The 112510-nt window shown below is 61.8% G+C and carries 111 protein-coding genes and 1 pseudogene (1 of these 112 cut by a window edge); 57 read left to right on the plus strand and 55 right to left on the minus strand.

Annotated elements, in window-relative coordinates; translation table 11 throughout:
* Window positions 1-317 precede the first annotated feature (317 nt).
* Window positions 318-3470: an Rne/Rng family ribonuclease gene (locus Q8L50_RS02220; protein WP_305347016.1), complete on the minus strand. Its 3153-nt coding sequence runs from the start codon at window positions 3468-3470 to the stop codon at window positions 318-320.
* Between the two features lie 562 nt (window positions 3471-4032).
* Here Q8L50_RS02220 and Q8L50_RS02225 point away from each other — a divergent pair.
* Genes Q8L50_RS02225 through Q8L50_RS02240 form a run of 4 tightly spaced genes read left to right on the plus strand, consistent with a single transcriptional unit; the run spans window position 4033 to window position 7246 of the window.
* The gene (locus Q8L50_RS02225; RefSeq protein WP_370869723.1) at window positions 4033-5166 is read left to right on the plus strand and encodes an RluA family pseudouridine synthase; all 1134 of its coding nucleotides are present in this window, start codon (window positions 4033-4035) and stop codon (window positions 5164-5166) included.
* Complete coding sequence (locus Q8L50_RS02230) at window positions 5150-5830, plus strand: HAD family hydrolase (RefSeq protein WP_305347018.1); 681 nt, start codon at window positions 5150-5152, stop codon at window positions 5828-5830. The genes Q8L50_RS02225 and Q8L50_RS02230 overlap by 17 nt, the downstream gene beginning before the upstream one ends.
* A gap of 1 nt (window position 5831) precedes the next feature.
* A complete protein-coding gene (locus Q8L50_RS02235; protein ID WP_305347019.1) occupies window positions 5832-6200 on the plus strand; it encodes a Rieske 2Fe-2S domain-containing protein in 369 nt (122 codons plus the stop codon).
* A gap of 8 nt (window positions 6201-6208) precedes the next feature.
* Window positions 6209-7246, plus strand: a complete 1038-nt coding sequence (locus Q8L50_RS02240; protein WP_305347020.1) for a S49 family peptidase — start codon at window positions 6209-6211, stop codon at window positions 7244-7246.
* A gap of 60 nt (window positions 7247-7306) precedes the next feature.
* Here the strand turns inward: Q8L50_RS02240 and Q8L50_RS02245 are convergent, their stop codons facing one another.
* Both Q8L50_RS02245 and Q8L50_RS02250 read right to left on the minus strand, forming a co-directional pair.
* Window positions 7307-8074 (minus strand): SAM-dependent methyltransferase, encoded by a 768-nt coding sequence (locus Q8L50_RS02245; protein ID WP_305347021.1) that lies wholly within the window; start codon window positions 8072-8074, stop codon window positions 7307-7309.
* Entirely contained in the window at window positions 8071-8721 is a 651-nt protein-coding gene (locus Q8L50_RS02250; RefSeq protein ID WP_305347022.1) for a Maf family nucleotide pyrophosphatase, read from the minus strand. The genes Q8L50_RS02245 and Q8L50_RS02250 overlap by 4 nt, the downstream gene beginning before the upstream one ends.
* Before the next feature lie 25 nt (window positions 8722-8746).
* Between Q8L50_RS02250 and Q8L50_RS02255 the strand changes: the two genes are divergently transcribed.
* The 22 genes from Q8L50_RS02255 (at window position 8747) to nagZ (ending at window position 28460) form a co-directional block, all read left to right on the plus strand.
* Complete coding sequence (locus tag Q8L50_RS02255; RefSeq protein WP_305347023.1) at window positions 8747-9289, plus strand: DUF177 domain-containing protein; 543 nt, start codon at window positions 8747-8749, stop codon at window positions 9287-9289.
* Between the two features lie 161 nt (window positions 9290-9450).
* Window positions 9451-9633: a 50S ribosomal protein L32 gene (gene rpmF / locus Q8L50_RS02260; protein ID WP_096669354.1), complete on the plus strand. Its 183-nt coding sequence runs from the start codon at window positions 9451-9453 to the stop codon at window positions 9631-9633.
* 85 nt (window positions 9634-9718) lie between these two features.
* On the plus strand, window positions 9719-10822 hold the full coding sequence (plsX, locus tag Q8L50_RS02265) for a phosphate acyltransferase PlsX (protein ID WP_305347024.1): 1104 nt from the start codon (window positions 9719-9721) through the stop codon (window positions 10820-10822).
* 6 nt (window positions 10823-10828) lie between these two features.
* A complete protein-coding gene (locus tag Q8L50_RS02270; protein ID WP_305347025.1) occupies window positions 10829-11806 on the plus strand; it encodes a beta-ketoacyl-ACP synthase III in 978 nt (325 codons plus the stop codon).
* A gap of 49 nt (window positions 11807-11855) precedes the next feature.
* Complete coding sequence (gene fabD / locus Q8L50_RS02275; protein WP_305347026.1) at window positions 11856-12806, plus strand: ACP S-malonyltransferase; 951 nt, start codon at window positions 11856-11858, stop codon at window positions 12804-12806.
* Window positions 12803-13549, plus strand: a complete 747-nt coding sequence (fabG, locus tag Q8L50_RS02280; protein WP_305347027.1) for a 3-oxoacyl-ACP reductase FabG — start codon at window positions 12803-12805, stop codon at window positions 13547-13549. The genes fabD and fabG overlap by 4 nt, the downstream gene beginning before the upstream one ends.
* Window positions 13550-13728: 179 nt before the next feature.
* The gene (gene acpP / locus Q8L50_RS02285; protein WP_007873885.1) at window positions 13729-13968 is read left to right on the plus strand and encodes an acyl carrier protein; all 240 of its coding nucleotides are present in this window, start codon (window positions 13729-13731) and stop codon (window positions 13966-13968) included.
* A gap of 72 nt (window positions 13969-14040) precedes the next feature.
* Complete coding sequence (fabF, locus tag Q8L50_RS02290) at window positions 14041-15285, plus strand: beta-ketoacyl-ACP synthase II (RefSeq protein WP_305347028.1); 1245 nt, start codon at window positions 14041-14043, stop codon at window positions 15283-15285.
* 57 nt (window positions 15286-15342) lie between these two features.
* On the plus strand, window positions 15343-15816 hold the full coding sequence (locus tag Q8L50_RS02295) for a hypothetical protein (protein ID WP_370869732.1): 474 nt from the start codon (window positions 15343-15345) through the stop codon (window positions 15814-15816).
* On the plus strand, window positions 15813-16448 hold the full coding sequence (gene rpoE / locus Q8L50_RS02300) for an RNA polymerase sigma factor RpoE (protein WP_305347030.1): 636 nt from the start codon (window positions 15813-15815) through the stop codon (window positions 16446-16448). The genes Q8L50_RS02295 and rpoE overlap by 4 nt, the downstream gene beginning before the upstream one ends.
* A complete protein-coding gene (locus tag Q8L50_RS02305; RefSeq protein ID WP_305347031.1) occupies window positions 16449-17132 on the plus strand; it encodes a sigma-E factor negative regulatory protein in 684 nt (227 codons plus the stop codon). It begins immediately after the preceding gene.
* Window positions 17133-17173: 41 nt separating this feature from the next.
* Complete coding sequence (locus Q8L50_RS02310; protein WP_370869724.1) at window positions 17174-18202, plus strand: MucB/RseB C-terminal domain-containing protein; 1029 nt, start codon at window positions 17174-17176, stop codon at window positions 18200-18202.
* A 114-nt stretch (window positions 18203-18316) separates the two neighbouring features.
* A complete protein-coding gene (locus Q8L50_RS02315; protein ID WP_305347131.1) occupies window positions 18317-19774 on the plus strand; it encodes a DegQ family serine endoprotease in 1458 nt (485 codons plus the stop codon).
* 588 nt (window positions 19775-20362) lie between these two features.
* Window positions 20363-22174, plus strand: a complete 1812-nt coding sequence (gene lepA, locus Q8L50_RS02320; RefSeq protein WP_305347033.1) for a translation elongation factor 4 — start codon at window positions 20363-20365, stop codon at window positions 22172-22174.
* Window positions 22175-22185: 11 nt separating this feature from the next.
* Window positions 22186-23151 carry a signal peptidase I gene (gene lepB, locus Q8L50_RS02325; protein WP_370869725.1) on the plus strand — a complete coding sequence of 322 codons (966 nt, stop codon included), beginning with the start codon at window positions 22186-22188 and terminating at the stop codon, window positions 23149-23151.
* Between the two features lie 87 nt (window positions 23152-23238).
* Window positions 23239-23589 (plus strand): DUF4845 domain-containing protein, encoded by a 351-nt coding sequence (locus Q8L50_RS02330; protein WP_305347035.1) that lies wholly within the window; start codon window positions 23239-23241, stop codon window positions 23587-23589.
* Window positions 23590-24288: a ribonuclease III gene (gene rnc / locus Q8L50_RS02335; RefSeq protein ID WP_305347036.1), complete on the plus strand. Its 699-nt coding sequence runs from the start codon at window positions 23590-23592 to the stop codon at window positions 24286-24288.
* A 172-nt stretch (window positions 24289-24460) separates the two neighbouring features.
* Window positions 24461-25390 carry a GTPase Era gene (era, locus tag Q8L50_RS02340; protein ID WP_305347132.1) on the plus strand — a complete coding sequence of 310 codons (930 nt, stop codon included), beginning with the start codon at window positions 24461-24463 and terminating at the stop codon, window positions 25388-25390.
* Window positions 25391-26140: a DNA repair protein RecO gene (recO, locus tag Q8L50_RS02345; RefSeq protein ID WP_305347037.1), complete on the plus strand. Its 750-nt coding sequence runs from the start codon at window positions 25391-25393 to the stop codon at window positions 26138-26140. It begins immediately after the preceding gene.
* A gap of 7 nt (window positions 26141-26147) precedes the next feature.
* Window positions 26148-26948, plus strand: a complete 801-nt coding sequence (locus tag Q8L50_RS02350; protein ID WP_370869726.1) for a pyridoxine 5'-phosphate synthase — start codon at window positions 26148-26150, stop codon at window positions 26946-26948.
* On the plus strand, window positions 26945-27337 hold the full coding sequence (gene acpS / locus Q8L50_RS02355; RefSeq protein WP_305347039.1) for a holo-ACP synthase: 393 nt from the start codon (window positions 26945-26947) through the stop codon (window positions 27335-27337). Before Q8L50_RS02350 ends, acpS begins: the two co-directional genes overlap by 4 nt.
* Window positions 27338-27401: 64 nt before the next feature.
* Window positions 27402-28460 (plus strand): beta-N-acetylhexosaminidase, encoded by a 1059-nt coding sequence (nagZ, locus tag Q8L50_RS02360; RefSeq protein WP_305347040.1) that lies wholly within the window; start codon window positions 27402-27404, stop codon window positions 28458-28460.
* Between the two features lie 71 nt (window positions 28461-28531).
* Here nagZ and Q8L50_RS02365 read toward each other — a convergent pair whose 3' ends face one another.
* Entirely contained in the window at window positions 28532-29044 is a 513-nt protein-coding gene (locus tag Q8L50_RS02365; RefSeq protein WP_305347041.1) for a YgjP-like metallopeptidase domain-containing protein, read from the minus strand.
* Window positions 29045-29111: 67 nt separating this feature from the next.
* Here Q8L50_RS02365 and Q8L50_RS02370 point away from each other — a divergent pair, with 67 nt between their 5' ends.
* Window positions 29112-30317 carry a patatin-like phospholipase family protein gene (locus Q8L50_RS02370; protein ID WP_305347042.1) on the plus strand — a complete coding sequence of 402 codons (1206 nt, stop codon included), beginning with the start codon at window positions 29112-29114 and terminating at the stop codon, window positions 30315-30317.
* Here the strand turns inward: Q8L50_RS02370 and Q8L50_RS02375 are convergent, their stop codons facing one another.
* On the minus strand, window positions 30318-31427 hold the full coding sequence (locus Q8L50_RS02375; RefSeq protein ID WP_305347043.1) for a substrate-binding domain-containing protein: 1110 nt from the start codon (window positions 31425-31427) through the stop codon (window positions 30318-30320). It lies immediately after the preceding gene.
* A gap of 130 nt (window positions 31428-31557) precedes the next feature.
* Here Q8L50_RS02375 and Q8L50_RS02380 point away from each other — a divergent pair, with 130 nt between their 5' ends.
* Genes Q8L50_RS02380 through Q8L50_RS02390 form a run of 3 tightly spaced genes read left to right on the plus strand, consistent with a single transcriptional unit; the run spans window position 31558 to window position 33835 of the window.
* Window positions 31558-32316, plus strand: a complete 759-nt coding sequence (locus tag Q8L50_RS02380) for an ABC transporter permease (protein ID WP_305347044.1) — start codon at window positions 31558-31560, stop codon at window positions 32314-32316.
* Window positions 32313-33002 (plus strand): phosphate ABC transporter ATP-binding protein, encoded by a 690-nt coding sequence (locus tag Q8L50_RS02385; RefSeq protein ID WP_305347045.1) that lies wholly within the window; start codon window positions 32313-32315, stop codon window positions 33000-33002. Before Q8L50_RS02380 ends, Q8L50_RS02385 begins: the two co-directional genes overlap by 4 nt.
* A 53-nt stretch (window positions 33003-33055) precedes the next feature.
* Window positions 33056-33835 carry an extracellular solute-binding protein gene (locus tag Q8L50_RS02390; RefSeq protein ID WP_305347133.1) on the plus strand — a complete coding sequence of 260 codons (780 nt, stop codon included), beginning with the start codon at window positions 33056-33058 and terminating at the stop codon, window positions 33833-33835.
* An 84-nt stretch (window positions 33836-33919) separates the two neighbouring features.
* Here the strand turns inward: Q8L50_RS02390 and Q8L50_RS02395 are convergent, their stop codons facing one another.
* Window positions 33920-34825: an AEC family transporter gene (locus Q8L50_RS02395; RefSeq protein ID WP_305347046.1), complete on the minus strand. Its 906-nt coding sequence runs from the start codon at window positions 34823-34825 to the stop codon at window positions 33920-33922.
* Between the two features lie 136 nt (window positions 34826-34961).
* On the opposite strand from Q8L50_RS02395, the gene Q8L50_RS02400 reads away from it, so the two are divergent.
* From Q8L50_RS02400 to Q8L50_RS02410, 3 genes and pseudogenes are all read left to right on the plus strand, one after another.
* Window positions 34962-35936: a tripartite tricarboxylate transporter substrate binding protein BugE gene (locus Q8L50_RS02400; protein WP_305347047.1), complete on the plus strand. Its 975-nt coding sequence runs from the start codon at window positions 34962-34964 to the stop codon at window positions 35934-35936.
* 88 nt (window positions 35937-36024) lie between these two features.
* The gene (gene xerD, locus Q8L50_RS02405) at window positions 36025-36918 is read left to right on the plus strand and encodes a site-specific tyrosine recombinase XerD (RefSeq protein ID WP_305347048.1); all 894 of its coding nucleotides are present in this window, start codon (window positions 36025-36027) and stop codon (window positions 36916-36918) included.
* Window positions 36919-36950: 32 nt separating this feature from the next.
* A pseudogene (locus tag Q8L50_RS02410) lies at window positions 36951-37145 on the plus strand (tripartite tricarboxylate transporter substrate-binding protein); the annotation flags it as partial.
* 105 nt (window positions 37146-37250) lie between these two features.
* Here Q8L50_RS02410 and Q8L50_RS02415 read toward each other — a convergent pair.
* Complete coding sequence (locus Q8L50_RS02415; protein WP_305347049.1) at window positions 37251-38525, minus strand: class I SAM-dependent methyltransferase; 1275 nt, start codon at window positions 38523-38525, stop codon at window positions 37251-37253.
* Window positions 38526-38739: 214 nt separating this feature from the next.
* Window positions 38740-39555 (minus strand): ferritin-like domain-containing protein, encoded by an 816-nt coding sequence (locus Q8L50_RS02420; protein ID WP_305347050.1) that lies wholly within the window; start codon window positions 39553-39555, stop codon window positions 38740-38742.
* A gap of 79 nt (window positions 39556-39634) precedes the next feature.
* Between Q8L50_RS02420 and Q8L50_RS02425 the strand changes: the two genes are divergently transcribed.
* Window positions 39635-40159, plus strand: a complete 525-nt coding sequence (locus Q8L50_RS02425; RefSeq protein WP_305347051.1) for a gamma carbonic anhydrase family protein — start codon at window positions 39635-39637, stop codon at window positions 40157-40159.
* A complete protein-coding gene (locus Q8L50_RS02430; protein WP_305347052.1) occupies window positions 40159-41124 on the plus strand; it encodes an Hsp33 family molecular chaperone HslO in 966 nt (321 codons plus the stop codon). The genes Q8L50_RS02425 and Q8L50_RS02430 overlap by 1 nt, the downstream gene beginning before the upstream one ends.
* Here the strand turns inward: Q8L50_RS02430 and Q8L50_RS02435 are convergent.
* The 6 genes from Q8L50_RS02435 to Q8L50_RS02460 all read right to left on the minus strand — a co-directional run bounded on the left by Q8L50_RS02435 (window position 41111) and on the right by Q8L50_RS02460 (window position 46399).
* On the minus strand, window positions 41111-41617 hold the full coding sequence (locus tag Q8L50_RS02435) for a hypothetical protein (protein WP_305347053.1): 507 nt from the start codon (window positions 41615-41617) through the stop codon (window positions 41111-41113). The two genes, Q8L50_RS02430 and Q8L50_RS02435, sit on opposite strands and share 14 nt — an antisense overlap.
* Before the next feature lie 78 nt (window positions 41618-41695).
* Window positions 41696-41971, minus strand: coding sequence for a septum formation initiator family protein (locus Q8L50_RS02440; RefSeq protein WP_305347054.1), 276 nt, complete (start codon window positions 41969-41971; stop codon window positions 41696-41698).
* Between the two features lie 2 nt (window positions 41972-41973).
* Complete coding sequence (gene eno, locus Q8L50_RS02445) at window positions 41974-43257, minus strand: phosphopyruvate hydratase (RefSeq protein ID WP_305347055.1); 1284 nt, start codon at window positions 43255-43257, stop codon at window positions 41974-41976.
* Between the two features lie 77 nt (window positions 43258-43334).
* Entirely contained in the window at window positions 43335-43631 is a 297-nt protein-coding gene (locus Q8L50_RS02450) for a DUF1330 domain-containing protein (protein ID WP_305347056.1), read from the minus strand.
* Window positions 43632-43657: 26 nt separating this feature from the next.
* Window positions 43658-44515, minus strand: coding sequence for a 3-deoxy-8-phosphooctulonate synthase (kdsA, locus tag Q8L50_RS02455; protein WP_305347057.1), 858 nt, complete (start codon window positions 44513-44515; stop codon window positions 43658-43660).
* Between the two features lie 216 nt (window positions 44516-44731).
* The gene (locus Q8L50_RS02460) at window positions 44732-46399 is read right to left on the minus strand and encodes a CTP synthase (RefSeq protein WP_305347058.1); all 1668 of its coding nucleotides are present in this window, start codon (window positions 46397-46399) and stop codon (window positions 44732-44734) included.
* Between the two features lie 117 nt (window positions 46400-46516).
* Here Q8L50_RS02460 and coaBC point away from each other — a divergent pair, with 117 nt between their 5' ends.
* From coaBC to Q8L50_RS02480, 4 genes are all read left to right on the plus strand, one after another.
* Window positions 46517-47785, plus strand: a complete 1269-nt coding sequence (gene coaBC / locus Q8L50_RS02465; RefSeq protein WP_305347059.1) for a bifunctional phosphopantothenoylcysteine decarboxylase/phosphopantothenate--cysteine ligase CoaBC — start codon at window positions 46517-46519, stop codon at window positions 47783-47785.
* Between the two features lie 6 nt (window positions 47786-47791).
* Entirely contained in the window at window positions 47792-48235 is a 444-nt protein-coding gene (locus tag Q8L50_RS02470) for a hypothetical protein (RefSeq protein ID WP_305347060.1), read from the plus strand.
* Window position 48236: 1 nt separating this feature from the next.
* Window positions 48237-48683 (plus strand): dUTP diphosphatase, encoded by a 447-nt coding sequence (dut, locus tag Q8L50_RS02475; RefSeq protein ID WP_305347061.1) that lies wholly within the window; start codon window positions 48237-48239, stop codon window positions 48681-48683.
* A 186-nt stretch (window positions 48684-48869) separates the two neighbouring features.
* Complete coding sequence (locus Q8L50_RS02480; RefSeq protein WP_305347062.1) at window positions 48870-49379, plus strand: glycine zipper 2TM domain-containing protein; 510 nt, start codon at window positions 48870-48872, stop codon at window positions 49377-49379.
* Between the two features lie 67 nt (window positions 49380-49446).
* On the opposite strand, the gene Q8L50_RS02485 is transcribed toward Q8L50_RS02480, so the two are convergent.
* Window positions 49447-49971, minus strand: a complete 525-nt coding sequence (locus Q8L50_RS02485) for a peptidylprolyl isomerase (RefSeq protein ID WP_305347063.1) — start codon at window positions 49969-49971, stop codon at window positions 49447-49449.
* Between the two features lie 14 nt (window positions 49972-49985).
* Between Q8L50_RS02485 and Q8L50_RS02490 the strand changes: the two genes are divergently transcribed.
* The 3 genes from Q8L50_RS02490 to Q8L50_RS02500 all read left to right on the plus strand — a co-directional run bounded on the left by Q8L50_RS02490 (window position 49986) and on the right by Q8L50_RS02500 (window position 52147).
* Window positions 49986-51164 (plus strand): JmjC domain-containing protein, encoded by a 1179-nt coding sequence (locus Q8L50_RS02490; protein ID WP_305347064.1) that lies wholly within the window; start codon window positions 49986-49988, stop codon window positions 51162-51164.
* 16 nt (window positions 51165-51180) lie between these two features.
* Window positions 51181-51696, plus strand: a complete 516-nt coding sequence (locus tag Q8L50_RS02495; protein WP_305347065.1) for a hypothetical protein — start codon at window positions 51181-51183, stop codon at window positions 51694-51696.
* Window positions 51697-51892: 196 nt separating this feature from the next.
* Window positions 51893-52147, plus strand: coding sequence for a hypothetical protein (locus Q8L50_RS02500; protein ID WP_305347066.1), 255 nt, complete (start codon window positions 51893-51895; stop codon window positions 52145-52147).
* 101 nt (window positions 52148-52248) lie between these two features.
* Here Q8L50_RS02500 and Q8L50_RS02505 read toward each other — a convergent pair whose 3' ends face one another.
* The 7 genes from Q8L50_RS02505 to Q8L50_RS02535 form a co-directional block, all read right to left on the minus strand.
* On the minus strand, window positions 52249-53019 hold the full coding sequence (locus Q8L50_RS02505) for an MBL fold metallo-hydrolase (RefSeq protein WP_305347067.1): 771 nt from the start codon (window positions 53017-53019) through the stop codon (window positions 52249-52251).
* 52 nt (window positions 53020-53071) lie between these two features.
* Window positions 53072-54220, minus strand: a complete 1149-nt coding sequence (gene bamC / locus Q8L50_RS02510; protein WP_370869733.1) for an outer membrane protein assembly factor BamC — start codon at window positions 54218-54220, stop codon at window positions 53072-53074.
* A gap of 20 nt (window positions 54221-54240) precedes the next feature.
* Window positions 54241-55134, minus strand: coding sequence for a 4-hydroxy-tetrahydrodipicolinate synthase (gene dapA / locus Q8L50_RS02515; RefSeq protein WP_305347069.1), 894 nt, complete (start codon window positions 55132-55134; stop codon window positions 54241-54243).
* Window positions 55135-55197: 63 nt separating this feature from the next.
* Window positions 55198-55797 carry a bifunctional 2-polyprenyl-6-hydroxyphenol methylase/3-demethylubiquinol 3-O-methyltransferase UbiG gene (locus Q8L50_RS02520; protein ID WP_305347070.1) on the minus strand — a complete coding sequence of 200 codons (600 nt, stop codon included), beginning with the start codon at window positions 55795-55797 and terminating at the stop codon, window positions 55198-55200.
* Window positions 55794-56606: an SDR family oxidoreductase gene (locus Q8L50_RS02525; RefSeq protein WP_305347071.1), complete on the minus strand. Its 813-nt coding sequence runs from the start codon at window positions 56604-56606 to the stop codon at window positions 55794-55796. The genes Q8L50_RS02520 and Q8L50_RS02525 overlap by 4 nt, the downstream gene beginning before the upstream one ends.
* A gap of 56 nt (window positions 56607-56662) precedes the next feature.
* On the minus strand, window positions 56663-56782 hold the full coding sequence (locus tag Q8L50_RS02530; protein ID WP_305347072.1) for a twin-arginine translocation signal domain-containing protein: 120 nt from the start codon (window positions 56780-56782) through the stop codon (window positions 56663-56665).
* 1 nt (window position 56783) lies between these two features.
* Entirely contained in the window at window positions 56784-57986 is a 1203-nt protein-coding gene (locus Q8L50_RS02535; RefSeq protein WP_305347073.1) for an MFS transporter, read from the minus strand.
* A 174-nt stretch (window positions 57987-58160) separates the two neighbouring features.
* Between Q8L50_RS02535 and Q8L50_RS02540 the strand changes: the two genes are divergently transcribed.
* From Q8L50_RS02540 to parC, 4 genes are all read left to right on the plus strand, one after another.
* Window positions 58161-60131 carry a DNA topoisomerase IV subunit B gene (locus Q8L50_RS02540; protein ID WP_305347074.1) on the plus strand — a complete coding sequence of 657 codons (1971 nt, stop codon included), beginning with the start codon at window positions 58161-58163 and terminating at the stop codon, window positions 60129-60131.
* Between the two features lie 77 nt (window positions 60132-60208).
* Window positions 60209-61075: a lytic transglycosylase domain-containing protein gene (locus Q8L50_RS02545; RefSeq protein WP_305347075.1), complete on the plus strand. Its 867-nt coding sequence runs from the start codon at window positions 60209-60211 to the stop codon at window positions 61073-61075.
* A 1-nt stretch (window position 61076) separates the two neighbouring features.
* The gene (locus tag Q8L50_RS02550) at window positions 61077-62270 is read left to right on the plus strand and encodes a diguanylate cyclase domain-containing protein (protein WP_305347076.1); all 1194 of its coding nucleotides are present in this window, start codon (window positions 61077-61079) and stop codon (window positions 62268-62270) included.
* 83 nt (window positions 62271-62353) lie between these two features.
* Window positions 62354-64711: a DNA topoisomerase IV subunit A gene (parC, locus tag Q8L50_RS02555; protein ID WP_305347077.1), complete on the plus strand. Its 2358-nt coding sequence runs from the start codon at window positions 62354-62356 to the stop codon at window positions 64709-64711.
* Window positions 64712-64736: 25 nt separating this feature from the next.
* Here parC and lysS read toward each other — a convergent pair whose 3' ends face one another.
* From lysS to Q8L50_RS02670, 23 genes are all read right to left on the minus strand, one after another.
* On the minus strand, window positions 64737-66299 hold the full coding sequence (lysS, locus tag Q8L50_RS02560) for a lysine--tRNA ligase (protein ID WP_305347078.1): 1563 nt from the start codon (window positions 66297-66299) through the stop codon (window positions 64737-64739).
* A gap of 130 nt (window positions 66300-66429) precedes the next feature.
* A complete protein-coding gene (locus Q8L50_RS02565; RefSeq protein WP_305347079.1) occupies window positions 66430-67086 on the minus strand; it encodes an LON peptidase substrate-binding domain-containing protein in 657 nt (218 codons plus the stop codon).
* Window positions 67087-67287: 201 nt separating this feature from the next.
* Complete coding sequence (accD, locus tag Q8L50_RS02570) at window positions 67288-68160, minus strand: acetyl-CoA carboxylase, carboxyltransferase subunit beta (protein WP_305347080.1); 873 nt, start codon at window positions 68158-68160, stop codon at window positions 67288-67290.
* Window positions 68161-68249: 89 nt separating this feature from the next.
* Entirely contained in the window at window positions 68250-69083 is an 834-nt protein-coding gene (gene trpA / locus Q8L50_RS02575; RefSeq protein WP_305347081.1) for a tryptophan synthase subunit alpha, read from the minus strand.
* Window positions 69080-70348, minus strand: coding sequence for a tryptophan synthase subunit beta (trpB, locus tag Q8L50_RS02580; RefSeq protein ID WP_305347082.1), 1269 nt, complete (start codon window positions 70346-70348; stop codon window positions 69080-69082). The genes trpA and trpB overlap by 4 nt, the downstream gene beginning before the upstream one ends.
* Entirely contained in the window at window positions 70326-71069 is a 744-nt protein-coding gene (locus Q8L50_RS02585; RefSeq protein ID WP_305347083.1) for a phosphoribosylanthranilate isomerase, read from the minus strand. Before Q8L50_RS02585 ends, trpB begins: the two co-directional genes overlap by 23 nt.
* Window positions 71066-71848, minus strand: coding sequence for a tRNA pseudouridine(38-40) synthase TruA (truA, locus tag Q8L50_RS02590; protein ID WP_305347084.1), 783 nt, complete (start codon window positions 71846-71848; stop codon window positions 71066-71068). Before truA ends, Q8L50_RS02585 begins: the two co-directional genes overlap by 4 nt.
* Before the next feature lie 31 nt (window positions 71849-71879).
* Complete coding sequence (locus Q8L50_RS02595) at window positions 71880-74564, minus strand: FimV/HubP family polar landmark protein (RefSeq protein WP_305347085.1); 2685 nt, start codon at window positions 74562-74564, stop codon at window positions 71880-71882.
* Window positions 74565-74801: 237 nt separating this feature from the next.
* The gene (asd, locus tag Q8L50_RS02600) at window positions 74802-75941 is read right to left on the minus strand and encodes an aspartate-semialdehyde dehydrogenase (RefSeq protein WP_305347086.1); all 1140 of its coding nucleotides are present in this window, start codon (window positions 75939-75941) and stop codon (window positions 74802-74804) included.
* Window positions 75942-76217: 276 nt separating this feature from the next.
* Window positions 76218-77288 (minus strand): 3-isopropylmalate dehydrogenase, encoded by a 1071-nt coding sequence (gene leuB, locus Q8L50_RS02605; RefSeq protein ID WP_305347087.1) that lies wholly within the window; start codon window positions 77286-77288, stop codon window positions 76218-76220.
* A 114-nt stretch (window positions 77289-77402) separates the two neighbouring features.
* Window positions 77403-78053, minus strand: coding sequence for a 3-isopropylmalate dehydratase small subunit (leuD, locus tag Q8L50_RS02610; protein ID WP_305347088.1), 651 nt, complete (start codon window positions 78051-78053; stop codon window positions 77403-77405).
* Window positions 78054-78064: 11 nt separating this feature from the next.
* On the minus strand, window positions 78065-79486 hold the full coding sequence (leuC, locus tag Q8L50_RS02615; RefSeq protein ID WP_305347089.1) for a 3-isopropylmalate dehydratase large subunit: 1422 nt from the start codon (window positions 79484-79486) through the stop codon (window positions 78065-78067).
* A 33-nt stretch (window positions 79487-79519) separates the two neighbouring features.
* Window positions 79520-80464, minus strand: a complete 945-nt coding sequence (locus tag Q8L50_RS02620) for a LysR family transcriptional regulator (RefSeq protein ID WP_305347090.1) — start codon at window positions 80462-80464, stop codon at window positions 79520-79522.
* 194 nt (window positions 80465-80658) lie between these two features.
* The gene (locus Q8L50_RS02625) at window positions 80659-81039 is read right to left on the minus strand and encodes a hypothetical protein (RefSeq protein ID WP_305347091.1); all 381 of its coding nucleotides are present in this window, start codon (window positions 81037-81039) and stop codon (window positions 80659-80661) included.
* A gap of 90 nt (window positions 81040-81129) precedes the next feature.
* Window positions 81130-82440, minus strand: a complete 1311-nt coding sequence (gene gltA / locus Q8L50_RS02630; protein WP_305347092.1) for a citrate synthase — start codon at window positions 82438-82440, stop codon at window positions 81130-81132.
* A 22-nt stretch (window positions 82441-82462) separates the two neighbouring features.
* Complete coding sequence (locus tag Q8L50_RS02635) at window positions 82463-82777, minus strand: succinate dehydrogenase assembly factor 2 (RefSeq protein ID WP_305347093.1); 315 nt, start codon at window positions 82775-82777, stop codon at window positions 82463-82465.
* A 6-nt stretch (window positions 82778-82783) separates the two neighbouring features.
* Window positions 82784-83488, minus strand: coding sequence for a succinate dehydrogenase iron-sulfur subunit (locus Q8L50_RS02640; protein ID WP_305347094.1), 705 nt, complete (start codon window positions 83486-83488; stop codon window positions 82784-82786).
* A 17-nt stretch (window positions 83489-83505) separates the two neighbouring features.
* The gene (sdhA, locus tag Q8L50_RS02645; protein WP_305347095.1) at window positions 83506-85299 is read right to left on the minus strand and encodes a succinate dehydrogenase flavoprotein subunit; all 1794 of its coding nucleotides are present in this window, start codon (window positions 85297-85299) and stop codon (window positions 83506-83508) included.
* A gap of 62 nt (window positions 85300-85361) precedes the next feature.
* A complete protein-coding gene (gene sdhD / locus Q8L50_RS02650) occupies window positions 85362-85730 on the minus strand; it encodes a succinate dehydrogenase, hydrophobic membrane anchor protein (protein ID WP_305347096.1) in 369 nt (122 codons plus the stop codon).
* Between the two features lie 17 nt (window positions 85731-85747).
* Complete coding sequence (gene sdhC, locus Q8L50_RS02655; RefSeq protein WP_305347097.1) at window positions 85748-86191, minus strand: succinate dehydrogenase, cytochrome b556 subunit; 444 nt, start codon at window positions 86189-86191, stop codon at window positions 85748-85750.
* 172 nt (window positions 86192-86363) lie between these two features.
* The gene (locus Q8L50_RS02660) at window positions 86364-87947 is read right to left on the minus strand and encodes a cryptochrome/photolyase family protein (protein WP_305347098.1); all 1584 of its coding nucleotides are present in this window, start codon (window positions 87945-87947) and stop codon (window positions 86364-86366) included.
* A 69-nt stretch (window positions 87948-88016) separates the two neighbouring features.
* Window positions 88017-88181 (minus strand): DUF2256 domain-containing protein, encoded by a 165-nt coding sequence (locus Q8L50_RS02665; protein ID WP_305347099.1) that lies wholly within the window; start codon window positions 88179-88181, stop codon window positions 88017-88019.
* An 8-nt stretch (window positions 88182-88189) separates the two neighbouring features.
* Window positions 88190-88960, minus strand: a complete 771-nt coding sequence (locus tag Q8L50_RS02670) for a GntR family transcriptional regulator (RefSeq protein ID WP_305347100.1) — start codon at window positions 88958-88960, stop codon at window positions 88190-88192.
* Window positions 88961-89177: 217 nt separating this feature from the next.
* Here Q8L50_RS02670 and Q8L50_RS02675 point away from each other — a divergent pair, with 217 nt between their 5' ends.
* The 4 genes from Q8L50_RS02675 to Q8L50_RS02690 are packed head-to-tail and all read left to right on the plus strand — an operon-like array spanning window position 89178 to window position 94553.
* Window positions 89178-90164: a malate dehydrogenase gene (locus Q8L50_RS02675; RefSeq protein WP_305347101.1), complete on the plus strand. Its 987-nt coding sequence runs from the start codon at window positions 89178-89180 to the stop codon at window positions 90162-90164.
* 38 nt (window positions 90165-90202) lie between these two features.
* Window positions 90203-91192 (plus strand): CoA ester lyase, encoded by a 990-nt coding sequence (locus Q8L50_RS02680; RefSeq protein ID WP_305347102.1) that lies wholly within the window; start codon window positions 90203-90205, stop codon window positions 91190-91192.
* Between the two features lie 37 nt (window positions 91193-91229).
* Window positions 91230-91883: a hypothetical protein gene (locus Q8L50_RS02685; protein WP_305347103.1), complete on the plus strand. Its 654-nt coding sequence runs from the start codon at window positions 91230-91232 to the stop codon at window positions 91881-91883.
* Window positions 91884-91937: 54 nt separating this feature from the next.
* Complete coding sequence (locus Q8L50_RS02690) at window positions 91938-94553, plus strand: bifunctional aconitate hydratase 2/2-methylisocitrate dehydratase (protein ID WP_305347104.1); 2616 nt, start codon at window positions 91938-91940, stop codon at window positions 94551-94553.
* Window positions 94554-94665: 112 nt separating this feature from the next.
* On the opposite strand, the gene Q8L50_RS02695 is transcribed toward Q8L50_RS02690, so the two are convergent.
* Window positions 94666-95169 carry a pyridoxamine 5'-phosphate oxidase family protein gene (locus tag Q8L50_RS02695; protein WP_305347105.1) on the minus strand — a complete coding sequence of 168 codons (504 nt, stop codon included), beginning with the start codon at window positions 95167-95169 and terminating at the stop codon, window positions 94666-94668.
* Window positions 95170-95483: 314 nt separating this feature from the next.
* On the minus strand, window positions 95484-96317 hold the full coding sequence (locus Q8L50_RS02700) for a helix-turn-helix domain-containing protein (RefSeq protein WP_305347134.1): 834 nt from the start codon (window positions 96315-96317) through the stop codon (window positions 95484-95486).
* A 165-nt stretch (window positions 96318-96482) separates the two neighbouring features.
* On the opposite strand from Q8L50_RS02700, the gene Q8L50_RS02705 reads away from it, so the two are divergent.
* The 3 genes from Q8L50_RS02705 to Q8L50_RS02715 all read left to right on the plus strand — a co-directional run bounded on the left by Q8L50_RS02705 (window position 96483) and on the right by Q8L50_RS02715 (window position 99300).
* The gene (locus Q8L50_RS02705; protein ID WP_305347106.1) at window positions 96483-96908 is read left to right on the plus strand and encodes a hypothetical protein; all 426 of its coding nucleotides are present in this window, start codon (window positions 96483-96485) and stop codon (window positions 96906-96908) included.
* A gap of 111 nt (window positions 96909-97019) precedes the next feature.
* The gene (serC, locus tag Q8L50_RS02710) at window positions 97020-98102 is read left to right on the plus strand and encodes a 3-phosphoserine/phosphohydroxythreonine transaminase (protein ID WP_305347107.1); all 1083 of its coding nucleotides are present in this window, start codon (window positions 97020-97022) and stop codon (window positions 98100-98102) included.
* Window positions 98095-99300, plus strand: a complete 1206-nt coding sequence (locus tag Q8L50_RS02715; protein ID WP_305347108.1) for a phosphoglycerate dehydrogenase — start codon at window positions 98095-98097, stop codon at window positions 99298-99300. Before serC ends, Q8L50_RS02715 begins: the two co-directional genes overlap by 8 nt.
* Window positions 99301-99303: 3 nt before the next feature.
* On the opposite strand, the gene Q8L50_RS02720 is transcribed toward Q8L50_RS02715, so the two are convergent.
* A complete protein-coding gene (locus Q8L50_RS02720) occupies window positions 99304-100035 on the minus strand; it encodes a DAPG hydrolase family protein (protein WP_305347109.1) in 732 nt (243 codons plus the stop codon).
* A 131-nt stretch (window positions 100036-100166) separates the two neighbouring features.
* Here Q8L50_RS02720 and Q8L50_RS02725 point away from each other — a divergent pair, with 131 nt between their 5' ends.
* Genes Q8L50_RS02725 through Q8L50_RS02735 form a run of 3 tightly spaced genes read left to right on the plus strand, consistent with a single transcriptional unit; the run spans window position 100167 to window position 104941 of the window.
* Window positions 100167-100829: a TetR/AcrR family transcriptional regulator gene (locus tag Q8L50_RS02725; protein ID WP_305347110.1), complete on the plus strand. Its 663-nt coding sequence runs from the start codon at window positions 100167-100169 to the stop codon at window positions 100827-100829.
* On the plus strand, window positions 100826-103717 hold the full coding sequence (locus Q8L50_RS02730) for an aconitate hydratase (protein ID WP_305347111.1): 2892 nt from the start codon (window positions 100826-100828) through the stop codon (window positions 103715-103717). Before Q8L50_RS02725 ends, Q8L50_RS02730 begins: the two co-directional genes overlap by 4 nt.
* 42 nt (window positions 103718-103759) lie before the next feature.
* Window positions 103760-104941, plus strand: a complete 1182-nt coding sequence (locus Q8L50_RS02735; protein ID WP_305347135.1) for an FAD-dependent monooxygenase — start codon at window positions 103760-103762, stop codon at window positions 104939-104941.
* Window positions 104942-105001: 60 nt separating this feature from the next.
* Here Q8L50_RS02735 and kynA read toward each other — a convergent pair whose 3' ends face one another.
* The 3 genes from kynA to kynB are packed head-to-tail and all read right to left on the minus strand — an operon-like array spanning window position 105002 to window position 107749.
* The gene (gene kynA, locus Q8L50_RS02740) at window positions 105002-105841 is read right to left on the minus strand and encodes a tryptophan 2,3-dioxygenase (RefSeq protein ID WP_305347112.1); all 840 of its coding nucleotides are present in this window, start codon (window positions 105839-105841) and stop codon (window positions 105002-105004) included.
* A gap of 1 nt (window position 105842) precedes the next feature.
* Window positions 105843-107120, minus strand: coding sequence for a kynureninase (gene kynU, locus Q8L50_RS02745; RefSeq protein WP_305347113.1), 1278 nt, complete (start codon window positions 107118-107120; stop codon window positions 105843-105845).
* Complete coding sequence (kynB, locus tag Q8L50_RS02750; protein WP_305347114.1) at window positions 107117-107749, minus strand: arylformamidase; 633 nt, start codon at window positions 107747-107749, stop codon at window positions 107117-107119. The genes kynU and kynB overlap by 4 nt, the downstream gene beginning before the upstream one ends.
* A 163-nt stretch (window positions 107750-107912) precedes the next feature.
* Between kynB and Q8L50_RS02755 the strand changes: the two genes are divergently transcribed.
* Window positions 107913-108674 carry an SDR family oxidoreductase gene (locus tag Q8L50_RS02755; RefSeq protein WP_305347115.1) on the plus strand — a complete coding sequence of 254 codons (762 nt, stop codon included), beginning with the start codon at window positions 107913-107915 and terminating at the stop codon, window positions 108672-108674.
* A 9-nt stretch (window positions 108675-108683) separates the two neighbouring features.
* On the opposite strand, the gene egtD is transcribed toward Q8L50_RS02755, so the two are convergent.
* The 4 genes from egtD to trmB all read right to left on the minus strand — a co-directional run.
* The gene (gene egtD, locus Q8L50_RS02760; RefSeq protein WP_370869728.1) at window positions 108684-109706 is read right to left on the minus strand and encodes an L-histidine N(alpha)-methyltransferase; all 1023 of its coding nucleotides are present in this window, start codon (window positions 109704-109706) and stop codon (window positions 108684-108686) included.
* A 158-nt stretch (window positions 109707-109864) separates the two neighbouring features.
* A complete protein-coding gene (locus tag Q8L50_RS02765; RefSeq protein WP_305347137.1) occupies window positions 109865-111025 on the minus strand; it encodes a hypothetical protein in 1161 nt (386 codons plus the stop codon).
* Between the two features lie 55 nt (window positions 111026-111080).
* Window positions 111081-111971 (minus strand): pseudouridine synthase, encoded by an 891-nt coding sequence (locus Q8L50_RS02770; protein WP_305347116.1) that lies wholly within the window; start codon window positions 111969-111971, stop codon window positions 111081-111083.
* A gap of 136 nt (window positions 111972-112107) precedes the next feature.
* A protein-coding gene (gene trmB, locus Q8L50_RS02775; RefSeq protein WP_370869729.1) for a tRNA (guanosine(46)-N7)-methyltransferase TrmB crosses the window boundary here: on the minus strand, window positions 112108-112510 show its 3' portion. It continues 347 nt past the right edge of the window; 403 of the gene's 750 nt are visible here — the last part of the coding sequence; its start codon lies beyond the right edge, outside the window — the gene reads right to left on this strand; it ends in the stop codon at window positions 112108-112110.

A 112510-nucleotide genomic window follows, 5' to 3' on the forward strand; every position in this document is an offset into this window, starting at 1 on the left:
CAGCTCTACAAACTCTCTTTTGGTGTCCATGAGGTCTTTCGGTTGCCAGGGCATGGGCCTCTCCTTGCGTTGATCGCAAGCAAGAAGTGTTTCCTATGTCCTCGCACACCTGTTTCCCATGTCTCCTGTCCATACAGCGACGCAAAGAAAAGTGCCTCGCCCGCCGGGGCGAGACCCGGCTTGTAGGCAAACCCCAGGCAGTGGATGCCAAGACGACTTCAACCAGCGCACCCAACCCAATCCCGCGCGACAGACAAAAAAAAGGCAGCCCGAAAGCCGCCTTTAATCTCAGTGCCCAGCCGGCACACTCGGCGCAATTATTCCGCGCGTTCACCCGCCGCCGGTGCGGCAGCTTGTTCAAACGGCAAGCTCACGTCACGCAGATCGCGTTTGGTCTCAACCAGAACCAGCGGGCTGGCATCGAGCTGGGCTGCCGGTGGCCGCTCACGTGGAACGTGTATGGGTTTGGCTTCTGCGGCCATCGCGGCTTGCACTTCGGCAATCTTGCTGGCGTCGGAGTTGACCCATTGCAAACCGGAAGAACTGGCGACCTGAGCCAGGTCTTGCAGCGGCAAGTCGTAGGACTGGACTTTCGGCAATGCGCGCGCTGCTGGTGCAGCGGCCGCAGGCACAACAATCGCAGCTACCGTCACGATTGGCGTTGGCGGAACCACTGGGGCACTACGCACCGGCTCGGCAGTCGCTATCATTTCAGTAGCTGTTGGCACAGGTTCCTGATGGGCTACAGGCTGATTTGTCTCTGAATTTCCGGCAAAAGCTGTAGCGTCTTGCGGCTGGCTTTCTGCCACACCATCGTTGCGCTCGCGGCGGTCACGGCCATAACGGTCGCGGCTGCGGCGCTCGCGTGGCTGGCGCTCCTGGCCGTCGTCCTGATTCGGCTGCTGACCGTCGGTTTGCAGCTGGGTGTCGTGCGATGAAGCAGGCACCACCGGGTTGCCGGCTTCGTCTGCGCCTGCTACGACGCCAGGATGTGCTGCATCAAAGCTGTCTGCCTGCACACCAGCTGCTGCTGGTGCCGCATTGCCGTCGGTGCGGTCATCACGGCGCTCGTTGCGGCGGCCATTGCCGCGTTCACCGCGTTCACGCCGACCCTGGCCCTGGCCTTCAACGCGTGGCTGGCGATCAGCGTCACGTCCGGCGTCCTGCACCGGACGCTCCTGGCGCTGCGGTGCTTCGCTTTCGTTCATGGCTGCAGCCATGGCTGCCTGATTCGCCAGTGCGAGGTCCTGCTCAATCGGGTCGCGCGCCGGACGGTCATTGCGCTCGCCACCGCGTTCTGCACCACGTTCACCTCGACCACGGCGGCTGCGTTCGCCGCGCTCTGAGCGGCCTTCGCTTGCGCCCTGGCCTTCAGGGCGCTCGGCACGCTCTGGGCGCGACTCGTTGTTGCGGCCATCGTTGCGGGCCTCACCGGCTGGGCGCTCCTGGCGTGCAGGGTCACGGCCATCGGCATTGCGCTCGCGGCGCTCGCCGTTGCGGCCGTCAGGGCGCTCACCACGCTCACCACCGCGCTGGTCCGGGCGGCCCTCGCTGCGTGCCTCACGTCCCTCACCCGAGCGGCCTTCGCTTCGGCCACCACGACCACCGCGACGGCCATCGCGGCCTCCGCGGTCACCGCCACGCTCATTGCGATCACCGCGCTGCTCGTCGCGGCGGCCATCGCCGCGTTCGTCTTTTTTCACTTCGCGGACAGGTGCTGCCACGGGGGCGGCTTCCTCGCCCACAAAAAACGCCTTGATTTTGGCGAAGAAGCTTTTTTCTGCCGGGGCCGCAGCCACTGCACGGGCCGGCGCTGGCGCCACAGGGGCGACGGCGGGCGTTGGTTTTGGCACGGCCACAGGGGCCGGCGCATCAGGCAGCACACCCTTGATGATGGGTTCCTGCTTGTTGTGTTTTTCCTGGCTGCGGCGTGTGACGGTGGTCGCGTCTTCCATCTCGTCGGCCATCTTGTAGCTGGCCTGGATGTTGTCGAGGCGCGGGTCGTCGTGTTTCAGGCGCTCGAGTTTGTAGTTGGGGGTTTCCAGCGTCTTGTTGGGCACCAGCAGCACATTGATGCGCTGCTTCATTTCGATCTTGGCGATCTCCGAGCGTTTTTCGTTCAGCAGGAAAGACGCCACGTCAACCGGCACCTGGCAAAGCACCGAGGCCGTGCTGTCCTTGAGCGACTCTTCCTGGATGATGCGCAAGATTTGCAGCGCCGAGCTTTCGGTGTCGCGGATGTGGCCGGAACCACCGCAACGCGGGCAGGGAATCGACGCACCTTCTGACAACGCCGGCCGCAAGCGCTGGCGGCTCATTTCCATCAGGCCAAACTTGCTGATGGTGCCAAACTGCACACGCGCACGGTCTTGCCGCAGCGCATCGCGCAGGCGGTTTTCCACATCGCGGCGGTTGCGCGACTCTTCCATGTCGATGAAGTCGATGACGATCAGGCCGCCCAGGTCGCGCAAACGCATCTGGCGCGCGACTTCGTCGGCGGCTTCCAGATTCGTGCGGGTGGCGGTCTCTTCAATGTCGCCGCCCTTGATGGCGCGGGCCGAGTTGACGTCCACCGACACCAAAGCTTCGGTGTGGTCAATCACAATCGCGCCGCCGGATGGCAACTGCACGGTGCGGGCGTAAGCCGATTCGATCTGGTGTTCGATCTGGAAGCGGCTGAACAGCGGGGCGTCGTCGCGGTAACGTTTGACGCGGTGCTCGTGCTCGGGCATCACGTGGGCCATGAACTGGCGGGCCTGTTCGTACACGTCGTCGGTGTCGAACAGGATGTCGCCGATGTCGCTGTTGAAGTAGTCGCGGATAGCGCGGATGACCAGGCTGGATTCCTGGTAAATCAGGAAAGCGCCCTTGCCACCTTTACCGGCGCCGTCAATCGCGGTCCAGAGCTTGATCAGGTAGTTCAGGTCCCACTGCAACTCGGCGGCGCTGCGACCAATGCCGGCGGTGCGGGCGATGATGCTGGAGCCGGCCGGGTATTCCAGCTGGTCCATGTTTTCTTTCAGCTCGGCCCGGTCTTCGCCTTCAATGCGGCGGCTCACGCCACCGCCGCGCGGGTTGTTGGGCATCAGCACGACATAACGGCCGGCCAGCGACACAAACGTGGTCAGGGCCGCGCCCTTGTTGCCGCGTTCTTCTTTTTCGACCTGGACCAGGATTTCCTGGCCTTCGCGGATCACGTCCTGGATGCGTGCCTGGCTGACCGACACGCCTTGCGCGAAGTACTGTTTGGAGATTTCCTTGAACGGCAAAAAGCCGTGGCGGTCTTCACCGTAGTCAACAAAACAGGCTTCTAGCGAAGGCTCGACGCGTGTCACGACGGCCTTGTAGATGTTGCCCTTGCGCTGCTCGCGCCCTTCAATTTCGATTTCGTAGTCGAGGAGTTTTTGTCCGTCGACAATCGCCAGGCGGCGTTCTTCTGCCTGCGTGGCGTTGACCAGCATCCGTTTCATGGTGCTCTTCCTTATCGTTTTCGTCTCTCAAACCCAAATTGGGCCAACGACGCCAAAGAAGACGCAATGCGAACGTGGGGAATTGCCGGAGAGCTTTTGACCCGCTATGGCGACTGAAAAAATCAGGCGCTGAGCAGTCTGGGCGTAGGCGCGTGGATGGGGTGAACCGGGGTCCGACAGGTATTTGCTACCAAAAAGATAGCTGCTTGCGCCCGCAGGACAAGGGCTGGAGGCTGATCAATGCCTGAAAGCGGGGCTAAAAAGCGCCGCAGGCATGTGTTCATCAGTACGACCAGTGTTGTCAAGAGGCTACCCATATCAAGACCAGGTTTCACCTGGATCCGTGTTCAGCCCGTGGGGCTGGACACATCGTATTCCGTAGTTGTATTCGCAAAACGTCAACTCGTCTGCACATCATTTTCCTGCCGCGGGGTGCCTGGCACCGTGCGCTTGCGGGCATTTGCTGCCAGTGGCGTCGACCTTCCAGCAAGGCTGTTGTCAGTGGCTTGAGGGTCTGTGGACTAAACTCCCAGATAAATCAACCACTTACAGCTTGTCGCTAGTGAAACACATTATAGGCGCAGCTTACGTTCCAAAGGGCCGCCCGGGTAAACCCCCGGCGGCGGCCAGCATGGCCCCTCTCCCCGGCCCGCTTCCCAGCCCGGTGGAGCCTGAAAAAGCCCCGCCGCAAGCCACGCTGGTGACGGTCGATGCCGATCTGGCTGGCCAGCGGCTGGACAATTTTTTGATCCGCCAACTCAAGGGTGTGCCCAAAACCCACGTTTACCGCATCATCCGCAGCGGCGAGGTGCGTATCAACAAGGGCAGGGCGCAGGCCGACACCCGGGTGCAAGCGGGCGACATCGTCCGGCTACCGCCGGTGCGCACCTCGGAGCGGGCCGACCAGAAAGCCCAGGCCATGGCGGCCGAGGTGGCACGCCATGGCGCAGCGTCCACCGTGGGTGGCCACGCGCCCTCGCGTGAATTCCCCATCCTGTTTGAAGACGACCATGTGCTGGCGATAGACAAGCCAGCGGGGGTGGCGGTGCATGGCGGCAGCGGCGTGGCCTTTGGTGTGATTGAACAGCTGCGCATGGCGCGGCCGGACTGGAATTTTCTGGAGTTGGTGCACCGGCTGGACCGCGAGACCAGCGGCATTTTGCTGGTCGCCAAGAAGCGGGTTGCGCTGAAGAACCTGCAAGAGCAGTTTCGCGAACGCGAAACCGACAAGATTTACCTGGCGCTGGTCAGCGGCGTCTGGCCCGCGAATAAAAAAGTGCTCGATGCCTCGCTGCAAAAATATTTGTTGCCCGATGGCGAGCGCCGTGTGCGTGTCGTCCCCAAAGACCATCCCGACGCCATGCGCGCGGTGACGCTGGTCAAGGTCAACGGGGTGCTGCCCTTGGCGGGGCGTGACTTCAGCCTGCTCGAAGTCACCATCAAAACCGGCCGCACGCACCAGATCCGCGTGCACCTGGCCAGTGCCGGGCACCCGATAGCCGGCGATGACAAATACGGTGACTTCGACCTGAACAAAGCCTTGCAAAAAGAAGCCGGCGGCACGGCCCTCAAACGCATGTTTCTTCACGCCTGGCGGTTAAAGTTCACGCATCCGTCCAGCGGCAAACGCATAGAACTGCTGGCCGCGCTTCCCCCCGATCTCGAAATTCTGACCCGCCATGCCAAGCCCGCTTAACGCAGCAAACCCTTTGAACTTTGACCTGATCGCCTTCGACTGGGACGGCACGCTGTTCGACTCCACCAATATCATCGTGCGCTGCATCCAGGCCGCGGTGCGCGATGTGGGCGGCACCGTGCCCAGCGACGAAGCGGCGGGTTATGTGATTGGTTTGGGGCTGATGCAGGCGCTGGCCCATGCGGCGCCGGATGTACCGCAGGACAAATACCCCGAACTGGGGGCGCGTTACCGGCACCACTACGTGACACACCAGAACGACCTCAGCCTGTTTGACGGCGTGCTTGCGATGCTGGCTGCGCTCAAGGCGCGTGGCCACCTGCTGACCGTGGCGACCGGCAAAAGCCGGCACGGTCTGGATGAGGCATTACACGCAGTGGAGCTCAAGGGCCGCTTTGACGGCTCCCGCACCGCTGACGAAACCGCTGGCAAGCCGCACCCACGCATGCTGCACGAGTTGATGGAAGAGTTTGGTGTCAGCGCAGACCGCACGCTGATGATTGGCGATACCACCCACGACCTGCAGATGGCGCTCAACGCTGGTTGTGCCAGCGTGGGCGTGAGTTACGGCGCGCATGAAAGCGGGGCATTTGGGGCGCTCAAGCCGCGTTATGTTGCGCATTCGGTGCAGCAACTGCACGACTGGCTTGCCCGGTACGCTTGAAATGACAGACGCGCCTATCGCTTTGTGCCCTGCTGGCGAGCTGATCGACGGTGGCCAGGCCGTGCCCTTTGACGTCAGTTATGCCGGCCAGACCTGCCGCGCGTTTGCGATTCGTTTTGAAGGCCAGCCGTATGCCTACCTGAACCGCTGCACCCACGTGGCGATGGAGCTGGATTGGCAACCTAACCGGGTGTTCGACGAGAGCGGCCAGTGGCTGCTGTGCGCCAGCCACGGCGCAGCTTACCGCCCCGATACCGGCCAGTGCAGCGGCGGTCCCTGCCAGGGCGGCCTCGTGAAAATTGATCTTTCGGAGCGTGATGGCCTTGTTTTCTGGCACACGTCCTACAAACTAAAAGCCATGGAGTTCTAAACTAGCGTATGAATGATTCAAACCGTCCTGACCCGGCTGATGCCCCGGATTTTGATACAAATCGGCCCTCAGCCCTTGAGCAGCGTGCGCAAGCTGCTCCTGAAAACGTAGCAAATCTAAAACCCGGCTGGGAGCGCGCCACGCTGGAAAAGCTGGCGTTTGCGTCCCTCAACGAGCAAAAGGCCACGCGCCGCTGGAAAACCTTTGTGCGCCTGTCCTGGCTGGCATTTTTTGTGTTTCTGGTGTGGTTCGCGCTGCATCGCGGCTCGCCCTCGACCAGCCCCAGCGTCGCGCACACGGCGGTGGTTGAGATCAAGGGAGAAATCGCCGCCGGCGCCGACGCGAGCGCCGAGTTTGTCAACGCCGCGCTGAAAGCTGCTTTTGAAGACGAAGGCGCCAAAGCCATTGTGCTGCTGATCAACTCGCCGGGCGGCAGCCCGGTGCAGGCCGGCATGATGAACGACGAAATTGTTCGTCTCAAGGCCAAACACAAGAAGCCGGTGTATGCGGTGGTCGAGGAAACCTGCGCCTCGGCGGCGTATTACGTTGCTGCGTCGGCCGACAGGATTTTTGTGGACAAGGCCAGCATTGTTGGCAGCATCGGCGTGCTCATGGACGGTTTTGGTTTTACCGGGCTGATGGACAAGCTGGGCGTCGAGCGCCGCCTGGTGACCGCCGGTGAAAACAAGGGCTTTCTGGACCCGTTCAGCCCGCAGACTGAAAAGCAGCGTGCCTATGCCCAGACCATGCTTGACCAGATTCACCAGCAGTTCATCACGGTCGTCAAGGCCGGTCGTGGCAAGCGCCTGAAGGAAACGCCTGAAATGTTCACCGGCCTGTTTTGGACCGGCCAGCAGGCGGTCGAGCTCGGTCTGGCCGATCAACTCGGTTCGCTCGAATATGTGGCCCGCGAAGTGGTCAAGACCGATGAAATCATCGATTACACGCGCCGCGAAAACGTTGCCGAGCGGCTGGCCAAACGTTTCGGCGCCGCCATCGGTGATGGCGCCATCCGGACGCTCAAGACCTTGCCTGTGATTCGCTGACCCGGTTTGGCAGCGCTCAAGAAAAGCCCGCAGCTGCGGGCTTTTTTGTGCCTGTGTGATTCACCGTCCCATACAGAACACGGTGGGCAAAGCCAGCGGCGGCGCGGGTTTGTCGCGCTTCCAGGTACCGACAGTTGCGCTGTGTGTCCATTCCGTGGGCAGGTTCAAGCCGCAACTCAGCGCCAGCCGGGTGTTGCCTTGCAGGGTTTGCAACAAGGCCTGCAACAGCGCGGTATTGCGGTAAGGCGTTTCAATAAAAATCTGGGTCTGGCCGGTTTTCAGGGCCAGTGATTCGAGTTCGCGGATGCGCTGGCTGCGTTCGCCGCCGTCTTGCGGCAGGTAACCGACAAACGCAAAGTTCTGGCCGTTCAACCCGCTGGCCGCGAGCGCCAGCATCAGCGACATCGGGCCGACCAGCGGCACCACCTGCAGGCCGAGGTCGTGCGCTGCACGCACCACGGAAGAGCCGGGGTCGGCAATGGCCGGCATGCCGGCTTCGCTGACCAGGCCGATGTCATGACCTTCGAGCGCTGCCTTCAGCAGCGGTTTGGCATCAAAGCCGCCGCCGTGGTCGCCCTTTTTATGCACCTCGCGCGGCAACTCCTGGATGTGCTGCTGCTGCACCGCTTGCGCCAGGGCTTGTATCTCGCCGACGCGTTTCAAGTAAGCCCGCGTGCTTTTCGCGTTTTCGCAAATCCAGTGTGACAGCCTGGACGCAGTCTGTATCGTGCCCATGGGCATCACGTCCTGCAGTGGTGCCTGGCTGTCACAGCCAAAGTCCAGCGGCGCCGGCACCAGGTAGAGTCGGCCTTTGTTGCTGCCGGTCATGCTTTGGCTCCCGGCGCGCGCAGCAAGGTCATGCCAGCAGCACGCAGCATGCGGCAGGTGCGAATCAAGGGCAGACCAATCAGTGCAGTCGGGTCGTCGCTGTTGATTGCGTCCAGCAGGGCGATGCCCATGCCTTCACTCTTGGCGCTGCCGGCGCAGTCATAGGGCTGCTCGGCCTGCAGGTAGTTTTCAATTTCCTCGTCGTTGAGTGCGCGAAACTGCACTGTCACCGCTGCCAGATCGGTCTGCTCAAACCCGCTTTGCAGGCAGACCACCGCCACTGCGGTGTGAAAAACAAGGCTTTGACCCCGCATCAGACGCAACTGCGCCACCGCCCTGTCATGGCTGCCGGGCTTGCCGAGTGCCTGACCGGCAAGGTCGGCGACCTGGTCGGAACCGATCACCACTGCGTCTGGAAAGTTAGCGGCCACTGCACGGGCTTTGGCCAGGGCCAGGCGCCGGGCCATTTGTTCAGGTGTCTCACCGGGGTGTTGGCTTTCGTCCACCTCGGGCGAAACCACTTCGAAAGGAATCTGCAGGCGCTGCAGCAATTCACGCCGGTAGCGCGAGGTGGAGCCAAGAATCAGGCGACGGGTTGGGGTGGTGGCGATGCCGGTGCGGGCATCCGGTGCAGGTGCTGGGTTCATGCGCTGATTCTCTTACACTGCCTGCATGTCCAGACATCTTCATGCCCAGCGCCTCAACATCCCCGCTTTTGCCCAGGAGGGCCAGCCTCTTATCGAGATTACGCCGCTATCAAATCTAGAGCGCCTTGCGCACGAGCTGCATGGGCTGGAGCCTGATTTGTCCATCAATTGGCGGGCCACCGGGGAACTGCGGGCAGGTGCCGGTGCAGAGGACGAGGTCTGGCTCCGGCTGGAGGCCAAAACCAGCCTGCCTTTGACCTGCCAGCGTTGTATGGGAGCGGTGGCCACCGCGCTGGAGATCGACCAGTGGTACCGGTTTGTAGCCAGCGAAGAAATCGCCATGGCCGAAGATGACCAGTCCGAGGAAGACCTGCTGGTTTTGGCGCCGCAATTTGACCTGCTGGCGCTGCTGGAAGACGAGCTGCTGATGGCGTTGCCGCTGGTGCCCATGCACGAGACCTGCCCGGTAACGCTTGTTTTGAGCGCTGGCGAGCGCGAGCTGGCTGTGCAGGAAGACGCCAAACCGCATCCTTTTGCGGCGCTGGCCCAGCTGAAAAAGTCAAAGTAAGCGGGCAGGGGCTTGTGCCGGGAGCGGGCGCAAAGCGGTCGATGGCGGTGGCATCTGGATAAGCTGGCCGTATCGCGCTATAATCAAAGGCTAGTCGCAGCACACCCTCTTGAGAGTTGGCGGCGAAATTTACCAACCCTATACCCCCTCAGGAGCGGATCATGGCCGTCCAGCAGAACAAAAAATCACCTTCCAAGCGCGGCATGCACCGTGCACACAATGCATTGACCGTTCCGGGCATTGCGGTTGAATCCACCACTGGCGAGACACACCTGCGCCACCACATCAGCCCCACCGGTTTCTACCGTGGCCGCAAGGTGCTGAAAACAAAATCCGAAGCGTAATTTCTCGCTTTGACCACTGGCCCGCACTCATCCTGCGGGCCTTTGTTTTGTTGCATCCCCATTTTTTGACTGCGTCACTCCTGTCATGATCAGGATAGCTGTGGACGCCATGGGCGGAGACTTTGGTCCGCCGGTGACCGTGCCGGCCAGTCTGGCCTTTCTGGACAGTCACCCGGAAGCCGCCATTGTGCTGGTGGGCCAGCCGGCCGTGCTGGCTGGCCAGCCGCAATTCGCCGCCCTTCAGTCCCATCCGCGCTGCCAGGTGCTTTCCGCCTCGGAGGTGGTCACCATGGACGACCCGATCGAGGTCGCCCTGCGCCGCAAAAAAGACTCGTCCATGCGAGTGGCGATTTTCCAGGTCAAGGAAGGGCTTGCCGACGCAGCCGTATCGGCGGGCAACACCGGCGCGCTGATGGCTATTGCGCGATACGTGCTCAAAACACTTGATGGCATAGACCGACCGGCCATTGCTACGCAGTTGCCCAATGCCGCCGGCGGTGCGACCACCGTGCTGGATCTCGGTGCCAACGTCGATTGCACCGAAGACCATTTGTTTCAGTTCGCGGTGATGGGCTCGGCCCTGGTGGCCGCGATTCAGGACAAGGCCAACCCCAGCGTCGGCCTGCTCAATATTGGCGAAGAAGCGATAAAAGGCAGCGAAACTATTAAAAAAGCCGGTGAATTGTTGCGATCTGCTGCTAAAACGGGTGATTTGAATTTTTACGGCAATGTCGAAGGCAACGATATTTTCAAGGGAAGTGTAGATATTGTCGTGTGCGACGGTTTTGTCGGAAACGTCGCCCTGAAAGCCAGTGAGGGACTTGCCAGCATGATTGGTGGGTTTATCAAAGCCGAGTTTTCCCGGAATATTTTGACAAAAATTGCAGCTATCGTCGCTTATCCGGTGTTATCTGCATTTAAAAATCGAGTAGATCACAGGCGTTACAACGGTGCTGCCTTGCTCGGGCTTCGTGGCCTGGTGTTCAAGAGCCATGGTTCGGCCGACGCTTTCGCTTTCGAAAGGGCGCTCAATCGGGCTTATGATGCAGCTCGCAACAAGTTGCTGGACAAGGTGAAAGAACGTATTGCCCATGCGGCTCCGCTGCTGGTCAAGACCGGGCCGTCCTCCGCAGAGAGTCCTGAGCTTGTGCCCCGCGCCGAAATTTCCGACCCCACCGCTGCCCATTAAGTCTTCATGAGCCCCTATTCACGTATCACCGGCACGGGCAGTTACCTGCCACCGCGACGCTTGAGCAACACCGAACTGACAGCCGAACTGGCGCTTCAGGGTGTGGAAACCTCGGACGAATGGATCGTCGAGCGTACCGGCATCCGTGCCCGCCACTTCGCGGCGCCCGATGTGTGCAGCAGCGATCTGGGTCTGGAGGCGGCTAAAAATGCGCTTCAGGCCGCTGGTTTGCAGGCCAGCGACATCGACCTGATCATTGTGGCGACATCAACGCCCGACATGATTTTTCCATCAGCGGCCTGCATTTTGCAGAACAAGCTCGGCATCGCCGGTTGCCCCGCCTTTGATGTGCAGGCGGTTTGCAGCGGTTTTGTATATGCGCTGACGGTGGCCGATGCGATGATCAAGACTGGATCAGCGAGCAAGGCGCTGGTGGTTGGCGCCGAAGTGTTCTCGCGCATCCTCGATTTTTCCGATCGCACCACCTGCGTGTTGTTTGGCGACGGCGCCGGCGCCGTGGTGCTGGAAGCGTCGCAAACCCCCGGCATCCTGGCTACCGATCTGCACGCCGACGGCAAACATGTCGGCATCCTGTGTGTGCCCGGCACGGTGGCCGGGGGCAAGGTGCTCGGCGATCCACTGCTCAAGATGGACGGGCAGGCGGTGTTCAAGCTGGCGGTGGGGGTGCTTGAGGCGTCGGCCCGGGCGACGCTTGCCAAGGCCGGCCTGCAGGACAGCGACATCGACTGGCTGATTCCGCACCAGGCCAACATCCGCATCATGCACAGCACCGCGAAGAAGCTCAAGCTGCCGCTGGAAAAACTCATCGTCACGGTGGACCAGCACGGCAACACCTCGGCGGCATCTATTCCGCTGGCGCTGGACGTGGCGGTGCGCAGCGGCCAGATCAAAAAAGGCGACACCCTGATGCTGGAGGGTGTGGGCGGCGGCTTCACCTGGGGTGCAGTGCTCCTGAATTTGTAGCTGCTTGCGCCCGTTCCATATGGGCTGAAGGCTGTTTTATTATCATTTTATGAAACCATTTGCTTTTGTTTTCCCGGGTCAGGGGTCGCAGGCCGTCGGGATGCTGGACGCCTGGGGCGAACACCCTGCCGTGCGGGAGACGCTGCGCGAAGCTTCTGATGCGCTGGGCGAAGACCTGGTGACTTTGATCCGCGAAGGTCCGAAGGAAGTACTTGGACTGACCACCAACACCCAGCCTGTGATGCTGGTGGCCGGTGTGGCCGCGTACCGCGCCTGGATGGCAGACACCGGCGCCGCCCCGGCTCTCGTCGCTGGCCATTCGCTGGGTGAATACGCCGCGCTCGTGGCTTCGGGTGTGCTCAGCCTGGCGCAGGCTGCGCCGCTGGTGCGTTTTCGTGCGCAGGCCATGCAGGAAGCCGTGCCGGTGGGTGTGGGTGCGATGGCGGCCATTCTTGGCATGCCAGCCGCCCAGGTGATCGAAAGCTGTGCCGAAGCGGTTCGCACCTTTGGTGTGGGAACCCTCGAGGTGGTGGAAGCGGTCAATTTCAACGACCCGATGCAGACCGTGATTGCCGGCAGCAAAGCTGCCGTTGAAAAAGCCTGTGAGCTTGTCAAGGCCAATGGCGCCAAGCGCGCCTTGCCGCTGCCGGTTTCGGCGCCGTTTCACTCCAGCCTGATGAAGCCCGCTGCCGACAAACTGAAGGAAAAGCTTGCCAGCGTCGGTTTCGCCGTCCCGCAAATCCCGGTCATCAACAACATTGAAGTCGCGGTCGAAACCGACCCTGACCGTATCCGCGCTGCGCTGTATGCACAGGCTTTTGGTCCGGTGCGTTGGGTTGAATGTGTGCAGGCCATCAAGGCGCGCGGGATCACAAGCATCGTCGAGTGTGGCCCGGGCAAGGTGCTGGCTGGCATGGTCAAGCGCATCGACGCAGACTTGACCGGTTTTGCAATGTTTGACCCTGCCAGTCTGGCGCAAACCAGGGAGGCGTTGGCATGAGTGAAGTTAAATTTGAAGGGCAAGTCGCACTGGTCACCGGTGCATCGCGTGGCATTGGCGCAGCGATTGCACTGGAGCTGGCCCAGCGCGGCCTGAGAGTCACAGGGACCGCCACGACCGACGATGGCGCTGCAAAGATCAGCCAGGCGCTGTCCGCCTTCCCCGGCTGTAGCGGCAAAAACCTCAATGTCAACGATGCAGCGGCGGCCGAGTTGCTGATCGACGGCATCGTCAAGGAATATGGCGGTTTGCAGGTGCTGGTCAACAACGCAGGCATCACCCGCGACATGCTGGCCATGCGCCTGAAGGACGACGATTGGGATGCGGTGCTGGACACCAACCTCAAGGCGGTGTTCCGGATGAGCCGCGCTGTCATGCGGACCATGATGAAGCAGCGTTATGGCCGCATCATCAGCATCACCTCGGTGGTGGGTGCTTCAGGCAACGCAGGCCAGGCCAACTACGCCGCGGCCAAAGCCGGGGTGGCCGGTATGACACGGGCGCTGGCGCGTGAGCTGGGTAGCCGCAACATCACCGTGAACTGCATCGCGCCGGGTTTTATCGAAACCGACATGACCGCCGGACTCGGCGAAGAGCAGCAAAAGGCCCTGCTCGGACAGATTCCGCTGGGGCATCTGGGTAAACCACAGGATATTGCCCACGCGGTGGCGTTTGTGGCCAGCCCTCAGGCGGCCTACATCACCGGCCAGGAAATTCACGTCAACGGCGGGATGTACATGTGAGCGCTTCACTGCGGCGTGTGCACACCGTCTGGTGTCACCAGGATCATGAATAATGGCAGCGCGGGCACTTTGCCGGCGCGGGTCCAGAAGCCGGGTTCTATCCGTACGGCTGGCGGGTTAGGGAATCAACCCTAACAACGCTAAAATCACGGATTAATTCACAACCCTCAGAGGGACTTATGAGCGATATCGAAGCACGTGTTAAGAAAATCATTGCCGAGCAACTTGGCGTTGAAGAGGGCCAGGTCACCAATGAAAAAGCCTTTGTGGCCGATCTGGGCGCTGACTCGCTTGACACCGTAGAACTGGTCATGGCTCTGGAGGACGAGTTTGGCATCGAGATTCCCGACGAAGACGCTGAGAAGATCACCACCGTCCAGAATGCGATTGACTACGCCAACACCCATCAAAAAGCTTAAGGACTCCGGTCTTTTTCCATCTGGCTTGAAAGGCCGCCGTCGGTCTTTCAGGTCTTTCTTCAGGATTTGCGCATGAGCCGTCGCCGCGTCGTTGTGACAGGTCTGGGTTGTGTCAGCCCGGTGGGTAATACCGTGGCTGACTCCTGGGCCAACCTGCTGGCCGGAACCCCCGGCATTGACCTGATTACCCAGTTTGATGCCAGTAACCTGTCCTGCAAGTTTGCGGGCGAGGTCAAGGGTTTCAACATCACGGACTACATCCCTGAAAAAGAAGCCCGGCACATGGATCGTTTTATCCACCTGGGTCTGGCAGCCGCTTGCCAGGCTGTTGCCGACAGCGGTTTGCCGACTGGTGAGGCGCTGGGCGATGAGATGGCGACACGCATTGGCTGCAACATCGGCTCGGGCATAGGGGGCCTGCCCTTGATCGAGCAGATGCACACCGAACTGACCAATCGCGGCCCGCGCCGTATCTCCCCATTTTTTGTGCCGGCCTCGATCATCAACATGATCTCCGGCCACGTATCGATCAAGTTCGGCTTCAAGGGCCCCAACATCGCTGTTGTGACCGCCTGCACCACCGGCCTGCATGCCATTGGCCTGTCTGCGCGCATGATCGAATACGGCGACTGCGATGTGATGGTTGCTGGCGGTGCCGAGGCTACGGTCTCGCCGCTGGGTGTGGGGGGCTTTGCCGCCGCCCGCGCGTTGTCCACCCGTAATGAAGACCCCAAGACCGCGTCGCGACCCTGGGACAAGGACCGTGACGGTTTTGTCCTGGGCGAGGGCAGTGGCGTGGTGGTGCTCGAAGAATACGAACATGCGAAAGCGCGTGGCGCGAAGATCTATGCCGAGGTGGCGGGCTTTGGCATGAGCGCCGATGCGTACCACATGACTGCGCCGGACATCGATGGTCCGCGGCGTTCCATGGTCATGGCGTTGAAAAATGCAGGGGTTAACACAGAGGAGGTTCAGTACCTCAATGCCCATGGCACCTCTACCCCGCTCGGTGACCTGAACGAGACCAATGCCATCAAGGCGGCTTATGGCGACCACGCCAAAAAGCTGGTCGTCAGTTCCACCAAGTCCATGACCGGGCACCTGCTGGGCGGCGCGGGCGGCATCGAGTCGGTGTTTACCGTGCTGGCGCTGCATCACCAGAAGATTCCGCCCACCATCAACATCTTCAACCAGGACCCCGAGTGCGATCTGGACTACTGCGCCAATACAGCGCGTGACGCGAAAATCGATGTGGCGGTGAAGAATAACTTCGGTTTTGGCGGAACCAACGGGACATTGGTGTTCAAGCGGGCCTGATGCCTTATTGCCCGCCAGGCCCGAGGAATCCTACCGCCTCCACCTTCTTGTGTGACCATGCATAACGCCCCGCCGGTTGTCTATCCGCTGGGGCGTTCGTCTTTTCAGGCTCGTTTGCTGATGGGTGTCTGGCTTGCTGGCCTCGCCGTCTCTGTGCTGTGTGCTTTTCTCGCGCCTGCTCTCGGCTGGCGGCTTTGGCTGATGGCCTTCGTGGTGCTGGCTGTTGGCGGTGCGGCCGCCTGGGACTGGAAACAATCGCCGCTTGGCCAGCTTCACTGGGATGCGCGGGGCTGGCACTGGGAAAGCCTGGCTTATCAATCGGGCACTCCGGTGGGGAGGCTTTCGGTGGTGCTGGATTTTCAGCGCGTGCTGCTGCTGAGACTGGAAAACCAGGACCACGCCCGTCTGTGGCTGTGGGCTGAGCGCAAGGCGCTGCCTGAACGTTGGCTTGATTTGCGTCGCGCGGTGTATGCGCACCAACGCCTTTCCCCGCTTTCGGGCGATTCCCGCGCGCAGCGGCTGTCCGCATGAGTTCCGACGAATCACCTGCGGCGCCAGTGTCAGCCAATGACAGCGATGCAATGCTGGTCGAACGCACGGTAGCGGGCGATCAGAAGGCGTTTGAGCTGCTGGTCATCAAGTATGAACGCCGCATTCAGCGGCTGATCGGGCGTATGGTGCGGGATGTGGATCTGGTCGAAGACATCGCCCAGGAGACATTTATCCGGGCCTACCGCGCGATGGCGCAGTTTCGCGGCGAAGCGCAGTTTTACACCTGGCTCTACCGGATTGCGGTCAACACCGCCAAAAAGGCCTTGATGGACCTCAAGCGCAATCCGACCGTGTCGGAAAATTCCTTCAAATCAGGCGACGCGGATGAAACTTCCCCGCTGGAAAACGAACTAACCAGTTCAGAAACGCCGGAATCATTGCTGGCAGGCAAGGAAATCGCCCAGATGGTCAATACCGCCATGGATGCCTTGCCTGAGGAGTTGCGCCAGGCCATCACCTTGCGCGAAATTGAAGGTCTGAGTTACGAAGAAATTGCAGAAGCCATGAATTGTCCGATAGGCACCGTGCGTTCACGCATCTTCAGGGCGCGGGAGGCAATTTCTGCGCGGATCAAACCCTTGCTGGAAAACCAGTCCGGCAAGCGCTGGTGAATGCCTGGCCAGCGTGAATGTAGAGAGCTATTGTTTAACCGGGGGCAGTTCCACCCTGCCACGACAACCATGAAACCGAAGACGCACAACCTTGAACTGATTTCTGCCCTCGCTGATGGCCAACTGTCGGACGAAGACTTTGCGCTTGCGCTGTCGGAATGTGCGCTTGATACCGAGACACTTGGGCGTTGGGAGGCTTACCACCTCATCGGCGACGTATTGCGCGCGCCGGGATCGATGACACCCGCTCGTGACGCCGGGTTTCTGACCCGCCTGAATGCGCGGCTGCTTCAGGAGCCGGCGTTGGCTGCCTTGCCGTCGGTTGCTTTGGCGCCCGCGTCCTTGATGCCTGCCGGCGATGTCTCTGCGGGTCGGTGGCCTGACGCCGCCAATGATTCGAACCTGCGCTGGAAACTGGTAGCGGGCTTTGCCTCGATGGCTGCCGTTGCTGCAATTGCCTGGAACGCCGGTGGTGGCCAACTTTCGCCCGCGCCCCAACTGGCCCGCCAGGAAGCCGCGCAGCAGGTTCTGGTGGTGTCCGAACAGGGGACCATGGTTCGCGATGCCCGTATGCAGGAATTGCTGGCCGCCCACAAACAGTTTGGCGGCACGTCCGCCTTGCAGGCGCCTTCAGGCTTTCTGCGCAATGCGACGTTTGAAACACAGCAGAGCGAGCGACGTTGAAAGCCTCACGGTACCTCCCGGCATCTTCCTGCGCACCCACCATGATGCGCAGGCGGTTGTGTCAATTTGCACTGGCTGGCTGCTCGCTGCTCGCGGGCCCCTACCTCGCGGCCCAAACGCTTGCCCCGACCGCCCCGGCCGCGCAGTCAGCGCAGCTGGTTGCAGGTGAGCCGAAAAACATCAACGAATGGTTGATGCGCATGCACGAGGCGTCCAGAAAGCGCTCATACATTGGCACATTTGTGGTGTCTTACGACGGCGTGATGTCCAGCGCCAAGATCTGGCATGTGTGTGAGGGTACACAGCAAGTGGAGCGTGTCGAAACACTGACAGGTGCGCCGCGCTCCATCTTCCGGCACAACGACCAGGTGGTGACCTTCCTGCCCGGGCAAAAGGTGGCACGGACGGAACGGCGGGAGTCGCTGGGTCTGTTCCCGGAGTTGCTCCGGTCGGCAGACAGCCGCATCGCCGAGTTCTACAAAGCCAGGCAGGAGGGTAGCGAGCGGGTGGCGGGTGTGGATGCCGACATCGTCGCCTTGATTCCAAAGGACGCGATGCGTTTTGGCTACCGGGTATGGGTGGAGCCAAAAAGGGGCATGGTCGTCAAGTTGCAAACACTCGATGGCGAGGGCAAGGTTCTGGAGCAGGCTGCTTTTTCAGAATTGCAGTTTGATGCGCCCGTCAAAATGGACAAGCTGGTGCAGATGATGGGCAAGGTAGATGGCTACCGCATCGAAAAGCCAGAGCTGGTTAAAACCACTGCCAGCGCCGAGGGCTGGGTACTCAAGACGCCGGTGGCCGGTTTTCAGCCCATGAGCTGCTACAAACGTCCCGGCGCTACGCCCGCCAGAGGCGAGCCGATGCAATGGGTATTTTCCGATGGGCTGGCTTCTGTCTCCGTTTTTGCCGAACCGTTTGACGCCGAGCGCCACCTGAAAGAGTCCAGGATGTCGATAGGCGCCACCCAGTCCCTGACCCGCAGGCTCGATGCCTACTGGCTGACCGTCATGGGTGAAGTGCCGGTTGCGACGCTGCGTCTTTTTGCCGACGGCCTTGAACGCAGGAAGTAAAGACCCCAATTGGGACTGACCGGTGAGACGCCCGCGGATGCTTCCCGTCGTTTGTGCAGGCATCTTTCCTGCGCTGTAGTTTTTCTGTTGCCTGACTTTTATTGAAGGTGGATGATGCTTAAATTGAACTGCAATCACGGGCGCGCCTGGTTGGCTGCTGCTGCGTTGGCATGGGGTGGCGCGCTGTCCCTGCTGCCGGCGCAGGCCCTGATGGCTCAAACCCGAAGCCTGCCTGACTTCACCGATCTGGTCGAAACCGTCGGTCCCTCTGTCGTCAACATACGCACGCTGGAAAAAGTCAAGGCCGGTTCGGCCAGCGGCGCTGACGAGCAGATGCTGGAGTTTTTTCGCCGCTTTGGAATCCCGGTGCCGCCCAATATGCCGCGCACGCCCCGGCCGGACCGCGGCCAGCCTGACGAAGAGCAGCCGCGCGGTGTGGGCTCGGGTTTTATCCTTTCATCCGATGGCCTGGTCATGACCAATGCGCACGTTGTGGAAGGCGCGGACGAAGTGCTGGTGACCCTGACGGACAAGCGCGAGTTCAAGGCCAAGATCATAGGCACGGACAAACGCACCGATGTCGCTTTGGTCAAAATCGAAGCGACTGGTTTGCCGGCCGTGAAAATCGGCGATGCCAATCGCATGAAGGTGGGTGAATGGGTCATGGCGATTGGTTCGCCTTTTGGGCTGGAGAACACCGTGACCGCAGGTATTGTCAGCGCCAAGCAGCGCGACACTGGCGATTACCTGCCGTTTATCCAGACCGATGTCGCAATCAATCCGGGCAATTCGGGTGGCCCCCTGATCAACATGCGTGGTGAGGTGGTGGGTATCAACAGCCAGATCTACTCGCGTTCCGGCGGCTTTCAGGGCATCTCTTTTGCCATTCCGATCGACGAAGCGACGCGCGTGACCGACCAGTTGCGCAGTACCGGCCGGGTGACGCGCGGGCGCATCGGTGTGCAGATTGACCAGGTCAGCAAGGATGTGGCCGAGTCCATCGGGCTGGGCAAGCCGCAGGGCGCGCTGGTGCGGGGTGTAGAGGCCGGGTCGCCAGCCGAAAAAGCCGGCATAGAAGCTGGCGACATCATCACCAAATTTGAGGGCAAGACGATTGACAAGGCAACCGATCTGCCGCGTATGGTGGGCAACGTCAAGCCAGGTACCAAAACCACGGTCACGGTGTTCCGACGCGGCAACAGCCGCGACTTCAGCGTGACGATTGCCGAAGTCGAGGCCGAAAAACCGGTCCGCAAGGCGCAGGCGCCAGAGGCCAAGCCGCCCGTAGCCGGACCGGCCCAGGTGATGGGTCTGGTGGTCAGTGAGTTGCCGGACGCGCTGAAGAAAGAGCTCAAGATCAAAGGCGGGGTAAAGGTGGATGCGAGTGAAGGCGCGTCTGCCCGCGCAGGGCTGCGCGAGGGCGATGTCATTCTGGCCATCGCCAACACCGAGGTCGCCAGCGTCAAGGAGTTTGATGCGGTATTGGCCAGGATCGACAAGAGCAAGGTGGTCAATGTGCTTTTCCGTCGTGCTGATGTTTCGCAATTCGCCTTGATCCGGCCTGCCCGTTAAGTGCCCGTCACGCGCTGTGAAGCGCGCGACCTGGGTGTCCATGTTTAACGGGTCTTTGCCCCGGGCCTGTCCATGCGAAGGTCTGGCGGCCACCCGGTCAAGCGTGTGGTTTTAGCGCTGCCGAGCTGGCAATCCGTGCCACAAAAAAATATTTCTGCGGGTTTGTGGCTCAACTCTATGTTTGTAAGCACTAACATGGGTGCCGGGCTAATGACGAATTTTGGTAGAATGGATGCTGAGAATTTGAGTTTTACGATATATCAGCAGTAAAAAAATAGGGCTCGACACACAGATAGGGCTGATTCACCGGTGATCCACAGATCGCCCACAAGTTGTCCAGAGCCTTTAAGTTAAAATTGTGAATAAGTTGTGCATAAGATGCATGTTGCTGCCTTGCAACGAGAAAAAATTGGCAATTTCGAGGCTATGTCTTCCGGGCTTTTTGCCTACAATGAAGCTTCCAACCTTCGCAGTTGCCATAGATTGTTGGTTCAGGGCGCGTCACAAGTGACGCGCCCTTTTTTATGGCTCTCGCGAATGGACATTGCTCGGTTCGCAATACTTTCAAGCACTTAGGCGTTCCCTTTGATGAATCACATCAGAAACTTTTCGATCATTGCGCATATTGATCACGGCAAGTCCACGCTCGCCGATCGAATCATCCAGCGTTGCGGCGGTTTGCAGGACCGCGAGATGAGTGCGCAAGTGCTTGACTCCATGGACCTGGAAAAAGAGCGTGGGATAACCATCAAGGCGCAGACCGCTGCGCTCAAATACAAGGCACTCAATGGCGAGGTTTACAACCTCAACCTGATCGACACGCCCGGTCACGTGGACTTCTCTTATGAAGTGAGCCGCTCCTTGTCGGCATGTGAGGGCGCCTTGCTTGTCGTCGATGCAAGCCAGGGCGTGGAAGCGCAGACCGTTGCCAACTGCTACACCGCGCTCGACCTCGGCGTGACCGTGGTGCCAGTACTCAACAAGATGGATTTGCCGCAGGCGGATCCGGACAACGCCAAGCAGGAAATCGAGGATGTGATCGGGATCGACGCGACCGATGCGATTCCCTGTAGCGCCAAAACCGGCATGGGCATCGACGAGATTCTGGAAGCCGTGATTGCGCGCATGCCTGCGCCGCGCGGCAACCCGGCCGGACCGCTGCGCGCGATGATCGTTGACAGCTGGTACGACGCCTATGTGGGCGTCGTGATGCTGGTGCGTGTGGTCGATGGCCGGGTGGCCAGGGGTGACCGTATCAAGCTCATGGCCAGCGAGGCCACCTACAACGCCGAGCAGCTCGGGGTGTTCACGCCGCATACCGAGCAGCGGCCTTCGCTGGAAGCTGGCGAGGTAGGTTTTATCATCGCCGGCATCAAGGAGTTGCAGGCGGCCCGCGTCGGCGACACCGTGACACTGATCAAAGCCGGCACTGGCGGGGCGGCTGCCACCGCCACCGAAGCCTTGCCGGGCTTCAAGGAAATCCAGCCGCAGGTCTTTGCCGGGCTGTACCCGACCGAAGCCAGCGAGTACGACTCGCTGCGCGACGCGCTGGAAAAGCTCAAGCTCAACGATGCGTCGCTGCACTACGAGCCGGAAGTCAGCCAGGCCCTGGGCTTTGGCTTTCGCTGCGGTTTTCTGGGTCTGTTGCACATGGAGATCGTGCAGCAGCGGCTGGAACGCGAATTTGACCAGGACCTGATCACGACCGCGCCCAGCGTCGTTTATGAAGTGCTGCAGTCCGACGGTACGGTCATCATGGTCGAGAACCCCTCGAAGATTCCAGACGGCGGCAAGGTCAACGAGATCCGTGAGCCTATCGTGACCGTGCATCTCTATATGCCGCAGGACTATGTGGGCGCCGTCATGACGCTGGCCAATCTCAAGCGCGGCGTTCAGTTGAACATGGCCTACCACGGCAAGCAGGTCATGTTGACTTACGAGATGCCCCTGGGCGAAATCGTGCTCGACTTCTTTGACAAGCTCAAGTCTGTGTCGCGTGGCTACGCCTCCATGGACTACGAGTTCAAGGAGTTCCGGGCGTCCGACGTGGTCAAGGTGGACATTCTGCTCAATGGCGAGAAGGTCGATGCCTTGTCCATCATTGTTCACCGCACCCAGTCAGCCTACCGCGGCCGGGCAGTGGTCGCCAAGATGCGGGAGATCATCTCCCGGCAGCAGTTTGACGTTGCCATCCAGGCCGCCATCGGCGCCAACATCATTGCGCGTGAGACAATCAAGGCCCTCCGCAAAAACGTGATCGCCAAGTGTTACGGCGGCGACATTTCACGCAAGAAAAAGCTTCTTGAAAAACAAAAAGCGGGTAAAAAACGCATGAAACAAATCGGTTCGGTCGAAGTGCCCCAGGAAGCTTTTCTGGCCATTCTGCAGGTGGAAGAATAATGCTGGCCTTCATGAGTACGCTCACCGCGCTGGTACTGGCTGTTTTTGTGGGATATGGCGGCGCCTGGTATCTGGGCATGGTGGAAGGCAATTTTTCGCTGCTGCTGTTTCTGGCCACCGTCGTCACCGGCTTGTACTGGCTGGCCGAAAAGTTCTATTTCTGGCCGCAGCGCCGCCAGGCCGCCGCGCGACTGGAGTCGCAACGTGTTGAGCGCCATGCCCAACTGGCTGCCCAGGGCATCACGCAAGTAGATAGCGACATGCATGACGCCCACGCCAAAGTCCTGCAGCAGCCCTGGTGGCTGGACTGGACTGCCGGATTGTTTCCGGTGATTGTGGTGGTGTTCCTGCTGCGGTCCTTCCTGTTCGAGCCCTTCAAGATCCCTTCCGGTTCGATGATCCCGACCATGCTGGTGGGCGACCTGATTCTGGTCAACAAATTCCATTACGGTGTGCGTCTGCCCGTCATCAACCTCAAGGTGATCGACAACAACAGTCCCCAGCGCGGCGATGTGATGGTGTTCCGTTATCCCCCCAAGCCAAGTCTGGATTACATCAAGCGGGTGGTTGGCGTGCCCGGCGACGAGGTGGCCTATCTGAACAAGAAACTCAGTATCAACGGCAAGGCGCTGAGCAAAGTCCCGATGCCTGACTTTTTTGACGAAGACGCGCTGCGTTATGCCAAACAATTTCAGGAAACCACTGGCAACAGGACCTACCGCTTGCTCAATGACGCAGACCGGCCGGCGTTTATTGCCGGTGCAGATCAGTTTCCCTGGCGGGATAATTGCCGTTACAGTAGTGAGGGCGTGGTGTGCAAGGTCCCCGAAGGCCACTATTTCATGATGGGAGACAACCGCGACAACTCTCTGGACTCGCGTTATTGGGGGTTTGTGCCCGAGGCCAACATCGTCGGCAAGGCCTTTTTTGTCTGGATGAATTTTGGTAACCTCAAGCGCATAGGCCGGATTGACTGAGACCAAACCGGCCTTGCGCAGGCTGCATGGGCGGGGTCGGCGGGTGTTATGGCTTATCGATGCAATCAACAAAAGCTGGGAAATCACATGAAAAACTTGAAACGCAGGCAGCAAGGCATTTCGTTCATCGGTATCCTGTTTGTTGGAGGGGTGCTGATCTTCGCCGGCGTGATCGCCGCGCAGGTGTTCCCCACGCTGGTCGAATTCCAGGCCATTACCAAGGCCGCAAGCAAGGCCGCTGCTGCCCCGACGGTTCCTGAAGTACGAACCACTTTTGACAAGGCGGCCCAGATTGACGACATCACGTCCATCACCGGCAAGGACCTGGAAATAACCAAGGAAGGCGACAGGACGGTTGTGGCGTTTGCCTACAACAAGGAAATCCACATCGCTGGGCCGGCTTATTTGCTGCTTAAATACACGGGCCGTTCCAAATAAGTGCGTGCGAGTTCCACTTCAAGTCCTGACCTGCAGGCCTTGCAAAAGCGCCTGGAGCACGAGTTTTCCAATCCTCGCCTGTTGCAGCAGGCGCTGACGCATCGCAGCTTTTCTGCCGACCACAACGAGCGCGTCGAGTTTCTGGGTGACTCGGTGCTCAATCTTGCTGTTGCGGGCCTGTTGTACGAGCGCCTGAGCGAGCTCCCGGAAGGCGACTTGTCGCGGGTACGCGCCAATCTGGTGAAGCAGGAGACCCTGCATCAGCTCGCTGTCCAGCTAGGCTTGCCTGCGTTGATTCGGCTGGGTGAGGGAGAGGCCAAGTCCGGTGGCCAAAGGCGCCCCTCCATTCTGGCCGACGCCCTTGAGGCTGTGATTGGCGCTGTGTATCTTGATGCCGGTTTTGACAAGGCTGCCGGGCTGGTGCGCAGCTTGTTCCGGGACATCGAGATCAACCCGCAGATGGACGCCATCGGCAAAGACCCGAAGACCGAGTTGCAGGAATGGCTGCAGGGTCGCAAAATGAATTTGCCGATTTACCGCGTGGTCGGCACCCTGGGCGCTGCCCACAAGCAGACCTTTGATGTGGAATGCGAAATCAGCGAGTTTGGGCGTGCCGAGCGGGGCATGGGCGGCTCGCGCCGCGCTGGTGAGCAGGCAGCGGCAGCGGTCATGCTGGCTTACGTGAAAACGCTCAATTGATTTAACAGGCGCTGCAGCGCAGCTGCCAACAGGCCATTCCAACATGACTTCCGCGAAAAACCCCCCCAAAAAAACGGTGCGCCAGCCAGCGCCTATCGGTAAACCCAAGACCAAGGCCGCCGTGCAGCATGCCGAAGAAACTGTCGGCACGCAGGACGCCGCGCTCGAAGCCATGCTGGCGCAGGCCATGACGGCACGCGCCAACAATGCGCCGCCTGCCGAAGGTCAGCGCTGCGGGCTGATTGCCATCGTTGGCAAGCCCAATGTCGGCAAATCGACCCTGCTCAATGCGCTGGTGGGGCAAAAAATCAGCATCACCTCGCGCAAGGCGCAGACCACACGTCACCGTATCACCGGTATGCGCACGCTGGGCGCCACCCAGTATGTGTTTGTCGATACCCCTGGTTTCCAGACCCGGCATGGCAATGCGCTGAACCGCTCACTCAACAAGACAGTCGTCGGCGCCGTCAACGACGTGGACCTGATCGTGTTTGTGGTCGAGGCCGGCCAGTTCAACCAGGCCGACGCCAAGGTGCTGTCGCTGCTGCCGGCCGGCACGCCGGCCATCCTGCTGGCCAACAAGTTCGACCTGATTCACCGCCGCGCCGACATTGCGCCCTGGCTCAAGGAGATGCAGGAGCGCCACAATTTTGCCGAGTTTGTGCCCATGTCGGCCAACAACGCGAAGGACGTGGACCGCCTGTTCGGCATCTGCGAGAAGTATTTGCCGCCGCAGCCCTGGATGTACGGTGCCGACGAGCTGACCGACCGCAGCGAGCGTTTCATGGCGGCTGAGATCATCCGCGAAAAGCTCTTCCGCCTGACCGGTGACGAGTTGCCCTACACCTCGACCGTGATCATCGACAAGTTCGAGCAGGAGGGGGAGTTGCGCCGGATCGCCGCCACTATCGTGGTGGAACGCGACGGCCACAAGGGCATGATCATTGGCGAGAAGGGCGAAAAGCTCAAACGCATAGGCACCGAAGCCCGGCATGAACTCGAAGCCCTGACCGGCGGCAAGGTATTCATCGAGATCTGGGTCAAGGTGCGCTCGGGCTGGGCCGATGACGAAGCCAGAGTGAAAACCTTTGGCTACGAGTAAGTGGCGACCAAGCGCATTTCCGACGAACCGGCGTATGTCCTGCACCGCTACGACTGGAGCGAGTCCAGCCTGATCCTGGAAGTCTTCACCCGCAGTTATGGCCGTATTGCGCTGGTCGCGCGTGGCGCCAAGAAACCAAGCTCCAATTTCCGGCCCGTCCTGCTGCCGTTGCAGCCGCTGCACATAGCTTTCGGCGGTGATGCGGAGATCCGCATGTTGCGCAGCGCCGAGTGGCAAGGCGGCCACGTCATGCCGACGGGCGACGCGCTGCTGTCGGGCTATTACCTCAATGAATTGTTGATGCGTCTGCTGGCTCGCGACGACCCGCACCCAGTGCTGTTTGACGCCTATGCCGCGACTGTGCAGCTGCTGGCCAGCCAGAGCGTCGACACCTTGCAGGTCGCCTTGCGGGCGTTTGAACTTCGCCTGCTGCGCGACATCGGCCTGCTGCCGACGCTGGATGTGCAGACCGCGACGCTGGCGCTGCTGGAGCCGCAGACCGCTTATGTGCTGGTCGCCGAGGCCGGCCTGCGCGAGGCGCACGACGACGACCGGGCCAGCCTGCAAGGTCAGCAGTGGCTGGACTTGCAGGAAACACTGGCCGACGACGCGCCATTTACCGACACGGTGCAAGCCTGCGTCAACCACCTGCCATCGCTCAAAACCCAACTGCGCTCGCTGCTGCACTACCATTGCGATGTGAAGGTTCTCAAAACCCGGCAGATGATGATCGATCTGCAGGCTTTCTAACGGATCAATGCCCATCATGGCTCCTGTACACGCCTCCGCTCCCCGTCACCGCACCGCCTTGTCTGTCAACGTCAACAAGGTGGCCCTGCTGCGCAACACGCGCCACCTCGGCATTCCCGATGTGCTCCGCGCCGCCGAGTTGTGCCTGGAGGCGGGCGCCGAGGGCATCACCGTGCACCCACGCCCCGACCAGCGGCACATCCGCGAGGATGATGTCTACGAGTTGGCCGCGCTGATGAAGGACTGGCCTGATCGCGAGTTCAATGTCGAGGGCAACCCGCTGCAGAACCTGATGGAGTTTGTGCGCAACCTGTCGGCGCGCGGCCTGCCACTGCACCAGTGCACCTTTGTGCCCGACAGCGAAGGCCAGTTCACCAGCGACCATGGCTGGAGCTTTCCGCAGCATGCAGCGCAGTTGAAGCCCCTGATTGAAGAAGTCCAGAGCCGTGGCGTGCGTGTCAGCCTGTTCATGGACCCGCTGCCCGAGTCCATGGCCGCCGCCAAAGAGCTTGGTGCGGATCGGGTGGAGCTGTACACCGAAACCTACGCCAGGGCCTGGGGCACGCCCGACAAAGACAAGGTGCTGAGCCAGTTTGCGCATACCGGACGGGCCGCTGCCGCTGTTCATTTGGGCGTGAATGCGGGCCACGACCTGAACCGCGACAACCTCACCGAGTTCCTGCACGCCGTGCCTGGCGTGCTGGAGGTGTCGATTGGCCACGCGCTGATTGCCGATGCGCTGGAGCTCGGCTACAGCGCCACTGTCGCCGCGTACCTGCGCTGCATCGACAACGCGTCTCCCGAATGATTTACGGAATCGGCACCGACATCTGTGATGTGCGCCGTGTGCGCGCCAGCTTCGAACGCCATGGCGAGCGTTTTGCGCTGAAGATACTCAGCGACGCCGAGTTCACCACCTGGAAAGCCCGCAGCGCGCGCTGGCCCGAGCGCGGCCTGCGTTACCTGGCCACGCGGTTTTCCGCAAAAGAGGCTTTCAGCAAGGCCGTCGGCATGGGCATGCGTTTGCCGATGACCTGGCGCAACTGCGAGGTCGCCAAGGCAGCCAGCGGCAAACCCGAAATTGTTCTGCACGGCGCGCTCAAGGACTGGTTTGAGGCGCGCGGCCTGAGCGCCCACGTCAGCGTGACAGACGAAACCGACTACGCCGCCAGCTTTGTGGTCGTAGAGAAAAAGTGACTCTAGCCCAATCTGGCTGTGCGCAAGCAGCTATCAAATTAACAGTAATTCTGGAAACCCCATCATGAGCCCACACGCCCCCCTGATCATCGACATCGCCGGCTTGAACCTGAGCAAAGCCGATAGACAACGCCTCAAAAATCCGCTGACCGGCGGCATCATCCTGTTTGCGCGCAACTGGGAGAACCGCGCCCAACTCACGGCGCTGTGCGCCCAGATCAAAAAAATCCGCAAAGACCTGCTGATCTGCGTGGACCACGAAGGCGGGCGCGTGCAGCGTTTCAAAACCGATGGCTTCACCCATCTGCCGCCCATGCGCACGCTGGGCCAGTTGTGGCTGAAAGACGCGATGGCAGCCACCAATGCCGCCACTGCCTGCGGTTATGTGCTGGGCGCCGAGCTGCGTGCCTGCGGGGTAGATTTCAGTTATACCCCTGTGCTCGACCTGGACTATGGCGAAAGCAGTGTCATCGGCGACCGTGCTTTTGCGCGCGATCCGCGCATTGTTGGCCTGCTGGCCAAAAGCCTGATGCACGGCCTGCTGCAAAGCGGCATGGCCAATTGCGGCAAACACTTTCCGGGCCACGGTTTTGTCAAAGCCGACTCGCACACCGACATTCCGGTGGACAAACGCAGCCTGAAAGCCATCCTGGCCGATGATGCCGCGCCCTATGACTGGCTCAACACGACCCTGACCAGCGTCATGCCCGCGCATGTGATCTACCCCAAGGTCGATGCGCGCCCGGCCGGTTTTTCGGAGAAGTGGCTGACCTACATCCTGCGCGGGCAGCTCGGCTTCGGCGGCGCGATTTTCAGCGACGACCTCAGCATGGCCGGTGCCCGCCTGCTCGACGGCAAACAGGTCAGCTACACCCAGGCTGCTGTGGCCGCGCTGAACGCCGGCTGCGACATGGTGTTGTTGTGCAACCAGTCGGTCGATGGCGGCGAAGCGGTCGATGAGTTGCTCAATGGCATGGCCGAAGCCCTGCTCAAGCAGCAATGGGAAGCGCTGGAAAGCAGTGAAGCGCGGCGGCTGGACCTGCTGCCAACCACGCCCGCCATCGCCTGGGACGATCTGATGCTGCACCCGGCGTATATGCACGCACTCGGGCTTGTACCCTGAAGAAAAAAAAAGCCTTTTCTGCCTCCAGCCCATGCCGGGATTGCGTGAACAGCTCCTGAATCAATAGCGGATTATTGCTGGGTGACCGCCCACGGCGGTGCGCCCCCCGCGTCCAGGTGCGTGAGGTACAGGCGCAAATCGAGCTCAAACTGGTGGTACTGCGGCTCCATGTGGGTGCAGAGCTTGTAAAAGGCCTTGTCGTGCGCTTTTTCTTTCAGATGCGCCAGTTCGTGCACCGTGATCATGCGCAAAAACTCGATAGGCACTTCCTTGAACAGGCTTGCCACACGGATTTCGCGTTTGGCCTTGAGCTTGTTGCCCTGCACGCGCGACACCGTGGTGTGGGTACCCAGCGCATGGGCAATCACCTGCAGCTTGCTGTCAAACGCCACCTTGCTCAATGCGTCGGCATTGCGCAGAAAACTGTTTTTCAGTCCGATCACGTAGTCGTACAGCGCCCTGTCGGTCCGTATGTCGTGGGTGCTGCTGTATTTTTTGCGCAGCAGGCCACCGAGCTGGTCCTGGGCAACCAGGTCGCGTACCTGGGTTTGCAGGGTGGCGGGGTAGGCCGTCAGGTAGTTCATGGGGCGTTGGCGGCTCGGAGGAAGGCCTTTATTTTAGGCCGCGCGCGGTTCTTGCTAAGCTTGGGTCATGAACCCGCCTGATCCGTCGGACCACGCCCGAGCCCCTGAGGCCCCCACGCCGCGCATCAACCTGGCGCTGCAGGGCGGTGGCTCGCACGGCGCCTTCACCTGGGGCGTGCTGGACGCCCTGCTGGAAGACGGGCGGATAACGCCGGAAGGCATCAGCGGCACCAGCGCGGGCGCCATGAATGCGGTGGCGCTGGCACACGGCTTTGCGCAATCAGAAGGCAAACCCCGTGCCGACCGGCATGACGCAGCGCGCCAGGCGCTGGACAGCTTCTGGAACGGTATTGTCGAGATGGGGGCACTCTCGTCGTCACTGTCACAGTCCATGACCAAGATGCAGCAAGCGCCGTTTGGCATGTTGTTTGGTTTCATGGGTGGCGGCAAGCGCTCCTCCAGTTTCTGGACCGACGCGATGACGCGTTACTGGTCAGGCGCGTTGTCGCCCTACCAGAGCAACCCGTTTGACATCAATCCGTTGAAGGACTTTCTGGAAAAGCAGGTGGACTTTGAGCGCCTGTCCCAGGCTGTCGGGCCGGACACGCCCCAGGTCTTTGTGGTGGCCACCCGCGTCAGCAGCGGCAAGGCCGAGGTGTTTTGCGGCAAACGGCTGACGGCCAGCGCTGTCATGGCGTCTGCCTGCCTGCCCATGGTGTTTCAGGCGGTGGAAATTGATGGCGACCATTTTTGGGACGGCGGTTATTCAGGCAACCCGGCCATTCACCCGCTGATCTACCGCTGCCAGAGCCGCGACATTGTGCTGGTGCAGATCAACCCGATCCAGCGCGCGGCGCTGCCGACCCGGCCCAACGAAATCATGGACCGCATGACCGAGATCACCTTCAACGCCGCGCTGATTGCCGAGATGCGTGCGATTGATTTTGTCAAACGCCTGCTGGCCGAAGGCAAACTTGATGCCGCGCATTACAAGGATGTGTTGATGCACCGCATTGACGGAGGGGAGGCGCTGGAAAAATTCACGGCACAATCCAAATCGTCAACCGACAAGGCGTTGATCCATTCGCTGCGCGATCTGGGCCGGGTCTGCGGCAAAGACTGGCTGGACCGGCGCTTCAGCGCGCTGGGTGTCAAAAGTACCGTCAACATCGCACGCGACTACCTGGACGATCTGCGCATGCCGGTTGAGAAAGCCGAGCCCACTCCGCCCGAGCCGCCGGCGGCCTATTTGCCGGGCGCGGGCTTGTTGTAATCAGACTCTCGCGGGCTTGGTGTTGCGGTAATTCCACCACGGCAGCTCGGCCCGCAGCGACAAGACCTGGCCGCTTTGCGCACCGTCGCCGCTGTAACCGGGCAAACCCGCCAGCAGGGCTTGCCAGTTGGTGCTTTGCAATTCGGCCAGCAGGGCTTGCACCGGCGCGTCGGTCAGGGCCGACTTCAGGCACACCAGGTGATAACGCTCCCGCACCAGGGGTACAAAATCCAGGCCCTTGTCGCGCGCCGCCGATTCAATGCCCAGACCCGCATCGGCGCCGCCACTGGCCACCACCTGTGCCACGGCGGTGTGCGACGGCTCTTGTGTGGCGTAGCCGTTCAGGTCCTGGGGCGTCAGGCCCGCCTGTGCCAGCAGTTCGTCCAGCAGCACACGTGTGCCCGTGCCCTCCGCGCGGTTGACGTAACGCAGGCCGGGCCGTGTAAGGTCGCGCAGGCCGATGATGCCTAGCGGGTTGCCTCTGGCGACCATCAGGCCCTGCTGGCGATCGGCAAAACCAATCAGCTTGTGCAAGCCGGGTTTAAGCAAGCTGCGGTAGGTGTGTGCCGCGACCGATTGGGTACCCGGCTGCTCCAGCGTGTGAAAACCCGCCATCATGCAGCGCCCGGCGTTCAGGGCGGCAATGGCATCCACACTGCCCATGAAGCGGATATCCAGGTGCAGCCGCCGCGCGGCGGTTTGCTCACGCAGCGCGCTCAGTGCGGCGTCGTGGCTGGCGTAGAGCGTCAGTACGTGGGCCTCGTCGTCAAAGGCGGTGGAGAAGGCGCGTTCGATGTCGCCGCGCAGGGCTTCGATTTGCGGCGCCAGCCTGGCCTGCGCCTGACGCTCGGCCCACAGCAGTTTTTCACCGAACTCGGTCAGCTGCGCGCGTTGTCCCTTGTCCCAGACGATCAGCGGACGCCCCAGGGTTTGCTCCCATTTTTTGAGCGCTCCCCAGACATGGCGGTAGGACAGATCGAGCGCCCGCGCCGCTGCGGAGATCGAGCCGTGTTCGCGCACTGCATGCAGCATGTCCATCAACGGGTTGCGGATCAGCGTGTCTGCGCTTCGCCCGGGCGACAGCAGGTAGGAGAGTTCGACTTTGTGCATGGCAGGTGAAGGTGTTGCGTGATTATCCGCGCGGCTATGCATGTGGCTTCATAGCTCGTGACTACCAATGGCTGGCCGGCACCTGAGTGCCTACGATAAGGCTCTTCCCCTTGTGCCCTTTTTCTTCTGCATGAACACCTTCTCGGACAGCGTCAGCACGGCTTTTTCGCTCATCGTCTCCCTGGATCCCCTGCTGGGCAGCATTGTGCTGCGCTCACTGGCTGTCAGCGCCTGTGCCTGCCTCATCGCCTGCAGCGCCGGTCTGGTGCTGGGCGCCTGGCTGGGGGTGGCGCGTTTTCGCGGTCGTGCGGTTTTGCTGACCCTGCTCAATACCTTGCTGGCTCTGCCATCGGTGGTGGTGGGTCTGGTGGTGTACCTGCTGCTGTCGCGTTCGGGGCCGCTGGGTTTTCTGGGCTGGCTGTTTTCTTTCCAGGCGATGGTGCTGGCGCAGGCTGTGTTGGTGCTGCCCGTGGTGACGGCGCTGGTGCGCCAGACGATTGAAGATGCCGACCGCCTGCATGGCGAACAGTTCCAGTCGCTGGGCGCCGGAAAAGGCATGCAAAGCCTGTTGCTGCTGTGGGACGAGCGTTATGCCCTGTTGACGGTGCTGATTGCCGCCTTTGGCCGCGCTATTTCAGAAGTGGGTGCGGTCATGGTGGTCGGGGGCAATATCGACGGCTTCACCCGTGTCATGACCACTGCGATAGCGCTGGAGACCAGCAAGGGCGACTTGCCTCTGGCGCTGGCGCTGGGCCTGCTCTTGCTGGCGGTGGTGCTGCTGCTCAACGTGCTGATTGCACTGGTGCGGCGCTGGCGCGAGCGGCTTGACGACCGGTTGCCGGACCCGGCGCGCCTGTTGCTGCCGCAGGGCGGGGCGGTCCAGCCATGACGGTTTTGTTCGAACTCAAAGCGGTGGACGTGTGTTTTGGCAGCACCCGGGCCCTGAGCGCGTGCGCGCTGCAAATCCACCCGGGCGAGCGCGTGGCCCTGGTCGGCTCCAACGGCAGCGGCAAAAGTACCTTGCTGCGCACCTTGCACGGGCTGGTACGGCCCACGGTGGGCACCTTGCAGTTTGATGCGGCGGCACGCCAGGCCATGTTGTTCCAGCACCCCTACATGCTTCGCGCCAGCGCACAAATCAACGTGGCGCTGGGGCTGTGGCTCAAGGGCGTGGCCTGGAAGGATGCCAAAACCCAGGCCTTGCGCGCGCTCGAACGTGTCGGCCTGCTGGCCTTGGCGCAGCGCAACGCCAAGGCGCTGTCAGGTGGGCAGCAGCAGCGGCTGGCGCTGGCGCGGGCCTGGGCGCTGCGGCCCGATGTGCTGCTGCTCGACGAACCGACGGCCAGCCTGGACCCAGCCGCCAAACGCGAGGTGGAAGCCCTGATGGCCGAATTTGCGCAGGCCGGCATGACGCTGATTTTCAGCAGCCACAACCTGGGCCAGGTCAAGCGCCTGGCCAGCCGCGTGATGTACCTGGAGCATGGCCGGCTGCTGGCTGACTTGCCTGCCCACGACTTTTTCAACGGCCCCCTGCCGCCGGAAGCCGAGATTTTTGTCAAAGGAGAAATTGTATGAACGCGATTTCCATGCATTTCGGATTGCTCAAGCGTTTTAGGGCTGTAGCCCTTATGCATATTGCGCTTGCAGCTACATTTTCGATAGCGCAAACACAACCCATCGTGATGGCTTCAACCACCTCGACCGAGCAGTCGGGGCTGTTCGGCACCTTGCTGCCAGCCTTCAAGCAGGCCAGCGGCATAGCCATCAAGGTGGTGGCGCTTGGCACCGGCCAGGCCATCGACATGGGCCGGCGCGGCGATGCCGACGTGTTGTTTGTGCATGACCAGGTCGCCGAGGAAAAAATCGTGGCCGAGGGTTTTGCCGTCAAGCGCTTCCCGGTCATGTACAACGACTTCGTGCTGGTCGGCCCGGTTGCCGATCCGGCCAAAACCAAAGGCAGGGACATCACCGGGGCTTTGAGGAAACTCAACGCCGCCAACGCCAACTTCGTCTCACGCGGCGACAAAAGTGGCACCCACGCGGCTGAACTGCGCTACTGGAAAAGCGCCGGTGTGGACAACCCGCAGTTTGCCAACTACAAGGCCTGCGGCTGCGGCATGGGCCCGGCGCTCAACATCGGATCCTCGTCAAACGCCTATGTGCTGACGGACCGCGGCACCTGGCTCAGCTTCAAAAACCGGGGTGAACTGGTGGTGCTGGTCGAGGGCGACACACGCCTGTTCAACCAGTACGGCGTGATGCTGGTCAACCCGGCCAGACATCCTCAGGTCAAGGTCGCCGAGGCACAAAAGTTTGTGGACTGGGTGACATCGCCCGTCGGCCAGGCAGCGATTGCCAGCTACAAGATTGGCGGCGAGCAGCTGTTCTTCCCCAACGCAACGAGGTAAGCGGCCGCAGGCGCAGCTTTCCCCTGGGGGGGGCATCCTTCGACAAGCTCAGACGAATGGATATGAAACGAGCGAACGTGGGGGCTACCTCAACAGCCCTAAAGCAAACGGCAGGCTGACCATTCCCAGCAGGGTGGACAGGGTGACCAGGCCGGCGACAAACGCGCCGTTGTAGCCCATGCGTGCGGCCAGCACGTAGCAGCTTGAAGCGGTTGGCAGGGCCGAGAACGACAGCAACACCGTGGTCTGCACCGGTGACAGCCGGAACACCCAGGACAGGCCCAGAGCGATCAGTGGAATGAAAAAATGGCGTATGGCCAGCAGCGACACCGCGAGGGTCTTGCCCGATGCCAGCGAGGCGAACTGCATGCCTGCGCCGGCCGCCATCAGGCCCAGCGCAAGTGAGGCCGCGCCTATGCGCGTCAGTGTGGGCTCCATCCAGACGGGGATCTGCAGGCCCACCAGGTTGGCGACCAGCCCGGTGGCGGTGGCAATGATGAGCGGGTTACGCACCAGCGCGCCCACGAAGCCGGTGTTGGCGTGCCGGGCCATGGGCCAGACTGCGCCCACGTTGAACAGCGGCACACAGACACCAATCAACACGGCGATCATCAGCAGTCCTTCGGCGCCGGCCAGACGCTCGGCCAGCGCCAATGCAATGAAGGAGTTGAAACGGAAGGCGACCTGCGCACTGGCAGCGTGTTCGCGCCTGTCGATGTGCGCGCCCAGCCAGGGCAGCCAGGGCAGGCTGTAGGCCAGTGCGATGCCCAGCACGCCCATGGTCAGTCCGGCGGCGATCAGGCTGGAGGCAGCGCCCAGGTCCAGCGGACTTCTGACGATGGAGTGAAACAGCAGGACCGGGAACAGGAAGTAATACACCAGGCTTTCCACCTGCTGCCAGACCGTGCGGTTCAGGGCGGTGTAGCGGCACACCAGGTAGCCACACAGAATCAGGGAAAAGTCGGGGAAAAGAAGTTGCGCATAGTTCACCCGTCAAGAATAACCCGAAAGCTGTAAAAGGCCCGGGTTTGCCCCTATGCGTAATCCACAACATACGGGCGCGCGTTGTAAGTTTAGGATCGAGGCTGTCGTCCCCTATTTGTCAATCATTCAAAGGAATAGCCACATGCAACGCCGCTACCTGTTTACCCTGTCCGCGCTGACCCTGGCGATCGCCGCCAGCGGTTCTGCTTTTGCCCAGTCCTACCCGAACAAGGTGGTGAAGCTGCAAGTGCCTTTTGCACCTGGCGGCACCACCGACATCGTCGCGCGCGTGATATCCGAGCCGCTGGGCAAGGCGCTGGGCCAGAACGTCATTGTCGAGAACAAGGCCGGTGGCGGCGGTGTCGTGGGCGCGCTGGATACCTCCAAGTCAGCGCCTGACGGCTACTCGCTCGGCATGGCCACGGTATCCACCACCGCAGCCAACCCGGCCATCAACCCGAAAATTCCCTACAACACGCTGACCGACTTCACGCCCATCATCAACATTGCGGCCACGCCCAACCTGATTGCGGTGCATCCGAGTTTTCCGGCGCGCAACTACAAGGAGTTCATCGCCGAGATCAAGAAGAACCCGGGCAAATACTCTTACGCTTCGTCGGGCACGGGCGGCATCGGCCACCTGCAGACCGAGCTGTTCAAAAGTCTGAGCGGCACCTTCATCACGCACATTCCCTACCGCGGTGCGGGCCCGGCCCTGAACGACACAGTGGCCGGTCAGGTGCAGATCATTTTTGACAACATTCCCTCTGCGCTGCCTTTCATCCAGCAAAAACGCCTGATCCCCATCGTGGTCGCAGCGCCTACACGGCTGGCGGTTCTGCCTGACGTGCCGACCTTCAAGGAAGTGGGTCTGGAGCCGGTCAACCGCATGGCGTATTACGGCATCCTGGGTCCCAAAAACCTGCCGAAAGAGGTGGTGGACAAGGTCAGCGCGGCCACACTCAAGGCCTTGCAGGACCCTGCCGTGCGCAAGCGTATTGAAGACACGGGCTCCATCATCGTCGGCAACACGCCGGAGCAGTTCGCCGCGCAGATCAAGGCCGAATTCGAGGTGTACAAAAAAGTGGTGGTTGACGCCAAGCTCTCGCTCGAATAAGCGGTCACTTCCACCCATGCGCCCCGCAGGCCTTGCGCCTGACGGGGCTTTTTTGTGGCCGGCTGCGCGGTTTGTTATCGTCTTGCTCATGAAACCCGAGAGCCAGGCCAGCATTGACACCTTCATCGACGCCATGTGGCTGGAAGACGGGCTGTCCAAAAACACGCTGGCGGCCTACCGGCGCGATCTGGCGCTTTACGCCAGCTGGGCCGGCAAGCAGGGGCTGAGGCTGGACGACACCACCGAGCTTGTGCTGAGCAGCTACTTCGCCGCCAAACACAGCACTACCAAAGCCACCTCTGCGAACCGCCGACTCACCGTGTTCAAGCGTTACTTCCGCTGGGCTTTGCGCGAGCGTTTCATCAGCGCCGACCCGACGCTCAAGCTGCAGTCCGCCCGGCAGGCGCTGCGTGTGCCCAAGCTGATGTCCGAGGCACAGGTAGAGGCCCTGCTGGCCGCGCCGGATGAAGACACGCCGCTTGGCCTGCGCGACCGCGCCATGCTGGAGCTGATCTACGCCAGCGGCCTGCGCGTCAGCGAGCTGGTTGGGCTCAAAACCTTTCACCTCGGCATGAACGAGGGTGTGCTGCGTGTCATGGGCAAGGGCAGCAAAGAGCGCCTGGTCCCGTTTGGGCAGGTGGCGCGCCAGTCCATTGAGCGTTACCTGGCCGAGGCACGCCCCGCCATCCTCGGCGGCCAGCAGACCGACGATTTGTTTGTGACCGTGCGCGGCAGCGGCATGAGCCGCGTAATGTTCTGGATGCTGGTCAAAAAATATGCGCTGCGCGCCGGCATCACCTCGCCCTTGTCGCCGCACACCCTGCGTCATGCGTTTGCCACACACCTGCTGAACCACGGGGCCGACCTGCGCGCGGTGCAGATGCTGCTGGGCCATGCCGATATTTCCACCACCACGATTTACACCCATGTGGCGCGGGAGCGGCTCAAAGCCCTGCATTCGCAGCATCACCCACGGGGGTGATTGAGCCCCCACGGTCGTTCGCTGCTCATCCAGTGGTCGTGAGCGTGTTCGCGCCCGGCGGCACACCGGCGCTGGTTTTACAGCGGCTGAACACCGGGATCAACCTGGCGCTGCAGGCGCCCGAACTGCGCAAGCGTTTGCTCAGCGCCGACAACGTGCCGACGGCAGGTACTGCCGCAGAGTTCGCGCGCCAGATTGCCCAGGAGTCAACCAGCAACGCCCGCATCATCAAGGCGGCGCAGATCAAGCCCGACGGAGGCCTTTTCCGGGTTGCTATTGATTTAATAGCTGTCTTCGCATGTCCAGTAAGGGCTGGAGGCCTTTTTGTTTCATCATCCCGGCGCTGTGTACATGTAGTCGCGCCGGAAGGGGTAGCGGCTCTGCGCACCCCTGATGGTTTCGTCCACCATGCCTTCAGCCGGGCGGGCTGCCAGCATCTGGTGCAGGCTGATCCAGCCCTGCTCGAAACACATGGCGCTGCCAGCCAGGTAAAGGCGGTAGGCCCTCAGGATTTTTTCGGCGCGGCTGCTGCTGTCGTTGGTGGTCAGCACCTGCCGGGCCTCGCCCAGCCGCGCTTCGAGCGCGTCGGACCAACCCCAGAGCGTGCGTGCATAATGCGGCCGCAGATTTTCGGTGTCCACCATTTCCAGGCCCGAGCGGGCCAGATGGGTCAGCACATCGCTGACATGCAGCAGTTCGCCGCCCGGGAAGATGTATTTTTCGATGAAGTCCCCCATGCCCGCGCCCAGCTTGAGGTTGTCCAGGCCGCCAGCGGTGATGCCGTGGTTCAGCACCAGGCCGCCCGGCGCCAGCAGCCGCATGATCTTGCCGAAATAGGCGCCCATCTGCGCCCGGCCCACATGCTCAAACATGCCGACTGACGAGATCTTGTCGAAGGGCTGGCCTTCGTCGAGGTGGCGGTAGTCGCGCAGCTCCACGCGCACCCGGCCCTGCAGGCCTTTGGCGGCGATCAGGCCCTGCACATGGGCATGCTGGTTTTTTGACAGCGTGATGCCCGTTGCGTCCACGCCGTAGTGTTCGGCGGCCCACAGCAGCAGCCCGCCCCAGCCCGCACCGATGTCGAGGAAGCGCTCACCGGGCCGCAGCAACAACTTGCGGCAGATGTGGTCCAGCTTGGCCTCCTGCGCCTGCGCCAGCGTCATGGCCTCGTCGCGGTAGTAGGCACAGGAATAGACGCGCCGCGGGTCCAGCCACAACGCATAAAAGTCGTCAGACACGTCGTAGTGAAACTGGACCTGCTCTGCATCTTTCTCGGGGGTGTGCATCCTGAGCGAGCGCATCTGGCGCTGCAGACCGGTCCACCAGCCGGTGTCGCTGTGCACCGGGTTGGCGGGCAGCAGGCTGGCCGCCACCGCCATCACGTCCCGCATGTGGCCTTCGATATGGAGCTTTCCCTCGACGTACTCCTGGGCCAGCGCGCCGATCTGGCCAGCGCGCAGGCGCGTGAGGCTGGACCAGTGCGAAAAACTCATCTTGACCGGCGCATCCGACGCGCCGAGCACCTGGCCTGCAGGCAGTTGCACGGACATGGGTGCTGGCAGGCTGACCAGCCGGGACTCCAGATGGGGAACGAGATGCCGGATCATGGACGCACTCCTGTTCTTGCATTCAAGCGGGTCTGGAATGAAGAGCCCGGCGCTGCGGCGACCGGTTGCCATCGACCCGTTGGCAAGTCCCGAATATGCGCGAACTTCAGATTTTCGTCTGTAGGAAAAACGGTTTGTTTCCAATTGGTCGCCCGGCTGGACCACGCCTTTACTTCCATGACTTCAATCAGCGGTACTGGGCCCGCCCTGAGCGTCAGGCGCCCAACAGCGCCAGCTCGTGCTCGTCAAATCCGGCAGCTCGCCGCGCATCCAGGTTGAACGGCCCCTTGAGCCGGGGTGCGCCGTAGCGCGCGGCCAGTTCGGCATAGCCGGCGACCGGGTCCAGCCCGCGCTCGCTGCACAGATGCCGGTACCAGTGGTTGCCGATGGCGACATGGCCGATCTCATCGCGCAGGATGATGTCGAGAATGCCGATGGCCGCCAGCGCGTCCGGAGTGCCGACCTTGCGCAGCTTGGTTTGCATGGCGGGCGTGGCGTCCAGGCCGCGTGCTTCCAGCGTGCGCGGCACCAGCGCCATGCGCGCCAGCACGTCATCGGCGGTTTTGTGGGTCATGTCCCAGAGGCCTGTGTGGGCAGGGAAGTCGCCGTAGTCGTAACCCATGGCCTGCAGTTGCGTGCGCAGCAGGCTGAAGTGCAGCGCTTCTTCGGAAGCAACACGCAGCCAGTCGAGGTAGTAGGCCGGCGGCATGCCGTCAAAGCGCCAGGCGGCATCGAGAGCGAGGTTGATGGCGTTGAACTCGATGTGTGTCACCGCGTGGAGCAGGGCCGCCAAGCCCTGCGCGGTGAACGGCGACCGTTTGGGCACGTCCAGGTGCAAGCGCAACTCCGGCCGCGCGGGGCAGCCGGGCAGGCCGGTGGGCTCTTCAGGTAGGCGTTGATTTGCTATTAAAAGAGTAGCTGCTTGCGCATGCAGGGCATGGGCCAGCAGCACTTTTTGCTGTGGATCTGGCTGCAGCAGCGCCTGCAGGGCCTGCTGGCGCAGTTCGGGCGGGGAAGCGGGCAGGGTCATGCCCGGATTGTCGGCGAAAGACAGGGTGCCTCTTTACAATGGACTTATCGACAGACATGGCAATACAGAGGACAACCCGATGGCGATCTACCAACTTGATGAGCTGACACCTTCCATCCACCACACCGCCTGGGTGGCCGATACCGCGCAGGTCATGGGCAACGTGGACCTGGCCGAAGGCAGCAGCGTCTGGTTTGGCGTGGTGATACGCGGCGACACCGAAACCATCAGCGTGGGCAAGGGCTCTAACATCCAGGACAACAGCGTACTGCACGCCGACATGGGCATGCCGCTGGTGATTGGTGAAAACGTCACCGTCGGCCATCAGGTCATGCTGCATGGCTGCACCGTTGGCGACGGCTCGCTGATCGGCATACAGGCGGTGGTGCTCAACGGCGCAAAAATCGGCAAAAACTGCCTGGTAGGCGCTGGTTCGCTGGTCACCGAAGGCAAGGAGTTTCCCGACGGATCCATGATCATCGGCAGCCCGGCCAAAGCGGTGCGTCAATTGACGCCGGAGCAGATAGAGGGTTTAAAAATGAGCGCGCAGCACTATATGGACAATGCCCGGCGCTACAAAGCCGGGCTCAAAAAGATTGCCTGATGTCCTCTGAACTCCATAAATTTATCTTCGACGGCCTGCCGGTGCGCGGCATGCTGGTGCGCCTGACCGGCGCCTGGCAGGAAATCCTCAAACGCCGTGAGGCGGCGGGCGGTTACCCGCCCGAGGTCATGCAGCTGCTGGGCGAAATGACGGCGGCTGGCACGCTGATGCAAAGCAACATCAAGTTCAACGGGGCGTTGATCCTGCAGATCTTCGGCGACGGCCCGGTCAAGTTGGCCGTGGCCGAGGTGCAACCCGACCTGAGCCTGCGCGCCACCGCCACCGTGACCGGCACGGTGGAACCGGGCGACACCTTGAGCCGCCTGGTCAATGTCAACAATCTGGGGCGCTGCGCGATCACCCTGGACCCAAAAGACAGATTGCCCGGCCAGCAGCCCTACCAGGGGGTGGTGCCGCTGTTTGGTGACCAGCATGAAAAGATTGAGAACCTGGGCGACGTGCTGGAGCATTACATGCTGCAAAGCGAGCAGCTCGACACGCGGATGATTCTTGCTGCGGACGGCCAGGTGGCGGCCGGCCTGCTGATCCAGCGTCTGCCAATGCAGGGCCAGGGCAATTTGCAAGGTCAGCAGCGCTCTGACGAGGACGAAATTGGCCGCAACGAAGACTACAAGCGTATTGCGCTGCTGGCCGGCACGCTCAAGCGTGAGGAGTTGCTGGGGCTGGACGTCGACACGATTTTGCACCGGCTGTTCTGGGAAGAAAAAATCACGCGCTTTGTACCTGGCACGCCGACTTTTGCGTGCAGCTGTTCGCAAGAGCGGGTCAGCAGCATGCTGCGCAGCCTGGGCACGGCCGAGGTGGAGAGCATCATCGCCGAGCAGGGGCGGATTGACGTGGGCTGCGAGTTTTGCGGCGCGCAATATGGCTTCGATCCGGTCGATGCCGCGCAGATATTCACCAGCCAGGCCAGCCAGTTGCCGCCTGCGCCTACGGTGCAGTAGTCACGGCCTTTTTCTGCGCGATCAGGGCGCTGAGCAGTCGACGCTCGCAGTCAGGGTCGCTGCAGCTGTCGCAAGCCCAAACCCAGGGACGCTGCCTTTCATTGGAGTTTTCGTTTGACCGCGTGCCGGGTGAGGTGTCGTGTAGCGCCAGCAATGCGTCGTGTAGTCGCGCTGCGCCCAAGCCGTAAACAACGCTGTAGGGTACACGCGCCTGGTTGAGCTGCTGGCGCAAATGATGGTCGGCGGCTGCCTGTGCAGCACGCAAGCTGTCGTGTGTGGGCAGGTCCAGTCCCATCAGCAGAATATGCGTGCAGGTCTGTGGGTCGTGCGCCGGAGTGTCGGTGATCAGCAGTCCGCCCGCTGCGGTGTCATGGCCAGCCAGCGCCGCCCTGAGCTCAGAGGCCAATCGGGTTTTGCCGGTGCCGGGCGCACCCAGCAGCGCAATGTGCAGCGGCTGTCCCGGCAGCTGAGATACCACCAGTTTTTGTATCAAATCGGGCTCCAGCTCTTATTTTTCGTGCGTAAGCAGCTATAAAAATAAGAGCAAGTTCCCGGCAACGGTTTGGGCGCCTCAGCGCGCAATCTGCACAAAAATTTCATTGGGCTTGACCATGCCCAACTCCTGGCGCGCTTTTTCTTCCACCATCTCCAGCCCTTCCCGGAGGTCTTTGACCTCGGCCGCCAGTCGGTCGTTGTCGGCCTGGGCCTGGGCGTTCTTGAGGGCCTGCTCGCTCAATTTGCGCTGCATGCTGTTGACGCTGGTGATGCTGCCGCGTCCAACCCAGAGCTGTGCGTGCACGATGACCAGCAGCGCGATCAGCAGGGCAGGGACCAGGCGTGAACCCATGCCTACTTGAGGTTATAAAAGGCGTCCCGGCCAGGGTAGGTCGCGATATCGCCCAGGTCTTCTTCGATGCGCAAGAGCTGGTTGTATTTGGCCATGCGGTCAGAGCGGCTCAGGCTACCGGTCTTGATCTGGCCGGCGTTGGTGCCGACAGCGATGTCGGCAATCGTGGCGTCTTCCGTCTCGCCCGAGCGATGGGAGATGACGGCGGTGTAGCCCGCGCGTTTGGCCATTTCGATCGCGGCGAAGGTTTCGGTCAGGGTACCGATCTGGTTGATCTTGATCAGGATGGAGTTGGCGACGCCCTTGCTGATGCCTTCTTTCAGGATTTTGGTGTTGGTCACAAACAGATCGTCGCCGACCAGCTGCACTTTTTTACCCAGGCTGTCGGTCAGGATTTTCCAGCCGTCCCAGTCGCCTTCGGCCATGCCGTCTTCGATGCTGATGATGGGGTATTTATCGACCCAGGTGGCCAGGATGTTGGTCCACTCGGTGGCGTCCAGGCTCAGGCCTTCGGCACCCAGCACATACTTGCCGTCCTTGTAAAACTCGGACGCGGCGCAGTCCAGCCCCAGGGCAATTTGTTCGCCGGCGACAAAACCGGCTTTTTCGATGGCCTCAAGAATCATCTGGATGGCGGCCTCGTGGTTGGCCAGGCTGGGCGCAAAGCCACCTTCATCACCAACGGCCACACTCATACCCTTGTCGTGGATGATTTTTTTCAGGGCGTGGAAGACTTCGGCGCCGTAACGCACGGCTTCGCGAAAGCTCGGTGCGCCCACCGGAATGATCATCAGTTCCTGCAGATCGAGGTTGTTGTTGGCGTGTGCGCCGCCATTGATGACGTTCATCATGGGCACAGGCATCTGCATCGCGCCGCTGCCACCAAAGTAGCGGTACAGCGGCAGGCCGGCTTCTTCTGCGGCGGCTTTGGCGACGGCCATGCTGACGGCCAGCATGGCGTTGGCGCCCAGGCGTGACTTGTTCTCGGTCCCGTCCAGATCAATCAGCGTGCGGTCCAGAAAGGCCTGCTCGCTGGCATCCAGACCCAGCACAGCCTCAGAGATTTCAGTGTTGATGTGTTCAACCGCCTTGAGCACGCCTTTGCCCAGGTAACGGCCCTTGTCGCCGTCGCGCAGTTCAATGGCCTCGCGTGAGCCGGTCGAGGCGCCCGAAGGCACTGCGGCCCGGCCCATGACGCCGGATTCGAGCAACACGTCACATTCGACGGTGGGGTTGCCACGGCTGTCCAGGATTTCGCGGCCGACGATATCAACAATTGCGCTCATTTATTCGATCTCTCTTTGGTTTTTGAATCTGCTTTTAACTGCCGGCCCGTGAAGGGAAGGGCGGTAAGGGGCGGGCTTCAACCCATCCCCTCAACCAGCACCATGTTGAAAAACTCCGTGGTGCCGGCGCGCTTGGCACGCGCGGCACGGTACATCTCGTCGTCGTAAAAGGCCTTGGCTTTCTCGAAACTGGGAAAACGCAGCATCGCCACACGCGCGGGTTGCCAGTTGCCTTCCAGCACCTCGAACTTGCCACCCCGCACCAGGTATTCGCCGCCGGCAGCGGCCACTGCAGCAGGCGCAGACGCCATGTACTGCTTGTACTGCTCGGGGTTGGTGATCTTCATGTCAACAATGATGTAGGCGGGTGTCATGTGATGTCTCTCTGGGGCCGTTGGGTTCAGGCTTGAAAGTTGTTTTCGAGGTAGCCGTTTTTCTTGGTCACGCGGTCGAGTTCAAGCAGCGTTTCCAGCAAGGCCTTCATGTGTTTGAGCGGCACGGCATTGGGGCCGTCGCTCATGGCTTTGGCCGGGTCGGGGTGGGTTTCCATGAACAGGCCGGCAATGCCGACCGCAACAGCAGCGCGTGCCAGCACCGGCACCATCTCGCGCTGGCCGCCGCTGCTGGTGCCGTTGCCGCCAGGCAACTGCACCGAATGGGTGGCGTCAAACACCACAGGCGCGCGCGTCTCGCGCATGATGGCCAGGCTGCGCATGTCGCTGACCAGGTTGTTGTAGCCAAAACTGGCGCCACGCTCGCAGGCCATGAATCGGTCCTCGTCCAGGCCTTTTTCACGGGCGGCGGCACGTGCCTTGTCGATCACGTTTTTCATGTCGCCCGGCGCGAGAAACTGGCCCTTCTTGATGTTGACCGGTTTGCCCGATTGCGCGACCGCATGGATGAAGTCGGTCTGGTGGCACAAAAAAGCCGGCGTCTGCAACACGTCCACCACAGCCGCGACGGCGGCAATGTGCGCCTCGGAGTGCACGTCAGTCAGGATGGGCAGCTCCAGTTCGCGTTTGACCTTGGCCAGAATTTCCAGACCCTTGTCCATGCCGGGGCCGCGAAAGCTGGTGCCGCTGGAGCGATTCGCCTTGTCGTAGCTGGATTTGAAGATGAAGGGGATGCCGAGCGAGGTGGTAATTTCTTTCAGCGTGCCCGCGGTATCCATCTGCAATTGTTCGGACTCGACGACGCAGGGGCCGGCGATCAGAAAAAACGGTTGGTCAAGGCCCACATCGAAGCCACATAACTTCATGCCAACACCTCTTGCGATGTGGGTTCGGCAGCCTTCGGGTTCCGATCCCCAGCGGTGCTGGGGCCCCTCTCCAGCCCTGCGGCTGCCACATCGAAGCCGCACAACTTCATGCCGCCACCTCTTGCGACGTGGGCACGACGGCCTTCGGGTTGCTATCCCCAGCGGAGCTGGGGGCCCTCTCCAGCCCTGCGGCCGTCACATCAAAACCACACAACTTCATGCCACAACTTTCAACGATTTACCGGCCGCCTGGTGATCCAGTGCCGCCTTCACATAGGCATTGAACAGCGGGTGGCCATTCCAGGGCGTGGACTTGAACTCGGGGTGAAACTGCACACCTATGAACCAGGGGTGCACGTTTTGCGGCAGCTCGACGATTTCCGTCAGGTGCTCACGCTGGGTGAGGGCCGAGATCACCAGACCGGCGTCGCGCAGCCGGTCCAGGTAATGCACATTGGCCTCGTAGCGATGGCGATGCCGCTCGGTCACCACCTTGCCATAAATCCTGTGGGCCAAGGTGCCCTCTGCCACGTCAGAGCTTTGTGCGCCCAGCCGCATGGTGCCGCCCAGGTCGGACTGCTCGTTGCGTGTCTTGATCGTGCCGTCTTCGTCTTTCCACTCGGTGATCAGCGCGATCACGGGGTTGGGGCTGTCCGGTTCAAACTCGGTGCTGTTGGCATCTTTCAGGCCCGCCACATGCCGGGCAAATTCGATGGTGGCCACCTGCATGCCCAGGCAGATGCCCAGGTAGGGGACCTTGTTCTCGCGCGCAAAACGCGCCGCGCAGATTTTGCCTTCAATGCCGCGTTTGCCAAAACCGCCGGGCACCAGAATGCCGTCGAACTTGGCCAGGCGGGAAACGTTGTCTGGCGTGAGCGTTTCCGAATCGACGTACTCGATAACCACCTTGGCATGGTTTTTCATGCCGGCGTGGCGTATCGCCTCGTTCAGCGACTTGTAGCTGTCTGACAGGTCCACATATTTGCCGACCATGGCAATGTGCACTTCATTGGCCGGATGCGCGGTTTCGTACACCAGGTCGTCCCAGCGCTTGAGGTTGGCCGGTGGCGTGTTCAGGCGCAGCTTGTCGCAGATCAGTCCGTCCAGGCCCTGCTCGTGCAGCATGCGCGGTACCTTGTAAATCGTGTCCACGTCCCACATCGAAATCACGCCCCACTCGGGCACGTTGGAGAACAGCGATATTTTTTCGCGCTCTTCCGCCGGAATCGGCCGGTCGGCGCGGCACAGCAGCACATCGGCCTGGATGCCGATTTCACGCAGTTGCTTGGCGGTGTGCTGGGTCGGCTTGGTTTTGAGTTCGCCCGCAGCTGCGATCCAGGGCACGTAGCTGAGGTGCACAAAGGCCGAGTTGTTGGCGCCCATGCGCAAGCTCATCTGACGCACGGCCTCCAGAAACGGCAGGGACTCGATGTCGCCGACCGTGCCGCCAATTTCAACAATCGCCACGTCCACGGCCTGCGGCGTGTCGTAACCGGCGCCGCGCTTGATGAATTCCTGGATTTCGTTGGTGACGTGCGGAATGACCTGAACAGTCTTGCCGAGGTAGTCGCCGCGCCGTTCCTTTTCGAGCACGCTTTTGTAGATCTGGCCGGTCGTGAAGTTGTTGGCCTTGCGCATGCGCGTTTCAACAAAACGCTCGTAGTGGCCCAGGTCCAGGTCGGTCTCTGCGCCGTCGTCGGTGACAAAAACCTCACCGTGCTGAAACGGCGACATGGTGCCGGGGTCGACGTTGAGGTAGGGGTCCAGCTTGATTAAAGTGACTTTGAGGCCTCGCGATTCAAGGATCGCTGCTAGGGAGGCTGAGGCGATTCCCTTGCCCAGGGAAGACACCACACCGCCGGTGACGAAGACAAATTTGGTCATGTCAGGTACGAACCGCAAGTTCGCGTAGGTGGTAAACGAGGATTATACGGGGTGGGCGCCGGCCCAACGCCGCGCTGACTGGCAAAGCGCGGCTTAATCTGGGATACATTGCGGAGCATGACGCAGCAAGCAAATGAAGAACCGGGCACTCCGCGTGGCGACCTGGCCGGCAAACACATCGTGCTCGGCCTGTCGGGTGGCATTGCCTGCTACAAGGCGGCCGAGTTGTGCCGTGCGTTGATCAAACAGGGCGCCACGGTGCAGGTGGTGATGACCGAGGCGGCCGAGCAGTTCATCACGGCAGTGACGCTGCAGGCGCTCAGTGGCCGCCCGGTATTTACCAGCCAGTGGGACAGCCGGCCGGCCGGTGGCATCGACAACAGCATGGCGCACATCAATCTGAGCCGCGAGGCCGATGCGATCCTGATTGCGCCTTGCAGTGCCGACTTCATGGCCAAACTGCTACACGGCCGCGCTGACGATTTGCTGAGCCTGATGTGTCTGGCGCGGCCCCTGGCCACGGTGCCCCTGCTGATCGCACCTGCCATGAACCGCGAGATGTGGGCGCACCCTGCGACTCAGCGCAACATGGCGCAACTCCAGGCCGATGGCGCGACCATTCTGGGTGTGGGTTCCGGCTTTCAGGCCTGCGGCGAGACCGGCGATGGCCGCATGCTGGAGCCGCCTGAACTGCTGGAAGACATCATTGCTTTTTTCACGCCGAAGGTGCTGGCCGGCCAGAACGTGCTGGTAACAGCGGGCCCCACTTACGAGGCGATGGACCCGGTGCGTGGCATCACCAACCTGTCCAGTGGAAAAATGGGTTTTGCGGTGGCGCGTGCGGCGCATGAGGCCGGCGCAGAGGTCACACTGGTCGCTGGACCTGTCAGCCTGCAGACACCGCGTGGCGTGACGCGTGTTGATGTGAAGTCAGCACAAAATATGCTCGAAGCCGTTACCGGACGCGCGCAAACAGCTACTATTTTTATAGCAACCGCCGCTGTGGCCGACTGGCGGCCAGCCAGCAGCCAGGAGCGCAAAATAAAGAAGGACGGCACAGGGCAGATGCCGACACTGACTTTTACTGAAAACCCCGACATTCTCGCCACGCTCGCGCAGTCCGCCCGGGCGCAATCGGGCGCGCTGTTTTGTGTGGGCTTCGCGGCCGAAAGCCACGATCTGGAAGACAACGCGCAAGCCAAGCGCCTGCGCAAGGGTGTGCCGCTGCTGGTTGGCAACATCGGCCCGGCGACTTTTGGACGTGATGACAATGTGCTGTTGCTGGTGGATGCGCACGGCAGCCGGGAGCTTGCGCGTGCGTCCAAATTGACGCTGGCCCGGCAGCTGGTGGGCGAAATCGCTGGCCGATTGAAGCGGGCGGGGTGAGGTGCCATGCAGATCCCCTCTGACACACCGCCTGATGGGGACTTTGCCCGCTACATAGAGCAGCTCAATGCAAAGGCGGCTGCGCGGGCGCTGGAGAAGGCCGGCACTGCAGCCGCATCGCATGGGCGGTACCAGGAGCGGGCCAACCCTCTGGCGACCGAACCTGTACGGCCTGCGGCGCAAAGCCGGCGGGCCGCGCAGGTCGAGGTGCCACAACAAGGGGCTGCAATCTCCGTGTGGACCGTGGGCAAATGGGTGCTGATCGCCTGGGTTGCGCTAGAGCTGCTTTCCGCGATGCTCCCGCGCGCCGGCATGTTGACCCTCCCGCTGCTGTTGGTTTTTGCCGCGTGGGCGGTTTACCGCTTCAGGAAATATTCACCGGAACTGCTCAAGGCGCGCTTGCGCGAACTGGCTGAGCAGGCGGCCAAAGAACCCAAACAACGGAAGTGACATGAAAATTGACGTCAAGATCATCGACGAACGCCTGCGTGACAACCTGCCTGCTTATGCGACGCCCGGCAGCGCCGGGCTGGACCTGCGTGCCTGCCTGACCGAGCCACTGACCCTGCAGCCCAATGCATGGCAACTGGTGCCGACCGGCCTGGCCATTTATCTGTACAACCCGGGCTACGCGGCGATGATCCTGCCGCGCTCAGGTCTTGGGCACAAACACGGCATTGTGCTGGGCAATCTGGTGGGCCTGATCGACAGCGATTATCAGGGCCAGCTGGTGGTCAGCGCCTGGAACCGCAGCGACACCGCGTTCACGATAGAGCCGATGGAGCGTATCGCGCAGTTGGTGATCGTGCCTGTGATCCAGGCCGAGTTCCATGTGGTGGAGTCTTTTGCGCCCAGCGAACGCGGCGAGGGCGGTTACGGCTCTACTGGCAAGGCCTGACAGGCCCTGCGTCAGGCTTTTCCTACGCCCGTCGGCAAGGCGGTCCCACGCTGCGACAGCCGTGCTACCCACGGTCGCTCGACGCCACCAGACCTGTAATGAAGTGCGGGTCTTCCAACCGCTTCGATGCTCTCAAGGCCAAGAAGCGGGCAGCCCCGGGAACCCTTTTACTCACAGGAGATTTTCATGCGCCCAACTACCCGTTTTGTTTCTGTTGTTTCTTCCGTGCTGGTCGTGGCAGGTCTGGCCGCTTGTGCAGCGCCCATGAGCCAGCCGGCGCCAGTGTCCAACTACCCAGCCACCTACCCGCAGACAACCTACCCGGTTCAAACCCCGCAGGGCAACTATGTGGAATATGGCCGGGTGAGCAATGTCGAAGTCCTGCGTTCGCAAGAGCAGGCCCGTGGTTCCGGCGTGGGTGCCGTGCTGGGCGGCGTCGCCGGTGCTGTAGTAGGTAGCCAGATTGGCGGCGGCAGCGGCCGCACGGCCGCCACCGTCATTGGTGCCGTGGGCGGCGCGGTTGCAGGCAATGCGATCGAGAAAAGCCGGAACACGCAGCCTGTCAACGAAAGCTACCGCATCTCTGTCCAGCTGGACAACGGCGTGGCGCGCGCCTTTGACGTACCCGCTTTTGGCGATCTGCGCATTGGTGACCGTGTGAAGATCGAGAACAACCAGCTGTACCGCATTCTGTAAACACCTGCTGTCTCAAATCAAGCCGCCAGGCCCTCAAGGTCTGGCGGCTTTTTCATGTGCGAGCCAGTCAGTGGAGCGTGTTGTTACCAGGGGCTTGCGCTTCCAGCCGGAAGAAGCCGGTACCGAGCGAGCCCTGGCCGATTTCGTCTTCGGTGGCCTCACGCACCGATTCGACCTTCAGGCGCAAGCGGATGGCGATGCCGGCCAGCGGGTGATTGCCGTCGAGCACCACATGTTCTGGGTAAATTTCAGTGACCGTGTAGATGTGTTCGCGCGGGGTTTCGGGATTGACACCCGCCGGCAGCGCCGCGCCATCAAAAGTCATGCCTTCTTCCAGCTCTGAGGGAAACAGCTTGCGCGCTTCCAGAAAGACCAGGTTTTCGTCATAGTCACCAAAGGCGCTTTCCGGCTCCAGGTGCAGACTGACAGTGGCGCCTGCTTCGTAGCCCTGCAGGGCTTCCTCTATTTTTGCCAGCAGGTCGTCGCCGCCGAGCAAAAACTCTACGGGTTCATCCAGCTCGTCCAGGATCGCGCCCAAAGTATCTTTCAGCGTCCAGGTCAGGCCAACGACGCATTGCGGGGTGATTTTCATCGCACAATTGTCCCATGGATGTTGAACAACCCCTTGCCCTTCTTGCCGGTTTGAGCCCGGCGCAATTCATGCGCCGTCATTGGCAAAAAAAGCCTTTGCTGGTGCGCGCAGCCATATCCGGCTTGAAGCCGGTGCTCAGCCGTGCAGAACTTTTTGCTCTGGCCGCACAGCCGCAGGTGGAGTCGCGTCTGGTGCAGCAGCAGGCCAGTGGCTGGCGCATGAAGCAGGGACCGTTTGGGCCGCGCAGCCTGCCCGCTCTGGCCAGACCCGGTTGGACCTTGCTGGTGCAGGGCGTGGACCTGCATCACAGGCCAGCACATGACTTGCTGCAGCAGTTCCGCTTTGTGCCTGACGCACGGCTGGACGATCTGATGATCTCCTTTGCTACCAGCGGCGGTGGTGTGGGCCCGCACTTCGACAGTTATGACGTGTTTTTGTTGCAGGCCAGCGGCCGGCGCCGCTGGAAAATTGGCCGCCAGAAAGATCTCAGTCTGCAGCAAGGTGTGCCCTTGAAAATTCTGCAAAACTTTGAGCCCGAGCAGGAGTTTTTGCTGGAAGCTGGCGACATGCTTTATTTGCCCCCCCGTTATGCCCATGACGGTCTGGCAGAGGCCTGCACCGGCGGCGATGGCAAGCCCGTCGACTGTATGACCTACTCCATTGGTTTTCAGGCGCCGGAGCAGGGAGGGCTTGCGGGGCAATTGCTGCAGCGCCTGGCCGATTTTGCCGACGACCGACAGCAAGGCGAGGGCGCGCGGCGCTTGTACCGTGATCCGTCCCAGCCCGCCGTCAGCACACCTGCTGCCGTACCGGGCAGCCTGATTGGGTTTGCGCAGGATGCGGTGCAGGCTGCGCTCAAAGACCCTCTGGCGCTGGCCTGTGTACTGGGCGAGTACCTGACTGAGCCGAAAGCGTCGCTCTGGTTCGACACACCCTCGGACGCCTGGAATCCACGCGGCACCGGCGGGCTGTGCCTGGACCCGCGCAGCCGCATGATGTACGACGGCCACCATGTGTTCATCAACGGCGAAAGTTACCGCGCCAAAGGGGCCGATGCGCGCCTGATGCGGCGACTGGCAGATCAGCGCAGACTGACGCTGGCCGATTTGCGCGGTGCCAGCCCCGACGCGCTGGACCTTCTTTCCGACTGGCATGCCAATGGCTGGGTGCTGACTGCGCAGCCCCTTGTCTGAGTAACAGGCCTACGCTATGGACAAACCCCAGGAACCAGCACCGCCCTTGCCTGGGCTGCCGCACGGACGCTTTGAGGGCCGTCTTGAATTTGCCGAGCTGGTACGGCGCTCATTTGCCCTGGCGGCCGAAGAAGGCTGGCGCGAAATCATTGTGTGTGACGCAAACTTTGAAGACTGGCCCCTGGGCGAGCGCAGCGTGGCGCAGTCACTCCATGACTGGGCCGCAACCGGGCGCAAGCTGACCATGCTGGCGCAAAACTATGACGAAGTGGTGCGTCGGCATGCGCGTTTTGTGAGCTGGCGGCGTACCTGGTCCCACATCATCGAATGCCGCAGCAGCGGGTCGGTGTCTGCCAGCGATCTGCCCAGCGCCTTCTGGAGCCCGGTGTGGGTGTTTGAACGCATGGACCTGGTCCGCAGCACGGGCGTGGCCGGCCCGGAGGCGGCGCGCCGCCTTGCACTCAGGGAGAGGCTGGCGGAGAAGTTGCAGAGAAGCAGCCCGGCTTTTGCCGCCACCACATTGGGCATTTGAGGGCCTGAAAAGGCACCACTTGGGTGCCCGGAGCTTTCCTAGGGTTTTTACGCTCGTGCAAACCCGCATATACTAGGCGGGTGGGTGAAGTGAGCGCCGGTCTTCCTCTCCCCGGAAAAACTCGAATCTGTCGATTTGGGTTTTTTTTTGACAGTTTCCGGAAATTGTTTTTCTCATTCATCAAGGATCATCTCAAATGAACAAGTCCCTCGTTCTGGCCGCCATCGTTGCTGCTGTCGCCCTCGCCGCTTGCGGCAAGAAAGAAGAAGCCCCTGTGGTTGTTGTGCCTGCACCAGCTCCTGCTGTTGTGGCTCCAGCTGCCGAGGCATCTGCCGCCGCCGGTTCTGCTTCTGCCGCAGCGGGTTCCGCATCTGCTGCTGGCGCCGCCGCCACCGTGGCAACCGATGCCGCTGCTGCCGCCATGCAAGCTGCCAGCGACGCGAAGAAGTAATTCACTTCTATGCGCCAAAAAGCCGCCCTCGGGCGGCTTTTTGCATTCTGCGCACACGAAGTGGCCAAGGACGCGCAAAAGGGATCAGCGGATTGTCGGGTTTACATCGCAATCCAGCGCGTGCCCGCGCTGGCATCTGCCACCACGACTTCCGCTCGGCTGCCCAGCGCGTCTCCCATGGCCTGACGCGCCAGGTCCGGCCGGTTGTTTTGCTGACTCAGGTGGGCTGCGACCAGGCACTTGAGCCCTGCATGTGCCACGGACCTGGCTATGGCGCCCGCTGCGTCATTGGACAGGTGGCCGTAGAGGCCGCCGACTCGCTTTTTCAGAAAAGGCGGGTAAGCCGACTGAGACAGCAGGTCGGTGTCGTGGTTGCATTCCAGCAGCAGTGCGTCACAACCGGCCAGGTGTGCCAGCAGATGGGCCGTAGCGTGGCCCAGATCGGTCAGCACGCCCAGTTTGCTTGCGCCATCTGTGCAGGTCAGCTGCAGGGGCTCGCGGGCGTCGTGCGGCACTGTAAAAGGCATGATCTGCAGATCGCCGAGGCTGATGGTCTGCCCGTCGCACGCGGTCTGGAGCAGGCCATCAAAGTCAGGTGATCCGATGCCTTCGCAGGTGCCGCGGCTCATCCACACCGGTACCCGGTGGCGCAGCGCAAACGGGCGCGCGCAGCCGATATGGTCGCTGTGTTCGTGGGTGATGAAGATCGCGTCAATGGCGTCATCGGCCAGGCCTGCTTCGGCCAGGCGGGCCGACAGCTGCCTGAGCCCCAGTCCGCAATCGACCAGCAGGCGTGTCGGCTTGTGACCCGTGACCTCGATCAGCGTGGCGTTGCCGGTGCTGCCGCTGCCCAGGCTTTTGAATCGCAGCATCGGGGTGCAGTCAGTAGGGCCAGCGCCTGCCCCTGGGGGCCCCGGTGCCGGCTTATTTCAGGTCGTCAGCGATGACCTGGACAATGCGCTGGGCATTGGCAGATGCTTCTGGCGCGCCCTGTGCGTTGAGCACGGACACGGTGGTTGATTCACCCTGGCTGCGCACCGCAATGCGGTACTTGAGCGGCGCTACCCCCGTCGAAGAGCTGCTGAAGAGCTTGCTGAAAAAGCCGGGCTCTTTTTTGTCGCCAGTTGGCTCGACATAACGCACAAAATAAGTGCCTTGGGCGCGGTCACGGTCTTCAACCGTGAAGCCGGTGCGGTCCAGGGCCAGACCCACACGGCGCCAGGCGCGGTCAAAACCCTCATCGAGCTGAACCACAGGCATGTTGTCGACTTTGCCCACGCGCGAAGTCTGGCGCGACGCGTTGGTGGCGATCAGCGCCTTGGACTGCTCCTGGCTGACGCCCAGCTTGACCATCAGACGGCGCAGAAATTCGGCTTCGAGCTCAGGATCGGCCGGACGCGGCTGCCAAACGGTACCGTCGCTTTTTTGCGGTGTTCGCAGGGTGCCGGTCAACACCTCGACCATGCCGCGGTGGCTGATGTAAATTTCCGTACCGCCACTCGGGGTCCGCTCCAGCCGGGTGCGAAACTTGTCGCGCTCGCCGGTGGAGTAAAGGCTGTCCAGCAGTTTGCCAAGTGAGGCGCGTATGAAATCCTGCGGCAGTTTGGCGCGGTTTTCAGCGTAGTCGGTTTCCATGATGCCGAGGTTTTCCTGCTCTACCGCCATCAGGAAGCCGCTTTCCTGCCAGAACTCGCGCACCGGGCCCCACAGCTTGTCGGCGGGGCGGTTGACCACCAGCCAGCGCTGGCTGCCCGAGCGTTCAATACGCACATCGCCCACCGTCAACGCTGCCGTGGGCACGGACTGCGTGGTCTGGCCGACCTGATAACCGCTGGCGGTCACAGAGCTGCCAGGCACTACATAGCGGGTGTCGCGCGAGAGCTGGGTCAGATCCGGCGGGATTTCCAGCGATGGCCCCTTGCCAGCGCTTTTGTAGTCCACCTTGTCGCCCTGGAGAGCCTCGCTAAAGGACGAGCAGCCGGAGAACAAAAACGTGGCGGCCAGTACCAGCAGCGGGGCAACAAAACGGGGCGCAGAAACAGTCCTGGAGGCGGCGAGCATGTGCAATGTCATCACGGGGGTTTCCTTAAAAATCAGATCAGGCCGCAAATACGCAGGGCATTTTCGACAGCGGCTTCGTTGGCAGTTTCAAGCGGCGTCATGGGCAGGCGCAAGGTGCCGCCGCACAGGCCCATACGGGCCATGGCCCATTTCACCGGGATCGGGTTGGCTTCGACGAAGAGGTTTTTATGCAGCGGCAGCAGCTGAAGCTGGATTTTCATGGCCGCGTGTGTATCGCCCGCAATCGCCGCAACACACAAATCATGCATCAGGCGCGGCGCCACATTGGCTGTGACGCTGATGTTGCCCTGCCCGCCGCACAGCATGAGTGCGACGGCGGTCGGGTCGTCTCCGGAATAGATGGCAAAACCGGTCGGTGCTTCCTTGATCAGCCACTGCGCGCGCTCAATGTTGCCGGTGGCTTCCTTGATGCCGACAATGCCGGGCACCTGCGCCAGGCGTAGCACGGTGGCGTGCAGCATGTCGCCTACCGTGCGCCCAGGGACGTTGTACAGCACCATCGGCAAATCGACGGCTTCGGAGATCGCCCGGAAGTGGCGGTACTGGCCTTCCTGGGTGGGCTTGTTGTAATAGGGCACGACCTGCAACTGGCAATCGGCGCCGACTTTTTTTGCAAAGCGGGCCAGCTCTATGGCTTCCGCGGTGGAATTGGCGCCGCAACCGGCCATGATGGGCACGGCCTTGCTGCCGTGGGTTTTGGCCTGCTCGACCGAGACGCGGATGATTTCGCAGTGTTCTTCGACCGTGACGGTGGGTGACTCGCCGGTGGTGCCCACCACGCCGATGCAGTCGGTGCCTTCGGCAATGTGCCAGTCCACCAGCTTGCGCAGGCTCGGGTAATCCACGCTGCCGTCTTCATGCAGGGGAGTAGCGAGTGCAACGATGCTGCCGGTGATGGTTTTCATGTGGATGTGTCAGGGAAGGGGAGGCTCGGGAAGTCGGTCCTGCTCAAAAGCCAATCCCGCATTCTACTCAGTGCGAGGGGTCAGCCAGTACCTTGGGACCGCCGCAATGGCCGCCGGTTCCCGCAGCGCGGCAATCCGCTGTGTAAAGCGCGGAGGGGCTTCCTCGAAACCGTCTTCATAAGCCACCACGCGCAACCCGTTGCACGCGGCCAGCAGCTCGCCGGTGCGCAGCAGAAAATCCGGACGGGAAGGTTTGCCCACCGTCTCATTGCCTTGCGCAAAGGTTTCGTAGATCAGTACGCCGCCGGGTGCCAGGCTGTCCAGCAGGGTCGGCATCAGGGGGCGCCACAGGTAATTCGTCACCACCACGGCGTCGAACTGGCGGCCTGCAAACGGCCAGGGACCGGCCTCGATGTCGGCGACAATTTTCTCGCAGGATTTTGCCGGGATTGCTATCGAATCCATAGCTGCTTGCGCCCGATCTACAAGGGCCAGAGGGTGATTTCGCTTGTAAAACCACCAGGCATGGCGGCCCTGACCGCAGGCGACGTCCAGCACTGTTCCGCCGGGGCGCACCAGGTGCGACCAGCGCTGCACCCAGGCCGAAGGCGCTTCGCTGCCGTGTGGACTGAGGGGAACAACAGGCTGGGGCGTGGCACTCACTTGGGTTTGACCTCGTCCTTGAGCGCCGCCAGCGCGATGTTTTCGACCGCGCCCGGCATCAGGAGCTTGAGCCAGCGCCCCAGTTTGCCTTTGGCGGTCATCACCACCTCGCGCTCCCGCCGGTTCATGGCCTCAAGGATCAGACGGGCACAGGTCTCGACACTCATCGCATCGTCTTCTTTGAGCCCACTGGCGCCAGCGGGCCTGCCGGCGGCGTTGAAACCACGGTACCGGATCTGCGTGGCGACGACACCAGGGTAGGCGGTTGTCACGCTGACGCCGGCGTTTTTCAGTTCTGCGCGCAGGGCTTCAAAAAAACCGGTCATCGCAAACTTGCTGGCGCTGTAAGCGGTCCGGCCAGGCACGCCGACCAGCCCGGCCAGGCTGGAGACGGCCACAATGCTGCCGCGGCTTTGCTTCAAGTGGGGCAGGGCCGCATGGGTGCACCAGACGCTGCCCCACAGGTTGATACGCATCAGGTCTTCGTACCAGTGCAGGTCCTCGGTTTGGACCTCGGCAAACAGCGCCTGCGCCGAAATACCCGCGTTGTTGATCAAGGCGTCTATACGCCCGTAGGTGCTGATAGCGCGGCCCATCAGTTGCCTGCATTGCACCGGGTCCGAAACATCGGTTTTGACCACCAGCGCCTGCGCACCATGCGCCGCGCATTGGGCCGCTACTTCTGCCAATAAGGTCTCATTGCGTGCAGCCAGCACCAGGGCCATCTGGCTGCCGCCCGACTGGGCCAGTTGCCGCGCCATTTCAGCGCCTATGCCGTCAGAGGCACCGGTAATGACTATAGTTTTCATAGCTGCTTACGCTCATATTTACTGGGCCAGAGCCCGAGTTGATCACCAGGACCCACTTAAAAGCAGGCCCAGACCTGGTTCGCAAGCGTGACCAGAAACTCCGGCCGAGTGTAGAGGGCAAACACTGCCAGCGCGGCGGCGACCGCCAGTGCATAGAGGGCCAGCCTGCGGGTCATGTCAGGCGCCCTGCGGCAGACCGGCCGCGCGTGGCCGAACGATGGCAGACTCGCGCACAGGCAGATTGACCAGCGCCGCCAATACGCCCAGGGCAATCGTGATGTACCAGACGATGTTGTAGCTGCCGGTGCGGTCGTACAGCAGCCCACCCAGCCAGACGCCGAGGAATGAGCCGATCTGGTGGCTGAAAAACACAAAACCACTGAGCATGGACAGATGCGCGACGCCAAAAATCTGCGCCACCGCCGCATTGGTCACCGGCACGGTGGACAGCCACAGCAGACCCATCAGGCTGGAAAAAATATACACGCTGGCCGGGCTCAGTGGCGCCAGCAGAAACACCGCAATCACCACCGAGCGCGCCAGGTAGATAAACGCCAGGATTTTGCGCTTGGGCAGCCGCTGGCCGAGGCTGCCGGCAATGTAGGTGCCAAACACGTTGAACAGCCCTATCAGCGCCAGCGCGTAACTGGCCACCTGTGGCGACAAGCCCTTGTCGCGCAGGTAGCTCGGCATGTGCACGCCGATAAACACCACCTGAAAGCCGCAGACGAAATACCCCGCCATCAGCAATTGAAAGCTGGGGTACTTGAGGGCTTCCTTGAGCGCCTGGACAATGGTCTGCTCGCGCGGCGCCGCGGAGCCGCCGCCAAAACTTTTCTCGCGCAAGCCAAACGCCAGCGGCGCAATCAGCAGCACGGCGCCGCCCAGCACCAACAGGGCTTGCTTCCAGCCCAGACTGCTGATCAGCAGGCCCTCGACCGGCACCATCAGAAACTGCCCGAACGACCCGGCCGCTGCGGCCACACCCATGGCCCAGGAGCGCTTTTCGGCCGGTATGTTGCGCCCGATCACCCCGTAAATCACGGCATAGGTGGTGCCAGCCTGGGCCGCACCAATCAGCAAACCGGCCGTCAGGGTGAACAGCAGGCCGGTGGGCGACAGCGCCATGCCAACCAGGCCCAAGGCATACAGCAGCGCGCCGACGATGATCACGCGGAACGCGCCAAAACGGTCGGCCAGCATGCCGGCAAAAATGCCGAACACCCCCCAGGACAGGTTTTGCACCGCAATCGCAAAAGCAAAGGTCTGTAGCGTCCAGCCCTGCTCCTGGGTGATAGGCTGCAGCCACAGGCCAAAACCGTGGCGAATGCCCATGGACAGGGTGACGATGATGGCGCCGCACAGCAGCACCTGGGTCATGGAGAGATTTCGGCCGGGCGATTGCATCCGTTGAATGTACCCAAAGGCATGGACGCCCGTTTTTGAAAGTTTTTCCCGTCATTGATGCGCGCAGCGCATCAGCGGGGAACGGATCGAGAGGGGACTGTGTATTTATCCAGCTTTGAAATCCTCCGGGGCTACAATCTCCCTCCCATGGCGACCCACACCCCCAACGACTATTCCGAAGGCTCGATCCGCGTGCTCAAGGGCCTGGAGCCCGTCAAGCAGCGGCCGGGCATGTACACGCGCACCGACAATCCGCTGCACATCATCCAGGAAGTGCTGGACAACTCGGCCGACGAGGCGCTGGCCGGCCACGGCAAGAAGATAAAGGTCACCTTGCATACGGACGGATCGGTCAGCATTGAAGACGACGGACGCGGCATACCCTACGGCCTGCACCCCGAAGAAAAAGCGCCGGTGATTGAGCTGGTGTTCACCCGCCTGCACGCCGGCGGCAAGTTTGACAAGGGCAAGGGCGGTGCCTACAGCTTTTCCGGCGGTTTGCACGGCGTTGGTGTCAGCGTCACCAATGCGCTGTCCAAGCGGCTGGAGGCCACGTCTTACCGTGACGGTATGGTCGCTCGGCTGGTGTTTTCAGGCGGCGATGTGTTGGAAAAACTTCACCTGCGCAAGGCCGGCGACGGCGACCGCAAGTGCGGCACCACCGTGCGCGCGTGGCCGGACACCAAATACTTCGAAGCCTCCGCGCTGCCGATGGCTGAACTGACCCACCTGCTGCGCAGCAAGGCGGTTCTGATGCCCGGCGTCACCGTGACGCTGGTTGTGGAAAAGTCCAAAGAAGTGCAGACCTGGATTTACAAAGGCGGCTTGCGCGACTACCTGATGCAGACCCTGAATGCGGACCCGGTGATTCCGTTGTTTGAAGGCGAAGGTTTTGCCGACGCGGCGCACGACAGTTTTGCCGAAGGCGAGGGCGCTCAGTGGTGTCTGGCCTTCACGGAAGACGGCCAGCCGGTGCGCGAGAGTTACGTCAACCTGATCCCGACCAGCGCCGGCGGCACCCATGAGAGCGGTCTGCGTGATGGCGTGTTTCAGGCCGTCAAGAGTTTTGTCGATTTGCATTCGCTGTTGCCCAAAGGCGTGAAGCTGTTGCCCGAAGATGTGTTTGCGCGTGCCAGCTACGTCCTGAGCGCCAAGGTGCTCGACCCGCAGTTCCAGGGCCAGATCAAGGAGCGGCTCAATTCGCGCGATGCGGTGCGGCTGGTCTCGAGTTTTGTGCGCCCTGCGCTGGAGCTCTGGCTCAACCACCACGTTGACTACGGCAAAAAACTGGCCGAATTGGCCATCAAGGCCGCACAAACGCGCCAGAAAGCCGGCCAGAAGGTTGAAAAACGCAAAGGCTCCGGCGTGGCCGTGTTACCCGGCAAGTTGACCGATTGCGAAAGCCGCGACCTGGCGCACAACGAGGTGTTTCTGGTGGAGGGCGACTCTGCCGGCGGCAGCGCCAAAATGGGCCGGGACAAGGAAAGCCAGGCCATCCTGCCGCTGCGCGGCAAGGTGCTCAACACCTGGGAGGTCGAGCGTGACAGGCTGTTTGCCAATACCGAGATCCACGACATCTCGGTGGCCATCGGCGTCGACCCCCATGGCCCCGACGACTCGCCGGATTTGAGCGGTTTGCGTTACGGCAAGGTCTGCATCCTCAGCGATGCAGATGTGGACGGTTCACACATACAGGTGTTGCTGCTGACCTTGTTTTTCCGGCATTTCCCCAAACTTATTGAGGCGGGGCATATTTATGTGGCCCGTCCGCCACTCTTCAGGGTGGACGCCCCAGCCCGCGGTAAAAAGCCCGCGTCCAAGGCGTACGCGCTGGATGAGGGCGAGTTAACAGCCATTCTGGACAAATTGCGCAAGGAAGGCGTACGCGAAGGCGCGTGGGCGATCAGCCGCTTCAAGGGGCTGGGCGAAATGAATGCGGAACAATTATGGGAAACCACACTCAATCCTGACACCCGCCGCCTTTTGCCCGTGCAACTCGGTAATCTGGACTTTGCCCAGACTGAGACCTTGGTCACCAAACTGATGGGTAAAGGCGAAGCCGCAGCGCGGCGCGAATTGATGGAACTGCACGGTGACACCGTGGAGATCGATATTTAAAGGACACGTCTGTGTATGTATTGCCTTCCCGGATGACTGTTTTTAGCAGTCACAAGTGGCTTCAGCCCCTATGGGGCATGCGCAAGCAGCTATCATTTTTAATGATTTTCGCGGCCACGTTGCTGGCTGGCACGTCGGCGCGCGCCGATGTCTGGGGTTATGTGGACAGCCAGGGCGTGGCACACTTTTCGGTAGAAAAGCTCGACGAGCGTTACCAGCTGTTTTTTCGCGGCGGCGAGACGTTTGACACCAGCCGGGGTGTTCCCGGCCGCAGCAGCGCTGCGGCTTACGCGGGTTACGGCGTGCCGGGCGCGCCGCCCAAGCTGCTGGCATTTTTTGATGTTTCGCCCAATTACAAGGCCGTCAAACATCTGCTGCGCGACGCTTCGGTGGCGCAGAACATTGACTATGAGCTGTTGCAGGCCTTGATCGCGACCGAATCCGGCTTCAACACCCATGCCGTTTCACCCAAAGGTGCGGTCGGCCTGATGCAGCTGATGCCGCCTACCGCCCAGCGTTATGGTGTGCGGGCCGACAAAAACAGCGCCATCGAGAAAAAACTGACCGATCCCAAAACCAATATCCACGCCGGCTCGCGCTACCTGCGCGATTTGATCGACATGTTCCCTGGCCAGCTGGAGCTGGCGGTAGCGGCATACAACGCGGGCGAGGGTGCCGTCCAGCGTGCGGGCAACAAGATCCCGAACTACCCCGAGACCAAAAACTACGTCAAGACCGTGATGCAGCTGTATGCCCACCTCAAACCGCCAGCCCTGATTGGCGACTCGCGCCGCGCGGCGGGGCGCGTCCGCATGGAGATGATGGGCGGTACGGCAAAATCCTCTTCCCAGCCTGTGGGTGGTGCTTCTGGCCGCGGCAACAACTTGCCGACGCTGATCGTGCAGAGCCCGGTGGCGCCTGAGTTCCGCATCGAGCGAGACTGAGTTGAACCCGGTTTTCAGCCCTGAGGTGTTTGTCCTCGGCGTCGCAGCGGGTGTTCTGGGCCTGGTGCTGCTGTTCAGCCTGATCATTGCCTACGCTTACGACGAGCCTACCCTTTTTGCGCTGGGGGGCTATCTGCTGGTGGTCATGCTGATATTGGTGGCTGGCCGCCAGATGTTGTGGCCGGCGGATGCAGTTGAAAGCGTCTTGCTGATTCTCGGCCCCACCTGCGTCGCCGGGCTGCACGCCTGGCTGCTCAGAAGGCGTCAGGTCAGTGCTGCTGGCAAGGCGGTCATTGCTTTAGCCGCATTGCTGGCCGTGTCGATTGCAGCGCTGCGGGTGCTTGACAGCTCCCCGCTGGCTGTCATGTCCAGCAGTTATGGCCTGGCCGCGCTGCTGGCACTGTCCTGGCTGTACCTGTGCCTGCCTGCCTGGCGTATCTCAGGGCCCTGGAAGTGGTGGCTGTTGCTTGGCCACCTCGGCGGCGCTGTTGTTGCCGTGCTGTTTTTGTCTGGCAGTGCGGGTGTTCAGGCTAACTACTGGCCGGTGGCCATGATGTTGTTGCTGCAGTTGCCACCCAGCTACCTGGCGCTGGTGTGGCGCAGCCGCATGCTCAATGAAAGCCGCTTGCGTGGCGCGGCTGCAAGGGTGACGGACCCGCTGACCGGGCTGGACAGCCTGGCCGTGCTGATTGATCGCTTGCGACCGGCCGTGGCGCGGGCGCAGCGCGTAGCGCACGGTGGCGCGCTGTACCTGATCGAGGTTCAGAACCTGGCCGGCCTGCTCAAAGAACTGGGCCCGGATGCGAAAGAAAAAATTGTGCTGGAAGCAGCCAGCCGCGTGCGGCGGGCAGTCAGCGACAGCGACACCGCCGCCCGTATTGGTGAGCAATTGTTCGCGGTGCTTGCCCAGGACTTGCAGGACAACGCCGAGGTGGACTCCCTGGCCACCAAGCTGGTGGTCAGCGGCCTGCGCATTGAAAGCGCCTTCCTGCCGGGTGTGGCACTGCAGTTTCGTGTGATTGTCACCGACCTGAAGGTGCAGATGCTGGACAATGCGGCATCAACTCAGTACTGGCTGCGCAGCTTGACCGGCCACTTCAGCGCCTGGCCCGACACCCACCGCTCGCGCAGCATTTTGCTGTTTGGCGGCGGGCAGGTGCGCAGGCCGCAAGCGCCCACCGCCAGCCAGTTCTGAGCCCATAATCCCTGCCGTGGCCTGCCTTGCCGGTGGGGCCTTCCCGATTTTTCGAGCCCGATACTTTTTCATTTTGAGCCCCGATGGACGACTTATTCACGCCTGCCCCGCTTTCAAGCCCCGAGTCACCCGACCAGGAATCCCTGGCCGCTTATGCCCAACGCGCCTACCTTGAATACGCCCTGAGTGTCGTCAAGGGCCGGGCCTTGCCCGATGTCTGCGACGGCCAGAAACCGGTGCAGCGCCGCATTATGTATTCGATGGCGCGCATGGGACTGGGCTTTTCCGGCAACAGCGGCGCCAAGCCGGTTAAAAGCGCGCGGGTGGTCGGCGATGTGCTCGGCAAATACCATCCGCACGGCGACCAGGCGGCGTATGACGCGATGGTGCGCATGGCGCAGGACTTCAGCCAGCGTTACCCGCTGATAGATGGGCAGGGCAATTTTGGCTCCAGAGACGGCGACGGCGCTGCTGCCATGCGATATACCGAGGCGCGGCTGTCGAAAATAACGACGTTGCTGCTTGACGAACTCGACGAAGGCACGGTCGACTTTGTGCCCAATTACGACGGCTCGTTTGAGGAGCCGCGCCTGTTGCCGGCGCGCTTGCCCTTCACCCTGCTCAACGGCGCCAGCGGTATTGCCGTCGGCCTGGCCACCGAGATCCCGAGCCACAACCTGCGCGAAATCGCCGACGCCTGCATTGCGCTGATCAAGACGCCCAAACTGTCCGACGACGAGCTCTACACGCTGATCGCCGGGCCGGATTACCCAGGCGGCGGTCAGATCATCTCCACCTCCGCCGAGATCGCGGCGGCTTACAGCAGCGGGCGCGGCTCGCTCAAGGTGCGCGCGCGCTGGAAGATCGAGGAACTGGCACGCGGCCAGTGGCAACTCGTTGTGCAGGAGCTGCCGCCCGGCGTCAGCACGCAGCGTGTGCTGGAAGAAATTGAAGAAATCACCAACCCGAAAATCAAGGCCGGCAAGAAGGCGCTGAGCCTGGACCAGGTCCAGCTCAAGCAGACCGTGTTGGCCGTGCTCGATGTGGTGCGTGACGAGTCCAGCAAGGACGCCGCCGTGCGCCTGGTGTTCGAGCCCAAGACCAGTCGCATCAGCCAGAGCGAGCTGATCACCACCTTGCTGGCACACACCAGCCTTGAGAGTTCGTCGAGCATCAACCTGACCATGGTCGGGCTGGACGGTCGGCCAACGCAGAAAAACTTGCGGCAGATGCTGACCGAGTGGATCAGCTTCCGCCAGACCACGATTGAGCGGCGCTCGCAACACCGCTTGAACAAGGTGCTGGACCGCATCCACATCCTTGAGGGACGCCAGCTGGTGCTGCTCAATATTGACGAGGTGATTGCCATCATCCGCCAGTCCGATGAACCCAAGGCGGCGCTGATTGCGCGCTTTAATCTCAGTGACCGGCAGGCCGAAGACATTCTTGAAATCCGCCTGCGCCAACTGGCGCGGCTCGAAGCCATCAAGATCGAGCAGGAGCTCAAGGGCCTGCGCGAAGAGCAGGGCAAGCTCGAGGAAATCCTGGGCAGCCCGGCGGCGTTGCGCCGCCTCATGATCAAGGAAATCGAGGTGGATGCCAAACAGTTTGCAGACCCGCGCCGCACGCTGATCCAGGCCGAGAAAAAAGCCGTTCTTGAAGTCAAGGTACTTGATGAGCCGGTGACCGTGGTGGTCAGCGCCAAAGGCTGGGTGCGTGCGCGCAGCGGCCACGGCCACGACGCAGCGAGTTTTGCCTTCAAGTCCGGAGACGGCCTGTACAGCACCTTTGAATGCCGCACGGTCGATACCCTGCTGGTGTTCGGCACGGCGGCCAAAGGCACGGGGCGCGTGTATTCGATTCCGGTGGCGATGTTGCCCGGCGCGCGTGGTGACGGGCAACCGGTGACCACGCTGATCGAACTCGAAGCCGGTACCCAGCCGGCCCACTATTTTGCCGGCCCGGCCGGCGCGACGCTGCTGCTCAGTGGCAGCGGCGGCTACGGCTTCCTGGCGACCGTCGAAAACATGACATCGCGCCTGAAAGCCGGCAAGGCTTTTATCAGTTGCGGTGAAGGGGAGGCGATCTGCAAACCCTCCCATGTCTCGGGCAACAGCGGGACATTGCCACTGAACCCGGCCACACATGTGGCTTGCGCCTCCACGGCGGGGCGCATTCTGACTTTTGAGATCAGTGAGCTCAAGACCCAGCCGGCCGGTGGCCGTGGCCTGATGCTGATCGACCTGGATGCCAAGGACACCCTGGCTGGTGCGGCGGCCTACACCCGCAGCGTGAAAATCGAGGGCATCGGTCGAGGCGGCAAGGCGCGCGAAGAAACGCTGGAAATCCGCAGCCTGAACAATGCCCGGGCTGCACGCGCGCGCAAGGGCAAGGCGGCAGACCTGGGGTTCAAACCGACCGCGATATCGCGGGTGGAATAAGTGCCGCACCGATGCGGCTGAGGCCTCAGGCCTCGTGCCGCAGCGCCGGGAAAAGAATCACGTCGCGGATGCTGGCGCTGTCTGTCAGCAGCATCATCAGGCGGTCTATGCCTATGCCGCAACCGCCGGTGGGCGGCATGCCGTACTCCAGGGCGCGCACATAGTCGGCGTCGTAATGCATGGCTTCTTCGTCACCGCCATCCTTGGCGTCTGACTGGGCCAGAAAACGCGCGGCCTGGTCTTCGGCGTCGTTAAGCTCGCTGAAACCGTTGCCAAACTCGCGGCCAGTGATGTACAGCTCGAAACGTTCAGTCACCTCAGGCCGTGCATCGTTGGCTCTGGCCAGTGGCGAGATTTCGGTCGGGTGCTCCATGATGAAAGTGGGCTGCCAGAGCTTTTCTTCCACCGTCTCTTCAAAGTAGGTGACCTGCAGGCTGGGCAGCGAGCGGGCCTCCAGCTTGTCTTTGGCGCTGTGTTTGCCGAGTTTTTTCAGTGCGTCCAGCAGCCAGGCGGCGTTGTCAACGTTGGCACCTGCATCGGTGTGTTTGATGATGGCTTCGCGTATCGTCAGGCGCTCAAACGGCTGGCTCAGGTCCACCGGTTTGCCCTGGTAACTCAGCTCGGTGCCGCCGCAGACCTGTTGCGCAATGTGGCGGATCAGCTTTTCGGTGTAGGCCATCAGGTCTTCGTAGTTCCACCACGCGGCGTAAAACTCCATCATCGTGAATTCGGGGTTGTGCCGCACGCTGATGCCTTCGTTGCGAAAGCTGCGGTTGATCTCGAACACCCGCTCAAAACCGCCGACGATCAGGCGCTTGAGGTACAGCTCGGGCGCAATGCGCAAAAACATCTGCTGGTCCAGCGCGTTGTGGTGTGTGACAAATGGCTTGGCATTGGCACCACCCGGAATCGGGTGCAGCATCGGTGTTTCAACTTCGAGGAAGTCGTGGTCCACCATGAAGCTGCGCATGCTGGACACCGCCTTGCTGCGGTTGGCAAAACGCTGGCGCGCGGCAGCGTCGGTGATCAGGTCCACATACCGCTGGCGGTACTTGACCTCCTGGTCGGCCACGCCGTGAAACTTGTCAGGCAAGGGCCGCAGGCTCTTGGTGACCAGGCGGATGCCGGTGGCATGAATCGACAGCTCGCCGGTTTTGGTTTTGAACAGGGTGCCGGTGGCGGCCACGATGTCGCCCAGGTCCCAGTGCTTGAACGCGTTGTGCAGATCTTCGCCGACGCCTTCGTTGTTGATGTAGACCTGGATGCGGCCGCCAGAAGGCCCGAAAGACGCATCCTGCAGCGTGGCAAAACTGGCCTTGCCCATCACGCGCTTCAGCATCATGCGGCCGGCAACGTTGACGCTGACGGCCAGCGGTTCCAGCTCTTCCTTGGTTTTGCTCTCGTACTGCGCAAACAGCGCTTCGGCCCGGTGCGCAGGTTTTACGTCGTTTGGAAAAGCCACACCTTTGCCCTCAGCCTGATGCTGGCGCATGGACCTGAGCTTGTCACGGCGCTCGGCCATGAGTTGGTTCTCGTCGTGCGCCGGGGTGGTCGTAGGGGACGGGGATGTTTCGTTGTGGTTGGACATGAAGAACTTATAAAAAAACAGCGGGCCGATCCTGGACAGGCACGTCAGCCGATGGCCAGCAAGGCCATGGAATGCGCCAAACCCGTGATTTTAGGCTGCGTGGCCGCCCGCCGGTCAGGCGGGGCCGGACTTACATCGCGATGCCGGTGCGCTCCAGGATGTCACTGACCAGCTCCAGCCGCACCAGCGGGTTGTCCAGCTCCATCAGGCGTTGCTTGAGCTCGACCGGCATGGGCAGCAGTTCACACCAGCGGTTCGCCACCCAGCTGCAGTCGTCCAGCCGGTAGGGTGGCTCCAGCGGCATCTGGTCGGCGGGGATCGCACGATCCTGCAAGGTCTTGATCAGCTTGCCCAGCGCGTTGGCGGCTTTGCGCAGGTCATCGGGCACCTGGACGTTCTGGTCGTCGTCAAGCCGGGTCACGTCGGCAATCCAGAGGCCGTGCTTGAGTTTTTCGTGGCTGGAAATCTCGAACCGCTGGGTGCCGCTGCAGCGAATCACCATCAGCCCCGGCTGCGGTACCGAAAAGCTGGTGATGGTGGCCAGTGTGCCCACGGCACTGAAGGCTTCCGTGGCAAAACCGTCACCGCTGGGCCCGTCCTCCGGCTTGCGCACTTCCGAGCCCTGGGTCAGCGCCACCACACCAAATGGCGCACCGGTCTTGTGGCATTTGCCAATCATGTCGAGGTAACGCACCTCAAAAATCCGCAGTGGCAGCAGGCCGCCGGGGTAAAGCACCGTGCCCAGCGGGAACAGCGGCAAGGAAGAAAGGGTGAGGGCGTCAGGCATCGGTCGTGCGGGCGGAAAATTTCTCTGTTTCGATATCTTCCCACGATCCTGTTTCCCCGTGCCCGGGCTCAGGCTCCGTGGGGGCATTGCCGGCAGGGAGCACGGCGGGAATGGATGTCAAATCAGGCTCTGGCCTTTGCTGGAAAAGCGCAAGTAGCTACTAAGTAAATAGCATATTGAGGTGTCTGGCAACACCCGGCTTCAGGCGACCGCGTCCGCCGGTTGCTTGAGCAGCATGGCCAGTGAGTTGGCCACGGTCTTGCGCAGCTCACGCCGGTCGCAGATGAAGTCCACTGCGCCTTTGGTCTGCAAAAACTCGGCGCGCTGGAAGCCTTCTGGCAGGGTCACACGCACGGTCGATTCGATCACGCGCGGGCCGGCAAAACCGATCAGCGCTTTCGGCTCGGCAATCACGATGTCGCCCACAAACGCAAAGCCGGCGCTGACACCGCCCATGGTTGGGTCGGTCAACACGCTGATGTAAGGCAGGCCTTTTTTGGCCAGCCGGGTCAGCGACGCATTGGTTTTGGCCATCTGCATCAGGCTCAGCAGGCCTTCCTGCATGCGTGCGCCGCCGGTGGCGGTGAAGCAGATGAAGGGCACTTTCTGCTCGATCGCGGCATGCACGCCGCGCACAAAACGCTCGCCCACCACGCTGCCCATGCTGCCGCCCATGAAGTCAAACTCAAAACAGGCGACCACCACACCAATGCTGTGTACCGCGCCACCCATGACGATCAGCGCGTCGGTCTCGCCGGTGTTTTCAAGGGCTTCTTTCAGGCGCTCGGGGTACTTGCGGCTGTCCTTGAACTTGAGCGGATCGACCGGCAGCACTTCCTGGCCGATTTCATAACGACCTTCCGGGTCCAGAAACGAGTCCAGCCGGGCGCGGGCGTCCATGCGGTGGTGGTGGCTGCACTGTGGGCAGACGTTCTGGTTTTTCTCCAGATCGGTCTTGTACAGCACGGCTTCACAGCTGGGGCACTTGACCCACAGGCCCTCGGGCACACTGCGGCGCTCGGTCGGGTCGGTGGGGGTGATTTTGGGCGGGAGGAGTTTTTCTAGCCAGGACATGGTCGATTATTCCTTGGGTACTGGTGAAGAGCTGCCCAGCCACCTGCGCAGGGCACCGGCGGTTGGGCAAAACCGGAAAAGAAAGGGGATTATGCGCTGCCCGGCGTTCCGGTTGATAGGTCCAGCGCAGTACGGATTTCGCGCAAAAAATCGCGCACGACAGCCGCCACCTTTTCGCGCGGCTGACCTTCTATCAGCTGGATGATGCGGGTGCCTATGACCACCGCATCGGCGACGCGGCTGATGGCCAGGGCGGTGGCCGCGTCGCGTATGCCGAAACCGACGCCGACCGGGATGCTGACATGTTCACGTATGCGTGGCAGCATTGCCTCTACAGCGCCCAGGTCTAGCGCGCCGGAACCAGTCACGCCCTTGAGCGAGACGTAGTACACATAACCGCTGGCGACCTGTGCCACCTGCGCCATACGCGTTGCGGTAGATGTGGGCGCCAGCAGAAAGATCAGGTCCATCTGGTGCGCGCGCAGGGTGGCGGCAAATGCCACACATTCCTCGGGCGGGTAATCCACGACCAGAATGCCGTCCACACCAGCCGCTGAAGCATCGCGCACAAAGCTGTCTTTGCCGCGTTTGAGGTCGTAGGCTTCGATCGGGTTGGCGTAGCCCATCAGCACTACGGGCGTTTTGCTGTCGCCCTGGCGGAACAGACGCACCATCTCCAACACCTGCACCAAGCCTATGCCCATGGCCAGCGCCTTGTCACCGGCTTTCTGGATCACCGGGCCATCGGCACTGGGGTCTGAAAAAGGCACGCCGAGCTCGATCACGTCGGCGCCACCGGCCACCATGCCATGCATGAGTTCAGGCGTGATGTCGGCGTAAGGAAAGCCTGCCGTGACATACGGAATCAAAGCCTTGCGGCCAGCGGCCTGCAGCGCGGCCAGGGTAGGCTGAATGCGGCTCATCGCAGCACCTCAATCACACTCGTGCCGCCCTTGATGCTCTGGCCCTGGCACGACGGCCTGCAATAAAAACTCGCTTTTGACAGGTCGGCCACCGTGCCAATGTCTTTGTCACCGCGCCCCGACAGATTGACCAGGATGGATTGGTCGCTGCGCATGGTTTTGGCCAACTGCATCGCATAGGCTAGGGCGTGGCTTGATTCAAGGGCGGGAATGATGCCTTCGGTGCGGCACAGATAGTGAAAAGCCGACAGCGCCTCGGCGTCGGTGATGCCGACGTATTCGGCGCGGCCAATGTCTTTCAGGAAAGCATGCTCAGGACCGACGCCGGGGTAGTCGAGGCCTGCGCTGATGCTGTGGGTCTCGGTCACCTGGCCGTCCTCGTTTTGCAGTACGTAGGTGCGGTTACCGTGCAACACGCCGGGCACGCCACGTTGCAGCGAGGCCGAGTGTTTGCCGCTGTCCATGCCTTCGCCGGCGGCTTCAACACCAATCAGGCGCGTTTTTTCATGCGCAATGTACGGGTGGAAGATGCCCATGGCGTTGCTGCCGCCACCTACACAGGCAATCACCGCATCGGGTTGTTTACCGCCCGTCATTTCGGGCATTTGCACCAGGCATTCCTCGCCGATCACACTCTGGAAATCGCGCACCATCATCGGGTAGGGGTGCGGGCCGGCGACCGTGCCAATGATGTAGAAGGTGTTGTCCACATTGGCGACCCAGTCGCGCATGGCTTCGTTCAGCGCGTCTTTCAAGGTCTTGCTGCCGGATTCGACCGGCACCACGGTCGCGCCCAGCAGTTTCATTCGATAGACGTTGGGGCTCTGGCGCTTGACGTCTTCGCTGCCTATATAGACAACACATTCGAGGCCGTAACGCGCGCAGATGGTGGCTGTGGCCACGCCGTGTTGTCCGGCGCCGGTTTCGGCAATCACGCGCGGCTTGCCCATGCGTTTGGCCAGCATGGCCTGGCCGATGGTGTTGTTGATCTTGTGCGCGCCGGTGTGGTTCAGGTCCTCGCGCTTGAGGTAGATCTGCGCGCCGCCCTGCTCGCGGCTGGTGCGCGCCGCGTGATAAATCGGCGAGGGGCGGCCGACAAAGTGTTTGAGCTCGTAGTGAAATTCTGCAAGGAACTCCGGGTCGTGCTGGTACTTCGCGTAGGCGGCCTTGAGTTCGTTGATCGCGTGTGTCAGTGTCTCAGAGACAAAACTGCCGCCGTAAATCCCGAAGTGACCCGTGGGGTCAGGTTGCTGGTAGGTGTACATGGTTCTTCACAAGTTGTTCGTCGGCAGCGCGAACGGCTGCGACAAACTGGTTGATTTTGTCGGCGCTTTTGATTCCCTTGAGGGTGGCCCCTCCGGTAGCGGAAATCTCGACGCCCGAGCTGACATCAACAGCCAGCGTTTTACAACGCGGCCTGACTTGCAAAATGCCATCGGTCACATTTGCAGGTGTGAGTCCACCAGACAAAACGAGGTGAGCGTTGACGCTTGGAGGAAGAAGTGACCAATTGAATGTTTTTCCGCCGCCGCCAAACCCTTCGATATGTGCGTCGAGCAGGATGGCTTGGGCTTCTTTGAAGTCTTGTACGTATTTTACGAGATCGAAGCCGGCGCCGGCTGCGCGTGGCTTTTCATCCAGGGGTATTCGGGCTGCACGAATGAAAGGCCGGGCAGTCTGTCGGCAGGCCTCGGGCGTTTCATCACCATGAAATTGCAGTAAAGCCGTTGGCAGGCGTGCGCAAGCAGCTATGATTTCAGGAGCAGATGCGTTCACAAAAAGAAGCACCGGCGTCACAAACGGGGGCAGGCGGCGGGCCAGCTCGGCCGCGCGTTCGGCGCTGACGCTGCGCGGGCTCGGGGCGTAGAGTACAAAACCCACGGCATCGGCGCCCGCCGCCACGGCGGCGTCCACGTCTTCCTCGCGGGTGAGGCCGCAGATCTTGATGCGCGTGCGGTGCAATGGTGAAGTGGAAAGCAGGGTCATGGAATCCAATCATAGGCCGCCGTGTGGGTCGGCAGGCCGTAATGGTCTTCGTAACGCGGCCCCAGAAAATACAGGCCGTCTGGCGAGAAGGTGGGGGCTGCTGCGTCACGGTTGCGCGCGGCCACCACTTCGGCCAGCCAGTCGGGCGCCTGCAGGCCCTGGCCAACCGCCACCAGGCAACCCATGATGTTGCGGATCATGTGGTGCAAAAAGGCATTGGCTTCAAACTCAAAACGCCAGTAGCAGCCTTGCCGCGAAACCTCAATCCGGCTGATGGTCTTGACGGGTGACTTGGCCTGGCACTGCGCCGCGCGGAAGGAGCTGAAGTCGTGTTCGCCAATCAGGTGGCCCATGGCGGTACGGATGGCTGTCTCGTCCATGGGCCGGTAAACCCAGCCCACGCGGCCAGCCTCGACGCTGGGGCGCACCGGCGACTCGAGCAGCACATAGGCATAACGCCGGCTGATGGCACTGCCCCGGCAATGAAAGTCCTCAGGGACAACCTGTGCCCACTGCACGGCAATATCGCGTGGCAAAAAGGCGTTGGTGCCGCGTACCCAGGAGGGCAGCTCGCGCTGTAATTCGGTGTCAAAGTGAACCACCTGCATCAGCCCGTGCACGCCAGCATCGGTACGGCCGGCGCACAGGGTGCGCAAGGGCATGGCCGCGAATTTGCGCAGCGCCTTTTCAAGCTGGTCCTGCACGGTGTTGCCCGAAAGCTGGCTTTGCCAGCCTTCGTAGCCGGTGCCGTTGTAGCTCAGACCGAGGGCGATCCTCATGGGCGCCGTCCCGCAGGAAAATGAACAGGCGTCAGAACAAGGCGTTCAGGAAAGCCTGGGCCTTGCCCTTGAGCGAACCGCTCGATTGGGCCAGCACTTCCTCTGCCAGTGAACGTGCACCGTCGACGTCGCCGATCGCGCGAAACTCTTCGGCCAGTGCAAACTTGGTTTCCAGGGGATCTTCGAAACTGGCAGACAGAGCACCTGCTTCTGTGGTGATTTTCTGGCTTTCTGTGGTCTGGCTGTCCAGGTCCAGCGAGAGGGCGCCCAGGTCAAACTCAAGCATGCCGCCAGTGGTTTCCATCGGGCTGGCTGCTGTGGTGACCTCAGGCTCTGTGTCGAAGCTCAGCGCGTTGAAGTCTGGCAGTGGGGGTGGCGGTGGTGGTGGTGGTGGTGGTGGTGGCTCTGCCGTAGCTTGAAAGGACATCGCCGGTACGGCCATTGTCGATGTGCTGAAGTCCAGGCTGTTGTCTGCCGGGGCAGCGGCCGGCGCCGACGCGAAGGCCGGCATGGCCAATGTGGGTTCGGGCAATGGAGCAGCTGCAGTGACTGCGGACGGCACTGCCGGTTCGTCGCCGAGTGAGAAGTCCAGATCAAGGTCGAAGTCGACCGCAGCAGCGGGCTCCTCGTCCACCATGGGCAAGTCCTGCCGCTGGTTGTGTGCCGCGATAGCCGCGGCACCGGCAGCTGCCGCCAGGACGCTTGAGCCTGCAGAGACGGGCTGACCGCCGGGCTCGTACATCGCGTTTGCGGGGTCCAGATCGCGTCCCATTTCAGCCACATGGGCCCATTCAACGCCCTGTCCGCGCGTCAGGTGGTAAGTGTCGGTGGCGACGCCCTCAAAAGCCTTGATGTCGCGGCGTTTGGCGTAAATTTCAAGCAGCTTGGCATGGATGGCCACGCGCCCCGGGTTCACGCGAATCGCCTCTTTGAGAATTTCTTCTGCCTGCAGGTCGCGTCCGTAGGCCAGGTACACATCCGCCTCTGCCACCGGGTCCACGTCGCCGGCTGCATCGAGCTGGCTCGGCGAATAAACCATGGATGAACCTGTGACATTGGCTTCACTGGTGTCTATGCGCTGGCCGCCGCTGGCGCCAAAGAAAGAGTCGGGCTGCAGGCGGCTTTCCAGGAAGGAGCTGTCCACCGACACGGCATTTTTGCGCTGACGCGCGCGGTACACGCCAAACCCCAGCAGCAGCAGCAGCAGGGCGGCAGCGCCGTAGAGGATGAGCGGGTTTTCAAGCAGGTCGTCGATCAGGCTGGGCTCGGGCGGTGGGGGCGGTGCAACCACCACAGGTTTTTTGACCGCGGCCACCACAGGTGCCGGTGCGCTGGCGACCGGAGCAGCCGCAGGGCTGCTGGCCGCCACCATGGCGGGAGCGCTTGCCGTGGACGTTGAAGGCGCTGCGGCGACGGGGCTGCTGGCCGGCAGCATGGCCGCCGTTGGGGCAGGTGTTGGGGCAGGTGTTGCCTGGTTGGCTGGCGCAACCGGCACAGCACCGGGCTGGGTCACTGTGACACCGGGTGCTGGCGCCGCAGCGGTTGCCGGCACCGGCGCAGGTGCTGCTGCCGGGGCGGGCGCGGCGCCCAGTTTGTTCAGATCGCTGATGTTTTTGGAGAGCTCAGCCACGCGTGCAGCGGCCTCTTTGGCCTGGCGGTCCTGGGCAATCTTGTCTTCGGCCGCCTTGCCTTGCACCGCACCTTTGGAAAGCGTCAGCTTGTCAGGTGTGGTTGCTGCTGGCGCGCGGTCTTCAACCTTGGCCTGGAGCTGTCCAGTGGCCTTGCGATCACTGCCTTCGACGCGGGCGGTCGGCGCACCGTCCGCCAGCTTGCGGCGGAAGTCGTTGAAGTCCTTGCTCTGCGCAACAATGGTACGGCTGGCTTCGGCTGGGGGCAGGAACTCTGCCTGATCGCCAGCGGGGACCTCCAGCACGGCGCCGGCTTTGAGCCGGTTGACGTTGCCACCTATGAAAGCATCGGGGTTGCTGCGCAGCAATGCCACCAGCATCTGGTCCAGCGATACGCTGGCGGGCTTGGTTTGCGCGGCAATTTTTCCGGCGGTGTCGCCGGACTTCACGACAATTTTCTGGCCATCCGGAGATGCGGCCCGTGCGGCGGGCGCAGCTGGTGGTGCAGGGGCCTGGGCCACTGGTGCCGGTCTGGGCGGCGGGCTGGACGGCGGGGGCGCGGCTGCAACAGGTGGTGAAGCTGCCGGGGGTAATGTGGCCACTGGCGGCGGAGCCGGCCGCGAAACAATCGGTGCGGTAGGTGCAGCCATCGGTGGCGATGCAGCCTGGCGCAGGTTGGGCGGGTCAAACAGCATCGTGTAGTCACGCACGATGCGCCCGGACGCCCAGCGGGCCTCCAGGATCAGGTCAACAAAGGGCTCGGCAACGGGGCGCTCGCTGCTCAGGCGCAGGAAGGAGCGGCCATCGGCGCGGCGCTGCAGGCTGATTTGTACATTGGTCACCGCTGCGGTGTATTCCAGACCTGCGGCCTTGAACGCGTCGGCGCTGGCAACGCTGGTGCGAAGGGTCGAAGCCTCTTCGGCGCTGATCTCAACAATCTCGATTTCAGCGCGCAGGGGCTCGCCGAGGGCTGATTGCACCGTCACCCGACCCAGGCCCAGTGCCTGAACCGGCAGACTGACAACGCTACCCAACAGTGCAATGGCCGCTGCAAGCGCACCCACACGCCAACGGCCTGATGGATTCATGGGGGTTTGAGCCTCCGGTGATCGGTCTGCATAAAATTTTATTCTGCTGGTCCGCACAAAAACCTCAACGCTAATTTTGAACAAAACAACATTAACATCAAGGCATTAGGCTGACAAGCTAAGACAGCACTTAAGTTTTGACACGCCGGGTTAGCGTGAACTTACAACTTGCACTTGTTGTCTGACGACAACGGGATGTGACAAGTGGTTACGCCGCCTTCAGCTTCCTTGCCCGCATCAACCCTGGATCAGAATACGCAGCATGCGCCGCAAGGGCTCGGCGGCACCCCATAACAACTGGTCGCCGACAGTGAAAGCACCGAGGTAATCCGGCCCCATGGCCAGCTTGCGCAGGCGGCCCACCGGGATGTCCATGGTGCCGGTCACGGCCACGGGTGTCAGCCCGGCCATGGTCGCTTCACGGGTGTTGGGCACGACCTTGACCCAGTCATTGTCGGCGGCGATCAGGGCTTCGATGTCGGCCAGCGGCACATCTTTCCTGAGCTTGAACGTGAGCGCCTGGCTGTGGCAACGCATGGCGCCTACCCGCACGCAGAAGCCGTCTACAGGGGTCTCGGCAGTGCCGAAGCTGGCACCCTGACCCAGGATCTTGTTGGTCTCTGCGCCGGCTTTCCATTCTTCCTTGCTCATGCCATTGCCTAGATCCTTGTCGATCCAGGGGATCAGCGAGCCGCCCAGCGGCACGCCGAAGTTGGCGGTCTCGAACGTGCCCAGCGCTTGCTGTTTTGCCAGGATGCGGCGGTCAATCTCCAGGATGGCGGATTTCGGATCGTCCAGCAATGCCTTGACTTCGCCGTTGAGCGAGCCGAACTGGGTCAGCAGCTCGCGCATGTGTTGCGCGCCGCCGCCCGACGCCGCCTGGTAGGTCATGCTGGTCATCCACTCGACCAAGCCAGCCTTGTACAGCGCGCCCACACCCATCAGCATGCAGCTCACGGTGCAGTTGCCGCCAATCCAGTTTTTGCCTCCCCTGGTCAGCGCTTTCTGGATGACCGGCAGGTTGACCGGGTCCAGCACGATGATGGCATCGTCGTTCATGCGCAGGGTCGATGCCGCATCAATCCAGTGGCCGTTCCAGCCGGCAGCGCGCAGCTTGGGATAGACCTCGGAGGTGTAGTCGCCGCCCTGGGCGGTGATGATGACGTCACATTTTTTCAGGGCCGCAATGTCGAACGCGTCTTTCAGCGTGGTTTCATTTTTGGCCTGCGCTGGGGCTTTGCCGCCAGCGTTCGAGGTCGAAAAGAAAACCGGCTCGATCAGATCGAAGTCGCCCTCGGCCTGCATGCGGTCGATCAGCACCGAGCCGACCATGCCGCGCCAGCCGACGAGTCCTGTGAGATTGCCTGAGAGTTTCATGGGATTGCCCTTTTCAAAAAATATGCTTTTTGACCCGGCCCATCGGGCCGGCAGGGCACGACGAACCGGGCTTGCTAGCCTTTAATGGTCGTCGTTTTGGTGGTCTGGGCAAAAACCGGCGCAGCACTGATCGCGCGCGAAGCGGCGATCAAGCGGGTGAGTGCGGGGTTTTTACGCATGGCTTGATTGTAACCAGAGCGCGCCGAATTTTGCTGGCGGCCCGCTTTGAGGCTGCTACCCGCCGCACTTTTTTAGAGGGGATGCGGCGAAAAAACATCAACCCAGGGCTTTGACGACAGCATTGCCCATTTCGACGGTACCTACCCGGGTGGTGCCGTCGCTGTAAATGTCGGGCGTACGCAGGCCTTGCGTCAACACCGCGTCCACGGCTTTTTCGATACGCGCGGCGGCTTCGGGCTGATTCAGGCTGAAACGCAGCATCATGGCCGCGCTCAGGATGGTGGCCAGCGGATTGGCAACGCCTTTGCCGGCAATGTCGGGCGCGCTGCCGTGGCTGGGTTCGTACAGGCCCTGGTTTTTGGTGTTCAGGCTGGCAGAGGGCAACATGCCGATGCTGCCCGTCAGCATGGCGGCGGCGTCGGACAGGATGTCACCGAACATGTTGCCGGTCACCACCACGTCGAACTTCTTGGGCGCCTTGACCAGCTGCATGGCGGCGTTGTCCACATACATGTGATCCAGCGCCACGTCGGGGTACTGCAAACCGACTTCAGTGACGATGTCTTTCCAGAACTGGAAGGTCTCCAGCACATTGGCCTTGTCAACGCTGGTCACGCGGCTGCCGCGCTTGCGTGCTGCCTGGAAGGCAACATGGGCAATGCGTTCGATCTCGGGGCGTGAATATCGCATGGTGTCAAACGCTTCCTCGCTGCCGGGGAAGTGGCCATCAGTGGCGGTACGCCGACCGCGCGGTTGGCCGAAGTAGATGTCGCCGGTCAGCTCGCGGATGATCAGGATGTCCAGGCCGGCCACCAGCTCGCGTTTCAGGCTGGAGGCATCCACCAGCTGCGGGTAACAGATGGCAGGGCGGAAGTTGGCGAACAGGCCCATGTTCTTGCGCAGGCCGAGGATGGCCTGCTCGGGGCGCAGGGGCCGGTCCAGTTTGTCGTACTTCCAGTCGCCGACTGCGCCGAACAACACGGCGTCTGAGGCTTGCGCCAGTTTGAGCGTGGCGTCGGGCAGCGGATGGCCGTGTGCTTCGTAGGCGGCGCCTCCCACCAGCGCCGTCTCGGTTTCAAATTTCAGATCCAGTGCGCCCAGGACCTTGACGGCCTCGGCGACGATTTCGGTGCCGATGCCGTCACCGGGAAGAATTGCGATTTTCATGTTTTGATGTTTTCTTGCTATTGTTTTTGCAGCTGCTTACGCAGGCCAGTAAAGGGCTGAAGGCAGTTTTGACTTGAATATTTCAGAAGATCAGAAGATCAGGCGATCAGGCGATCAGGCGATCAGCCGCTTGGCCAGCCAGGGCTTGGTGGCCAGCCGCTCGGCTTCGAATGCCTTGATCTTGTCACTCTGGCGCAGGGTCAGGCCAATGTCGTCATAACCGCCCAGCAGGCAGAATTTCTTGAAGGCCTGAACTTCGAAGGCAATTTCTTCGCCTTGCGGTTTGATCACCACCTGGCGCTCCAGATCAATCGTGAGCTGATAGCCGGGAAAGGCCAGCGCTTCGCCAAACAGCTGCCCGACCTGTTCCTCGCTCAGCACGATGGGCAAGAGGCCGTTCTTGAAGCTGTTGTTGAAAAAAATGTCGGCGTAGCTGGGCGCGATGATGGCTCTGAAGCCGTATTGGTCCAGCGCCCAGGGCGCATGTTCGCGTGAGGAGCCGCAACCGAAATTTTTGCGCGCCAGCAGGATGGACGCCCCCTTGTAGCGCGGCTGGTTCAGCACGAAGTCGGGGTTGGGCTTGCGCGTGCTCAGGTCCTGCCCGGGAAAGCCCGGGTCCAGGTAACGCCAGGCGTCAAACAGGTTGGGGCCGAAACCGGTCTTGCGAATGGACTTGAGAAACTGCTTGGGGATGATCGCGTCGGTATCGACGTTTTCACGGTCCATGGGCGCGACCAGCCCTTTGTGGATGTTGAATTTCTGCATGATGGCCTCGCTTACGAAAATTTCCGAATGTCGACGAAGTGGCCGTGTACCGCCGCTGCAGCAGCCATTGCCGGGCTGACCAGATGGGTGCGGCCGCCGGCACCCTGCCGGCCCTCGAAGTTGCGGTTGCTGGTGGACGCGCAGCGCTCGCCCGGCTCCAGCCGGTCGGCGTTCATGGCCAGGCACATCGAGCAGCCGGGCTCGCGCCACTCGAACCCTGCGGCTACAAAAATCTTGTCCAGACCTTCGCGCTCGGCTTGTTCCTTGACCAGGCCCGAACCCGGCACCACCAGCGCCAACTTGACGTTGCTGGCCACCTTCTGGCCGATTTTCTGGATGATGGCGGCGGCTTCGCGCATGTCTTCGATGCGGCTGTTGGTGCAGGAGCCAATGAAGACCTTGTCGACCATGATGTCGTTGATGGCCTTGCCAGGCTGCAGGCCCATGTAAGTCAGCGCGCGTTCGATGGCGTCGCGCTTGTTGGCGTCTTTTTCCTTGTCCGGATCGGGCACGCGGTCGTCGATGGACAGCACCATCTCGGGCGAGGTGCCCCAGGTGACCTGTGGCCGGATCTGGCTGGCATCGAGTTTGACCACTGCGTCGAATTTTGCGTCGGCATCGGACTGCAGCGTGTTCCAGTACAACACCGCCTGGTCCCACTCCACGCCTGTGGGGGCTAGCGGGCGGCCTTTGACGTAGGCAATGGTTTTTTCATCTACCGCCACCAGGCCGGCGCGGGCGCCAGCTTCAATAGCCATGTTGCAGACCGTCATGCGGCCTTCCATGCTCAGTGCACGTATGGCCGGGCCGCCAAATTCAATCGTGTAGCCGGTGCCGCCCGCCGTACCGATTTTGCCGATGATGGCCAGCACGATGTCCTTGCCGGTCAGACCCGGCGCCAGTTTTCCGTCCACCTGTACCAGCATGTTTTTTGCTTTTTTGGCGAGCAGGGTTTGCGTCGCCATCACATGCTCGACCTCGCTGGTGCCTATGCCGTGCGCCAGTGCGCCAAAGGCGCCGTGGGTCGACGTGTGCGAGTCGCCGCAGACCACCGTCATGCCAGGCAGGGTGGCGCCGGTCTCGGGGCCCATCACATGCACGATGCCCTGGCGTTTTGACAGAAAGGGGAAGTAAGCCGCGGCGCCGAACTCGGCGATGTTGCTGTCCAGCGTGGTGATCTGCTCTTTGCTGACCAGGTCGGTGATGCCGTCGTAGCCCAATTCCCAGCCAGTGGTCGGCGTGTTGTGGTCGGCGGTGGCGACGATGGAGCTGATGCGCCAGACCTTTCGTCCCGCTTCACGCAGGCCTTCAAAAGCCTGCGGGCTGGTGACCTCATGCACCAGGTGCCGGTCAATGTAGAGGATGGCGGTGCCGTCTTCCTCGGTGTGGACAACGTGTTCGTCCCAGATCTTGTCGTAGAGGGTGCGTCCCATGTGGTTTCCTTCGTGGTCTCTGATTTTAAGTAGTCAGGCGGTGGTGCTTGCCGGCTCGGTGGCAACCGCGCGCGCGGTAAGGTGATCGACCAGCAGGCGGGCGGTGACCGGCAGGCTGGAAAAATCGCGGGACACCAGCTCGATGCGGCGCTCGGCCCAGTTGTTGGTCAGCGCGACAGATTCAAGCGCGCCGACGCCGTGCATCAGTTCGAAAGCGCGTTGCGGCATGACGCCGACACCCAGGCCGTTGTGAATCATGCGGCACATGGCGTCCAGCCCGGTGACGTGGATACGCAGCTTGATGGTGCGGCCGGCCAGCGCGGCGGCATCACGCATGGCCAGGTAGATTGAACTGTTCGAATGCAGGCCAACGTGGTCGAAGTCCAGGCTGTCCTCGAAAGCAATGGTGTCCTGCATGCCCAGCACGTGGCCGCGCGGCACGATCATGACCAGCCGGTCCCGGCGGTAAGGCAGCGACTGCAGGTCGCCGATGCCGTCGGCGGTGTTGCAGATTCCGAGGTCCGCCGCGCCTTCCTGCACCGCACGAACCACTTCCGTGCTCAGGTGTTCTTCCAGGTCGATCTTGACCTCGGGGTGCTGGCCGATGAAGGCGCCCAGGTCTTCCGGGAAAAACTGGACGATGGCCGAAATGCTGGCGTGCACCCGCACGTGGCCGCGCACCCCGTTGGCATATTCGCTGAGCTCGCCCTGCATTTTTTCCAGGCTGAACAGCACCGAGCGCGCATGGTGCAGCAGGCTCTGGCCCGCGGGCGTCAGGTCCACGCCGCGCGTGTGGCGGTAAAGCAGCGGGGTGTCGAGCGCGGCTTCCAGGTCTGAAAGCCGCTTGCTCACGGCCGAAGCCGCAATGAATTCGCGCTCTGCAGCCTTGCCGATGCTGCCGAGCTCACACACCGCCACAAACAATTGCAGCGAAGTCAGGTCTATTCGGCGGGCGAAGTTGCGTTCAGAGCTTTTCATAAAAGACTAAAGTCATCGCGTTTTGCGATGAGTAGTCATTTTGCAGGCATATTTGACGGTTTGTCGTCGCGATATGCGATGGCTGGCGTACCGGTTGCTGACGACCCTGCCAGCGATTGCCCTGAAATTGGCAGCGTTTTCCGGATCCAGCCCCTGCTGCGTATGGGCGAGCAGCTATTGAAATAATAGCGCTGTCAGTCGATGATTTTTGCCGGATCGAGCGCGCGGACCCGGGGATCCACGTTGTAGCCGCCGAACTCGGTGTAACGCAGCAGATGCCGGTTGCAGCGGCTGCAGTGCCAGACATCGCTGCGGTTGTAGGGGAAAAACTGGATGGCCACCGGCGCATCCGGTGCGTCGTAGCGCGTGCCCTGGGGGTGTTTTTCCTCCAGCGTCGCTTCTTCAAGGGCCGGGTCACAGAGGGTGGCCACCTGCGTCATCTGCCCGGTTTCCCAGCGGTATTCGGCCAGACTTTCCCAGCCCGGGCAGGCCCCAAGGGCGCAGCTACAGGCGCGGGTCGGGGTGGTCTGGGCCAGGGCTGAACGCAACTCGGCGGCGGTTTGGATGAATTTCAAGGGTGCCCTCCGGTGGCGGTGACAAACGCAAAAAAGCCCGCCGGTGTTGCCACGGGCGGGCTCTACGTGTTCAGGACGCTGAACCCCGGATCAACGGGCGTTGAGGGGCTTCACGTCACGCTGGACAGAACCGTTGAACAGCTGGCGTGGACGACCGATTTTGTATTCGGGATCGCCGATCATTTCGTTGAGCTGGGCGATCCAGCCGACCGTGCGGGCCAACGCGAAGATCGCGGTGAAAAGTGGCACAGGGATGCCGATGGCGCGCTGCACGATGCCGGAGTAAAAGTCGACGTTGGGGTAAAGCTTGCGGGAAACGAAGTATTCGTCTTCCAGCGCAATTTTTTCCAGCGCCATGGCCAGTTTGAACATCGGGTCGTTTTCGAGGCCCATCTCCTGCAGCACTTCCTTGCAGGTTTCCTGCATGAGCTTGGCGCGCGGGTCGTAGTTTTTGTAAACACGGTGGCCAAAACCCATGAGCTTGACGCCCGAGTTCTTGTCCTTGACCTGCTTGATGAAGTCACCGATTTTTTCAACGCCGCCGGCTTTCTGGATGTCGCCCAGCATGTTCAGCGCGGCTTCGTTGGCACCACCGTGGGCCGGGCCCCAGAGGCAGGCCACACCGGCGGCAATCGCTGCAAACGGGTTGGTGCCGGACGAACCGCACAGGCGCACCGTGGAAGTCGAGGCGTTCTGCTCGTGGTCGGCGTGCAGGATGAAGATGCGGTCCAGCGCGCGTTCCAGCACGGGGTTGACCTTGTACTCTTCACACGGCGTGGCAAACATCATGTGCAGGAAGTTGCCGGCGTAGCTCAGGCTGTTCTTCGGGTACATATAGGGCTGGCCCATGGTGTACTTGTAGGCCATGGCCACCAGCGTTGGCATCTTGGCGATCAGGCGGATCGCGGCGATTTCCCGGTGCTCGGGGTTGTTGATGTCGGTGCTGTCATGGTAGAAGGCCGACAGGGCGCCGACCAGCCCGGTCATGATGGCCATGGGATGCGCGTCGCGGCGGAAACCACGCAGGAAAAACTGCATCTGCTCGTTGACCATGGTGTGGTTGGTCACGCGGCCGACAAAATCCTTCTTCTGGTCGCCGTTGGGCAACTCACCGTAGAGCAGCAGATGGCAGGTTTCGAGGTAGTCGCAGTTGGTGGCCAGTTGCTCGATGGGGTAACCGCGGTACAGCAGCTCGCCCTTGTCGCCGTCGATATAGGTAATCGCCGACTGGCAGGCTGCGGTGGACAGAAAGCCCGGGTCATAGGTGAACATGCCGGTCTGGGCATATAGCTTGCGGATATCGACCACGTCCGGACCAACGGTGCCGTGGTACACCGGCAAATCGACACTGGGACTGCCGTTGCTGAAGGACAGGGTGGCTTTGTTGTCAGCGAGCTTCATTTTTTGCGTCTTTCTTGTCAATTCAAATCGGGGCGGACTGCTGGCCTGTTGCGGCGGCGCGAATCAAGTTTAAGACCTCTCGCGCAGCATAAGTAGATGCACTTACCTGAGCGCTCACTTCGGCAAGCTGGTCGGGCTCCCGGCGCTGCAGAAAAAGGTCCAGCAAATCGTTGTCGGAGAGGTCCATTAAATCATTCAGGCCTTGAGCCTGACTGACGGTCAGAGTCGCCTCATGGCGCCGGAAAAATTTCTCGATCAGCAAGTCATTTTCCAGCAAACCCCGGCGGCAGCGCCACCTGAGTTTGCTCATTGCGCGCTCGTCGAGAAGCTCGTCCATCTCGTTCTAGACGGCCCGAAGGACCATCATTTCCTTGATCTTGCCAATCGCCTTGCTCGGATTCAGGCCCTTGGGGCAGACATCGACGCAGTTCATGATGGTGTGGCAGCGGAACAGGCGGTACGGGTCTTCGAGGTTGTCCAGGCGCTCGGCCGTGGCTTCGTCGCGGCTGTCGGCGATAAAGCGGTAGGCCTGCAGCAGGCCGGCCGGGCCGACAAATTTATCCGGGTTCCACCAGAAGCTCGGGCAGCTGGTCGAGCAGCTGGCGCACAAAATGCACTCGTACAGGCCGTTGAGCTCGTCGCGCTCCTCGGGGCTTTGCAGGCGCTCTTTTTCAGGTGGCACGTGGCCGTTGATCAGGTAGGGCTTGATCGAGTTGTACTGCTTGAAGAACTGCGTCATGTCGACGATCAGGTCACGCACCACCGGCAGGCCGGGCAGCGGCTTGAGCACAATCGTGCCGGGCAGCGTACGCATGTTGGTCAGGCAGGCCAGGCCGTTTTTGCCATTGATGTTCATCGCGTCAGAGCCGCACACGCCTTCGCGGCAGGAGCGGCGGAAGGAAATGGTCGGGTCCTGCGCCTTGAGTTTCATCAGGGCATCAAGCAGCATGCGCTCGCTGCCATCCAGTTCTACCTCGATGGTCTGCATGTAGGGCTTGGCGTCCTGATCGGGGTCGTAGCGGTAGATCTTGAAAGTGCGTGTGGTCATGGGGTTCCCGCGTGTCTTTAAAAGGAGCGAACAGTCAGGGGGATGGAGTCCACCGTCAGCGGTTTCATCTGCACCGGCTTGTAGCTCAGTCGGTTGCCCTGGCTGTGCCACAGGGTATGTTTGTGCCAGTCGGTGTCGTTGCGGCCGTTCGGGTGTTCTGGCGTGTCGCCGTAATCATCGACCGAGTGGGCGCCGCGGCTTTCCTTGCGGGCAGCGGCCGAGACAATGGTCGCCTGCGCGGCCTCGATCAGATTTTCGACTTCCAGTGCCTCGATACGCGCAGTGTTGAAGATTTTTGACTTGTCTTTCAGGCCGATGTTGTTGACACGTTCGCGCAAGGCCGCGATTTTGGTCACGCCCTCGTCCATGATGGCCTGGGTGCGGAAAACGCCGGCATGCTGCTGCATGGCTGCGCGGATGTCGTTGGCCACGTCCTGCGCGTATTCGCCGCTGGTCGCGTTGTCCAGGCGGGCAATACGTGCCAGGGTGGCATCTGCGGCGTCTGCCGGCAGCCCCTTGTGCGAGGTCGTCTTGTTGAACTCGACGATGTGGTTGCCCGCCGCCCGGCCAAACACCAGCAGGTCCAGCAGCGAGTTGGTGCCCAGGCGGTTGGCGCCGTGCACGCTGACGCACGCGCATTCGCCGACGGCATACAAGCCATTGACGACTTCGCTTTTGTTCTCGGCGTTTTGCGTCACGACCTGGCCATGGATGTTGGTGGGTATGCCGCCCATCTGGTAGTGGATGGTGGGCACCACAGGAATCGGCTCTTTGGTGATGTCGACGTTGGCAAAGTTGTGGCCGATCTCGAACACCGAAGGCAGGCGCTTCATGATGGTCTCGGCACCCAGATGCGTCATGTCGAGGTTGATGTAGTCCTTGTTCGGGCCGCAACCACGGCCTTCCTTGATTTCCTGATCCATGCAGCGCGAGACATAGTCGCGTGGCGCCAGATCTTTGTAGGCCGGTGCATAACGCTCCATGAAACGCTCGCCATTGCTGTTGCGCAAAATCGCGCCTTCGCCGCGGCAGCCTTCGGTCAGCAGCACGCCAGCGCCGTGTACACCGGTCGGGTGAAACTGCCAGAACTCCATGTCTTCGAGTGGAATGCCGGCGCGTGCCGCCATGCCCAGGCCGTCACCGGTGTTGATGAAGGCGTTGGTTGATGCGGCAAAGATGCGGCCGGCGCCGCCGGTGGCCAGCAGCGTGGTCTTGGCTTCAAAGATGTGCACGTCGCCGGTTTCCATCTCGATGGCGCTGACGCCCACCACGTCGCCGTCGGCATCGCGGATCAGGTCCATGGCCAGCCACTCGACGAAGAAGCTGGTTTTTTCCTTGACGTTTTGCTGGTACAGCGTGTGCAGCATGGCATGGCCGGTGCGGTCGGCGGCAGCGCAGGCACGTTGCACGGCTTTTTCGCCGTAGTTGGCGGTGTGGCCGCCAAAGGGGCGCTGGTAAATCGTGCCGTCGGGGTTACGGTCAAACGGCATGCCCATGTGCTCCAGGTCGTACACCACCTTGGGCGCTTCACGGCACATGTATTCAATCGCGTCCTGGTCGCCGAGCCAGTCGGAACCCTTGACGGTGTCGTAAAAGTGGTAATGCCAGTTGTCCTCGGACATATTGCCGAGCGAGGCGCCGATGCCGCCCTGGGCTGCGACGGTGTGTGAACGCGTGGGGAACACCTTGGACAGAACGGCGACATTCAGCCCGGCGCGTGCCAGCTGCAGCGAAGCGCGCATGCCGGAGCCGCCGGCGCCGACGATCACCACGTCAAATTTTCTTTTGGGAAGCTTGGAAGATGCAGTCATGATTTTTTACAGTCGGAACTCAAGGCAAGGGTGACCAAAATGGATCAAGGACGCTTAAAACGTCAAAGGCGCCAGAGGACCTGGATGGCCCAGCCCGCACAGGCGATCAGCCAGACGATGGTGGCCACCTGCAGGCTCAGCCGCAGCCAGACCCGGGAGGTGACGTAGTCCATCCAGATGTCGCGCATACCGACCCAGACGTGGTATGCCAGCGCGATGATCACGGTGAAGGTCAGCACCTTCATCCACTGCGCCGAAAAGATGCCGGCCCACTGGTCATAACCGATGGGGCCCTTGGTGAAGATCACCTGGGCCAGCAACAGGATGGTGAACAGCGCCATCAGGGCTGCGGTGATGCGCTGGCTGAGCCAGTCACGCAAGCCGTAGTGGGCGCCGACAACGAGGCGTTTGGAGCCGTAGTTCACAGACATGGTTTGCTCCTTGATGCTTAGTACAGACCGAACAGCTTGGCGCCCAGCACCAGCGTCAGCAAAATGCTCAGGCCCAGCGTGATGAGTGCGGTGCTTTTGCCAAATTCATTGCTCAGGCTGTGGGTCACGTCCATGTAAAGGTGGCGCAGGCCGGCGATGAAGTGGTGCAGGTAGGCCCAGATCAGGGCCAGCGCCACCAGCTTCCAGATGAAGCCCGGCAAACCCAGCATTCCGATATTGAAAGCGGCTTTGAATTTGGCAAAGGAAATCTCGGAAGAAATCGAGGTGTCGAACATCCAGATGATGAAGGGCAGCAGCAAGAACATGATCGCACCGCTGGCGCGGTGCAGGATGGAGACCCATGCCGCAGGCGTCATGCGGTAGGTGGTGAGGTCCGTAAAGGCGTTGATATTGCGGAATTCCGGCCGCTTGGGACGCTGTTTGGATGCCAGCTCTGTCATTGTTGTGCTTTCGTGGGGAAGGGACTGGTAACTGCTCGGTAACCGTGATGCATTTACAACTGAAAACATCCGGATTCTATTGCAATGCAGCATCCGGCCGCCCGGTCAGGCCCCCATGCTTGGCGGTTTTTGTCGGAGACTGGCTCGAATGGGGGCTTAACTGACGCCAACATTACAGACTGTCCAGGTCGGCCAGCATGGCCTGGGCATCTGATCGCAATTGCTCGCGATCCGCCGCTGCCATGCCTTTCAGGTGTTTGACCATCAGCGCGGTGCGCGGGTTGGCGGCAAACGCGGCCTCGTGCTGGTCCAGAAAATGCCAGTACAGGGTGGTCATCGGACAGGCACCGGGCCCGCTCCGGGTTTCCGGCTGGTAGCGGCAGTCTGTGCAGTAATTGCTCATGCGTTTGACATAGGCCCCGCTGGCCACATAGGGCTTGGAGGTAAACCGCCCGCCGTTGGCAAACAGCGCCATGCCGGCGGTGTTGGGCAGCTCGACCCACTCGACCGCATCCACATACACCGCCAGGTACCAGTCGCACACGGCTTGCGGCGAGAGCTGCGCGGTTACGCCGAACATGCCGGTGACCATCAGGCGCTGGATGTGGTGCGAGTAGCCGTTGGCGAGTGTCTGGCTGATGCACTGGCGCATGCAGTTCATGTGGGTGTCGCCGGTCCAGTACCAGGCGGGCAGAGGTCTCTCATGCCCGAAATGGTTCGCCGTTTTCAGATCTGGCATGTCCAGAAAGTAGACACCGCGCATGAACTCACGCCAGCCCAGCACCTGGCGGATAAAGCCCTCTACGCTGGCCAGGTCGAGATCTCGGCTGCGGTAAGCGTTCTCGGCGGCCTGCACCACTTCCAGCGGGTTGAGCAGCTTGAGATTCAGTGAGCTTGACAGCAGGGCATGCCAGCCAAAGTCCAGGCCGGTCCACATGGCGTCCTGGTGCCTGCCGAAGTCGGGCAGGCGGTGGGTAATGAAGTCGCTCAGTGCCACCAGGGCCTGCTCACGCGTGACCGGCCAGTTGAAACGCCCCAGATCGCCGGGGTGGCCGCCAAGCTGTTGCTCCACCAGCGCGATGACCTCCCGCGTGATCGCGTCTGTTGCAAACACCGGGGGGCGCGGCACATGCTGCGGCCCGGTTTTGCCAAAACCCTTGCGGTTTTCGGCGTCAAAATTCCATTGCCCGCCTGCGGGCTTGGCGCCGTCCATCAACACCTTGTATTGCTGGCGCATGCTGCGGTAGAAAAACTCCATTCGCAGACTGGCCGACTGGCCCGCCCAGCGGCGGAACTGCGGCAGGCTGCACAGGAAATGCCGGTCTTCGCGCCATGTCATGGAGGGCTTTGACGGCTTCGCCCTTGTTGCATCTGATAAGTCAGCTATTGATTGAATAGCGCTTTCGATTTGCAGGCGGACCCGCTGGTCCCCCGGCTCCACGCCCAGCACGCGCTCTGGACGATAAATTTCATGTGCGGCGCGCATGCCGTCTGCCAGGGTCGCGTCATCCTCGCTGTCCATCGCGCGGTAGGCGACGCGCCATCCCCGATCCCGCAGCCCTTGCGCAAAGTGCCGCATGGCAGACAGAAAAAGTACCGTGCGCGCCTTGCTCGACCAGACGTGGGTGGACTCTTCGCGCGCCTCAATCATCAGCACCACGTCGATCGCAGCGTCGAAGCCGTCAAACGCAGCAGAGTCTTCATCGAGCTGGTCGCCCAGGATCAATATCAAGTGGCGGCAGGCGGGCTGGGGCATGGCCCTGATTGTGGTCAAAGACGCCGGGCCCCGATACCCACCGGCGCAATACGGGCTATCTGTTGTCGGTTATTGGGGCGATTTGACTGGCGGGCGCTTGCTGGCACGGCACGCCTGGGAGCAGTATTTCACTTCATCCCAGTTTTTGGCCCAGCTCTTGCGCCAGCTCATCTCGCGGCCACAGGCCTGACAGGGCTTGCGGGGCAGTGCGGCCTTGTTGCCTTTGAAACCCATCGCCACATTCAGTTCAGCGTGTTGCGGTAGTAATGTGTGTCGGTACGGTAATAACCGCGCCGCAGCTCCATCGGTACGTCGTTGTAGGTGTAGGCCAGCCGCTCCACGCTCAGCAGCGGCGTGCCCTGCGCTACTTTCAGAAGCAGCTCGTGCCCGTCGGATGCTGGCACGGCGCGTATTTTTTCTTCGGCGCGAACCATGCGCACATTGAATTCGGTCTCAAACAAGGCGTACATCGGACCGTGGTAGTCGGCCAGGCGCTCGGTGGTCAGGCCCTTGAAAGGGGCTGCGGGCAGCCACAGGTCTTCCACAATCGTGGGTGTACCGGCAAAACTGAGTACGCGGCGCGCTTGCAGCACCGCGTCGCCGGTACGCAGACCCAGCAGGCGGGCAATGTCGGCACTGGCGCGCACCCGGCGGCAGTCGATGATGTCGCGCTCCGCCGGCCCCTCGCTGCCGGGCGTGCCGCTGTCGGGCACCAGTTTGAGAAAGCGGAACTGCACATGCTGCTCGGCGTGGGTGGCCACAAAAGTGCCCTTGCCCTGACGACGCACCACCAGGTTGTCGGCAGCCAGCTCGTCAATTGCCTTTCGCACCGTGCCCTGACTTACGCGGAAACGCGCGGCCAGGTCCATCTCTGAAGGAATGGCCTCGCCCGGCTTCCATTCGCCCGACTGCAGGCTTTGCAAAATCAGCCCCTTGATCTGCTGGTAAAGCGGGCTGAAGGCCGGCGTGGCACCTGCAAAATCATCGGTGGGCAAGGTAGGAAGGGCGGCCATGGCGTGTAGGGGTGGTTCGTTGCAATGATATCTTATATAAGACATAAGACAAATTGACGGTCCGCTGTTTTCCGGCGTAAAATCTTGGGCTGAGTTGATGCAAAGTCGGCCTCCTTTGTGACACCGGTCACAGGTTTTCAGGGTGGCATGGCCGACGCAAATCGCTTCACTGATCGCCCTACACCCCGATTTACAACCTTCCTGGAGTTTCCCCACCATGAGCAAAAAACCCGTCCGTGTCGCCGTTACAGGGGCCGCTGGCCAAATTGGCTACGCCTTGCTGTTTCGCATTGCCTCCGGTGAAATGCTGGGCAAAGACCAGCCGGTGATCCTGCAATTGCTTGAAGTGCCGGTCGAGGGGCCGCAAAAAGCGCTCAAGGGTGTGATGATGGAGCTCGACGACTGTGCCTTCCCGCTGCTGGTGGGCATGGAAGCCCATGGCGACCCGATGACGGCCTTCAAGGACGCCGACTACGCGTTGTTGGTTGGTTCGCGTCCGCGTGGCCCCGGCATGGAGCGTGCCGAGTTGCTGGCTGTCAATGGCGCCATCTTCACCGCGCAGGGCAAGGCGCTGAACGCCGTCGCCAGCCGCAATGTCAAGGTGTTGGTGGTCGGCAACCCGGCCAACACCAATGCCTACATCGCGATGAAAAGCGCGCCCGACCTGCCGCGCAAAAACTTCACCGCCATGCTGCGCCTGGACCACAACCGCGCTGCCAGCCAGCTCGCTGCCAAGACCGGCAAGGCCGTAGCGGATATCGAAAAACTCACCGTCTGGGGCAACCATTCGCCCACCATGTACGCCGACTACCGCTTCGCCACCATCAAGGGCGAAAGTGTCGCCAAGATGATCAACGACCAGGAGTGGAACGCCAACACCTTCCTGCCCACCGTCGGCAAGCGCGGCGCCGCGATTATCGAAGCGCGCGGCTCGTCTTCCGCTGCATCAGCCGCTAATGCCGCGATTGATCACATGCGCGATTGGGCGCTGGGCACCCATGGAAAATGGGTCACCATGGGTATTCCGTCGGACGGCCAGTACGGCATTCCGAAAGACACCATGTTCGGCTTTCCCGTCACCTGCGAAGGTGGCGAGTACAAGCTGGTGGAAGGCCTGGAAATCGACGCCTTCAGTCAGGAACGCATCAACAAGACGCTGGACGAACTCAAGGGCGAGCAGGACGGCGTGAAACACCTCCTCTGACCCCCTCGACAGGCTCAGGGCGTACGGAATACATACAGGTGATACATCCCCGCGACATTCTCCTTGGCGCGCAGGCGCAAACCGGTTTTCTGCCGGTTTGCGACCACTACAGCGGTGTTGAGGCGCGGATGCGAAAAAGCCTGCAATTGCAGGCCGAGATGATGGAGGAGTTTGGCGCTTGCGTTTTTGACGTGACGCTGGATTGCGAAGACGGCGCGCCGGTTGGAGGCGAAGCCGACCACGCCGCGCTGGTGGTGGCGCTGGTGGCACTGGCCAGCAGCAAGGCGCGTGTGGCGGTGCGGGTGCACGCGCTGGACCACCCTGCTTTTGAGGCTGACATCGCCAGTATTGCAGGCCAGGTGGGAGACAGGCTCAGCCACATCATGGTGCCCAAGATCGAGTCTGCGGGCGATGTGAACCGTGTGGTGTCGGCGCTGGCTGCCGTAGACCAAAACGATGTGCCCATTCATGTGTTGCTGGAGTCGCCGGCAGCGGTACACCATGCTTTTGAGATCGCGGCGCATCCCCGGGTTCAGTCGATCAGCTTCGGGCTCATGGATTTTGTCTCCAGCCATGGCGGCGCGATTCCCGGCGAGGCCATGGGCAGCCAGGGGCAGTTTGTACACCCTCTGGTGGTGCGCGCCAAACTGGAAATTGCGTCAAGTTGTCATGCCTGGGGAAAAGTTCCGTCGCACTGCGTGGTCACGGAATTCAGTGACACTGCCGCCCTGAAGACAGCAGCGAAAAAAGCCGCCAGGGAATTTGGCTACACCCGTATGTGGAGCATTCACCCCGGTCAGATACGCCCCATCCTGGAAGCCTTTGCACCGGACGAGGGTGAGATCGAAAACGCTACAAAAATAATAGCTGCTGGCTCCCGCAATGATTGGGCGCCCGTCAGTTTTGAGGGTCAACTGCATGACCGCGCCAGTTACCGCTATTTCTGGCAGATCCTGGCCCGGGCGCACCAGACTGGCCGTGTCTTGCCTGCCGAGGCGCAGCCTTATTTTTCGGCTGCGCCTCATTAGCCGTCCATCAACGGCCTATTTTCGTGAAGGTATCCCCTTGAAATCTTTTATTCTTTCAGCCCTGGCACTTGCCGCCCCTGCTGCGCTGTTGGCACAGACCGTTGCGCCCAAAGCGGCCCCCAAAGCGGCTGCACCGTCGGCATCTTCCAGCCCTGCTGCCAAGGCGAGCCCAGCGGCCAAACCCAAATCTTCTCCTGAGGCGACGCGGCGTTCTGCCTTGAAGGCCGTAGAAGAAGTCACCCCGATTGATGACGATCCCAGTGTCACCCTTGGCGAGGCCGACCTGGAGCTCGCCAAACGGGTGTACGTGGGCACGATTCCCTGCGAGCTCGGCGCTTCGGTCACGATCACGCCAAGCGACAGGCGCCCCGGCTTTTTCATGGTGCAGACCGGAAAAACACGTTTTCGCATGCATCCGGTGGCAAGTCGTACTGGTGCCATCCGCCTGGAAGACGGCCGAGCCGGCGCGATGTGGCTGCAGCTGGGCAATAAATCCATGTTGATGAGCCAGAAGCACGGCCAGCGGCTGGCCGATGAATGCATGAGCCCGGCGCAGGTCACTTTTGCCGACGACATGAAGAAAAATCCCCGCCCCAGCATTCTGGATGCGCCAACCGTGCCGCCCGTGCCGGCCGAGGCTGGCACGGGTTCTGCTGCGCCCGCAATGCCAGCTGCTTCAGCGGCGCGTTAGTCCCGCCTCGCCGACTTTGCCCTTCGATTTTTGAGTACAGGAGAAAAAAACACCATGACGTCCGAATTCATCACCAGCTACCGCATCCATGTGGCCGAACGTGCCGCGCTCGGTATTCCGCCACTGCCACTGTCGGCCAAACAGACCGGCGAAGTCATCGAACTGCTGAAAAATCCGCCCAAGGGCGAAGAGTCTTTCTTGCTGGACCTGATCACGCATCGCGTGCCGGCTGGCGTGGACGCTGCGGCCAAGGTCAAGGCCAGCTACCTGGCCGCCGTAGCGCACGGCAGCGAAAAATGCGCGCTGATCTCGCGCGAAAAAGCCACACAGCTGCTGGGCACCATGCTGGGCGGCTACAACATCAGCCCCCTGGTAGAGCTGCTGGACGACGCGGAAGACAGCGTCGCCACGCAAGCGGCCAACGCCCTGAAAAACACTTTACTGATGTTCGACCAGTTCCATGATGTCAAGGAAAAGGCCGACAAGGGCAACAAATACGCCAAGGCCGTGCTGCAAAGCTGGGCCGATGCCGAGTGGTTCACCAGCCGCCCGGAAGTGCCGCAGTCCATCATGCTGACCGTGTTCAAGGTGGCCGGCGAGATCAATACCGACGATTTGTCGCCCGCACCCGACGCATGGAGCCGACCCGACATTCCTCTGCACGCGCTGGCCATGCACAAAAATGCCCGCCCCGGTGTCACGCCCGAGGAAGACGGCAAACGCGGCCCGGTCAAGTTCATCGAAGAACTCAAGGCCAGGGGCAACCTGGTGGCCTATGTCGGCGATGTGGTGGGCACCGGCTCCTCACGCAAGTCGGCCACCAACTCTGTGTTGTGGTTCACCGGGCAGGACATCCCTTTTGTGCCGAACAAACGTTTCGGTGGCGTTTGCCTGGGTGCCAAGATTGCACCTATTTTTTACAACACCATGGAAGACTCGGGCGCGCTGCCGATCGAACTCGACGTGAGCCAGATGGCCATGGGCGATGTGATCGAGTTGCGCCCCTATGACGGCAAGGCACTGAAAGACGGCAAAGTGGTTGCCGAGTTCAAGCTCAAAAGTGATGTGCTGTTTGACGAAGTGCGCGCCGGCGGCCGCATTCCATTGATCGTTGGCCGTGGCCTGACGGCCAAGGCCCGTTTTGCGCTGGGCCTGCCGGTGTCCACGCAATTTCGGTTGCCGCAGCCGCCTGCTGCCAACGAGCGCGGCTTCACACTCGCGCAGAAAATGGTCGGGCGTGCTGTTGGTCTGCCGGAAGGCCAGGGCGTACGCCCCGGAACCTACTGCGAGCCGAAGATGACGTCCGTGGGTTCACAAGACACCACCGGCCCGATGACGCGCGATGAGCTGAAAGACCTGGCATGCCTGGGCTTCTCGGCTGACCTGGTGATGCAGTCCTTCTGCCACACCGCCGCTTACCCCAAGCCGGTCGATGTGAAGATGCACCACGAGTTGCCCGAGTTCATGAGCGACCGTGGTGGCATTCCGCTGCGCCCGGGCGACGGCATCATCCACAGCTGGCTGAACCGCATGTTGTTGCCCGACACCGTCGGCACTGGCGGCGACAGCCACACACGTTTCCCCATCGGCATCAGCTTCCCCGCAGGTTCCGGACTGGTGGCCTTCGGCGCCGCCACCGGCGTGATGCCGCTGGACATGCCCGAGTCGGTGCTGGTGCGTTTCAAGGGCGAGATGCAGCCCGGCATCACCCTGCGTGATCTCGTCAATGCGATTCCGCTGTACGCCATCAAGGCCGGTTTGCTGACGGTGGCCAAACAGGGCAAGAAAAACATTTTCTCGGGCCGCATTCTCGAAATTGAAGGACTGCCCGATTTGAAGGTCGAGCAGGCCTTTGAACTCAGCGATGCGTCGGCCGAGCGTTCTGCTGGCGGTTGCACAGTGCATCTCAACAAAGAGCCGATCATCGAGTACATCACCAGCAATATCACGATGCTCAAGTGGATGATTGCCACTGGCTATTCTGACGTGCGCACCATCAAACGCCGTATTCAGGCCATGGAAGCCTGGCTGGCCGATCCGCAACTGCTCAAAGCCGATGCCGATGCTGAATACACTGCCGTGATCGAGATCGACCACGCCGACAACCACGAACCCATCGTCGCCTGCCCGAACGATCCCGACGATGTGAAGAAACTCAGCGATGTGGCTGGCTCGGTGATTGATGAAGTGTTCATCGGCAGCTGCATGACCAACATTGGCCACTTCCGTGCGGCGTCCAAGCTGCTCGAAGGCAAGCGCGATATTCCGGTCAAGCTCTGGATGGCGCCGCCCACCAAGATGGACGCCAAACAACTGACCGAAGAAGGCCACTACGGCGTACTCGGCTCGGCCGGTGCGCGCATGGAAATGCCGGGTTGCAGCCTGTGCATGGGCAACCAGGCGCAGGTGAAAGAGGGCGCCACGGTGTTCTCCACCTCGACCCGCAACTTCCCGAACCGCCTCGGCAAAAACTCCAATGTGTACCTGGGCAGCGCAGAGCTCGCCGCTATCTGCTCCAAACTGGGCCGTATTCCCACCAAGGGCGAATACATGGCCGACATGGGCGTGCTGACAGCGGCCAGTACTGCGGTGTACCAGTACCTGAACTTTGACCAGGTCAAGGATTACACCGACATGGCCGATACGGTGAAAGACACGGCACCCGCCTGACCATCGGCGCAGCTTGATGCCAGAAAAAAAGCGGCCTTTGGGCCGCTTTTTTTGGGTTCCGGTCCCGAATGCAAGACATCGGGAGCCACTGAGGTCTGGTGTCCAGGCCGCGTCAGGAGATGTTGAGCTCCTTGTGCTCCGACATGTTTCTCGGCGGCTCGCCGGTGACGGCGGATTTGGCCATCTTGAAGAGCTGCGTGAGCTTGCTGTCCTTTGCGTTCCAGTATTCGGCATGGCTGATCCGCACTTCCAGCAGCGCCAGATCAGGGTCGGTCACGCCACCTGGAAACCAGGCTTTGACGATGGGGTTGAACAGCGCTTCCTTCTTCGCCGCGTCGTCTGAAAAATGCGCTGTGCCGGCGATGGAAACGTAGTTGTCGGCGCCGGTGTCCGCATACGAAACGTTCACATTGCTGTCGGTGCGCAAGCGGCTCGCCATTTCGCTTTTCTGAGAGATAAAAAAGTACAACACAGAGTTTTCGTCCATGGACTTGTTCTGAGTGGTCAGTGGGTGGCCTTGCAGGCTGCCGTCGCTGTGGCGGTGTACCAGCATGCCGAATTTGATGTCCTTGATCAGGTCCCACAGGGTGTGCAGGTCAGAAGTGGTGTTGCTCATGCGGATTCCTTGAAGTTGCCCTGGTTGGGGTGACTGACCACCTTAGGATGGGCGGCGCAGCCCGCTGATCAGCCAGTGCGCCTGCTGCTTGTCAGTGCAGGCCGACAGTCGGTTTTGATGAGGTTCTTCGGGGCGGGTCTGAGGCGGCCAGCTGGCGGCCTGCGCGGCCTTGTCTGCAGTACTTTTGCTATCAATACGATAGCTGCTTGCGCACCTTGGATAAGGGCTATGGCCCTGTTTGATGCTCAGCTATGCCCCTGGACGCCCTCACCGCTCCTGCGGCAACTCATGCATGCGGCGGGGCCCCGGGGCCATCACGCGGGCGACAGCACCTTGCGCAAAACTTCGCCGGTCAGAGCGTCTGCCGGAAAAAAGGTTTCCAGCATCAGCTCCTGCAGGGTCACATCCACCGGTGTGCCAAAAATGGTGACGGTGCTGATGAAGCTGAGCACGCCGTAGGCGGTGCGAAACTGAAACGGCATCACCACGCCCAGGTGTTCACCGTCCAGGTGGGTGTCGTCTGCGCCCTCGGGCATCGGGTAGGCCTGCAACTCGGCCAGCAGCGCTGCCAGCACCGGGTCGGCGGTGGCGGCAATCTGCTGGCGCAGGCGCTCAAACAAATGGTTGCGCCATTGGGCCAGGTTGACAATCTTGCTGGCCAGGCCGCGCGGGTGCAGGCTCAGGCGCAGGACGTTGACGGTGCCCTGCAACAGCTCGGGGTCGGTACCTGCCAGCAGGTGCGGCAGCGCGGCATTGGCGGCCACCAGGTTCCAGTGCCGGTCCAGCGCCAGCGCAGGGAAGGGCTCGTGGCTTTTGAGAATCAGCTCCACCGCCAGGCGTGCTGAATCCAGTGCCGGGTCGCTGAGCGGGCGCTCGCGGTACATGGGCGCATAACCGGCGGCCACCAGCAGGGTGTTGCGCTCGCGCAGTGGAATGGCCAGGCGTTCGGACAGGCGTAGCACCATCTCGCGGCTCGGTACCGCGCGGCCTGTTTCCACAAAGCTCAGGTGCCGGGTCGAAACGTCGGCTTCACTGGCCAGATCCAGCTGGCTCAGGCGCCGGTGCTGGCGCCAGTGGCGCAGGTGCTCGCCAAAAGGCCGCGGGGTGGTGCCGTGGGGTCGTGCAGGGGGGTGAATGCTGGCGGTCATGGCGCCATCGTAAGGCAGGTCGGGGTAGCAGCCATTACCTGTGAGGTCATAGCCGCACTGCGTGGGAACGGCAATCATGGCGCCATGACCGCAGCGTTGGACAGCCGGCTGCGGCGCTTGAATCGGACCGCTGTCGCTGGCCACCAACCTTCCCAAGGAGTTTTCATGTCTGCTGTTGCTACCTTCTCCGCGCTGAGCGCTTCTCCCCAATTCCTGCGCCGCGTACTCTGGCTGGACGCCGCCACCGGTGCCGCCACCGGCGCGCTGCAATTGCTGGCGACCGGCTTTCTGGCCAGCTTGCTCGGACTGCCCGATACGCTGCTGGTGGCATCAGGTTGGCTGATTTTTGCCTATGTAGCGGCCATCAGCTTCATTGCCACCCGGCAGTTTGTGCCCGCAGCTCTGGTGTGGGTGCTGATAGGCGCCAACCTCCTCTGGGTCGTGGGTTGCCTGGCCTTGCTGATGGGTGACTTTGTGACGCCCACGCTGCTGGGCAAGGTGTTTATCGCCGTGCAGGCGGTGACCGTGGGCCTGCTGGCCGAAATGCAGTGGGTCGGCCTGCGCAAGGCTGCGGCCCCGACCGGCTGGTAGGCGTCTGCCAGGGGACAGGGCGCCGCCACGGGACTTTCTTGTATGCTGTGCGGTCTGGCCCGTATCGGGTGCCAGGCCGATTCTCATCATCCCTCCTGGAAAGTCCTCTTCATGACACGCGCCTTGAATTTCAGTGCCGGACCGGCCACCCTTCCTGAACCTGTGCTGCGTCAGGCAGCCGCCGAAATGCTGGACTGGAACGGCTCCGGCATGTCTGTCATGGAGATGAGCCACCGCGGCAAGGAGTTCATTTCCATCCATGCCCAGGCCGAAGCCGACTTGCGTGAATTGCTGGCGGTTCCGGCCAACTACAAGGTGCTGTTCTTGCAAGGCGGTGGGCTGGGGCAAAACGCCTTTATCCCGATGAACCTGTTGCGCGGCCATGCCGGTGCTGACTTCATCAATACCGGCGAGTGGATGAAAAAAACCATCAAGGAAGCGAAGAACTATTGCAAGGTCAATGTGGCCGCCACGGCAGAGGCCAGCGGTTTTACCAGCGTACCGAAGTTCGATAGCTGGAAGCTGGACCCCAATGCCGCTTATGTGCACATCTGCTCCAACGAAACCATTGGCGGGGTGGAGTACCACTGGACGCCCGATACTGGCGCGGTGCCGCTGGTGGCCGACATGTCGTCCAACATCCTGTCGCGCCCCATCGATGTCAGCCGCTACGGCCTGATTTATGCCGGCGCGCAGAAAAACATCGGGCCCTCGGGCCTGACCATCGTGATTGTCCGTGAAGACCTGATTGGCCAGGCCATCCCGCACACACCGTTTGTGTTTGACTTCAAGCAGCAGGCCGACAACGACTCGATGTACAACACGCCGCCCACCTATGCGATCTACATCGCCGGGCTGGTGTTCAAACACATCAAAGCGCTCGGTGGCCTCAAAGCCATGGAGGAACACAACCGCGTCAAGGCGGCGGTGTTGTACGACTACCTCGACGCGACCAGCTTCTACAGTAACCCGGTGGCGCGTGAAGACCGCTCCCTGATGAACGTGCCCTTCAAGCTGAAGGATGAGTCACTTGATGAAGCCTTTCTCAAGGGTGCGCAAGCGCGCGGCATGTTGCAGCTCAAGGGCCATCGTTCGGTGGGCGGCATGCGCGCCTCGATTTACAACGCCATGCCGGTTGAAGGTGTGCAGGCACTGGTGGCCTACATGAAAGAGTTTGAGGCCAGCCATGGTTGAGGCCGGCGGTGCAGCCGGCCCGCGGTTTGACATCCTGGTGCTCAACCAGATATCTGCCAACGGCCTGAAGCGCCTGCCCGCAGGGCGCTACAACACCGGCAAGGACCTCGCCAGTCCCGACGCGGTACTGGTGCGATCAGCCGACATGCATTCCATGACGATTGCGGCCAGCGTGCAGGCGATTGCCCGCGCCGGCGCCGGCACCAACAACATCCCGGTCCAGGCCATGAGTACGCGCGGCGTGCCGGTGTTCAATGCGCCCGGCGCCAACGCCAACGCGGTGAAGGAGCTGGTGCTGACCGGCATGCTGCTGGCGGCGCGCAACATCGCACCCGCGCTGCGCTTTGTGGGCGGCCTGGACCCTGCCATGGCCGACATGGAAAAAGCGGTTGAAGACGGCAAGAAGAACTTTGCCGGCTTTGAGCTGGCGGGCCACACCCTGGGCATTGTCGGACTCGGCAAGGTGGGCTGCCTGGTGGCTGACGCCGCCATCAAGCTGGGCATGAATGTGCTCGGCTACGACCCCGACATCACGGTCGATGCCGCCTGGAGCCTGCCGGCGCAGGTCAAAAAATCGGCCAGCGTCGCCGAAGTGCTGAAAAACGCTGATTTTGTGACGCTGCATGTGCCCCTGGTCGCTGCCACGCGCGACCTGGTCAATGCAGACAACCTCAAGCTGATGCGCCCGGGCGCGGTGCTGCTCAACTTTTCGCGCGAGGGGGTGGTCAGCGAGGCTGCGGTGCTGGCTGCGCTCGACGCCAAAAAGCTCGGCTTCTACATCTGTGACTTCCCTTCCGCAGCGATCAACCGCCACCCCGGTGTAGTGGCCTTGCCGCACCTCGGTGCGTCCACCCGCGAGGCCGAGGAAAACTGCGCGATCATGGTGGCCGAGCAACTGCGTGACTACCTGGAACACGGCAACGTGGTCAATGCCGTCAACTTCCCGGCCGTCAGCATGGCGCGTGAATCGGCCTACCGCGTGGCGATCGCCAATGCCAATGTGCCCAACATGCTGGGACAAATTTCCACGGCCATGGCGCAGGCTGGCCTGAACATCCACAACATGGTCAACAAATCGCGCGGTGACATGGCCTACACGCTGGTGGATGTGGAAAGCCCGGTAGGCGATGCGGTGCTGGACCACCTGCGGGGAATTGAGGGCGTGCTGGCGGTGCGCTATCTGCCTGAGCAGGCGTAGGCCTTACCCCTCCTGGTCAGTCTGCTCCCGGTACAGCTGCGGCAGGAAGTTTTCAAACATCCCGACCTCTTCGATATTGTGCCGAATCCATGCCTGTGCCTTCCCGTCCGGAAAGGCGAAGCGCTGCCACAGCGGCTGCAGCCACCGAGCCGCGCCGCGCCGGGCGCCAACGATCAGGCAGTTTTCGTAGAGCGTGCCACCGGGCACGGCCTTGAAGGTGTATTCCATGCGGGCCAGACCCGATATGCCGTGCAGGATCGGGTTGTGGATGTACCCCTCCTCATCGAGCTTTTCGATGGACGTTTCGACGTTCACGACAAACCGCGGGTCGCCGCCCAATATCTCCTTCAGGCGGATGACTGCGCCGGGGCCGATGCTGCCGTCCGCCAGGCGGCGGGAGTAGCTGGCGTGCACATGGTCATAGGGGTGCCAGACCCGGTATCGGTTGACCGGGCGGCCCTGCACGATCACGTCCCCCTCCAGGTTCGCGAACCACCAGGCCAGCATGCGGGGCGTGACGCCCTTGACGACTTCGTGGCGGATCCACAGGCGCATGCGCCCGTCGCTGAGCCGGTCCTGGCCGAATTGCGCGGACCCCATGGGCTTGAGGCCCCAGGGAAGCGGTACCGGCTCGGGCACGCCCGGGTGGCTGGCGGGGTAAGGTCTCACAGGGCTCGGTGCGCCAGCAGTGGCAAAGGGCAGGGGCAGCGCTTGGTAAGCGGAAGACATAGACATGGTGATCTCCAATTAGTAAAGCAGTCACTATACATTTAAATGATGCCTGTGTAAAGCGACTGCTATACTTTTGTATGAACCCGATGTCACCTGCCCGAGGACGGCCCCGCTCAGAGGCCAAAAACGCCGAAATGCTCTGGGCTGCCGCCCAATTGCTCGCCGTGCGCGGCGTCGCCCAGACCAGCACCCGAGACATCGCGGCCCTGGCGCAGACCACAGAGCGGACCTTGTTCAAGCATTTCGGCTCCAAGGACGGCTTGGTGCGGGCAGTGCTGGAAGAGGCCGTCCTCGTGCACCTTGCGCCGCTGTCTTTGCAGGCGCTGACGCGGGCAATTGACGGCTGCCAGGGCGACGTGCAGGCCTGGCACCAGGAGTTGCTGACGTCTCGCCTGCTGGCCTGGCAGGGTGCGCCGGAACTGACCCGGCTGCTGCTGGTGGAATTGCTTCGCGACGCCTCGCTGCGAGAGCGGTTCACCGCTCAGTGGCTACCGGCTGCCTGGGCGCCGCTGACAGCCTTGTTTGCGCAATTGCAGGGCAACGGCAAGCTGCGCGCGGACTTGCCGCCCGACCGGCTGGCCCGATTGTTTCTCTCGCTCAATCTTGGCTTCCTGGTCACCCGTACCATGTTCGCCGCAGGCCTGGCGTGGGACGACGCTGCGGAAGTGAGCGCCATTGCCGCCTTGTTCGGCGCTGGCAGCCAGGCCTTGCTACACGAGGCTCCCCGGGCGCGGCAGGGCCTTGCGCGTAGCGGCACAATGGACCGCATCCCCCAGAAAAGAAAGGCTCCCCCATGACCCACTCTTTCGCCAATACCCTGCGTACTTTCAAGACCAGCTCCAGGACCACTGGCAAGTTCTACTCCCTTCCGGCGTTGGCCAAGCAGTTCCCCAAAATCTCCCGCCTGCCGGTGTCCATGCGCATCGTGCTCGAGTCGGTGCTGCGCAACTGTGACGGCAAAAAAGTCACCGCCGAACACGTGCGGCAACTGGCCAACTGGTTTCCGAATGCCGACCGCACGGAAGAGATTCCTTTTGTGGTCTCGCGCGTGGTGCTGCAGGATTTCACCGGCGTGCCCCTGCTGGCCGATCTGGCGGCGATGCGCAGCGTGGCGGTGAAACTGGGCAAAAACCCCAAACGCATTGAGCCGCTGGTGCCGGTAGACCTGGTGGTGGATCACTCCATCATGGTGGACCACTATGGCAAAAAGAATTCACTCGACCTGAACATGAAGCTGGAGTTTCAGCGCAACAACGAGCGTTATCAGTTCATGAAGTGGGGCATGCAGGCCTTTGACACCTTTGGTGTGGTGCCGCCAGGTTTTGGCATCGTGCACCAGGTCAATCTGGAGTATTTGGCCCGTGGCGTGCATAAACGTGCCGACGGTGTGTATTACCCCGACACGCTGGTCGGCACCGACAGCCACACGACGATGATCAACGGCATTGGTGTGGTCGGCTGGGGTGTGGGCGGCATCGAGGCTGAGGCGGCCATGCTGGGCCAGCCGGTTTACATGCTGACGCCCGACGTGGTCGGCTTTGAGCTCACCGGACGCTTGCGAGAAGGCGTGACCGCCACCGACCTGGTGCTGCGCGTGACGGAAGCTTTGCGCAAGGAAAAGGTGGTCGGCAAGTTTGTCGAATTTTTTGGCGAAGGTACGCGAACGCTGGCGCTGCCCGATCGCGCCACCATTGCCAACATGGCGCCTGAATACGGCGCGACCATGGGTTTCTTCCCGGTCGATGAAAAGACGATTGACTACTTCACCGGCACTGGGCGCACCAAGGGCGAGATCGAAGCCTTTGAAGCCTACTTCCGTGCGCAGGGCCTGTTTGGTGTGCCGCTGCCCGGTCAGATTGATTTTTCGCAGATCGTCAAGCTTGACCTGGGTGATGTGACGCCCAGCCTGGCCGGCCCCAAGCGGCCGCAGGACCGTATTGAGCTCGGCAATGTAGCCAGCCAGTTTGCATCGCTGTTCAGCAAGCCGAATGCCGAGAATGGTTTCAATCAGCCGGCGGCCCTTTTGCGCACGCGCCACTTGCTGCAGCCCAGCGATCCCGAACCGGCTGACACCTCGCCCGGTGCGCCTCCCGTTCCGGCCGGCGCACCGCGCATGGAAATGGAAATGGAGGGCAATCGTCCGACACTGGCAACCGCCCATGCCGATGTCCTGGCGCCCACAGCGGTGCCCAAGGGGGGTGGCATCAGCATTGGCAACGGCGACGTGCTGATCGCGGCCATCACCAGTTGCACCAACACTTCCAACCCCAGCGTGTTGCTGGCGGCCGGCCTGCTGGCCAAGAAAGCGGTGGAAGCCGGCCTGAAAGTCCAGCCACACATCAAGACCTCGCTGGCGCCGGGCTCGCGCATCGTCACCGAGTACCTGACGCAAACCGGCCTGCTGCCTTACCTTGAAAAGCTCGGCTTCGCGCTGGCTGGCTACGGCTGCACCACCTGCATCGGCAACGCGGGCGACCTGACGCCGGAGATCAACGAAGCCATCACTGGCAGCGACCTGGTCTGCGCCGCCGTGTTGTCGGGCAACCGCAATTTTGAAGCGCGTATTCACCCCAACCTGAAGGCCAACTTTCTGGCCAGCCCGCCGCTGGTGGTGGCGTACGCGATTGCCGGCACTGTGCTGCGTGACCTGATGACAGAGCCGGTGGGCAAGGGCAAGGGCGGCAAGGACGTCTACCTCGGCGACATCTGGCCGACCAGCGACGAGATCTACAAACTCATGAAGTTTGCGATGAACGGCAAGGCCTTCCGTGAGAACTACGCCAAGGTCAAGAGCGAGCCTGGCAAGCTCTGGGAAAAGATCAAAGGGGTGGAAGGCACGGCCTATACCTGGCCCAAGAGTACCTACATTGCAGAGCCGCCGTTTTTCAAGGATTTTGCTATGGAAAACATAGCTGTCAACGCAAAACCGGCGGGGGCTACAGGCACAAAAGATGCTGTATCGGTGAAGGGGGCGCGCATCATGGCCTTGTTTGGCGACTCCATCACCACCGACCACATCTCACCGGCCGGCTCCATCACGCGAAGCTCACCGGCGGGTCAGTGGCTGCTGGCGCACGGTGTGCAGAAAGCCGACTTCAACAGCTACGGCGCGCGCCGGGGCAACCACGAGGTGATGATGCGCGGCACCTTTGCAAACGTGCGCATCAAGAACCTGATGATTCCGGCCGGCCCGGATGGTTCGCGCGAAGAGGGTGGCGTCACGCTGTTCCAGCCCGGCGGCGAGAAGATGTTCATTTACGACGCGGCCATGAAATACATGGACCAGGGCATGCCCACGGTGGTTTTTGCCGGCGAGGAATACGGCACCGGCTCATCGCGCGACTGGGCCGCCAAGGGTACACAGCTGCTCGGCATCAAGGCGGTGGTGGCGCGCAGCTTTGAGCGTATCCACCGCAGCAACCTGGTCGGCATGGGGGTGTTGCCGCTGCAATTCATGGCGGGCGACTCCTGGCAGACCCTGGGCCTGACCGGTGAGGAAGTGATTGACGTGTTGCCTGACCCTGAGCTCAAGCCCCAAAGTGAAGCCACGCTGACTGTTATCCGCGCCGACGGCTCGCAGCAGAAACTGCAGGTCATTTTGCGCATTGACACACCGATCGAGGTGGACTATTACCGCCACGGCGGCATCCTGCCTTTTGTGCTGCGGCAGCTGCTTGCTGCATGAATCTGCTCATCAAGAAGACGGCGGCGGTTTGACTTCGCGGGGATTGACGTGCAAGCCCTGATCGCGGGTGGCGGCATCGGCGGGCTGGCGGCGGCGCTGGCCTGCGCCAGGGCTGGCTGGGACGTGCGCCTTTATGAGCGTGCGCCTGAGTTCACGGAGGTCGGTGCCGGCGTGCAGCTCGGGCCCAACGTCGTCAAGGTGCTGCACGGCTGGGACCTGGCCGATGCGCTGGCTGGGGTGGCCGCTTTCCCGGACCGCCTGGAGGTGCGCAGTGCCACCACCGGCCAGACGCTGGGCAATCTGCGCCTGGGCAATCTGATGCAGCAGCGCTACGGCGCACCTTATGCCACGGTGCACCGGGCCGACCTGCATGGCCTGCTGCTGTCCGCCGTAGAACAGGTGGGTGTGCAGCTCAAGCTCAAGCACTCGCTCAGCCAGTTCTCGCAGAATCCACAGGCAGTCACGGTGCAAAGTCAGGACGACCCGCCGGTCGAAGGCGATGTGCTCGTGGGTGCCGATGGTTTATGGAGCCCGGTGCGCCAGTGGCTGCTGGGGGACGGACCGCCGCGAACCACTGGCCACCTGGCTTACCGCGCCATGCTGCGCCAGGCTGATTTACCCCAAGCACTGCGCTCCAGCCAGATCACCGCATGGCTGGGCCCCAGGCTGCATCTGGTGCAGTACCCGGTACGCGGCGGCGACTGGCTCAACGTGGTGGGTATTGTGGAGGGGCAGGCACAGGACGATTCGGATAACTGGGATCAAGGCACGGACGGGGCGGGCCTGCATGCCGCATTGGCTGGCAGCTGCACACCGCTGCAGGATCTGGTGCGGGCCGTCCCCGCCTGGCGGCTCTGGGCGCTGTGTGACCGCCCGCCCATGCAGGGTGCGTACCAGCACGCTCTGGGCCGAGTGGCGCTGCTGGGCGACGCTGCCCATCCCATGCGCCCCTACCTGGCCCAGGGTGCCGGTATGGCGATTGAAGACGCGGCCGAACTGGGGCGCGTACTGGCGCAGGCACTGGACCCGGCCCTCGACGTGCCGATCATGCTCAACCGCTACGCATTGAACCGCTGGCAACGCAACGCGCGGGTGCAGGCACGTGCCATCCGCAATGGACAGATTTTTCACGCCAGTGGCGTGGGTCGTTGGGGGCGGGATGTGTCGATGAAGCTGCTGGGCGAGCGTTTGCTCGATCTGCCATGGTTGTATGGCGGCCCTTGAGGGGCTATTGATTTGATAGCTGTTTGCGCTTGTTGGGAAAGGGCTGGCGACCAATATGGCTCACAAATTCGTGCGTAATTTCCATATTTCCGGAAACAGCACCACGTCCAGCATCTTGCGCAGGTAACTCACGCCGCCGGTGCCGCCGGTGCCTCGTTTGAAGCCGATCACGCGCTCGACCGTGGTCACATGCCGGAAGCGCCAGAGGCGGAAGGCGTCTTCGAGGTCGGTCAGTTCTTCGCCGAGCTGGTACAGGTCAAAGTACTGCTTCGGGTCGCGGTAGACGACCAGCCAGGCTTGCTCGACCGCATCACTTTCCACATAGCCTTGCGTCCAGTCGCGCTGTGTGTGACTGGCGGGGACGGCCAGGCCACGGCGGGCCAGCAGGCGCAGGGCTTCGTCATAAAGCGAAGGCGCCTCAAAAGCCGCCTGCACCTGAGCCAGCAGGTCTGGCCGGTGGGCGTGGGGCTTGAGCATGGCGGCGTTTTTGTTGCCCAGCGCAAACTCGATACAGCGGTACTGCGCGCTCTGGAAGCCGCTGGAGTTGGCCAGGTAGGGGCGGATGGCGCTGTACTCGGGCGGCGTCATGGTGGCCAGCACGTCCCAGGCGTGGACCAGTTGCTCCATGATGCGGCTCACACGCGCCAGCTTCTTGAAGGCGTCGCCGAGTTCGTCGCTCGCCACATTGACAATCGCCGCACGTAACTCATGCAGCATCAGTTTCATCCACAACTCGCTGGTCTGGTGTTGCACGATGAACAGCAGCTCGTCATGTGCGGGCGACAGCGGTTTTTGCGCGCCGAGGATCGCGTCGAGCTGAAGGTAGTCGCCGTAACTCATGTCGCGGCTGAAATCGAGCTGGGCTTTTTCGTCGACGACGATTTTTTCCGGGATGCTCATGTCATGTCACCGCGTGTTTCTGGTTGAATTCGGCGTTTTGCCACTCGGCGGTTTCCAGCACCTGCTTCAAAAGCTCGACCGCATGCCAAACGTCCTCAAACCCGATGTACAGCGGGGTGAAGCCGAAGCGCAGGATGTCCGGATGCCGGCCGTCACCGGACCCGGCCCGGAAGTCGCCGATCACGCCACGCGCAATCAGTGCCTGTACGATGGCGTAGGCGCCTTCACTGCGCGCGAGACAGACCTGTGAGCCGCGTTGGGAATGCTCGCGTGGTGTGACCAGGTCAAGCCCATGGCCGGCGCAACGTTCTTCCACAAGCTTGATGAACAGGTCGGTCAGCGCCAGCGACTTGGCACGCAGCCCCGTCATGCCCTCCAGGTCCTGGGCCGCGCCGAACACGTCCAGCCCGCACTCGAGCGCGGCCAGGCTCAGGATGGGCTGCGTGCCACACAAATAACGCGTGATGCCCGCAGCGGGCCGGTAGTCGGGCGTGAACTCGAACGGTGCCACGTGGCCCCACCAGCCCGACAGCGGCTGCTGGAAGCGGTCGGCGTGTTGGGGGTGAACCCAGACAAAGGCCGGCGCGCCGGGGCCACCGTTGAGGTATTTGTAGCCGCAGCCAACGGCAAAGTCCGCCTTCGCGCCCTGAAGATCGACCGGCACGGCGCCGGCGCTGTGCGCCAGGTCCCACACGGCCAGGCATCCGGCCGCATGCGCCGCGGCCGTCACTGCCGTCATGTCGTGCATCGCGCCAGTCCGGTAGTTGACGTGGGTCAGCATCAGCACCGCTGCGTCGTCCAGCGCGGACAGGATGCCTTCCGGTTCGACCAGCAGCAGCGTGTAGCCATGCTCGCTGCACAGGCCTTCGGCGATGTAGAGGTCGGTCGGGAAGTTGCTGCGTTCGCTCACCACTGTTTTCTTGTCTGGTGCGTCTTTTGCGGCGATGTTGAGCGCTCCACTGAGCACCTTGTAAAGGTTGACCGAGGTGCTGTCGGTGGCCACCACCTCGCCTGGACCTGCGCCAATGAGCAGGGCGATCTTGTCCCCCAGGCGTTGCGGCAGGTCAAACCAGCCGGCGCTGTTCCAGGCGCGGATCAGGTCTTGACCCCACTCTTTGGTGACGACTTCGGCCACGCGCGAGGCTGCCGTTCTGGGCAGCACGCCCAGCGAGTTGCCGTCGAGATAAATCACGCCCTCGGGCAGGACAAATTGGGCGCGCAATGGGCGCAGCGGATCGCGGGCATCGAGCGCGCGGCAGTCGTTCAGGGTGGTGCTCATAGTTCTCTCAGGATGGCTCTGACCGGTGAGGCATCGGCCTTGACCAGTTTTAGCGGCAAGGCAATCAGCTCGTAGTCGCCTTCGGCCACATCGTCGAGCACCAGGTTTTCCAGTACGCGCAAATCATGTTCGAGCAGCAGGTGGTGGCTGGGCAGGTGCTGGCTGGTGGACGGGTCCACACTGGGTGTGTCGATGCCGATCAACGCTATGTTTTTAGTAGCTAGCAGCGCAAGCGTGGCAGGGGCTATGGCCGTAAATGATGCCCAATCCTGACTGGCGGCGGCGGACGTGCGCAGCAATACGCGCGGCGGCAGATCCTGCAGCGCATGGGCGATGTGACGCGGCTCCACCAGCGGCCCGCAGTCCACACAGTGGATCACGCGGCAGGGGCCGAGGTAGGGCCACAGGTCCACCGAGCCAATCGCCGCTTCGCCATGGGCGTAATGCATGGGCGCATCGGCATGGGCGCCGGTGTGCGGGGAGAAGGTGAGGGTGTTGACGTTGACCGGGCAGTCGGGCGACAGCGCAAAGTGCAGCTTTTGCGAATAGGCGGCGTCGCCGGGGAACACCGCGGCGTGTTCGTCCACGGGGGGCGAAATATCCCATATCCGGCGCTGGAAACTTGTCATGTTTTTGAAGGTAGCACCATCAAAAAGACCGTGGTGTCGGTTATTTCCAACAGGCGGCAAATAGATGCCCGGGCACCCCGTGTCGGTGCGGGCTGTACAGTCTCAGCTTGGCGCTGTGAGGCAGGCGTTTTTACCATCAACAACATCCATTTCGGGGCACAGCATGAATTCAGGCGACAACAAGGGCAAAGTGGCATTGGTGACCGGTGCAGGAACCGGCATTGGCAAGGCGGTAGCACTGGCCTTGCTGCGCGAGGGCTATCGCGTGGCTCTGGTGGGGCGCCGCGCAGAGCCCCTGAACCAGTTGGTGGCCGAGTCAGGCAGCGACGCGGCGCTGGCTGTGCCCTGCGACGTCAGCCAGCCCGAAGCGGTGCGCGCGGCGTTTGACAAGGTGGCGCAGGTGTTTGGCCGACTGGACCTGCTGTTCAACAACGCCGGTGTAGGGGCACCACCGGTTCCCATGGAAGAGCTGACGTTTGAGCAATGGCAAAACGTCGTCAACATCAACCTGACCGGCTCATTTTTGTGCGCGCAGCAGGCGATCCGGCTGATGAAGGCCCAGTCGCCGCAGGGCGGGCGCATCATCAACAATGGCTCGATCTCGGCCCACGCGCCGCGTCCCAATTCAGCGCCCTACACCGCGACCAAACATGCCATCACCGGCCTGACCAAATCGATTTCGCTGGACTGCCGCCACTTCAACATTGCCTGTGGGCAAATTGATATTGGCAATGCACACACCGAGATGGCCGCGCGCATGGCCAAAGGTGTGCCGCAAGCCAATGGCGAGGTGGCGATAGAGCCTCTGATGGACGTGAACCATGTCGCCGAGGCAGTGGTCCACATGGCAGCCCTGCCGCTGGCCACCAACGTGCAGTTCATGACCATCATGGCCACAAAAATGCCGTTTGTCGGGCGCGGCTAAAAGCCTGAATCAATCCACCGAAGCCCAGAAAACGGCAAACCAGCCTTTGGGATCGGTCCAGCAGCGGGTCTGTGTAAACCCGGCCTGCTGCAACAACGCGCTCATGCCGGCTACCGTGTATTTGTACGAACTTTCAGTGTGGATACGCTCGCCCTTCTGGAAACGGCGCTCACCCTGGGGCCAGCGCACGGTCAGGTCGGCTTGGGCTTGCAGATGCATCTCGATGCGCGACTCGACTTCGTTAAACAGCGCCACATGGCGCCATTGCCGGACATCAAAGTCGGTGCCCAGCAGCCGGTTGACGTGACGCAGCAGGTTCAGGTTGAAGGCTGCGGTCACACCCAGCGCATCGTCGTAGGCGGCTTCCAGCGTGGAGGTGTCTTTCACCAGGTCTATCCCCAGCAGCAGGCCGCGTGCCTTGCCCTGCGCCGGATCGGACATGTGCTGTAAAAAGGTCAGGGCCTGCGCGGGCGAGAAGTTACCCAGGCTGGAGCCGGGGTAAAAAAACACCCGGTCATGCGCCTGCACTTCGGGCGGCAACACCAGGCCGCTTGAAAAATCCATGCCCACACCGACGATGTCCAGTGCGGGAAACAGGCCCTGCACCTGCCCGGCCGCGTCGCGCAGAAAATCCACCGATATGTCCACGGGCACATATTGCCGCGGCTGCAGATGCGGTATCAGGCGCGCTGCTTTGGCGCAATTGCCGGCGCCCAGATCAATCAGGCAGGCCCGGGTGATGCCAGCGCCCGTCATGGCGCCGGCCATCTCGCTGTGTGCCTCGTCAAAAATGCCGGCCTCAGTGCGTGTGGGGTAGTACTCGTCCAGGCGGGTGATGGCCTCAAACAACTGCGAGCCCAGTGTGTTGTAAAAATATTTGGGCGACACGCTGGCAGCAGCTGCGGCCAGCCCGGCGGCCAGCTCTTGCGTGGCGCTGGGCGCCTGGCCTGGCAAAAATTCACCATGGCAGTTGATGAATTGCGGCGAAGCCGCAGAGAGGCCAAGGCCCAGGGGGTGGAGGGGAGCGTTCAAGGGTTAAATCCGGCGATGGGTTGGGCAAACAATTGGAAGAGGGGTCGCTGAAAAATTTTGCAGGTCGGAGTCGCTTTGCGCTTTGCACTGCCATTGTCTTTTGAATTCCGGTTGCCGGTATGAGTCGGGGCCGGTTCGCTGTTCTTGCAGTCTGCGTCTCAATCCACCGGCAGTACCAGATCAGATGTGTCGGCGCAAACCCAGCGCGCAAACTCCCGCGTGGTGTCCATACAACCACCATTCTCAAAGCTGCCCCGCGGCGCGCGGTAGCGCTGCATCAGCGTGAGGATGCGCTCGACTTCCGTGGGGTCCGTCAGCACGGAAGCTACAAGGGCCTCGACTTTTGCCTCGTCAATACGCTCCTGACCCTCGGCGTCAAGGTACAGCGCGTGGCGCCACTGGTAGATCTCCAGGCACTTGGCCGCCAGGGTGTAGGGCTGGTCGCGTTTCCAGAAGTTGCTGAACAGGCCCCCACCCAGGTAGATGACCCAGGAGCCCTCGTAGCCCGAGGCTTCTGCCGAGGCGGCGTCGGGGTTGCGAAACCAGACCCTGTCGCCCGGCACAAAGTAGTGCTGCGGCAGGGGGCGCTCCATTGAGCCCTGTTCGCGCAAAAAAACGTCGTGAAATTGCCCCGACTTGATAGGCCGCGCTGTCCACAGCTGCTGCAATTGCGCCAGCAGGGGCGGGTTGCAGCGTGCCAGCTCCTGGGCAATACCCAGCAGCATCACATATTCGGTGGCGCGGTAACACGAGAACGAATACAGCGTGCCCGATACATCCGGCTGTGTCGCTTTGGTCAACGCCTCAATCAGCGAGGCACCGGGCAAAATCACAAAGCCGCAGTCTTCCTTGTAGGCCCAGCAGTCCTCGGGGCGCTCGGCCTGGCTGGTTTGAAAGTCCAGCGTGGTGCGACGTGCCGCCTGCACGGTGGCATGGCGAATCCGGACGGCGGACACCAGCTCGTCCATGCCGGGAAACTCATGCGCCACCGGCCCCAGCAGCAAGGCCAGCACAATTTCGCGGGTCAGGTCGGCGCTGCGCTTTTCGGTATCGAGTTGCAGCCGGTCGCGCAGTTGCAGGGTGTCGCGGCCGGGCGCCCAGGCGTGGGCCTGATCGCTGGCCAGCGTGAAGGCAACATACCGGCCCGCCGCGTCCCTGCCTTCAAAGGTAGTGATGCAGTGTGCAAGGTCCTGCGCATCGAGCCGCGCCAGCAACGACTCTCGCGCGGCTGCGCGCCCGCCTTCGTATGCGTCGCGGATCACAATGCCGCAGAGGCCAGTCGCCGCCGCAGATGAGTCCGTCTGGATCATGTTTGCCATCGTCACCGGCTTTTGTCTCCTCGGTCTGCCGCAATATAACCCACCCACCTCTGCATCAAGGCGCAGGCGGCAGATCCAGCCGGCGGGCGCTTTGAAAATGCCTGGCCTGCCCGGTCACCGGGTCGTCAAATGCAATCGATTGCGCCAGCAGCTGTAGCGGCAGATGGTAGTTGTCGTCTGGCGTGGGGTCCAGCGGCGGGTACATGCGGTCGTTGACGATGGGCAGACCGAGGGCGTACATGTGCACCCGCAGCTGGTGTTTTTTGCCGGTCACCGGGCTCAGGTGGTAACGCGCCAGGGAGCCGCTGACCTCCATCAGGTCGACATGGGTTTCGCTGTTCGCCGGGCCCGCTACCTCGGTCTGGCGAAAAAACGGCTGACCCTCGACGATGCGGCTGATGCAGACCCTTGGAAACGTCAGGTCTGCGCGCCAGGGTGCAATCGCCTCGTAGCCCTTGCGTACATCGCGCTGGCGAAACAGGTCCTGGTAAGCGGCGCGTTCCTTCGGCTGCACTGAAAACAGCACCAGCCCGGCGGTCTCTCGGTCAATCCGGTGGAGCGGGCTGAGCCCGGTGATACCCAGCCGGTTTTTCAGGCGCACCAGCAGGGTTTCCTGCAGGTAGTGGCCCGAGGGTGTGACGGGCAAAAAATGCGGCTTGTCGACCACGACCAGGTGCTCGTCCTGGTACAGCAATTCTTCGTCAAAAGGAATGCGCGTTTCAGGCGGGAGCGTCCGGTAGTAATACAGCCGCATGTGGCCACGGTAAGGCCGGGTTGCGGTGACGGCCTCGCCGAACTCGTCGATCAGCTCGCCGCCCGCCATGCGCGCTAGCCAAAGTTCGCGTGAGATGGCAGGAAAACGCTGGACCAGAAAGTCGGTGATGGTCGGCCAGTTGCCGGCAGGCAGGCTGACACAGCTGGGGCTGACACCTTGGCGCGTGGGCAACCCGCCATGTTGAGCCCCCACGCTTGTCGCTGCGCGTACTGCGCTGCCCCCCGAGGGGGCGCTGCGCCTGCGGACTGGCGAAGCCAGATCCGCGGCCCCTGCTGGTGAAGAGGGATCCCCCACGCCTTCCAGAGTCTCAAGTGGTCTGGACACGCGTAAACACCAGGTCCCAGACGCCATGCCCGAGCTTGATGCCACGGTTTTCAAACTTGGTCAGCGGGCGGTAGTCGGGCTTGGCGGCATAACCGTCAGCACTTGCCGCCGTGTTTTTCAGCAAGGGTTCTGCCTGTAGCACTTCCAGGATTTGCTCGGCATACGGCTGCCAGTCGGTGGCGCAATGCAGGTAGCCACCGGGCTTGAGGCGGGCCGCAAGTTTGGCTGCGAGCGGCCCCTGGATCAGCCGGCGCTTGTTGTGCTTTTTCTTGTGCCAGGGGTCGGGGAAAAAGATGTGCACGCCGTCCAGGCTGCCGGGCGGCAGCATGTGGTCCAGCACCTGCACCGCGTCGTGTTGCAGGATGCGGATGTTTTCCAGCCCCTGT

Origin of the sequence: Polaromonas sp. (assembly GCF_030680935.1) — a bacterium.
Lineage (GTDB): Bacteria > Pseudomonadota > Gammaproteobacteria > Burkholderiales > Burkholderiaceae_C > Polaromonas.

Coding starts and splice junctions, on each gene's coding strand:
- Q8L50_RS02380 (WP_305347044.1), top strand. CDS start 31,558: ATGAACACCTTCTCGGACAGCGTCAGCACGGCTTTTTCGCTCATCGTC.
- Q8L50_RS02730 (WP_305347111.1), top strand. CDS start 100,826: ATGACCCACTCTTTCGCCAATACCCTGCGTACTTTCAAGACCAGCTCC.
- Q8L50_RS02430 (WP_305347052.1), top strand. CDS start 40,159: ATGTCCTCTGAACTCCATAAATTTATCTTCGACGGCCTGCCGGTGCGC.
- coaBC (WP_305347059.1), top strand. CDS start 46,517: ATGACGCAGCAAGCAAATGAAGAACCGGGCACTCCGCGTGGCGACCTG.
- Q8L50_RS02480 (WP_305347062.1), top strand. CDS start 48,870: ATGCGCCCAACTACCCGTTTTGTTTCTGTTGTTTCTTCCGTGCTGGTC.
- Q8L50_RS02255 (WP_305347023.1), top strand. CDS start 8,747: ATGTCCAGACATCTTCATGCCCAGCGCCTCAACATCCCCGCTTTTGCC.
- accD (WP_305347080.1), bottom strand. CDS start 68,160: ATGTCCTGGCTAGAAAAACTCCTCCCGCCCAAAATCACCCCCACCGAC.
- Q8L50_RS02565 (WP_305347079.1), bottom strand. CDS start 67,086: ATGCCTGACGCCCTCACCCTTTCTTCCTTGCCGCTGTTCCCGCTGGGC.
- Q8L50_RS02400 (WP_305347047.1), top strand. CDS start 34,962: ATGCAACGCCGCTACCTGTTTACCCTGTCCGCGCTGACCCTGGCGATC.
- Q8L50_RS02505 (WP_305347067.1), bottom strand. CDS start 53,019: ATGCTGCGATTCAAAAGCCTGGGCAGCGGCAGCACCGGCAACGCCACG.
- Q8L50_RS02375 (WP_305347043.1), bottom strand. CDS start 31,427: ATGCACAAAGTCGAACTCTCCTACCTGCTGTCGCCCGGGCGAAGCGCA.
- lysS (WP_305347078.1), bottom strand. CDS start 66,299: ATGTCCAACCACAACGAAACATCCCCGTCCCCTACGACCACCCCGGCG.
- Q8L50_RS02420 (WP_305347050.1), bottom strand. CDS start 39,555: ATGACCCTGCCCGCTTCCCCGCCCGAACTGCGCCAGCAGGCCCTGCAG.
- lepA (WP_305347033.1), top strand. CDS start 20,363: ATGAATCACATCAGAAACTTTTCGATCATTGCGCATATTGATCACGGC.
- Q8L50_RS02525 (WP_305347071.1), bottom strand. CDS start 56,606: ATGAAAACTATAGTCATTACCGGTGCCTCTGACGGCATAGGCGCTGAA.
- bamC (WP_370869733.1), bottom strand. CDS start 54,220: ATGACATTGCACATGCTCGCCGCCTCCAGGACTGTTTCTGCGCCCCGT.
- dapA (WP_305347069.1), bottom strand. CDS start 55,134: ATGAAAACCATCACCGGCAGCATCGTTGCACTCGCTACTCCCCTGCAT.
- Q8L50_RS02670 (WP_305347100.1), bottom strand. CDS start 88,960: ATGGCCGCCCTTCCTACCTTGCCCACCGATGATTTTGCAGGTGCCACG.
- truA (WP_305347084.1), bottom strand. CDS start 71,848: ATGAGGATCGCCCTCGGTCTGAGCTACAACGGCACCGGCTACGAAGGC.
- Q8L50_RS02675 (WP_305347101.1), top strand. CDS start 89,178: ATGAGCAAAAAACCCGTCCGTGTCGCCGTTACAGGGGCCGCTGGCCAA.
- asd (WP_305347086.1), bottom strand. CDS start 75,941: ATGAAACTCTCAGGCAATCTCACAGGACTCGTCGGCTGGCGCGGCATG.
- Q8L50_RS02755 (WP_305347115.1), top strand. CDS start 107,913: ATGAATTCAGGCGACAACAAGGGCAAAGTGGCATTGGTGACCGGTGCA.
- Q8L50_RS02725 (WP_305347110.1), top strand. CDS start 100,167: ATGCTCTGGGCTGCCGCCCAATTGCTCGCCGTGCGCGGCGTCGCCCAG.
- rpmF (WP_096669354.1), top strand. CDS start 9,451: ATGGCCGTCCAGCAGAACAAAAAATCACCTTCCAAGCGCGGCATGCAC.
- kdsA (WP_305347057.1), bottom strand. CDS start 44,515: ATGAAGTTATGTGGCTTCGATGTGGGCCTTGACCAACCGTTTTTTCTG.
- Q8L50_RS02640 (WP_305347094.1), bottom strand. CDS start 83,488: ATGACCACACGCACTTTCAAGATCTACCGCTACGACCCCGATCAGGAC.
- Q8L50_RS02620 (WP_305347090.1), bottom strand. CDS start 80,464: ATGAAAAGCTCTGAACGCAACTTCGCCCGCCGAATAGACCTGACTTCG.
- Q8L50_RS02635 (WP_305347093.1), bottom strand. CDS start 82,777: ATGGACGAGCTTCTCGACGAGCGCGCAATGAGCAAACTCAGGTGGCGC.
- kynB (WP_305347114.1), bottom strand. CDS start 107,749: ATGACAAGTTTCCAGCGCCGGATATGGGATATTTCGCCCCCCGTGGAC.
- nagZ (WP_305347040.1), top strand. CDS start 27,402: ATGAGCCCACACGCCCCCCTGATCATCGACATCGCCGGCTTGAACCTG.
- acpP (WP_007873885.1), top strand. CDS start 13,729: ATGAGCGATATCGAAGCACGTGTTAAGAAAATCATTGCCGAGCAACTT.
- Q8L50_RS02720 (WP_305347109.1), bottom strand. CDS start 100,035: ATGTCTATGTCTTCCGCTTACCAAGCGCTGCCCCTGCCCTTTGCCACT.
- Q8L50_RS02310 (WP_370869724.1), top strand. CDS start 17,174: ATGATGCGCAGGCGGTTGTGTCAATTTGCACTGGCTGGCTGCTCGCTG.
- Q8L50_RS02250 (WP_305347022.1), bottom strand. CDS start 8,721: ATGAACCCAGCACCTGCACCGGATGCCCGCACCGGCATCGCCACCACC.
- dut (WP_305347061.1), top strand. CDS start 48,237: ATGAAAATTGACGTCAAGATCATCGACGAACGCCTGCGTGACAACCTG.
- Q8L50_RS02665 (WP_305347099.1), bottom strand. CDS start 88,181: ATGGGTTTCAAAGGCAACAAGGCCGCACTGCCCCGCAAGCCCTGTCAG.
- Q8L50_RS02695 (WP_305347105.1), bottom strand. CDS start 95,169: ATGAGCAACACCACTTCTGACCTGCACACCCTGTGGGACCTGATCAAG.
- Q8L50_RS02470 (WP_305347060.1), top strand. CDS start 47,792: ATGCAGATCCCCTCTGACACACCGCCTGATGGGGACTTTGCCCGCTAC.
- Q8L50_RS02385 (WP_305347045.1), top strand. CDS start 32,313: ATGACGGTTTTGTTCGAACTCAAAGCGGTGGACGTGTGTTTTGGCAGC.
- gltA (WP_305347092.1), bottom strand. CDS start 82,440: ATGAAGCTCGCTGACAACAAAGCCACCCTGTCCTTCAGCAACGGCAGT.
- Q8L50_RS02415 (WP_305347049.1), bottom strand. CDS start 38,525: ATGATCCGGCATCTCGTTCCCCATCTGGAGTCCCGGCTGGTCAGCCTG.
- leuB (WP_305347087.1), bottom strand. CDS start 77,288: ATGAAAATCGCAATTCTTCCCGGTGACGGCATCGGCACCGAAATCGTC.
- Q8L50_RS02535 (WP_305347073.1), bottom strand. CDS start 57,986: ATGACCCAGGTGCTGCTGTGCGGCGCCATCATCGTCACCCTGTCCATG.
- rpoE (WP_305347030.1), top strand. CDS start 15,813: ATGAGTTCCGACGAATCACCTGCGGCGCCAGTGTCAGCCAATGACAGC.
- xerD (WP_305347048.1), top strand. CDS start 36,025: ATGAAACCCGAGAGCCAGGCCAGCATTGACACCTTCATCGACGCCATG.
- Q8L50_RS02240 (WP_305347020.1), top strand. CDS start 6,209: ATGAATGATTCAAACCGTCCTGACCCGGCTGATGCCCCGGATTTTGAT.
- Q8L50_RS02230 (WP_305347018.1), top strand. CDS start 5,150: ATGCCAAGCCCGCTTAACGCAGCAAACCCTTTGAACTTTGACCTGATC.
- Q8L50_RS02450 (WP_305347056.1), bottom strand. CDS start 43,631: ATGACACCCGCCTACATCATTGTTGACATGAAGATCACCAACCCCGAG.
- Q8L50_RS02440 (WP_305347054.1), bottom strand. CDS start 41,971: ATGGGTTCACGCCTGGTCCCTGCCCTGCTGATCGCGCTGCTGGTCATC.
- Q8L50_RS02370 (WP_305347042.1), top strand. CDS start 29,112: ATGAACCCGCCTGATCCGTCGGACCACGCCCGAGCCCCTGAGGCCCCC.
- Q8L50_RS02350 (WP_370869726.1), top strand. CDS start 26,148: ATGCCCATCATGGCTCCTGTACACGCCTCCGCTCCCCGTCACCGCACC.
- acpS (WP_305347039.1), top strand. CDS start 26,945: ATGATTTACGGAATCGGCACCGACATCTGTGATGTGCGCCGTGTGCGC.
- fabF (WP_305347028.1), top strand. CDS start 14,041: ATGAGCCGTCGCCGCGTCGTTGTGACAGGTCTGGGTTGTGTCAGCCCG.
- plsX (WP_305347024.1), top strand. CDS start 9,719: ATGATCAGGATAGCTGTGGACGCCATGGGCGGAGACTTTGGTCCGCCG.
- Q8L50_RS02305 (WP_305347031.1), top strand. CDS start 16,449: ATGCCTGGCCAGCGTGAATGTAGAGAGCTATTGTTTAACCGGGGGCAG.
- sdhA (WP_305347095.1), bottom strand. CDS start 85,299: ATGACTGCATCTTCCAAGCTTCCCAAAAGAAAATTTGACGTGGTGATC.
- Q8L50_RS02315 (WP_305347131.1), top strand. CDS start 18,317: ATGCTTAAATTGAACTGCAATCACGGGCGCGCCTGGTTGGCTGCTGCT.
- Q8L50_RS02690 (WP_305347104.1), top strand. CDS start 91,938: ATGACGTCCGAATTCATCACCAGCTACCGCATCCATGTGGCCGAACGT.
- Q8L50_RS02390 (WP_305347133.1), top strand. CDS start 33,056: ATGCATATTGCGCTTGCAGCTACATTTTCGATAGCGCAAACACAACCC.
- Q8L50_RS02715 (WP_305347108.1), top strand. CDS start 98,095: ATGGTTGAGGCCGGCGGTGCAGCCGGCCCGCGGTTTGACATCCTGGTG.
- trpB (WP_305347082.1), bottom strand. CDS start 70,348: ATGTACACCTACCAGCAACCTGACCCCACGGGTCACTTCGGGATTTAC.
- leuD (WP_305347088.1), bottom strand. CDS start 78,053: ATGCAGAAATTCAACATCCACAAAGGGCTGGTCGCGCCCATGGACCGT.
- fabG (WP_305347027.1), top strand. CDS start 12,803: ATGAGTGAAGTTAAATTTGAAGGGCAAGTCGCACTGGTCACCGGTGCA.
- Q8L50_RS02365 (WP_305347041.1), bottom strand. CDS start 29,044: ATGAACTACCTGACGGCCTACCCCGCCACCCTGCAAACCCAGGTACGC.
- Q8L50_RS02235 (WP_305347019.1), top strand. CDS start 5,832: ATGACAGACGCGCCTATCGCTTTGTGCCCTGCTGGCGAGCTGATCGAC.
- Q8L50_RS02530 (WP_305347072.1), bottom strand. CDS start 56,782: ATGACCCGCAGGCTGGCCCTCTATGCACTGGCGGTCGCCGCCGCGCTG.
- trpA (WP_305347081.1), bottom strand. CDS start 69,083: ATGAGCCGCATTCAGCCTACCCTGGCCGCGCTGCAGGCCGCTGGCCGC.
- Q8L50_RS02245 (WP_305347021.1), bottom strand. CDS start 8,074: ATGACCGGCAGCAACAAAGGCCGACTCTACCTGGTGCCGGCGCCGCTG.
- lepB (WP_370869725.1), top strand. CDS start 22,186: ATGAGTACGCTCACCGCGCTGGTACTGGCTGTTTTTGTGGGATATGGC.
- Q8L50_RS02545 (WP_305347075.1), top strand. CDS start 60,209: ATGCGCAAGCAGCTATCATTTTTAATGATTTTCGCGGCCACGTTGCTG.
- sdhC (WP_305347097.1), bottom strand. CDS start 86,191: ATGACAGAGCTGGCATCCAAACAGCGTCCCAAGCGGCCGGAATTCCGC.
- Q8L50_RS02500 (WP_305347066.1), top strand. CDS start 51,893: ATGAACAAGTCCCTCGTTCTGGCCGCCATCGTTGCTGCTGTCGCCCTC.
- leuC (WP_305347089.1), bottom strand. CDS start 79,486: ATGGGACGCACCCTCTACGACAAGATCTGGGACGAACACGTTGTCCAC.
- sdhD (WP_305347096.1), bottom strand. CDS start 85,730: ATGTCTGTGAACTACGGCTCCAAACGCCTCGTTGTCGGCGCCCACTAC.
- Q8L50_RS02485 (WP_305347063.1), bottom strand. CDS start 49,971: ATGAAAATCACCCCGCAATGCGTCGTTGGCCTGACCTGGACGCTGAAA.
- Q8L50_RS02460 (WP_305347058.1), bottom strand. CDS start 46,399: ATGACCAAATTTGTCTTCGTCACCGGCGGTGTGGTGTCTTCCCTGGGC.
- Q8L50_RS02220 (WP_305347016.1), bottom strand. CDS start 3,470: ATGAAACGGATGCTGGTCAACGCCACGCAGGCAGAAGAACGCCGCCTG.
- Q8L50_RS02425 (WP_305347051.1), top strand. CDS start 39,635: ATGGCGATCTACCAACTTGATGAGCTGACACCTTCCATCCACCACACC.
- kynU (WP_305347113.1), bottom strand. CDS start 107,120: ATGAGCACCACCCTGAACGACTGCCGCGCGCTCGATGCCCGCGATCCG.
- Q8L50_RS02765 (WP_305347137.1), bottom strand. CDS start 111,025: ATGGCAAACATGATCCAGACGGACTCATCTGCGGCGGCGACTGGCCTC.
- eno (WP_305347055.1), bottom strand. CDS start 43,257: ATGAGCGCAATTGTTGATATCGTCGGCCGCGAAATCCTGGACAGCCGT.
- parC (WP_305347077.1), top strand. CDS start 62,354: ATGGACGACTTATTCACGCCTGCCCCGCTTTCAAGCCCCGAGTCACCC.
- Q8L50_RS02700 (WP_305347134.1), bottom strand. CDS start 96,317: ATGACCGCCAGCATTCACCCCCCTGCACGACCCCACGGCACCACCCCG.
- kynA (WP_305347112.1), bottom strand. CDS start 105,841: ATGAGCATCCCGGAAAAAATCGTCGTCGACGAAAAAGCCCAGCTCGAT.
- Q8L50_RS02295 (WP_370869732.1), top strand. CDS start 15,343: ATGCATAACGCCCCGCCGGTTGTCTATCCGCTGGGGCGTTCGTCTTTT.
- serC (WP_305347107.1), top strand. CDS start 97,020: ATGACACGCGCCTTGAATTTCAGTGCCGGACCGGCCACCCTTCCTGAA.
- fabD (WP_305347026.1), top strand. CDS start 11,856: ATGAAACCATTTGCTTTTGTTTTCCCGGGTCAGGGGTCGCAGGCCGTC.
- Q8L50_RS02585 (WP_305347083.1), bottom strand. CDS start 71,069: ATGACCCTGCTTTCCACTTCACCATTGCACCGCACGCGCATCAAGATC.
- Q8L50_RS02490 (WP_305347064.1), top strand. CDS start 49,986: ATGGATGTTGAACAACCCCTTGCCCTTCTTGCCGGTTTGAGCCCGGCG.
- Q8L50_RS02330 (WP_305347035.1), top strand. CDS start 23,239: ATGAAAAACTTGAAACGCAGGCAGCAAGGCATTTCGTTCATCGGTATC.
- Q8L50_RS02540 (WP_305347074.1), top strand. CDS start 58,161: ATGGCGACCCACACCCCCAACGACTATTCCGAAGGCTCGATCCGCGTG.
- era (WP_305347132.1), top strand. CDS start 24,461: ATGCTGGCGCAGGCCATGACGGCACGCGCCAACAATGCGCCGCCTGCC.
- Q8L50_RS02495 (WP_305347065.1), top strand. CDS start 51,181: ATGGACAAACCCCAGGAACCAGCACCGCCCTTGCCTGGGCTGCCGCAC.
- Q8L50_RS02705 (WP_305347106.1), top strand. CDS start 96,483: ATGTCTGCTGTTGCTACCTTCTCCGCGCTGAGCGCTTCTCCCCAATTC.
- Q8L50_RS02595 (WP_305347085.1), bottom strand. CDS start 74,564: ATGAATCCATCAGGCCGTTGGCGTGTGGGTGCGCTTGCAGCGGCCATT.
- Q8L50_RS02660 (WP_305347098.1), bottom strand. CDS start 87,947: ATGCCCCAGCCCGCCTGCCGCCACTTGATATTGATCCTGGGCGACCAG.
- Q8L50_RS02270 (WP_305347025.1), top strand. CDS start 10,829: ATGAGCCCCTATTCACGTATCACCGGCACGGGCAGTTACCTGCCACCG.